Source organism: Acidovorax sp. GW821-FHT11A03, from assembly GCF_058809075.1.
The window spans coordinates 56,086-164,959 of sequence record NZ_JBXASG010000010.1 but is presented as its reverse complement, the minus strand read 5'-3'; the positions used below and the strand labels follow the sequence as shown (position 1 = coordinate 164,959).

Annotated in this window: 121 protein-coding genes and 1 tRNA gene (2 of these 122 running past the window's edge); 75 read left to right on the top strand and 47 right to left on the bottom strand. The window is 65.7% G+C overall.

Annotation, left to right across the window (positions count from 1 at the left end; genetic code table 11):
• From AC1RVY_RS23475 to AC1RVY_RS23385, 19 genes are all read left to right on the top strand, one after another.
• A protein-coding gene (locus AC1RVY_RS23475) for a portal protein (protein WP_492808458.1) crosses the window boundary here: on the top strand, window positions 1-243 show its end. Its footprint begins 2,028 nt before the window's first position; only the last 243 of its 2,271 coding nucleotides appear in the window; the start codon falls outside the window, past its left edge; the stop codon is at window positions 241-243.
• Window positions 240-542, top strand: a complete 303-nt coding sequence (locus tag AC1RVY_RS23470) for a hypothetical protein (RefSeq protein WP_492808456.1) — start codon at window positions 240-242, stop codon at window positions 540-542. The genes AC1RVY_RS23475 and AC1RVY_RS23470 overlap by 4 nt, the downstream gene beginning before the upstream one ends.
• A 239-nt stretch (window positions 543-781) precedes the next feature.
• Window positions 782-1,726: a hypothetical protein gene (locus tag AC1RVY_RS23465; protein WP_492808454.1), complete on the top strand. Its 945-nt coding sequence runs from the start codon at window positions 782-784 to the stop codon at window positions 1,724-1,726.
• Between the two features lie 42 nt (window positions 1,727-1,768).
• Window positions 1,769-2,689: a DUF5309 domain-containing protein gene (locus AC1RVY_RS23460; RefSeq protein ID WP_492808453.1), complete on the top strand. Its 921-nt coding sequence runs from the start codon at window positions 1,769-1,771 to the stop codon at window positions 2,687-2,689.
• Window positions 2,690-2,731: 42 nt separating this feature from the next.
• Complete coding sequence (locus AC1RVY_RS23455) at window positions 2,732-3,163, top strand: hypothetical protein (RefSeq protein WP_492808452.1); 432 nt, start codon at window positions 2,732-2,734, stop codon at window positions 3,161-3,163.
• A gap of 55 nt (window positions 3,164-3,218) precedes the next feature.
• Window positions 3,219-3,533 (top strand): hypothetical protein, encoded by a 315-nt coding sequence (locus AC1RVY_RS23450; RefSeq protein WP_492808450.1) that lies wholly within the window; start codon window positions 3,219-3,221, stop codon window positions 3,531-3,533.
• Window positions 3,533-3,844: a hypothetical protein gene (locus AC1RVY_RS23445; RefSeq protein ID WP_492808448.1), complete on the top strand. Its 312-nt coding sequence runs from the start codon at window positions 3,533-3,535 to the stop codon at window positions 3,842-3,844. The genes AC1RVY_RS23450 and AC1RVY_RS23445 overlap by 1 nt, the downstream gene beginning before the upstream one ends.
• Window positions 3,841-4,458: a phage adaptor protein gene (locus AC1RVY_RS23440; RefSeq protein ID WP_492808447.1), complete on the top strand. Its 618-nt coding sequence runs from the start codon at window positions 3,841-3,843 to the stop codon at window positions 4,456-4,458. Before AC1RVY_RS23445 ends, AC1RVY_RS23440 begins: the two co-directional genes overlap by 4 nt.
• A 9-nt stretch (window positions 4,459-4,467) precedes the next feature.
• Complete coding sequence (locus AC1RVY_RS23435; RefSeq protein WP_492808445.1) at window positions 4,468-5,181, top strand: hypothetical protein; 714 nt, start codon at window positions 4,468-4,470, stop codon at window positions 5,179-5,181.
• 10 nt (window positions 5,182-5,191) lie between these two features.
• Complete coding sequence (locus tag AC1RVY_RS23430) at window positions 5,192-5,629, top strand: hypothetical protein (RefSeq protein ID WP_492808443.1); 438 nt, start codon at window positions 5,192-5,194, stop codon at window positions 5,627-5,629.
• The gene (locus tag AC1RVY_RS23425; protein ID WP_492808441.1) at window positions 5,629-7,401 is read left to right on the top strand and encodes a hypothetical protein; all 1,773 of its coding nucleotides are present in this window, start codon (window positions 5,629-5,631) and stop codon (window positions 7,399-7,401) included. The genes AC1RVY_RS23430 and AC1RVY_RS23425 overlap by 1 nt, the downstream gene beginning before the upstream one ends.
• A gap of 254 nt (window positions 7,402-7,655) precedes the next feature.
• Window positions 7,656-8,936, top strand: coding sequence for a hypothetical protein (locus tag AC1RVY_RS23420; protein WP_492808439.1), 1,281 nt, complete (start codon window positions 7,656-7,658; stop codon window positions 8,934-8,936).
• Window positions 8,936-9,292: a hypothetical protein gene (locus AC1RVY_RS23415; protein WP_492808437.1), complete on the top strand. Its 357-nt coding sequence runs from the start codon at window positions 8,936-8,938 to the stop codon at window positions 9,290-9,292. Before AC1RVY_RS23420 ends, AC1RVY_RS23415 begins: the two co-directional genes overlap by 1 nt.
• Window positions 9,293-9,874, top strand: coding sequence for a hypothetical protein (locus AC1RVY_RS23410; RefSeq protein WP_492808436.1), 582 nt, complete (start codon window positions 9,293-9,295; stop codon window positions 9,872-9,874).
• A gap of 1 nt (window position 9,875) precedes the next feature.
• The gene (locus tag AC1RVY_RS23405; RefSeq protein ID WP_492808434.1) at window positions 9,876-11,390 is read left to right on the top strand and encodes a hypothetical protein; all 1,515 of its coding nucleotides are present in this window, start codon (window positions 9,876-9,878) and stop codon (window positions 11,388-11,390) included.
• Window positions 11,391-11,392: 2 nt separating this feature from the next.
• Window positions 11,393-13,009, top strand: a complete 1,617-nt coding sequence (locus tag AC1RVY_RS23400) for a hypothetical protein (protein WP_492808432.1) — start codon at window positions 11,393-11,395, stop codon at window positions 13,007-13,009.
• A 109-nt stretch (window positions 13,010-13,118) separates the two neighbouring features.
• A complete protein-coding gene (locus AC1RVY_RS23395; protein ID WP_492808430.1) occupies window positions 13,119-13,325 on the top strand; it encodes a hypothetical protein in 207 nt (68 codons plus the stop codon).
• Window positions 13,315-13,782: a lysozyme gene (locus tag AC1RVY_RS23390; protein WP_492808429.1), complete on the top strand. Its 468-nt coding sequence runs from the start codon at window positions 13,315-13,317 to the stop codon at window positions 13,780-13,782. The genes AC1RVY_RS23395 and AC1RVY_RS23390 overlap by 11 nt, the downstream gene beginning before the upstream one ends.
• Complete coding sequence (locus tag AC1RVY_RS23385; protein ID WP_492808428.1) at window positions 13,779-14,234, top strand: hypothetical protein; 456 nt, start codon at window positions 13,779-13,781, stop codon at window positions 14,232-14,234. Before AC1RVY_RS23390 ends, AC1RVY_RS23385 begins: the two co-directional genes overlap by 4 nt.
• Here AC1RVY_RS23385 and AC1RVY_RS23380 read toward each other — a convergent pair.
• The 3 genes from AC1RVY_RS23380 to AC1RVY_RS23370 form a co-directional block, all read right to left on the bottom strand.
• Complete coding sequence (locus AC1RVY_RS23380; protein ID WP_492808427.1) at window positions 14,224-14,553, bottom strand: hypothetical protein; 330 nt, start codon at window positions 14,551-14,553, stop codon at window positions 14,224-14,226. The genes AC1RVY_RS23385 and AC1RVY_RS23380 overlap by 11 nt on opposite strands.
• A gap of 26 nt (window positions 14,554-14,579) precedes the next feature.
• On the bottom strand, window positions 14,580-15,509 hold the full coding sequence (locus AC1RVY_RS23375) for a tyrosine-type recombinase/integrase (RefSeq protein WP_492808426.1): 930 nt from the start codon (window positions 15,507-15,509) through the stop codon (window positions 14,580-14,582).
• Window positions 15,510-15,677: 168 nt separating this feature from the next.
• Window positions 15,678-15,762: transfer RNA gene (locus AC1RVY_RS23370), tRNA-Leu, on the bottom strand.
• A gap of 40 nt (window positions 15,763-15,802) precedes the next feature.
• On the opposite strand from AC1RVY_RS23370, the gene cysM reads away from it, so the two are divergent.
• The 3 genes from cysM (at window position 15,803) to AC1RVY_RS23355 (ending at window position 17,609) form a co-directional block, all read left to right on the top strand.
• Window positions 15,803-16,705, top strand: a complete 903-nt coding sequence (gene cysM / locus AC1RVY_RS23365; RefSeq protein WP_218293734.1) for a cysteine synthase CysM — start codon at window positions 15,803-15,805, stop codon at window positions 16,703-16,705.
• A 101-nt stretch (window positions 16,706-16,806) separates the two neighbouring features.
• Window positions 16,807-17,373, top strand: coding sequence for an NUDIX domain-containing protein (locus tag AC1RVY_RS23360; protein WP_218293736.1), 567 nt, complete (start codon window positions 16,807-16,809; stop codon window positions 17,371-17,373).
• Window positions 17,374-17,381: 8 nt separating this feature from the next.
• Window positions 17,382-17,609: a sulfurtransferase TusA family protein gene (locus AC1RVY_RS23355; RefSeq protein WP_218293737.1), complete on the top strand. Its 228-nt coding sequence runs from the start codon at window positions 17,382-17,384 to the stop codon at window positions 17,607-17,609.
• A gap of 259 nt (window positions 17,610-17,868) precedes the next feature.
• On the opposite strand, the gene galU is transcribed toward AC1RVY_RS23355, so the two are convergent.
• Together galU and AC1RVY_RS23345 are read right to left on the bottom strand one after the other, a co-directional pair.
• Window positions 17,869-18,756, bottom strand: coding sequence for a UTP--glucose-1-phosphate uridylyltransferase GalU (gene galU, locus AC1RVY_RS23350; protein ID WP_218293738.1), 888 nt, complete (start codon window positions 18,754-18,756; stop codon window positions 17,869-17,871).
• 89 nt (window positions 18,757-18,845) lie between these two features.
• The gene (locus AC1RVY_RS23345; protein ID WP_492808424.1) at window positions 18,846-21,743 is read right to left on the bottom strand and encodes a valine--tRNA ligase; all 2,898 of its coding nucleotides are present in this window, start codon (window positions 21,741-21,743) and stop codon (window positions 18,846-18,848) included.
• Between the two features lie 275 nt (window positions 21,744-22,018).
• Here AC1RVY_RS23345 and AC1RVY_RS23340 point away from each other — a divergent pair, with 275 nt between their 5' ends.
• Window positions 22,019-23,875, top strand: a complete 1,857-nt coding sequence (locus AC1RVY_RS23340) for a M48 family metallopeptidase (protein ID WP_492808423.1) — start codon at window positions 22,019-22,021, stop codon at window positions 23,873-23,875.
• Between the two features lie 149 nt (window positions 23,876-24,024).
• On the opposite strand, the gene AC1RVY_RS23335 is transcribed toward AC1RVY_RS23340, so the two are convergent.
• A complete protein-coding gene (locus AC1RVY_RS23335) occupies window positions 24,025-24,645 on the bottom strand; it encodes a VOC family protein (RefSeq protein WP_218341684.1) in 621 nt (206 codons plus the stop codon).
• Between the two features lie 212 nt (window positions 24,646-24,857).
• On the opposite strand from AC1RVY_RS23335, the gene AC1RVY_RS23330 reads away from it, so the two are divergent.
• Entirely contained in the window at window positions 24,858-26,630 is a 1,773-nt protein-coding gene (locus AC1RVY_RS23330) for an ABC-F family ATP-binding cassette domain-containing protein (protein WP_492808420.1), read from the top strand.
• A 134-nt stretch (window positions 26,631-26,764) separates the two neighbouring features.
• Here the strand turns inward: AC1RVY_RS23330 and AC1RVY_RS23325 are convergent, their stop codons facing one another.
• From AC1RVY_RS23325 to hemC, 7 genes are all read right to left on the bottom strand, one after another.
• Window positions 26,765-27,343, bottom strand: a complete 579-nt coding sequence (locus AC1RVY_RS23325; RefSeq protein ID WP_218293746.1) for a YceI family protein — start codon at window positions 27,341-27,343, stop codon at window positions 26,765-26,767.
• Between the two features lie 211 nt (window positions 27,344-27,554).
• The gene (locus AC1RVY_RS23320; protein WP_369641831.1) at window positions 27,555-28,133 is read right to left on the bottom strand and encodes a YceI family protein; all 579 of its coding nucleotides are present in this window, start codon (window positions 28,131-28,133) and stop codon (window positions 27,555-27,557) included.
• 167 nt (window positions 28,134-28,300) lie between these two features.
• The gene (locus AC1RVY_RS23315) at window positions 28,301-28,882 is read right to left on the bottom strand and encodes a cytochrome b (protein WP_369641832.1); all 582 of its coding nucleotides are present in this window, start codon (window positions 28,880-28,882) and stop codon (window positions 28,301-28,303) included.
• A 360-nt stretch (window positions 28,883-29,242) separates the two neighbouring features.
• On the bottom strand, window positions 29,243-30,520 hold the full coding sequence (locus tag AC1RVY_RS23310; protein ID WP_218293748.1) for a heme biosynthesis HemY N-terminal domain-containing protein: 1,278 nt from the start codon (window positions 30,518-30,520) through the stop codon (window positions 29,243-29,245).
• Between the two features lie 163 nt (window positions 30,521-30,683).
• On the bottom strand, window positions 30,684-31,817 hold the full coding sequence (locus AC1RVY_RS23305) for a uroporphyrinogen-III C-methyltransferase (protein WP_492808418.1): 1,134 nt from the start codon (window positions 31,815-31,817) through the stop codon (window positions 30,684-30,686).
• The gene (locus AC1RVY_RS23300; protein WP_492808416.1) at window positions 31,814-32,626 is read right to left on the bottom strand and encodes a uroporphyrinogen-III synthase; all 813 of its coding nucleotides are present in this window, start codon (window positions 32,624-32,626) and stop codon (window positions 31,814-31,816) included. Before AC1RVY_RS23300 ends, AC1RVY_RS23305 begins: the two co-directional genes overlap by 4 nt.
• Window positions 32,627-32,633: 7 nt before the next feature.
• Entirely contained in the window at window positions 32,634-33,578 is a 945-nt protein-coding gene (hemC, locus tag AC1RVY_RS23295) for a hydroxymethylbilane synthase (RefSeq protein ID WP_492808414.1), read from the bottom strand.
• A gap of 138 nt (window positions 33,579-33,716) precedes the next feature.
• Here hemC and ppc point away from each other — a divergent pair, with 138 nt between their 5' ends.
• Both ppc and AC1RVY_RS23285 read left to right on the top strand, forming a co-directional pair.
• The gene (gene ppc / locus AC1RVY_RS23290; protein ID WP_218293753.1) at window positions 33,717-36,506 is read left to right on the top strand and encodes a phosphoenolpyruvate carboxylase; all 2,790 of its coding nucleotides are present in this window, start codon (window positions 33,717-33,719) and stop codon (window positions 36,504-36,506) included.
• Between the two features lie 266 nt (window positions 36,507-36,772).
• Entirely contained in the window at window positions 36,773-38,824 is a 2,052-nt protein-coding gene (locus AC1RVY_RS23285; protein ID WP_492808620.1) for an EAL domain-containing protein, read from the top strand.
• On the opposite strand, the gene AC1RVY_RS23280 is transcribed toward AC1RVY_RS23285, so the two are convergent.
• Complete coding sequence (locus AC1RVY_RS23280) at window positions 38,763-40,109, bottom strand: AI-2E family transporter (RefSeq protein WP_369641836.1); 1,347 nt, start codon at window positions 40,107-40,109, stop codon at window positions 38,763-38,765. The two genes, AC1RVY_RS23285 and AC1RVY_RS23280, sit on opposite strands and share 62 nt — an antisense overlap.
• Before the next feature lie 162 nt (window positions 40,110-40,271).
• Window positions 40,272-41,507, bottom strand: coding sequence for a spherulation-specific family 4 protein (locus tag AC1RVY_RS23275; RefSeq protein WP_492808413.1), 1,236 nt, complete (start codon window positions 41,505-41,507; stop codon window positions 40,272-40,274).
• 142 nt (window positions 41,508-41,649) lie between these two features.
• On the opposite strand from AC1RVY_RS23275, the gene AC1RVY_RS23270 reads away from it, so the two are divergent.
• Window positions 41,650-42,387 carry a hypothetical protein gene (locus tag AC1RVY_RS23270; protein ID WP_492808411.1) on the top strand — a complete coding sequence of 246 codons (738 nt, stop codon included), beginning with the start codon at window positions 41,650-41,652 and terminating at the stop codon, window positions 42,385-42,387.
• Entirely contained in the window at window positions 42,384-42,980 is a 597-nt protein-coding gene (locus AC1RVY_RS23265; protein WP_304505111.1) for a FlgO family outer membrane protein, read from the top strand. The genes AC1RVY_RS23270 and AC1RVY_RS23265 overlap by 4 nt, the downstream gene beginning before the upstream one ends.
• 261 nt (window positions 42,981-43,241) lie before the next feature.
• Here the strand turns inward: AC1RVY_RS23265 and flhC are convergent, their stop codons facing one another.
• The 5 genes from flhC to AC1RVY_RS23240 all read right to left on the bottom strand — a co-directional run bounded on the left by flhC (window position 43,242) and on the right by AC1RVY_RS23240 (window position 47,686).
• Complete coding sequence (flhC, locus tag AC1RVY_RS23260; protein ID WP_218293757.1) at window positions 43,242-43,799, bottom strand: flagellar transcriptional regulator FlhC; 558 nt, start codon at window positions 43,797-43,799, stop codon at window positions 43,242-43,244.
• 57 nt (window positions 43,800-43,856) lie between these two features.
• Window positions 43,857-44,183, bottom strand: coding sequence for a flagellar transcriptional regulator FlhD (flhD, locus tag AC1RVY_RS23255; protein WP_008902803.1), 327 nt, complete (start codon window positions 44,181-44,183; stop codon window positions 43,857-43,859).
• Window positions 44,184-44,502: 319 nt separating this feature from the next.
• Complete coding sequence (locus tag AC1RVY_RS23250) at window positions 44,503-45,402, bottom strand: sulfurtransferase (RefSeq protein ID WP_492245777.1); 900 nt, start codon at window positions 45,400-45,402, stop codon at window positions 44,503-44,505.
• Window positions 45,403-45,479: 77 nt separating this feature from the next.
• Entirely contained in the window at window positions 45,480-46,391 is a 912-nt protein-coding gene (locus AC1RVY_RS23245) for a DMT family transporter (protein ID WP_492808409.1), read from the bottom strand.
• A gap of 140 nt (window positions 46,392-46,531) precedes the next feature.
• Window positions 46,532-47,686 carry an aromatic ring-hydroxylating oxygenase subunit alpha gene (locus tag AC1RVY_RS23240; RefSeq protein ID WP_218293762.1) on the bottom strand — a complete coding sequence of 385 codons (1,155 nt, stop codon included), beginning with the start codon at window positions 47,684-47,686 and terminating at the stop codon, window positions 46,532-46,534.
• Between the two features lie 309 nt (window positions 47,687-47,995).
• Here AC1RVY_RS23240 and xseB point away from each other — a divergent pair, with 309 nt between their 5' ends.
• The 5 genes from xseB (at window position 47,996) to AC1RVY_RS23215 (ending at window position 53,827) form a co-directional block, all read left to right on the top strand.
• The gene (gene xseB / locus AC1RVY_RS23235; RefSeq protein ID WP_218293763.1) at window positions 47,996-48,238 is read left to right on the top strand and encodes an exodeoxyribonuclease VII small subunit; all 243 of its coding nucleotides are present in this window, start codon (window positions 47,996-47,998) and stop codon (window positions 48,236-48,238) included.
• Complete coding sequence (locus tag AC1RVY_RS23230; protein WP_218294430.1) at window positions 48,235-49,173, top strand: polyprenyl synthetase family protein; 939 nt, start codon at window positions 48,235-48,237, stop codon at window positions 49,171-49,173. The genes xseB and AC1RVY_RS23230 overlap by 4 nt, the downstream gene beginning before the upstream one ends.
• A 98-nt stretch (window positions 49,174-49,271) precedes the next feature.
• A complete protein-coding gene (dxs, locus tag AC1RVY_RS23225) occupies window positions 49,272-51,152 on the top strand; it encodes a 1-deoxy-D-xylulose-5-phosphate synthase (protein ID WP_218341673.1) in 1,881 nt (626 codons plus the stop codon).
• A gap of 285 nt (window positions 51,153-51,437) precedes the next feature.
• Window positions 51,438-52,520, top strand: coding sequence for a TRAP transporter substrate-binding protein (locus AC1RVY_RS23220; protein WP_218293766.1), 1,083 nt, complete (start codon window positions 51,438-51,440; stop codon window positions 52,518-52,520).
• Window positions 52,521-52,744: 224 nt separating this feature from the next.
• Complete coding sequence (locus AC1RVY_RS23215; RefSeq protein WP_218293768.1) at window positions 52,745-53,827, top strand: TRAP transporter substrate-binding protein; 1,083 nt, start codon at window positions 52,745-52,747, stop codon at window positions 53,825-53,827.
• A 405-nt stretch (window positions 53,828-54,232) separates the two neighbouring features.
• Here the strand turns inward: AC1RVY_RS23215 and AC1RVY_RS23210 are convergent, their stop codons facing one another.
• The 16 genes from AC1RVY_RS23210 to AC1RVY_RS23135 all read right to left on the bottom strand — a co-directional run bounded on the left by AC1RVY_RS23210 (window position 54,233) and on the right by AC1RVY_RS23135 (window position 64,778).
• Complete coding sequence (locus AC1RVY_RS23210) at window positions 54,233-54,721, bottom strand: hypothetical protein (RefSeq protein ID WP_492808405.1); 489 nt, start codon at window positions 54,719-54,721, stop codon at window positions 54,233-54,235.
• 210 nt (window positions 54,722-54,931) lie between these two features.
• Window positions 54,932-55,120: a hypothetical protein gene (locus tag AC1RVY_RS23205; RefSeq protein ID WP_492808403.1), complete on the bottom strand. Its 189-nt coding sequence runs from the start codon at window positions 55,118-55,120 to the stop codon at window positions 54,932-54,934.
• A 3-nt stretch (window positions 55,121-55,123) separates the two neighbouring features.
• Window positions 55,124-55,669, bottom strand: coding sequence for a phage virion morphogenesis protein (locus AC1RVY_RS23200; protein ID WP_492808401.1), 546 nt, complete (start codon window positions 55,667-55,669; stop codon window positions 55,124-55,126).
• A 106-nt stretch (window positions 55,670-55,775) separates the two neighbouring features.
• Window positions 55,776-56,978 carry a phage minor head protein gene (locus AC1RVY_RS23195; RefSeq protein ID WP_492808399.1) on the bottom strand — a complete coding sequence of 401 codons (1,203 nt, stop codon included), beginning with the start codon at window positions 56,976-56,978 and terminating at the stop codon, window positions 55,776-55,778.
• Entirely contained in the window at window positions 56,971-58,548 is a 1,578-nt protein-coding gene (locus AC1RVY_RS23190; RefSeq protein ID WP_492808397.1) for a DUF935 domain-containing protein, read from the bottom strand. The genes AC1RVY_RS23195 and AC1RVY_RS23190 overlap by 8 nt, the downstream gene beginning before the upstream one ends.
• On the bottom strand, window positions 58,541-59,968 hold the full coding sequence (locus AC1RVY_RS23185) for a phage terminase large subunit family protein (protein ID WP_492808395.1): 1,428 nt from the start codon (window positions 59,966-59,968) through the stop codon (window positions 58,541-58,543). The genes AC1RVY_RS23190 and AC1RVY_RS23185 overlap by 8 nt, the downstream gene beginning before the upstream one ends.
• The gene (locus tag AC1RVY_RS23180) at window positions 59,968-60,510 is read right to left on the bottom strand and encodes a phage protein Gp27 family protein (protein ID WP_488833564.1); all 543 of its coding nucleotides are present in this window, start codon (window positions 60,508-60,510) and stop codon (window positions 59,968-59,970) included. The genes AC1RVY_RS23185 and AC1RVY_RS23180 overlap by 1 nt, the downstream gene beginning before the upstream one ends.
• A gap of 3 nt (window positions 60,511-60,513) precedes the next feature.
• Window positions 60,514-60,837, bottom strand: a complete 324-nt coding sequence (locus tag AC1RVY_RS23175) for a hypothetical protein (RefSeq protein ID WP_492808394.1) — start codon at window positions 60,835-60,837, stop codon at window positions 60,514-60,516.
• On the bottom strand, window positions 60,834-61,187 hold the full coding sequence (locus AC1RVY_RS23170; protein ID WP_492808393.1) for a hypothetical protein: 354 nt from the start codon (window positions 61,185-61,187) through the stop codon (window positions 60,834-60,836). The genes AC1RVY_RS23175 and AC1RVY_RS23170 overlap by 4 nt, the downstream gene beginning before the upstream one ends.
• A complete protein-coding gene (locus AC1RVY_RS23165; RefSeq protein WP_492808392.1) occupies window positions 61,184-61,720 on the bottom strand; it encodes a hypothetical protein in 537 nt (178 codons plus the stop codon). Before AC1RVY_RS23165 ends, AC1RVY_RS23170 begins: the two co-directional genes overlap by 4 nt.
• A complete protein-coding gene (locus AC1RVY_RS23160; RefSeq protein WP_492808390.1) occupies window positions 61,717-62,292 on the bottom strand; it encodes a transglycosylase SLT domain-containing protein in 576 nt (191 codons plus the stop codon). Before AC1RVY_RS23160 ends, AC1RVY_RS23165 begins: the two co-directional genes overlap by 4 nt.
• Window positions 62,293-62,339: 47 nt before the next feature.
• The gene (locus AC1RVY_RS23155; RefSeq protein ID WP_492808388.1) at window positions 62,340-62,708 is read right to left on the bottom strand and encodes a putative holin; all 369 of its coding nucleotides are present in this window, start codon (window positions 62,706-62,708) and stop codon (window positions 62,340-62,342) included.
• 99 nt (window positions 62,709-62,807) lie between these two features.
• A complete protein-coding gene (locus AC1RVY_RS23150) occupies window positions 62,808-63,323 on the bottom strand; it encodes a hypothetical protein (protein WP_492808387.1) in 516 nt (171 codons plus the stop codon).
• Window positions 63,324-63,334: 11 nt separating this feature from the next.
• Window positions 63,335-63,877, bottom strand: coding sequence for a hypothetical protein (locus AC1RVY_RS23145; protein ID WP_492808385.1), 543 nt, complete (start codon window positions 63,875-63,877; stop codon window positions 63,335-63,337).
• Window positions 63,874-64,203, bottom strand: a complete 330-nt coding sequence (locus AC1RVY_RS23140; protein ID WP_492808384.1) for a hypothetical protein — start codon at window positions 64,201-64,203, stop codon at window positions 63,874-63,876. Before AC1RVY_RS23140 ends, AC1RVY_RS23145 begins: the two co-directional genes overlap by 4 nt.
• Before the next feature lie 32 nt (window positions 64,204-64,235).
• Window positions 64,236-64,778 carry a helix-turn-helix domain-containing protein gene (locus tag AC1RVY_RS23135; protein WP_492808619.1) on the bottom strand — a complete coding sequence of 181 codons (543 nt, stop codon included), beginning with the start codon at window positions 64,776-64,778 and terminating at the stop codon, window positions 64,236-64,238.
• Between AC1RVY_RS23135 and AC1RVY_RS23130 the strand changes: the two genes are divergently transcribed.
• Window positions 64,777-65,016: a helix-turn-helix domain-containing protein gene (locus AC1RVY_RS23130; RefSeq protein ID WP_492808382.1), complete on the top strand. Its 240-nt coding sequence runs from the start codon at window positions 64,777-64,779 to the stop codon at window positions 65,014-65,016. The two genes, AC1RVY_RS23135 and AC1RVY_RS23130, sit on opposite strands and share 2 nt — an antisense overlap.
• Before the next feature lie 63 nt (window positions 65,017-65,079).
• Here AC1RVY_RS23130 and AC1RVY_RS23125 read toward each other — a convergent pair whose 3' ends face one another.
• The gene (locus tag AC1RVY_RS23125; protein ID WP_492808380.1) at window positions 65,080-65,313 is read right to left on the bottom strand and encodes a hypothetical protein; all 234 of its coding nucleotides are present in this window, start codon (window positions 65,311-65,313) and stop codon (window positions 65,080-65,082) included.
• A 114-nt stretch (window positions 65,314-65,427) separates the two neighbouring features.
• Between AC1RVY_RS23125 and AC1RVY_RS23120 the strand changes: the two genes are divergently transcribed.
• The 37 genes from AC1RVY_RS23120 to AC1RVY_RS22940 all read left to right on the top strand — a co-directional run bounded on the left by AC1RVY_RS23120 (window position 65,428) and on the right by AC1RVY_RS22940 (window position 94,749).
• Entirely contained in the window at window positions 65,428-65,901 is a 474-nt protein-coding gene (locus tag AC1RVY_RS23120; protein WP_492808379.1) for a hypothetical protein, read from the top strand.
• Between the two features lie 2 nt (window positions 65,902-65,903).
• Window positions 65,904-66,140: a hypothetical protein gene (locus AC1RVY_RS23115; protein WP_492808377.1), complete on the top strand. Its 237-nt coding sequence runs from the start codon at window positions 65,904-65,906 to the stop codon at window positions 66,138-66,140.
• On the top strand, window positions 66,137-66,448 hold the full coding sequence (locus tag AC1RVY_RS23110) for a transcriptional regulator (RefSeq protein ID WP_492808376.1): 312 nt from the start codon (window positions 66,137-66,139) through the stop codon (window positions 66,446-66,448). The genes AC1RVY_RS23115 and AC1RVY_RS23110 overlap by 4 nt, the downstream gene beginning before the upstream one ends.
• A 21-nt stretch (window positions 66,449-66,469) precedes the next feature.
• Window positions 66,470-67,378, top strand: a complete 909-nt coding sequence (locus AC1RVY_RS23105) for a hypothetical protein (protein WP_492808374.1) — start codon at window positions 66,470-66,472, stop codon at window positions 67,376-67,378.
• A 22-nt stretch (window positions 67,379-67,400) separates the two neighbouring features.
• A complete protein-coding gene (locus AC1RVY_RS23100) occupies window positions 67,401-69,173 on the top strand; it encodes an integrase (RefSeq protein ID WP_492808373.1) in 1,773 nt (590 codons plus the stop codon).
• Window positions 69,170-70,363 carry an ExeA family protein gene (locus tag AC1RVY_RS23095; RefSeq protein ID WP_492808371.1) on the top strand — a complete coding sequence of 398 codons (1,194 nt, stop codon included), beginning with the start codon at window positions 69,170-69,172 and terminating at the stop codon, window positions 70,361-70,363. Before AC1RVY_RS23100 ends, AC1RVY_RS23095 begins: the two co-directional genes overlap by 4 nt.
• A gap of 3 nt (window positions 70,364-70,366) precedes the next feature.
• Entirely contained in the window at window positions 70,367-70,525 is a 159-nt protein-coding gene (locus tag AC1RVY_RS23090) for a hypothetical protein (RefSeq protein ID WP_492808369.1), read from the top strand.
• Window positions 70,522-70,737: a hypothetical protein gene (locus AC1RVY_RS23085; RefSeq protein ID WP_492808367.1), complete on the top strand. Its 216-nt coding sequence runs from the start codon at window positions 70,522-70,524 to the stop codon at window positions 70,735-70,737. Before AC1RVY_RS23090 ends, AC1RVY_RS23085 begins: the two co-directional genes overlap by 4 nt.
• Entirely contained in the window at window positions 70,734-71,324 is a 591-nt protein-coding gene (locus AC1RVY_RS23080; protein WP_492808365.1) for an HI_1489 N-terminal domain-containing protein, read from the top strand. The genes AC1RVY_RS23085 and AC1RVY_RS23080 overlap by 4 nt, the downstream gene beginning before the upstream one ends.
• A complete protein-coding gene (locus AC1RVY_RS23075) occupies window positions 71,321-71,731 on the top strand; it encodes a hypothetical protein (protein ID WP_492808364.1) in 411 nt (136 codons plus the stop codon). Before AC1RVY_RS23080 ends, AC1RVY_RS23075 begins: the two co-directional genes overlap by 4 nt.
• Before the next feature lie 31 nt (window positions 71,732-71,762).
• The gene (locus AC1RVY_RS23070) at window positions 71,763-72,290 is read left to right on the top strand and encodes a hypothetical protein (RefSeq protein WP_492808362.1); all 528 of its coding nucleotides are present in this window, start codon (window positions 71,763-71,765) and stop codon (window positions 72,288-72,290) included.
• Between the two features lie 2 nt (window positions 72,291-72,292).
• A complete protein-coding gene (locus tag AC1RVY_RS23065) occupies window positions 72,293-72,571 on the top strand; it encodes a hypothetical protein (RefSeq protein ID WP_492808360.1) in 279 nt (92 codons plus the stop codon).
• Window positions 72,568-73,317: a DUF2786 domain-containing protein gene (locus AC1RVY_RS23060; RefSeq protein ID WP_492808358.1), complete on the top strand. Its 750-nt coding sequence runs from the start codon at window positions 72,568-72,570 to the stop codon at window positions 73,315-73,317. The genes AC1RVY_RS23065 and AC1RVY_RS23060 overlap by 4 nt, the downstream gene beginning before the upstream one ends.
• 221 nt (window positions 73,318-73,538) lie before the next feature.
• Complete coding sequence (locus AC1RVY_RS23055) at window positions 73,539-74,429, top strand: recombination-associated protein RdgC (RefSeq protein ID WP_492808356.1); 891 nt, start codon at window positions 73,539-73,541, stop codon at window positions 74,427-74,429.
• 120 nt (window positions 74,430-74,549) lie between these two features.
• Complete coding sequence (locus tag AC1RVY_RS23050; RefSeq protein ID WP_492808354.1) at window positions 74,550-74,834, top strand: hypothetical protein; 285 nt, start codon at window positions 74,550-74,552, stop codon at window positions 74,832-74,834.
• Window positions 74,835-74,839: 5 nt separating this feature from the next.
• Window positions 74,840-75,277, top strand: coding sequence for a phage protein GemA/Gp16 family protein (locus AC1RVY_RS23045; RefSeq protein WP_492808353.1), 438 nt, complete (start codon window positions 74,840-74,842; stop codon window positions 75,275-75,277).
• A 3-nt stretch (window positions 75,278-75,280) separates the two neighbouring features.
• On the top strand, window positions 75,281-75,706 hold the full coding sequence (locus AC1RVY_RS23040) for a helix-turn-helix domain-containing protein (RefSeq protein WP_488833631.1): 426 nt from the start codon (window positions 75,281-75,283) through the stop codon (window positions 75,704-75,706).
• A gap of 123 nt (window positions 75,707-75,829) precedes the next feature.
• A complete protein-coding gene (locus tag AC1RVY_RS23035) occupies window positions 75,830-76,873 on the top strand; it encodes a hypothetical protein (protein ID WP_492808352.1) in 1,044 nt (347 codons plus the stop codon).
• A gap of 60 nt (window positions 76,874-76,933) precedes the next feature.
• Window positions 76,934-77,899, top strand: coding sequence for a hypothetical protein (locus AC1RVY_RS23030; protein WP_492808350.1), 966 nt, complete (start codon window positions 76,934-76,936; stop codon window positions 77,897-77,899).
• A 97-nt stretch (window positions 77,900-77,996) separates the two neighbouring features.
• A complete protein-coding gene (locus tag AC1RVY_RS23025; RefSeq protein WP_492808348.1) occupies window positions 77,997-78,407 on the top strand; it encodes a hypothetical protein in 411 nt (136 codons plus the stop codon).
• Window positions 78,408-78,449: 42 nt separating this feature from the next.
• Entirely contained in the window at window positions 78,450-78,824 is a 375-nt protein-coding gene (locus tag AC1RVY_RS23020; RefSeq protein ID WP_492808346.1) for a capsid cement protein, read from the top strand.
• 21 nt (window positions 78,825-78,845) lie between these two features.
• Complete coding sequence (locus AC1RVY_RS23015) at window positions 78,846-79,340, top strand: gp436 family protein (protein ID WP_492808344.1); 495 nt, start codon at window positions 78,846-78,848, stop codon at window positions 79,338-79,340.
• Window positions 79,337-79,813, top strand: a complete 477-nt coding sequence (locus tag AC1RVY_RS23010) for a phage tail terminator protein (protein WP_492808342.1) — start codon at window positions 79,337-79,339, stop codon at window positions 79,811-79,813. The genes AC1RVY_RS23015 and AC1RVY_RS23010 overlap by 4 nt, the downstream gene beginning before the upstream one ends.
• A gap of 8 nt (window positions 79,814-79,821) precedes the next feature.
• On the top strand, window positions 79,822-80,574 hold the full coding sequence (locus AC1RVY_RS23005) for a phage tail tube protein (protein WP_492808340.1): 753 nt from the start codon (window positions 79,822-79,824) through the stop codon (window positions 80,572-80,574).
• 74 nt (window positions 80,575-80,648) lie between these two features.
• Window positions 80,649-83,984 carry a tape measure protein gene (locus tag AC1RVY_RS23000; protein ID WP_492808339.1) on the top strand — a complete coding sequence of 1,112 codons (3,336 nt, stop codon included), beginning with the start codon at window positions 80,649-80,651 and terminating at the stop codon, window positions 83,982-83,984.
• Window positions 83,981-84,379, top strand: a complete 399-nt coding sequence (locus AC1RVY_RS22995) for a hypothetical protein (RefSeq protein WP_492808337.1) — start codon at window positions 83,981-83,983, stop codon at window positions 84,377-84,379. The genes AC1RVY_RS23000 and AC1RVY_RS22995 overlap by 4 nt, the downstream gene beginning before the upstream one ends.
• A gap of 4 nt (window positions 84,380-84,383) precedes the next feature.
• Window positions 84,384-86,078, top strand: coding sequence for a hypothetical protein (locus AC1RVY_RS22990; RefSeq protein ID WP_492808335.1), 1,695 nt, complete (start codon window positions 84,384-84,386; stop codon window positions 86,076-86,078).
• A gap of 11 nt (window positions 86,079-86,089) precedes the next feature.
• Window positions 86,090-88,018: a hypothetical protein gene (locus AC1RVY_RS22985; RefSeq protein ID WP_492808334.1), complete on the top strand. Its 1,929-nt coding sequence runs from the start codon at window positions 86,090-86,092 to the stop codon at window positions 88,016-88,018.
• Window positions 88,019-88,033: 15 nt separating this feature from the next.
• Complete coding sequence (locus tag AC1RVY_RS22980) at window positions 88,034-89,224, top strand: hypothetical protein (protein WP_492808333.1); 1,191 nt, start codon at window positions 88,034-88,036, stop codon at window positions 89,222-89,224.
• Between the two features lie 3 nt (window positions 89,225-89,227).
• On the top strand, window positions 89,228-90,058 hold the full coding sequence (locus AC1RVY_RS22975) for a hypothetical protein (RefSeq protein ID WP_492808331.1): 831 nt from the start codon (window positions 89,228-89,230) through the stop codon (window positions 90,056-90,058).
• Window positions 90,055-90,432 carry a hypothetical protein gene (locus AC1RVY_RS22970; RefSeq protein WP_492808329.1) on the top strand — a complete coding sequence of 126 codons (378 nt, stop codon included), beginning with the start codon at window positions 90,055-90,057 and terminating at the stop codon, window positions 90,430-90,432. Before AC1RVY_RS22975 ends, AC1RVY_RS22970 begins: the two co-directional genes overlap by 4 nt.
• 4 nt (window positions 90,433-90,436) lie before the next feature.
• A complete protein-coding gene (locus tag AC1RVY_RS22965; protein ID WP_492808327.1) occupies window positions 90,437-92,326 on the top strand; it encodes a hypothetical protein in 1,890 nt (629 codons plus the stop codon).
• Window positions 92,319-92,540, top strand: coding sequence for a hypothetical protein (locus AC1RVY_RS22960; RefSeq protein ID WP_492808326.1), 222 nt, complete (start codon window positions 92,319-92,321; stop codon window positions 92,538-92,540). Before AC1RVY_RS22965 ends, AC1RVY_RS22960 begins: the two co-directional genes overlap by 8 nt.
• A 161-nt stretch (window positions 92,541-92,701) precedes the next feature.
• A complete protein-coding gene (locus AC1RVY_RS22955) occupies window positions 92,702-92,908 on the top strand; it encodes a Com family DNA-binding transcriptional regulator (RefSeq protein WP_492808618.1) in 207 nt (68 codons plus the stop codon).
• Window positions 92,862-93,032: a hypothetical protein gene (locus tag AC1RVY_RS22950; protein WP_492808325.1), complete on the top strand. Its 171-nt coding sequence runs from the start codon at window positions 92,862-92,864 to the stop codon at window positions 93,030-93,032. Before AC1RVY_RS22955 ends, AC1RVY_RS22950 begins: the two co-directional genes overlap by 47 nt.
• A complete protein-coding gene (locus tag AC1RVY_RS22945; RefSeq protein ID WP_492808323.1) occupies window positions 93,029-94,156 on the top strand; it encodes a GNAT family N-acetyltransferase in 1,128 nt (375 codons plus the stop codon). Before AC1RVY_RS22950 ends, AC1RVY_RS22945 begins: the two co-directional genes overlap by 4 nt.
• A complete protein-coding gene (locus tag AC1RVY_RS22940; RefSeq protein WP_492808322.1) occupies window positions 94,147-94,749 on the top strand; it encodes a formyltransferase family protein in 603 nt (200 codons plus the stop codon). Before AC1RVY_RS22945 ends, AC1RVY_RS22940 begins: the two co-directional genes overlap by 10 nt.
• A gap of 88 nt (window positions 94,750-94,837) precedes the next feature.
• Here AC1RVY_RS22940 and AC1RVY_RS22935 read toward each other — a convergent pair whose 3' ends face one another.
• From AC1RVY_RS22935 to AC1RVY_RS22925, 3 genes are all read right to left on the bottom strand, one after another.
• Window positions 94,838-96,358, bottom strand: coding sequence for a TRAP transporter large permease (locus tag AC1RVY_RS22935; protein ID WP_218293771.1), 1,521 nt, complete (start codon window positions 96,356-96,358; stop codon window positions 94,838-94,840).
• 97 nt (window positions 96,359-96,455) lie between these two features.
• On the bottom strand, window positions 96,456-96,995 hold the full coding sequence (locus tag AC1RVY_RS22930) for a TRAP transporter small permease subunit (protein ID WP_218293772.1): 540 nt from the start codon (window positions 96,993-96,995) through the stop codon (window positions 96,456-96,458).
• A 317-nt stretch (window positions 96,996-97,312) separates the two neighbouring features.
• Window positions 97,313-98,434, bottom strand: coding sequence for a substrate-binding domain-containing protein (locus tag AC1RVY_RS22925; RefSeq protein ID WP_492808319.1), 1,122 nt, complete (start codon window positions 98,432-98,434; stop codon window positions 97,313-97,315).
• A 50-nt stretch (window positions 98,435-98,484) separates the two neighbouring features.
• Between AC1RVY_RS22925 and AC1RVY_RS22920 the strand changes: the two genes are divergently transcribed.
• Genes AC1RVY_RS22920 through AC1RVY_RS22905 form a run of 4 tightly spaced genes read left to right on the top strand, consistent with a single transcriptional unit; the run spans window position 98,485 to window position 101,620 of the window.
• A complete protein-coding gene (locus AC1RVY_RS22920) occupies window positions 98,485-99,222 on the top strand; it encodes an ABC transporter permease (RefSeq protein WP_218293776.1) in 738 nt (245 codons plus the stop codon).
• On the top strand, window positions 99,219-99,947 hold the full coding sequence (locus tag AC1RVY_RS22915) for an ABC transporter ATP-binding protein (protein ID WP_218341672.1): 729 nt from the start codon (window positions 99,219-99,221) through the stop codon (window positions 99,945-99,947). Before AC1RVY_RS22920 ends, AC1RVY_RS22915 begins: the two co-directional genes overlap by 4 nt.
• A complete protein-coding gene (locus AC1RVY_RS22910; protein WP_492808317.1) occupies window positions 99,944-100,771 on the top strand; it encodes an ABC transporter substrate-binding protein in 828 nt (275 codons plus the stop codon). Before AC1RVY_RS22915 ends, AC1RVY_RS22910 begins: the two co-directional genes overlap by 4 nt.
• Window positions 100,772-100,780: 9 nt before the next feature.
• Window positions 100,781-101,620, top strand: coding sequence for a molybdate ABC transporter substrate-binding protein (locus AC1RVY_RS22905; RefSeq protein ID WP_218293782.1), 840 nt, complete (start codon window positions 100,781-100,783; stop codon window positions 101,618-101,620).
• A gap of 114 nt (window positions 101,621-101,734) precedes the next feature.
• Here the strand turns inward: AC1RVY_RS22905 and AC1RVY_RS22900 are convergent, their stop codons facing one another.
• From AC1RVY_RS22900 to modB, 7 genes are all read right to left on the bottom strand, one after another.
• The gene (locus AC1RVY_RS22900) at window positions 101,735-103,432 is read right to left on the bottom strand and encodes an ABC1 kinase family protein (RefSeq protein ID WP_218293784.1); all 1,698 of its coding nucleotides are present in this window, start codon (window positions 103,430-103,432) and stop codon (window positions 101,735-101,737) included.
• Between the two features lie 13 nt (window positions 103,433-103,445).
• On the bottom strand, window positions 103,446-103,922 hold the full coding sequence (locus tag AC1RVY_RS22895; RefSeq protein ID WP_218293786.1) for a DUF2269 family protein: 477 nt from the start codon (window positions 103,920-103,922) through the stop codon (window positions 103,446-103,448).
• Window positions 103,919-104,317, bottom strand: coding sequence for a DoxX-like family protein (locus tag AC1RVY_RS22890; RefSeq protein ID WP_218294431.1), 399 nt, complete (start codon window positions 104,315-104,317; stop codon window positions 103,919-103,921). The genes AC1RVY_RS22895 and AC1RVY_RS22890 overlap by 4 nt, the downstream gene beginning before the upstream one ends.
• Window positions 104,317-105,453 (bottom strand): saccharopine dehydrogenase family protein, encoded by a 1,137-nt coding sequence (locus AC1RVY_RS22885; protein WP_492808315.1) that lies wholly within the window; start codon window positions 105,451-105,453, stop codon window positions 104,317-104,319. Before AC1RVY_RS22885 ends, AC1RVY_RS22890 begins: the two co-directional genes overlap by 1 nt.
• 160 nt (window positions 105,454-105,613) lie before the next feature.
• Entirely contained in the window at window positions 105,614-107,320 is a 1,707-nt protein-coding gene (locus AC1RVY_RS22880; protein WP_492808313.1) for an EAL domain-containing protein, read from the bottom strand.
• A 95-nt stretch (window positions 107,321-107,415) separates the two neighbouring features.
• On the bottom strand, window positions 107,416-108,519 hold the full coding sequence (gene modC, locus AC1RVY_RS22875; RefSeq protein ID WP_218341668.1) for a molybdenum ABC transporter ATP-binding protein: 1,104 nt from the start codon (window positions 108,517-108,519) through the stop codon (window positions 107,416-107,418).
• An 11-nt stretch (window positions 108,520-108,530) separates the two neighbouring features.
• Window positions 108,531-108,874: the 3' portion of a molybdate ABC transporter permease subunit gene (gene modB / locus AC1RVY_RS22870; RefSeq protein ID WP_218293791.1), read on the bottom strand. It continues 340 nt past the right edge of the window; the window shows 344 of its 684 coding nt (coding positions 341-684); its start codon lies beyond the right edge, outside the window — the gene reads right to left on this strand; it ends in the stop codon at window positions 108,531-108,533.

Here is a 108,874-nt window from a genome sequence, read left to right as displayed (position 1 = left end):
AACCGCCAGGAAGTCGAAGCCCAGCAGCAGCAGGCCAGGATGACGATGGAGAAGGAGCTGGCGCAGTTCAAGATTCAGGCAGAGATGGAGCGTGATGCCATGCGCGCCCAGATGGAACAGCAAACGGCTTTGGCAATCGCCAGGATCAACGCGGAGAGCAAACTGGACGCTGCGCAGATCACCGCGCAAACCACGCTGAGCGCACAGCAAGAGGCGGCGTCCGACAACGCTGTAGACCAATGACAAAGACCGTCGAGCAGCGAATTTACGAAGGCAACCGCGCCAAGGAAGTATTGGAGAACGAGGTCTTCCAGGCAGTCTTCGGTGACATTGAACAAGAGGTGATCGACCAATGGACAAACAGCCCAGCAAGAGACAGTACCGGAAGAGAACACCTGTGGCAGTACCTAATGCTGCTGCGGAAGGTGAAAACTCACATCACGACAGCGCTGGAGACCGGGAAACTGGCGCAACTGGACCTGCAGCACAAGCAGAGCCTGTACGACAGGATGAAAGCTGGGCTGAGTTTTACGAGCGAGTAAGGCACCTCGCGCATGCAGAACCACGCCTGCGCAACGTATGGCATCCAGCGCCAGGGCAAGCCTTGGTGGTGTGCGCAAACGGAAATATCAACGTGTTTGAGGGCCCCCAGCGTGGGCAACTGAACACCGGGGATTTCATCGAAATCTAGCCGCCGCACAACCGGCATAGACAAGCACCTACGGGTGCTTTTTTGTTGTGTGAACGGGCATCGCAGTGATGCGACCCCAAGGAGAAACCTTTGGACAATCCTTCACCGGAATCCAGCACATCGCCGCTAAACCTTGACGGTGCAGCAGCAGCTTTTGCAGACATCCTGGAACCCCAGGCCCCAGCAAAAGCAACCCCGGAAGCGCCGGAGACGGCCCCCGAGGCGGTCACTCAGGAAGTTCCAGCCCAAGAGGCCACGGATGCTCCTGAGGTTGAGATGGTCGAGATTGACGTAGACGGCTTCAAGGTGTCCTTGCCGAAAGACAAGGCTGAGAAGCTGGAAGCCGAGCGGTTGATGCAGGCTGACTACACCAAGAAGACCATGGCCGCAGCGGACGAGCGCAAAGCCGCTCAAGCCCAGTCGCAAAAAGCGCTGCAAGAGCGACAGGCCTACGCACAAAACCTTTCCCGGATGCAAGCGCAACTGGAAGGGGCGCTGGCCGAACAGAACCAGAACATCAATTGGCAGCAACTGCTTGAGCAAGATCCGCAACAGTACCTGCAGCAAAAGCACCTCTGGGAACAGAGACAAGCCGCACTGCAGCACAACTACGCGGAGCAGCAAAAGATTGCCGCCATACATCAGGCTGAACAAGCCCAGAGGTTCCAGCATCACCTCCAATCGCAACAGCAGGAACTCCTTGCCAAGTTGCCGGAGTGGAAGGACGAATCAAAGGCAAAGGCCGAAAAAGCTGCACTTCGCGAGTACCTGCATAGCCAGGGCTACGACGAGCAGTCTGTGAACAACGTAGCTGACGCCAAGGCGATCGTGCTGGCACGCAAAGCCATGCTTTACGACCAGTTGATCTCCAAAGCCCAGGTGGCGACAAAGAAGGTGGCAACGCTTCCTTCCAAGGTCGAGCGCCCGGGTACTGGCGCGAATCCATCGCTGGACAAGCGGTCGGGCGCATTCCAGCGTCTCTCAAAGTCCGGCAGCGTGGATGACGCCGCAGCAGTGTTCGCATCCCTTCTTTGATCACCAATTTCTAACGCCGAGAGGCGCTGAAAGGAAACGGCAATGTCCGCACCATCTGGAACGTTCCTCACCACTGCCGCCATCGGCAACCGTGAAGACCTGACCGACACCATCTACCGCATCTCGCCCACTCAGACCCCAACGCTGAACATGGCGAGCAAGTCGAAGGCGACCAACACTCTGCATGAGTGGCAAACCCAGGAACTCGCGTCGGCCGCCGACAACGCGCAGGCCGAAGGCGACAACGCGAGTGCAAAGACCGTGACCCCCACGGTTCGCCTGAACAACCGCACGCAAATCTCCACCAAGACGGTGATCGTGTCCGGCACCCAGCAAGCGATGAACCCTGCTGGCCGCAAAGACGAACTGGCCTATCAACTCGCCCTGGCTTCTGCGGAAATCAAGCGCGACATGGAACTGGGCCTGACCCAGAACGATGTGCTTGCTACATCTCCACGCAAGTCGCGCGGCCTTCGTGGCTGGGTGGTGGACAACGTGAGCAACAACGGCGGCACCCTGGCCTCGTACACCGCGAACACCGGCTATACGGCAGGCACCCAGCGTGCGTTCACCGAAGCCCAGGTCAAGGATGTGCTGCAGAAGTGCTACACGGCGGGCGGCGAGCCCGACATGTTGATGCTTTCGCCTTCCGCAAAGCAGACGTTCTCGGGCTTCACCGGCAACGCAACCCGCTTCGACAAGAGCGAAGACGCCAAGCTGTACGCCTCGGTGGACTACTACGTGTCGGACTTCGGCACCCTGCAAGCGGTGCCCAACCGCTTCATGGCCGCACGTGATGTGTTTCTGCTGCAATCCGACAAGCTGGCCGTCGCCTACCTGCGTCCGTTCCAGACCGTGGAACTGGCGAAGACCGGCGACGCCGAGCAGCGCGAAATCATCGTGGAATACACGCTGGAATGCCGCGCTCCCAAGGCCCACGGCGCTGTCTACGACATCCTGTGATAACGGCGGGCCCTCGGGCCTGCCCCTCAGAAAGGAAACATCATGGGTGTGCAACTCAAGCAAAACGACGACGGCTCCGTAGGGATGGTCGGTGATGCCACTGGCGGCAAGGGAGGTTTCATCACCGCCCCGCTGGCCTACATCGCGACGACAGCAGACGGATCGTTCTGGACGGCGGACCGCGCCTATGTGGTGCAAGGCATCCGTGGGCGCGTGGACGTTGCGGGGACTGGCGGTGCATGCACTGCGGTCATTCGCAAGGTCCCATCTGGCACGGCTGGTACGTCCGGCACCGCCTTGCATTCGGGCTCATTCAACCTGGTTGGAACCGCAAGTGCCAACCAGTCGTTGACTCTGTCCACCACGGACGGCGCACTGCTGATCGCTGCTGGCGATTCGCTGTACTACGACCTGACGGGCACGGCGACTTCGGCGGTTGGCAACATCACCGTCACGCTGGCCCCGGCCAACTAAAAGCGGGGCTTCGGCCCCTTCTTTCTCTCACCGCTGCGAAGCGTCGGAGTTTTCTATGTCCCAAACATATGGCGGCGGGTTCCTCACCGTCACGGCTGCTGGCTTCAGCGCCGCGACCAGCGGTTCCTCTGCATCGACGGCCATTCCCAATGCATCCGATGGCAACAAGCCTCGCTACATCCGCGTAGCCGGTCGGAACGAGTGCTATGTGAAGCTGGGCACCTCGGGCGTTGCCGCGACCACGAATGACATTCTGGTTCAGCCAGCCGACTCGGTGATTCTTGCCGTTCCCAACGGCATCACGCACATCGCCTACATCCAGGGCACTGCGGCAGGTCAGGTCAACGTTATCCCGCTGGAGAACACCTGATGCGGACGGTGATTGACGGCCTGGGCGGCGTCAAGTCGGTGATCCAGTTGAACACCGATGGATCGTTGACCACCGGGACCGTGCAGGACTGCACGCCGATCCTCGAATACGCCAAGGCCAGACAGAACGAGGGCCATACGGGGTCCAGCGACATGAAGTTCGCTGCCTCGATCCCTCATGTGGTCATCGAGGAATATTGCAAGCGCAACAACATCGGCTTTGACGAGTGTATTCAGAGCCAGGAGCACAGCAGGCGGCTCTTGAATGACCCGTCCCTAGCTGGTTTTCGCATCTGGAAGGGCCGGGTATGAGCCTGACCACCTATGCCGGTCTGAAGTCATCCGTTGCCGCGTGGCTCAAGCGCTCAGACCTGACGGCGATCATTCCTGACCTGATCGTACTGGGCGAAGCGCGGATCGCTCGCGATCTCAGACTGCGTCGCCAGATCGTCTCCGCAGACCTGACGCTTATGCCCAATGTGCAGGGCGTTGACCTGCCTGCGGACTGGCTGGAGTTCGAGAACGTCACGCTCAATGGCGATCCTCCGCGCCAACTGACCTACGTGAACATCGAACACCTGGACAGCAAGTACCCAAGTTCATGGACGGGCATGCCAGCGGTCTACACGCTGGAAGGCAATCAGATCCTGTTCGGCCCCACACCAGACGCTGCGTACACGGCAGGCGTCTTCTATTACGGCAAGTTGCCCGCCCTTTCCGCCGATGCTGACACGAATTGGTTGTTGACCAATCACCCATCCATCTATCTGTTCGCGACGCTCGCCGAAGCAGAGACCTACGCCTTCAACGACAACCGCGCTGGCATGTGGGAGGCGAAGTACGCAAAGGACATGAACGACCTGCAGACGGCAGACGACGCGGCCATGTTCAGCGGCACCGCATTGCGCGTGCGGACCATCAACTAGGGGCTACTGATGACCGTAGAAACCGCAACATCTATCAGCCAGTTGGACGCGACGCTCCCCACTTCTGGCGACCCTAAGTCAGAGGGCGACAACCATCTTCGCCTCATCAAATTAGTCCTGAAGACGCAGTTCCCAAACTTCGGAACGGCGGCAATGACCGCATCTGTCGCAGAGCTTAACTATGTTGTTGGCGTCACCTCCGGTATTCAGGCCCAGCTCAATACGCTCACTGCGGCAAAAGCGGCCAAGTCTGGAGACACCTACACAGGCACGCATGACTTCACTGCGGCCACGCTCAACGCAGCAACACCTGCGGCCAGCGACAACAGCAACAAAGTCGCCACTACCGCCTGGGCGACGGCCCTATCGTTTGCATCCGCACTTCCTGGGCAACTCAACAAAGCGGGCCGCTTCCCGCAGACGGACGGGACCGTTGCTACATGGCAGGGCATCTGGGGCCCAGTCAACGCGATCAGCACCAATACAGCCGCAGTGGCGGGCAACAGCTATGTGTTCCTCGCATCGCTGACGTTGACGCTGCCTGCGTCCCCCAACCCCGGAGACACGATACCGCGCGTCATCGACTACGGCGGCACAGGTTCGTGTGTTGTCGGCCGCAACGGGCAGCCAATCATGGGCCTTGCGCAAGACATGAATGTCGATTCCACCGCGCCTTTCGGCATGTTGTACGCAGACGCCACGCGCGGCTGGGTGATCGTTTAAGGGGATTGAAATGAGCGCACTTTCTGACTTCATCGCGGGGTCCGCCAAGATCTGGGCGTCCGGCATAACCTATAAAAACGGGCAAATCCTGCTGGACCCAACGGACAACATGCAGTCGTATGTCCGAGTCACCGCCGCAGGGTCTGGGGCGACCGCCCCTTCTGCGGACAGCACGAACTACAAGCCTTTCGGCGCGCGGGCGATCAAATCGATACAGAGTGGGGCTGTTGCCATTGCAACCGGCGCTTCTTCAGGAACCGCAATCATAAATGCGGTCAATGTAAACAAATCCACCATTACGCATCTTGGTGGCATGGGGTTGAACAGCACGGCAACAGAAGCCTACATACCTCGTCTATTTTTGAGTAATTCAACCACGGTGCTATCCACTGTTCCGGCTACATCGGGCGGGATTATTGTCAATTATCAAGTCGTCGAGTACTACTGATGCCCATTGTCAAGATCCCCGATTGCGGCAAGGGGGTGAACCTAGACCTCAGCCCGGAAGAACTCCAAACAGGGATGTGGTCGAGTTGCACAAACATGCGGTTCATGAACGGCTATGCGCAGCGGTTTAACGGCATGGCTCGGATCTTCGACCCCGTTACACACGCCCCCCACTATCTGATCTCCTATCAGACGCCTACAAAGCGTTTTTTCATCTCGGCAGGGAATGAAAAGGTCTATGCGGATGATGGCACCACCAGGACCGAGATAACGCGCCTTGCTGAGCTTGGATTGGCCTCCGTTCTCAGAACGACTTCGGCACTGGCGACGGTTACCACATCTGTAGGTCACGGACTCTCCACGGGGAATACTGTCTCGACATATAACTTTGTCCCAACGGCATACAACAACGACGCGGCGGTAATCACCGTCACCAGCCCAACCACATTCACTTATGCGCTGACTGTGGATCCGGTGACAAATCCAACAACGATGGGGCGCGTCATCGCCCAAGGCGCGGTGCCTAACAATTATTCCGGCACACGCGATGACCGGTGGTCTGGCGGGGTGCTTGGTGGTGTTCTCGTACTCAATAACCCGGCTGCCGCGCCGCAATTCTGGTCAGGAGATGCAAAGAAACTGCGCGCTCTGACTGGTTGGTCTACCGCATGGCGCGCCGACTTTATGGTGCCGTTCAAGAACTACCTTGTGGCTTTTGGCATATCGAAATCTGGCGTCAAAAACCCGCACATGATGAAGTGGTCTGCGGCTGCAGTTCCTGGGTCTGTGCCGGATTCGTGGGACGCCACAAATACAAAGCTGGACGCTGGCGAAGTAGACATTGCCGAAACCTCCGATTTGCTGATTGACGCTTTCCCACTGGGCGATGCTTTGATTGTCTATAAAGAGCGATCCATGTATGCGGTCCGGCTGGTCGGTCAGCCGTTCATCTTTCAGGTACAAAGAATCCCAGGCGATTCCGGGATGCTGTTCCGTGGATGCGGGGCCAGCACCCCTTTAGGTCACGTGGTGCTGACAAACGGCGATGTGGTGCTGAACACCGGGCAGGGTGTGCAATCTATCGCCGACGGATGGGTGCGGCGCTACATCTTCAACAACATCGACGCGACGAACTACAAGCGAGCGTTTGTCACCACGAACCCGCAGAGAAACGAAGTCCTGATCTGCTTCCCATTCACTGGATCGTCGAACTGCGATCAAGCGGCGGTATGGAACTGGAAGGACAAGACATGGGGCCTTCGCAATCTGAACAACGCCACATTTGGCGCCGTGGGACTTGTGGACAGCTCTGCATCCACTACTTGGGCGTCCGATAGCGAGACATGGGCGATTGACGCCACGACATGGAACGAGGAGCCCTATTCCGCGAACGAAGGGCGGCTGCTCTTTTCTGAAACGTCGCGAATCTCGATCTTCGACGTATCGAGCAGTGATGACGGCGTGACATCTCTCGTTGGGTCACTGGAAAGAACTGGAATGTGGCTGGATGACGCGCAGATCAACAAACTGCTCCAGGGCATCTACCCGCGCATCGACGCCCCATCGGGTGCAGAGGTAACCATCCAGTTCGGCTCGGCCATGGCGCCGGATACGCCAGCGGTATGGAGTGACTCCATGACATTCGTATGCGGCCAGGACTTCAAGGCCAATGGCTTCGCGCAAGGGCGGTATTTGGCCCTGAGACTGACCTGTGCCGCCCCATGGCGGATGCGGGCGCTCGATATCGACGTCACCAATACAGGGTACTACTGATGTCCCAGTACACACCGTCCGTGGTCCCCAGCGACCCCGCACAGATCCCCGCTTTCCTTCAACAAGAGCTGTACCGCATTCAACGCGCGTGGATGGAGGCGGACCCGTTTCATGTTCTCACCCCATTGCATGTGGCTCCGGCAAAGCTCTTTGACGGCCTTGAAGTCCTTGCAGACGGAGTCGATTGGAACCCGGGCGCAGGGCCTGGGCGGTATTTCTATCAGAACAACGCTTGGCACTTCATGGGGTGAAAAATGGCCGACTACTATCAAAACCTTCTCAATGCGAACTTTGCATCCGACTACCAGACCCCGGACTGGCTGCGCAACTCCGGTCTGATGCTGGATCAGACTCAGGGTTCGGTGAACGACTTCTTCGCGTCGAACCCTCAGTACGCGCAGGACTGGCAGAACATCACTTCGGGGGGTAAGTCGCAGTTCGCCACCGATGGATCTTCCCTGGTGAAGTCGAACCTGAACCAGATGCCCACGGACATTGCGAATTACTACCGCACCAACACCGATGAGCTTCTGGCAAACGAGGGGTTCAACCACGACCCCACGCTGGCCTACATGAACTACCACGGCGGGCCAGCGTCCATCGGGGCAAACAACAAGACGATGAACATTTCGTCTTACCTGCAGAACAACAAGTGGACGCCGCAGGGTATCGTCGCTAACAACAACATTCTTCAGTACGGCAACACGCCGTTTGGCGCTGGGTCTTCTTCGCTCAACGGTGGCGGCCAAGGCGGCACGTTCAGCACCAAGCCCATGCAAGTTGGCGGTCAGGCTGGCGGGCAAATGGGCGGCGGCATGTCGGGGCCATCTGGTGGTTATTCGGGCGGCTCATACAGCGGTGGCTCCAGCTTCAACGCCGCACAGAACCCGTTCCTGCAGCAGCAGATGGACATGCTGACCAAGACAGCCACCGACAATTGGCAGCGCCAAATAGTTCCACAGATTTCGTCTGGGGCGCAACTCGCTGGTGGGTACGGCGGCTCTCGCCAAGGCGTGCTTGAGGCGAACTCAGCAAACGACATCGGCATGCAGATCGCCAACGGACTGGCGGGGCTTGCTGGGAACGCCTACAGCACGGGCCTGCAATACGACCTTGGATTGCAGAACAACCAACTGGGCTGGGGGAATCTCGGCCTGGGGCAGCAGTCACTCGACCGACAGATCAACAACGACAACAACCAGTGGAACCTCACCGGTGCGCAACTGGGCATGCAGCTGCAAGACCGCCAGTTGCAGCAAAACGCCATGGGACTGGCGAACGGATCGCAGATCAACAACAACGCCTACAACAACCTCAGCCAGTTCGGCAACCTCTACAACTCCATCGGCCAGGGCTACACATCACAAAGCGGCGGAGGCGGCGGGAATCCGTTGATGGGCGCATTGGGCGGTATGCAGCTTGGAAACCAAGTCGGCAACTGGTGGAACAGCAACAACTCCCAACCATACAACCCAGCCACGGCGGGACAAATGGCCTCTTCACTGAACGCCAATGGCTATTGGTCCGGCATCTGATGCACTACACCCCCGCAACCATCCCGCCAGAGGCCGTTGCAGCACTTGCACCGGCCTTTGTGCATTCTGACGTGGCAAACGTCGATGACTGGATCGAGCGGTGCCGGAACGACCAAGCCCAACTGTGGCGCCTCAACGATTACTGGCTGATTTCTGAAGTGCAAGACACCAAAAACGGCCTGGCTGTGCATCTCGCCTACTCCGCAGGCGTCTATGAGCCCGGGCTTGTGGATGAGGTCAACGCCTGGGCTAAGTCTCTCGGCTGTGTCCGCTCTTACTTCTCGGGCCGTCCGGGGTGCCAACGGCGCCGCAAGGACTATCGCCTGCGTTACATCACCATGGAAAAGGATCTCTAAATGCCATCAGCAATTGCACCAATCGCAGGGGCCGTCGTCGGCGGGCTCATGGGCGGCGGCGATAGCGGCGGCCAACAAGTCTCCAAAGACCCCTGGGGGCCTGCGCAAAAACCGCTGACCAACACGCTCGACCGCTCCCAGCAGCTGGAGGAATACCTGCGGCTGAACCCGTATAACAGCCTGCAGATGACGGGATACCAGAACACGTTTGGCGACCTCGACGCATTCCGTGGGCAGAACAACGGGCTGATGCAGTTTGCCAATCGTCTGATGGGCACGAACTACCAGCGCGGCATGCCATCGCAACCCGCTGGTCTGCTGGCCCAGACACAGGCACAGCCGCAGCAACAAGGCACGGGTCTGTTGTCGCCCAACATCTTCTCCATCCCGCAGGGCGCTCAATACGGTCTGGTGGATGCTGCACGCTTCCAGAATGAACTGAACCCATGGACGGCGACAAACGGCATCAAGGCCCCAGTCAAGCCAGAGCCCACCGACGAGGAAAAAGAGCGCCAGCGCCGGGAGGAAGAGATGCGCCGCGCCATGCAGCAGGGCGAGTATTACCGTGGTGAAGGAGCCTAACATGGCAGGACTACTCGACTTCAACAACCCGGAAACGCGGATGGGCATCGGCCTGCTGGCGCTTTCTCAGCAGCCTCGCGCGCAGGGTTTCCAGGGGCTCATGGGGCTGCTGTCGCAAGAAAACGCGGCACGCCAGCAGGAAATGCAGCGTCAGGTCATGCAATCGCAGATCGCCGAAAACACCTCGCAGGCCAAGATGCGCGAGCAACAACTCGCCATGGCGCAGCAGAAGCAGAACATGCTCAACGGCCTGTTTGGCAGCGCTGGTGGCGGTTCTCCGCTTTCCGGCGTAACGACTGGCGGCGGCATCAATGTACCGTCCGGCGGCTCGTCCGGTGCGGGCATCGAAAACCTCACGCTGAGCCAAGTTGCGGCCCTAAAAGCTAACGGTATTGATGTCGCCGACTTGTGGAAGTTCGGCAAGGAAGGAATCAAGCGCGAGGCCGGGAACTACTACGAAGACATGAACGGCGGCACGAAGTACCTTCCCAAGTTGGACAACGGTATGGCTGTGTCGAATGGTCAGGTCATTGCAGCACCTGGGTACTCGCAGGCCAATGCTGGGATCAAAGGTGCAGAGGCTGGAGCGGTAGAGGCCGCGAAGTTCCCCTACGCCGTTGGTCAGGATTCCGCTCGACAGAACTTAGCTGCGAATCTGGATGTGCAGACGGTGTACAACCCGCAGACCGGACGACAGGAACTGGTCCCACGTGCGCAAGTCGTCCGCCCACAGCCGCAGTACACAGGGGCAGGCTACAACGGTGGTTCTGCTGCCGCCGCTGCGCAAGGGCAACTGCAGATCATGCAGAGCGAATTGAACAAGCTCCCAGCCAACCACCCCGACCGCCCCGCCATCATGCGCGAGATGGAGCGCCTTGGTGGTGGAGCTTCGCAGTCTGGCAACTTCGCCGCAGGCCCGAGCGCTGCCGAGGCTGCGGCGAACAAGGCCGCAGAGACGCGGGCAGTGAACACCGCTGCTGCTGATGTCGTACGCGACACCGGGCGCCAATCGGAAAACAAACTTGCCAGCAAGCTGACAACCGGCGTGGACCGCGCACTCGAGCTGCTGCAGCAAGGCCCCACATCAAGCGTCGTTGGGAACCTCGCGGACAAGGGAATGGGCGCGTTTGGCGTGTCCACAAAGGGCGGCGAGACTGCGGCCCAGCTCGAGGCGCTGTCTGGCTGGCTCGTCTCCAACGTGCCCCGTATGGAAGGCCCGCAGTCCAACATCGATGTGCAGAACTACCAGACGATGGCCGGTCGTATCGGGGACCGCAATCTCCCCATCGGCACGCGCAAGGCTGCAGCAGAAGAAGTGAAGCGACTCCAATCCAAATATGCCGGGCTGAACGGTGGACAGGGAGGTGCAACGGGGAGTTGGGAAGATGGCAAGCCATCTGCGAACCTGCTGCCGTCACTCCCAACCGCCAATGCATCCAACAGGGGGAAAGTCGCCATCAATAGGGAAACCGGAGAACGCATGCGCTCCAACGGCATGCAGTGGGTGAAGGAATAACCATGGCATGGGAAATCGTAGATGACACCCCGCGGGGCAAATGGGAGATTCAGGACGACACGCCCGCGCCCACGGCGACGCGCATGCAAAAGTTCGGGCGCGGCCTGCGCGACCCAATCGACGGCGGGGCTCAGCTTCTGACCAACATGCTTCCCAGTGGGCTGGTGCAAGCTGGGAACGCGGCCAACAACTGGCTCGCCGACAAAACCGGGCTGGTCGGGCGCTTGCCAGAGGGCGGGGTGGACCAGCAGGTGCGTGAGAGCGAAGCCGCATACCAAGCCACACGGGGTCCCGATGCTGGCATTGATGGCTACCGCATCCTAGGCAACGTGGTCAACCCGGCAAATCTGGCGCTTGCTGCCAAGCTCCCAGCAGCCGCCTCGCTGGCCGGTCGGATTGGCGTAGGGGCTGCCGGTGGCGCCGCCTCCAGTCTGATGAACCCCGTGGCGAACGGCGACTACACCACCGAAAAGCTAAAGCAGATGGCTATCGGCACGGCTGGCGGCGCTGCTGTGCCCGCTATTGCTGGTGCTGTAGGCCGCGTTATCAGCCCGAATGCTTCGCGCAATGCTGGTCTGCAAGCCCTGCGCGAGGAGGGTGTGAACCCCACAGTGGGCCAGTCGCTGGGCGGCGCATGGAACCGCGCCGAAGAAAAGCTGATGAGCCTGCCAATCATGGGCGACATGATCGCGCGCGCCCGTGGCAGCGCACTGGACGACTTCAACAACGCCGCCATCAACCGTGCCACGGCTCCGATTGGCACCAAGGTGCAGGGCACAGGTCAGCAGGCGGTTGCAGAGGCCGGGGACGCACTCTCCAGTGCCTATAACGCCGCGCGCAACAAGCTGGGCAACTTCGCCATTGACAAGCAGGGATCGCAGGAAATCGGCGCAGTCATGCAGATGGCGAACGCTCTACCCAAGAGAGAGCAAGCCGCGTTCAATGCCGTGGTCGAGAAAATCCGTGGGGACATTTCGCCAAACGGCACCGTAACATCCGAAGTGTTCAAGCGTATCGATAGCACATTGGGCAAAGAAGCCGCCAAATTTTCCGGCGCGCCTGACGCCTATCAGCAGCAATTGGGCACAGCGTTCCAGGAATTGCAGCGCATCGTTGCCGAAAACGCCAAGCGCGCCAATCCAGAAGCCGCTGCCATGTTCAAAGCAGCGGACAAAGGATGGGCAAATCTGGTGCGAGTCGAAGGCGCGGCCAAGTCCGGGATGAACAACGGCGGGGTGTTCACGCCTGCGCAGTTGCAGATGGCCGTCCGGCAAGCAGACCAGAGTGTGCGAGATCGCGCCACATCGCGCGGCACTGCGCTACTGCAAGACCTATCGGGTCCTGCTCAGTCAATCCTGGGCAACAAGGTGCCCAACAGCGCTACCGCCGACCGCCTGATGCTGGGGGCTGGTGGTCTTGGCGCAGGGTTCATCAACCCGGCAATCCCTGCGGGGTTGTTGGGTGGAGCGGCCCTATACACGGCTCCGATGCAGCGCCTGCTTGGCGCGGCGGTAGCCTCGCGCCCAGGCTCTGCCGAGGCTGTACGCCAATCGCTGCTCCAGGCATCGCCCGGTCTCATTCCTGCGGGCGCTCAAGTGGGCCTGGGCCTTCTTGAATAGCCATGAATAAATCGGTAGAACCGCGCCGACAGCAGCGGCCCGGACTATCTCGTCAGTTGTCAACGCCCGCTCCTAGCGGGCTTTTTTACGCCCGCCACAAGATTATCCAATGAATACGACACAAAGCACAGCAGAGGGAGCTGCAGCAATGGCAACGAAAGCAGCACCACCAGCCGCCGTATCAATTGCATCACTCGCCGGTTATCCGGTGTCAGAGCTTGTCCTGTGGGCGACTCTGGTCTACACGGTCCTCATGATCGGGCACAAGGTGTTCCAGATCTGGCGGGACGTCAAGGGGGCCGGGCATGGCGACTAGGGGCCAGCTAGCAGCCCGCATCGGTGGCGGGGCGCTGGCCCTTGCGCTGCCAATCATTGCGCACTTCGAAGGCACGGTGTACCGCACATACCGCGACCCCATCGGAATCATCACGAGTTGCACAGGGCACACCGGGCCGGAACTGCGCATGGGCCAGACGTTCACCAAGGCGGAATGCGATGCCCAGTTGATGGGTGACCTGCTGAAACACGCCGAAGCCATTGATTGCGTGAAGCGCCCTATGACTGACGGCCAGAAAGCTGCATTCCTGTCGTTTGCGTTCAACGTGGGCAACGGGGCTTTCTGCGGCTCCACACTGGCGCGCAAGGCCAATGCTGGCGATATGGCCGGGGCCTGTGCCGAGCTGTCCCGCTGGACTTACGCAGGGGGCAAAGAACTTCCAGGGCTGGTGCGTCGTCGGGCAGCAGAGCGGGCGGTTTGCGAGGGGAAATCATGATCTACACCTACGCCGCAACAGCCATTGTTGCCGTCGCAGTCGGCTTCGCTGGCGGCTGGAAAACGCAGGGCTGGCGGCTTGATACCCAAATTTCGGACATCAAAACACAGTACGCAGAAGCCTCCGCATCATCCGCCAAATCGGCGTTGAAACTCACAGAACATTACCGGGAGAATGCTGATGCAGCAGTCAGAAAAGCCGAAGCTCGCACGGCTCAAAACAAGCGCGATGCTGACAGCCTGCGCGATCAGCTTGATGGGCTGCGGGGCGACCTTGCCTCAGTGCCCGACAGAATCCGCGACGCTTCCCGCGAGGCCGTCGATCAGTATGCCACTGCCGCCAGTGTCGTATTCGATCAGTGCGTCCGAAGATATAGCGAGATGGCGGGCGCAGCTCAAGGCCACGCCTCTGATGTCGAAACCTTGAGGGGCGCGTGGCCTGTCAGGCCATAGCCCTTCCAATTTCAGCGGCTGCGCGGGTTATGGCGCGGCGGGTGGCGGCGCATGGGTCATTGTCGTGTTCAAGCGCGCTAACAGATCCAAAGCTTGGAAGACTTGGATGGCCGTGGCTTCTGCAAGCCTCAACACCCGGGCGCTGAAACACAATATCGATTTCCAGCTTCACCGCCAGCCGCAGAGCATCGCCGTCGTCTACGATGGGATTCCATATTTCAGGAACGGCATTTGATTCGATATTTGGGCCAGCATCGACCCAGAAAAAATCCAGCCCCGCAGCCTTCGCCGCCAGCTCCAGCATTTCACGGTCTGTCATGGTCAATCCTTTGTGATGCGCGGCCATCACAGCCGCGCTGAAATCTGCTCCGGTGTTTCTCTGAAATAACGCTTCATCAGGATGTTCAAATCCTTGTGGCGCGAGATACGGGCAAGGGTCAGTACATCCATTTTGCGCGACAGAAGCGTCAAAGCGGTGGCCCGGGCGTCATGGAAGGTCAACCCTTTTATGAGCAGTTCTGCGCACAACCGGCTGAATAGTGCCGATCCCTCGTTTGCGCCAACGGTAAAAACTGGCAGGGACTCCAGCAGCTTGCGCGCCCGAGTGACAACCGGCACCACCACGGCGCGGCGCTCCCCCTTGCTCACTGGCAGCACCAGCACTTTGCGCGCCGGGTCATAGCGGCAGGTCAGCACCTCCTGCATGCGCAAGCCAGTGTGCAGGGCAATCCTGAACGCCGCTTGCATCTGCGCTGTCTTGCCTGACCGTGGCGCCCTGAGCAGCCGTCGAATTTGCTTCCACCCCCAAAGCGTCTCGCGCGCGGGGTTTTCTTCCGGTAGGCGAACGCCATCAAACGGCGAAGCGTCAAGCCATCTCCATTCCTTGTGTGCGAGCTTGAACATGTTGCGAAACAAGTTCACCTCTCGCAGAACTGTGGACCCGCTCACCGTCTTGAGCCGGGCATCCCGCCAATCTCCGATGGCTTCGCTGGTGATATCTGCCAGGATCACATCCCCGAAGTGGGCCTTGAACGCGGCAAACCTTCGCTCTTCCCAATGCTCGGCGGACACCTTTCCAACAGAGACCGTCTTCAAATACTTTTCGCATGCCTCTGCCAATGTGTGGCCGCGTTGCACTCCAGCATCAATCTCGGCCTCTACCCGATTGGCCCAGGCAATCGCCTCGCGCTTGGTCGGCCAGACAGCCGATTTGCGCACCCCTTTGCGGGCCACCTGTGCCCGCCATCGGTCCCCATGTGGCTTGATAGATGCCATGCGTAGTTCCCCATGATGCGTAAATTTATGGGGAGACTGTAGCAATATTCGGCAGAGAAAAGCAAAAACGGCGGCTTCCGTGGTGAGATGGAAGCCGCCGTAAGTGCTTGATCTGATTGAAAAAATCGGCAATTAACGGGAACGTTGAAGAACCAGAAAAATAACCGATGGTGCCCGGGGCCGGAATCGAACCGGCACGCCTTGCGGCGGGGGATTTTGAGTCCCCTGCGTCTACCAATTTCACCACCCGGGCTGGAATTCGTGAAGCCGCAAATTATGGCACAGTAGGGCGCATGAAATATCCGACGATTGAAGACGCGGTGGGCAACACGCCGCTGGTGGCGCTGCAGCGCATTGGGGCCCAGGACAACGCGGCGCGGGGCAATGTGGTGCTGGGCAAGCTGGAGGGCAACAACCCCGCGGGGTCGGTGAAGGACAGGCCCGCCCTGTCGATGATCCGGCGCGCGGAGGAGCGGGGCGACATCCGGCCTGGGGACACGCTGATCGAGGCCACGTCGGGCAACACCGGCATCGCCCTGGCGATGGCGGCCGCCATCAAGGGCTACCGCATGGTGCTGGTGATGCCGGAAGACCTCTCCATCGAGCGCGCGCAGACCATGAAGGCCTTTGGCGCGGAGCTAGTGCTCACGCCCAAGAGCGGTGGAATGGAGCATGCGCGCGACCTCGCCGAGGCCATGCAAAAGCGCGGCGAGGGCAAGGTGCTGGACCAGTTCGCCAACCAGGACAACCCGCGCATCCACTACGAAACCACGGGCCCCGAGATCTGGGAGCAGACCGGCGGGCGCATCACGCACTTCGTGAGCGCCATGGGCACCACGGGCACCATCACCGGGGTGTCGCGCTTCCTCAAGGAGAAGAACCCGGCCATCCAGATCATCGGCGCGCAGCCCGAGGAAGGCTCGCGCATTCCCGGCATCCGCAAGTGGCCGCAGGAGTACCTGCCCAAGATCTATGACGCGAGCACGGTGGATGAGCTGGTGTATGTGAGCCAGGACAATGCCGAGGACATGTGCCGCCGTCTGGCGCGAGAAGAGGGCATCTTCGCGGGCATCTCGGCGGCGGGGGCCTGCTGGGTGGCGCAGCAGATCGCGGCGCGCGACAGCCATGCCACCATCGTCTTCGTGGTGTGCGACCGGGGCGACCGCTACCTGTCGACGGGGGTGTTCCCCGCCTGAGGACGAAAGGCAGCGAAGGCGACCCCTTCACCTTCCTTGAAATGAAAATGGGCCGTCTGCGCTGGATAGGAAAGCGCCGATAGCTATCAAAATAAGAGCATATGCACTACGAAACCCGCTACTGCACCCACTGCGGCACCGCGCTGCAGCCGATCACGCTGGCCGAGGACGGTGGCGACAAGGAGCGCCTGCGCTGCCCCGCCTGCGGCTGGACGCACTGGAACAATCCCACGCCCGTGCTGGCCGCGATCGTGGAGGTGAATGGCAAGGTGCTGCTGGCCCGCAACGCGGCCTGGCCCGCGAAGATGTTTGCGCTGATCACGGGCTTCATGGAGGCCGGGGAGTCGCCGCAGGAAGGCATCGCGCGCGAGGTCAAGGAGGAAACCAACCTCGACGTGCGCTCCACCACGCTGGTGGGGGCCTACGAGTTTCTGCGCATGAACCAGATCATCATTGCCTACCATGTGGTGGCCGAGGGTGAGGTGCGGCTGTCGCCCGAGCTCGTGGACCACCGGTTCTACGACCTGCACGAACTCAGGTGCTGGCCCGCCGGCACGGGCTATGCGCTGGCGGACTGGCTGCGCACGCGAGGGCATGAACCGGTGTTTTTCACGGCAGAGGAGAACGAAGAGCGCCGCCGGGGGCTCAACCTGCCGCCAAAGGATTGATGAAGACCATGGACATCCACAAAGAAATCGATACCCGGGGCTTGAACTGCCCCCTGCCCATCCTCAAGGCCAAGAAGGCACTGGCGGACATGGCCAGTGGCCAGCTGCTCAAGGTGGTGTCCACCGATGGCGGCTCGCTGCGCGACTTTCAGGCCTTTGCCAAACAGACGGGCAACGAGCTGGTGGAGCAGCAGACGATGGGCGAGGAGTACATCCACGTCCTGCGCAGAAGGTAGTTAAATAGAAGCGAAACCCTGACGAGGTGGTGCGCCTTGCCCTCTGCCGCCACTGTGCGAGGGGCGCGTGCGCAGCCTGGGCAAACCGGGCCCCCGGGCTCGGCAGGCGATGCGGCGCCGGAATTCGCCTGGTTTCTGCTGGCGCCTGGCGCAGGCCGCAGCAGTGCCTCAAGGCAAAAAATCCTCCACAGCCCTGGTGGGCTGCCGGAGGATTTTTTTTCTGGTCATGCAGCCGCGCAGATCGCGGTGCAGGCGCTGCCTACAGGCTCAGGCCCTTCAGGTATTCCCGGAACGACGCGCCCACCTGAGGGTGCTGCAGGGCCAGTTCCACCGTGGCTTCCAGAAAGCCTTCCTTGCTGCCGCAGTCATAACGCTTGCCCTGGTACTGGAAGGCGTACACGGCCTCGCTCTGCATCAGGCGCGCGATGCCGTCGGTGAGCTGGATCTCGCCACCCACGCCGCGCGGCTGGTTGCGGATCTCGTCGAACACGCCGGGGGTGAGGATGTAGCGGCCGGCCACGCCCATGCGGGAAGGTGCGACGTCGGCCTTGGGCTTCTCGACGATGCGGTCGATGCGGATCAGCGGACCGCCTGCGGGCTCGCCGGCCACGATGCCGTATTTGTGCACCTGGTCTTCCGGTACTTCCTGCACGGCGATGACCGAGCGGCCCTGCTGGCGGAAGGCGGTGGCCATCTGGGCCAGCACGGGTGGGCCGCCCTGGGGGCCCACCATCAGGTCGTCGGCCAGCAGCACGGCAAACGGCTCCTTGCCCACCAGCGGCTCGGCGCACAGCACGGCATGGCCCAGGCCCAGCGAGCGGGGTTGGCGCACGAAGGCGCAGTCCATGTCGTCGGGCTGGATGGAACGCACCAGCGCCAGCAGTTCCTTCTTGCCGGCGGCTTCCAGCTCGGCCTCCAGCTCGTAGGCGGTGTCGAAGTGGTCTTCGATGGCGCGCTTGCTGCGGCCGGTCACGAAGATCATGTGGCGGATGCCGGCGGCGTAGGCCTCTTCGACGGCGTACTGGATCAGCGGCTTGTCCACCACGGGCAGCATTTCCTTGGGGCTGGCCTTGGTGGCGGGCAGGAACCGGGTGCCCAGGCCCGCGACGGGGAATACGGCTTTGCGGACGGTGGTGGCAACAGTCATGGAATTCCTTTTGGGGATAGGTAATCGGGTCGGATGGAGCCCCGCCGCCAGGGCGGGGCCCGTTGCGCCACGCAGTATGGCGGCTGTTTTCAGCCCAGGCGTGTCAGTTGATCGCGCAATCTGCCCAGCGTGGTGCCGAAATCCGCCACCCGTTTTTTCTCCTGGTCGATCACGGCGGGTGGCGCCTTGGCCACGAAGGCTTCGTTGGACAGCTTGCCGTTGGCCTTGGTGATCTCACCCTCGATGCGGCTGATTTCCTTGGACAGGCGGGCCTTCTCGGCGGCCACGTCGATTTCCATGTGCAGGCACATGCGCGCCTCGCCCACCATGGCCACGGGCGCGGCCTGCGCGGCGGCGGCCCAGGCGGCCTCGTCGTCGAACACCTTGACCTCGCTGAGCTTGGCCAGGGCCTGCAGCACCGGCGCCACGCCGCGCATGAAGTCCGTGTCGCCCACGGTGTACAGCGGCAGGCGGGTCGAGGGCGAGACGTTCATCTCGCCGCGCAGCGTGCGGCAGGCATCCACCAGGCCCTTGACGCGCTCCATGTGCGCAATGGCGGCCTCGTCGATCTTGCTCGGCTGCGCCTCGGGGTAGCGGGCGATGCTGACCGATTCGCCTTGGAGCCCCGCCACGGGCGCCACGGTTTGCCACAGGGCTTCGGTGATGAACGGGATGATGGGGTGGGCCAGGCGCAGGATGGCTTCCAGCGTTCGGATCAGGGTGCGGCGCGTGGCGCGCTGCTCGGCCTCGGTGCCGGTCTGGATCTGCACCTTGGCGATCTCCAGGTACCAGTCGCAGAACTCGTTCCAGACGAAGTCATAGATCGTGTTGGCCACGTTGTCCAGCCGGTACTCGGCAAATCCCTTGGCGACTTCGGCCTCGGTCTTTTGCAGCAGCGACGCTATCCAGCGGTCGGCCTGGCTGAAGGCCATGTAGCCGTGGGCGGGGCCGCCGGGCTGGCATTCTTCCTTGGTGTGTTCTTTCAGGCCGCAGTCCTGGCCCTCGCAGTTCATCAGCACGAAGCGGCTGGCGTTCCAGAGCTTGTTGCAGAAGTTGCGGTAGCCCTCGCAGCGCTTGCTGTCGAAGTTGATGCTGCGCCCCAGGCTGGCCAGCGCCGCGAAAGTGAAGCGCAGCGCGTCGGCACCGTAGGCGGGGATGCCTTCGGGGAATTCCTTTTGCGTGTTCTTGCGCACCGTGGGCGCGGTCTCGGGCTTGCGCAGGCCGGTGGTGCGCTTGTCGAGCAGCGGCTCCAGCGCGATGCCGTCGATCAGGTCCACCGGATCGAGCACGTTGCCTTCGGACTTGGACATCTTCTTGCCCTGCGCGTCGCGCACCAGGCCGTGGATGTACACGTGCCTGAACGGCACGCGGCCCGTGAAGTGCGTGGTCATCATGATCATCCGGGCGACCCAGAAGAAGATGATGTCGTAGCCCGTCACCAGCACGGTGCTGGGCAGGTACAGGTTGAAGTCGTCGGTGGGGCTGTCGCCCTGTTCAGGCCAGCCCATGGTGCTGAAGGGCACGAGCGCGGACGAGTACCAGGTGTCGAGCACGTCCTCGTCGCGGCGCAGCAGCTTGCCCGGGGCCTTGGCCTGGGCCTCGGCTTCGCTGCGGGCCACGATCACGTTGCCGTCCTCGTCGTACCAGGCCGGGATCTGGTGGCCCCACCACAGCTGGCGGCTGATGCACCAGTCCTGGATGTTGTTCATCCACTGGTTGTAGGTGTTCACCCAGTTCTCGGGCACGAACGTCACCTCGCCCGTGGCCACCGCGTCGATGGCCTTTTGCGCGATGCTCTTGCCCGTGGGGTCCTGGTCGCTCACCTTGCTCATGGCCACGAACCACTGGTCGGTCAGCATGGGTTCGATCACCTGGCCGGTGCGGGTGCAGATGGGCACCATGAGCTTGTGTTTCTTCACCTCGACCAGCGCGCCCGTGGCTTCCAGGTCGGCCACCACGGCCTTGCGGGCCACGAAGCGGTCCATGCCCCGGTACTTGGCGGGTGCGTTGTCGTTGATGGTGGCCTGCAGCGTCAGCACCACGATCATGGGCAGCTTGTGGCGCTGGCCCACGGCGTAGTCGTTCTGGTCGTGCGCGGGGGTGACCTTCACCACGCCCGTGCCGAACTCCTTGTCCACGTAGTCGTCGGCAATCACCGGGATCTGGCGGTCGCACAGCGGCAGGTTCACCATCTTGCCGATGAGGTGCGTGTAGCGTGCGTCTTCAGGGTGCACCATCAGGGCCACGTCGCCCAGCATGGTCTCGGGCCGGGTGGTGGCCACCGTGAGGCTGCCCGAGCCATCGGCCAGCGGGTAGGCGATGTGCCACAGCGAGCCGTCTTTTTCCTCGCTCTCAACCTCCAGGTCGGACACGGCGGACTGCAGCTTCGGGTCCCAGTTCACCAGGCGCTTGCCGCGGTAGATCAGGCCCTGCTCGTACAGCTTCACGAAGGTGTCGGTGACCACGGTGGACAGCTTGTCGTCCATGGTGAAGTACTCGCGGCTCCAGTCCACGCTGTCGCCCATGCGGCGCATCTGCGTGGTGATGGTGTTGCCGCTCTTTTCCTTCCACTCCCACACCTTGCTCACGAAGTTCTTGCGCGCCTCGGGCGGGGTGGGGCCCATGTCGTAGCGGCTGATGCCCTGCTCCTGCAGCTGGCGCTCGACCACGATCTGCGTGGCGATGCCCGCGTGGTCGGTGCCCGGCACCCACACCGTGTTGAAGCCACGCATGCGGTGGTAGCGCGTGAGGCTGTCCATGATGGTCTGGTTGAACGCATGGCCCATGTGCAGCGTGCCCGTCACGTTGGGGGGCGGCAGCTGGATGGAGAAAGCCGGCTCGCCGGCTTGCGCCGCGCCCGTGCCTCTGAATCCCGCGACGCCATAGCCGCGGCGTTCCCATTCGGGTCCCCAGTGGGCTTCCAGGGCGGCGGGTTCAAAAGACTTGGACAGGCTGTCGAGGCCGGGTTGTGGTTGGGGCGAGCTCATGGGATTTGGCAGAAGGAAGAGGCGGGCACGGGGCGCGCCTCCACGGACAAGAAGTGGACCGGGCATTTTACGGGAGTGCTGGCGGGCTCCCGCCGGGCGGGGCCCACCACCGGGATCCCGTCCATCGGGCTTTTCTCGCCAATTGTTACCTTGTGGGTGGGCCTGCTGGCGGTTGCGTCCTGATAATCCCGCCGGTGGAGCGAGAGGGCCCCTGCGGGGGGAGCGGCTCCCTGTGTTCGCCTGGGTCAAAAACATACAACCAATCGGTCCCCTCCATGAATCTTCAATCCGCACTCCGTGTGGGCCTTGCCAAGGTCTTCGCCTATGCGCTGCTGGCGCTTTTTCTCATCCCGGCGGTGACCTATGTCTTCGCCGGTCATGTACAGCGCGACCAAGACGCCCGCTTCGTGGCCGGTATCGGCCAGCGCATCGACGCTGAAAAGGGCATGGCGCCCGCCGAAAAGCAGGCCCGCAAGGACTACTACCGCAGCAACCCGCCATCCACCATCTGCGGCAGCGCCGACCCCGAGGCGCAGGACTACCGCGAAGCCCTGTGCGAACGCTTCTCGGATGTCTGGCAGTTCGACATGGCCCGCAAGGTGGCGTTCTGGACCCTGGTGGCCGGCGCGGTGCTGATGGTGGCGGTGCTGGGGCTGGGGGCCCTGGCCTTCGCCGACCGCACGCTGCAGTACACGAGTTTCGTCACGGGCTGGCGCCTGACCACCGTTGCCAGCGCCGCGGCACTGCTGGTGCAGGGCGCGATGGCGGTGTGGCTGTCATTCTGGGTCACTGCATTCTTCTTCCACAAGTATTCGCCCAAGCTGGTGCTGTTCGTGGGTTTTGTGGTGCTGGCGGGCGTGCTGGTGGCGGTGAGGGGCATCTTCAAGCGCGTGCAGTCCAGCAACCAGGCCGTGGGCGAGCTGGTGTCCGAAGACGATGCGCCCCTGCTGTGGAAGCGCATCCGCCACATGGCGCAGCGCCTCAAGACCGATCCGCCCCGGCACATCGTGGCGGGCATCGACGCCAATTTTTTCGTGACCGAGGCCCCGCTCACGGTGGGCCGACAGACGCTCACGGGCCGCACGCTGTTCGTGAGCCTGCCGCTGCTGCGCATCCTGGACCAGGCCGAGGCCGATGCCGTGTTCGGCCACGAACTGGCCCACCTGCGCGGCGGCGACACCCACAGCAGCGCCCGGCTGGGCCCCAAGCTCGTGCAGTACGACCACTACCGGCACGCCATGCGCACCGGAGGGCTCACGGCGATGGCTTCGCCCCTGCTGGACCTGTACCGCACCATCTTCGAGATCGCTCTGGCGCGCGACAGCCGCGAGCGCGAGTTCAAGGCCGACCGCGTGGCCGCCAAGCTCACGTCGCCAGCGGCGATCGCGCAGTCGCTGGTCAAGATCGCGGCCTATGCCCAGTACCGCTACAAGATCGAGGCCGAACTGTTTGGCCGCAATGAGCGGCACGACGACACCACGCTGGGCATTGCCCGCTTCGTGGCCCAGGGGCTGGCACCCTATGCAGCCTCCGGCGATTTTCTGGACGCCATGAAGACGGCCAACGTGCCGCACCCCTTCGACTCGCACCCGGCCATGCCCGAGCGCCTGCGCAACGTGGGCATGGCGCTCAAGGAGCGGGACTACGCCGCCATCGCCGTGCGTACGCCCTCGGCGACCTGGGTGCAGGAGATCGTGACGGCCGATGCGATCGAGCAGCGCCTGTGGAGCGACTACGAGCAGCAGTTCGCACAAGACCACGAACGCAGCCTGGCCTACCGCTACGAACCCGCCACCGATGAAGAGCGCGCACTGGTGCTGCGGTACTTCCCCCCCGTGGTGTTTGCGCTCAAGGGGGGCCACACGGTGGAGGTCAGCATCGAGGGCATCCGCACGAGTGCGGACGGGACCACCGTGTTCTGGGATGCGGTGAAGGCGCTCGAATACAAGGAGAGCAGCTTTGGGAACGCGTTGATCGTGACCCACCCCGAGAAGAACGCCCTGGGCCTGGGTGCCAAGACCAGCAAGATCAAATTGGCCGGCCTGAAGAAGGAGAAAGACCCGTTCAACGCCACGGTGGGCCACTACTGGCAACGCCACCAGGTGATGCGGGCGCAGCAGCAGGGCGGCTGACGGCGGCGCGCCGTGGCGCTTCGCGCTTAGCGAAGGCAAAGTGCTTGCTATAGTTTGTATAGCTATCAGCGCTTGAATATCAAGCGCTGCGGCCGTTTTTTATTGATATGGGCGCCGCACGGCGCCACGCTGCGGCCTGGGCCTGCGCTTCAGCCGCGCACGTACTCGGGCCGGTCGTTCTGCTGGGGCTTGAGCGGAGCGGCCACCTTGCCCTCGGCGCGCTCCTTGCGCCACTGCTCCTTGCGGGCCGTCCACTCGTTGAGCCGCGCATGGGCCACGGTGCTGTCCTTGGCCATCTGCTCCTCGTTGGCCAGCTGGGCCGACAGCTCCAGGCGGATGCCGTTGGGATCGAAGAAGTAGATGCTGTGGAAGATGTGGTGGTCGGTCACGCCCAGCACATCGATGCCATGGGCTTCCAGGCGCTTCTTGGTGTTCTCCAGTTCCTCGACCGTGTTCACGCGGAAGGCGATGTGATTGACCCACAGCGGCGTGTTGGGCGAGGGCTCGGCCTTCACGTCGTCGCCCAGGTCGAAGAAGGCGATGAACGAGCCGTCCCGCAGGCGGAAGAAGAAGTGCGTGTAGGGGCAGTACTCGCCCGTGCTGGGCACGTAGTCGCTCTGGATGATGTGGTAGAGCGGCAGGCCCAGGATGTCTTCGTAGAAGTGGCGCGTCTCTTCCGCGTCGCGGGCCTTGTAGGCGTAGTGGTGCAGCTGCTGGATGGCGGCAGGCGCGGGCAGGGTGGCCAGATCGGGCGTCGGGGCGGCATTCATGCGGTGTCTCCTCAAATGGATGGCTGCAATTCTACTATTCGTAATTGATTTACGTTAAGTTAATTTTTATGTGGGTGACTTGCGGTACATTCCGCAGTCACACCCATTCGTGCCGAGGTATTACTCCCATGCGCCTTTGAGCCTCTTCAAGCCGTTCCCCTGCCGCCCTTTGCGGGCCAGGTGGTTGCATGTCTTGTTTGGAGTGCTTTTGCATGGCGACACCTTCACGGGGCGAATCCGCCCATGGCAGCCGCAGCGCTGCCGCAGCCTCGGCTGCTGATTTCCCATCATCATCATCTTCTTCTGCTCCTTCATCGCAGGCCCCTGCCGGGCAGGGCAATGCGGCGCCCGGCGCGGGTCAGGCCGTGCTGCAGTTCGCCGGGGTTGGCTGGAGCCCGCCTGGCGGCCAGGCCCTGTGGGGCCGTCCGCTGACGGTGTCCCTGGGCCCGGGCGTGACGGGCATCGTGGGTGCCAACGGCTGCGGCAAGAGCGTCTTCCTGCGGCTCGCGGCGCGCGCGCTGCAGCCCGCCAGCGGCGCCATTCTGGGCGATCCTTCGCTGCATGTGGTGGCGCAGGAGGTGGCTGCTGCGCCCCGTGCCACGGTGGCTGATGTCGCAGGGCTGGGGCCGGCGCTGGGCGCCCTGGCGCGGCTGGAGGCGGGCGAGGGCACGTCCGATGACCTGCTCGTGGCCGATGGGCGGTGGGACCTGCCCGCGCGCTGGCGGCAGGCGCTGCACGCGCTGGGGCTGGGCCACCTTCCGCCGGCACACGCCGCGCAGCGGCTCAGCGGCGGCGAGCGCATGCGCGTGGCGCTGGCGGGGGCTTTCCTGTCCGATGCCGAGCTGCTGGTGCTCGACGAGCCCACCAACCACCTTGACCGCGCGGGCCGGCGATGGCTGATGGAATCGCTGGCGCAGTGGCGGGGCGGCGTGCTGGTGGCCAGCCACGACCGCGAATTGCTGGGCGCGGTGGGCAGCATCGTGGAGCTGTCGCCCGCCGGGCTGCAGCGCTATGGCGGCCACTGGGGGCTGTACCAGGCCCAGCGCCAGGCCGAGGCCGCCGCCGCCCAGGCCGCGCTGGACCACGCGCGCACCGAGCGCGAGCAGGGCCTGCGGGCGCTGCAGCGCGAGCATGACGCCCAGCAGCGCCGCGCGGCACGCGGGCGCGCGGAGGGGCGCACCACCAACCAGGCGTCCATCCTGCTCGACCGCCGGAAGAACAGCGCACAGGCCCACGCCGGCCGCGAGCACGAGCGGCAGCAGCAAGAGCGCCAGCGGCTGAACGAGGCCGTGCGCGAGGCTGCCCTGCGCGTGCCCGCGCAGGCAGCCGCGGCGCTGGTGCTGCCGCAAAGCGCCGTGCCGGCGGGCAGGCAGGTGCTGGCGTTCGAGCAGGTGCAGGTGCCGCATGCCCCACCGGGCTTGCCTGCGCTGAACGGCGTGTGGAGTGGCCCCGTGCGCATAGCGATCACCGGGCCCAATGGGTGTGGCAAGAGCAGCCTGCTGCGGCTGGTCGCGGCGCCGGATGGCGTGCCTGAAGGCGGTGTGCGGCGCGGCGTGCGGGCCGCCTGGCTGGATCAGCACAACACCGCCGCGCTGCCCCCGCAATGCAGCGTGCTGGATCGGCTGCGGGCACTGGGCTCGCCGCTGCCCGAAGCCGCGCTGCGCACGCACCTGGCACAACTCGGGCTGGATGCGGACAAGGTGCATCGCCCGGCCGGTGTGCTCAGTGGCGGCGAGCGCATCAAGGCCGCGCTGGCCTGCGCCCTGTGGTCGTGCGAGCCCGCGCAGATGCTGCTGCTCGACGAGCCCACGAACCACCTGGATGTGGATGCCGTGGACGCCTTGCAGGCCGCGCTGGGGGCCTTCACGGGCGCGTTGGCCGTGGTGTCGCACGACACCGCCTTCCTGCGCGCGCTGCGGCCGGACGTGGTGTGGGCCTGGCGGCCGCAGGGCTGGGACCTGGACGCCTCGCTGGACGCCGCCTGAATACACCCTCGGGCAGCTTGCACCCCGCTGGATGGGGTGTGCGCAATGAAGAAAAAAGCCACCCGCTGCGCTGAGGCTGCGGGTGGCTTTCGGGCAAGGCGCCAGCGGCGCCCTGCGGGCAGTGACGACCGTGATTACTGCTTCACGGCTTCGATCTGCACCACCAGGCGCACGTTCTTGGGGAAGCCCCACTCCACGCCGTAGTTCATGCCCCACTGGGTGCGGTCGATCGTGGCCTCGAAGTCGCCACCGCACACTTCGCGCTTGAGCATGGGGCTGTCATAGCAGTTGAACTGCGTGGCCTTGAGCGTGACGGGCGCGGTCTTGCCCAGCAGCGTGAGCTGGCCGGCCACTTCGCTGACCTTGTCGCCGTTGAAGCTGAACTTGTCGGACACGAACTTGATGGTGGGGTGCTTGGCGGCATCGAACAGGTCGGCGCTTTGCAGGTGCTTGTCGAACGGGGGCGTGCCCGAGTTCACCGAGGTGGTGTCGATGGTGATGTCCACCTTGCCGGACTTGGCCGCGCGGTCGAACTCCACGGTGCCTTGCTTCTTGTCGAAGCGGGCGCGGTTCGTGGTCGTGCCGAAGTGGCCGATCTCGAACGTCACGAAGGTGTGCGTGGGGTCGATGGCGTAGTTGGCGGCCTGCGCGGCGCCGGCGGTCATTGCGGTGGCAGCGGCCACGGCGAGCAGGGAGAACAGGGACTTGCGCATGGGTAAATACTCCTGGAGCAGTGGTGGAAAGAAAAGGAAGGAAAAAAGGAAAGAAATCAGCGATTCAATGCCGTGCGACGCGGGGATCGGGCACGTTCAAGCCAGCGCTCCCGCACAAGGGCCGCCCCGCTGCGCTGGCAGCGTCCCCCTCCCGCGTTGCGTAGCAATGCGAGAGAGGGGAAGGCGCGAAGCGACTCCGGGGGAGCTTCATTCAAATCTTGCCCACGCCGGTGAGCGCGAGCTTGAATTTCACGGTCACGTCGTCGGCCACCATCGAGGTGTCGGCCCACTCGTTCTCACCGATCTTGAACGCCAGGCGCTTGATGGGCAGCGTGCCTGTGGCGGTGGTGCTGGCCCCGCTTTGGGTCAGCGTGACGGGCACCACCACGTTCTGCGCCGTGCCCTTGATGGTGAGCTTGCCCGCCACCTCGAACTTGCCGCCACCCAGCGCCTTGATGGCGGTGGATTCGAACTGCGCCTGCGGGAACTTCCCCACGTTGAACCACGTGGGCTTGGGCAGCTCGGCATCGGTCTCGCGCGATCCGAGCGTGGCGCTGCCGGTATCGACCGTGAACGCGATCTTGCTGGTGGCCGGCTTGGCCGGGTCGAACGCCACCTGGGCGCTGAACTTCTTGAAGTGGCCGTCCAGCGGCACGCCCATCTGGCGGGCGGTGAACTGCACTTCGCTTTGGGCGGGCACCAGTTGTTGCTGGGCCAGGGCGGCCTGGGCGCCCACGGCCAGGGCGGCGCCCAGCACGATGTGGGACAGGGTGGAAGAAGACAGATTCATTCGAAAACTCCGTTCAAAAGACAGAAAAGAGAAGGTGGGGCGGTCGGCTGGTGTAAGACAGGGGCGCGCATCCGCCAGTGCGCCCGTGGAGCCGGCTCTGCCGGGCCTGCGGGTGCGGTCCCCTCCCGCCGAACAGGGAGACGGCGCGAAGCGGCTCGGGGCCCGCCTCATCCACCAGGCAGCATGCGGGCGAGCAGGCCGTCGCGGTCCACGATCTGGTGCTTGAGCGCGCCCGCGATGTGCAGCACCACGAGGCCCGCCATTGCAAATGCGGTGTACTGGTGCCAGGGCTTGATGGCCTCGGCCAGCTCCTTGCTCACGGGCACGAAGTCGGGCAGCTGCCACAGGCCCAGGAACACGATGGGGAAACCGGCGGCCGAGCTGTAGGCCCAGCCGATCAGCGGCACGGCGAAGAACAGCGCATAGAGCAGCCCGTGCGTGGCGTGGTGCGCCAGCTTCTGCCAGCCGGGCATGGCCTGCTCGATCGCTGGCGGCAGTGCGGGGGGGCGGTGCGTGGCGCGCCACAGCAGGCGCAGCACCGACAGCACGAGGAGGGTGACACCCGCCCACTTGTGCCAGTTGTAGAGCTTGAGCCGCTGCGGCGAGAACGGCAGGCCCGTCATGTAGATGCCCACGCCAAACAGGCCGATCAGCGCCAGGCCCAGCACCCAGTGCAAAAGCATGGCGGTGCGCGTGTAGCGGCGGGGCGTTGCGGCGGCCGGGAAGGCGGTGGTGGCAGGGGCAGTCATCTGGGAGCAAAAAGCAAAGCGGGTGGTCAGGTGGAGGCGCCGGGCCAGCGCCTCTCGGCCAAGGCTGACATTCGTCAAGCAATGGGGCAGTGTAGAAAGCCGTCACCGCATTCGGTTTCAGGCAGATTGATGCTTCAATTCAAAAAAAATGAATTGAGAGGGCCTGAGCGCTCAAAGTTCCCCAATGCTGTGCGGCTTGTGCATGGCCCGGGGCGGGGGAGGGCCCTGGGCATGGGGAATGCCCCATCAGGGTGCATGCCGAGGGACTGAAACCGCGGCGGGGCGCGTGGTGGCGGTTACCACAAGCGCGCACGGCGCGGTGCGGCGGCCTGCCTTGAGAAAAGGGAGAGGCCGGGGCGCTTACTGGCCGAGCGCGGCCTTCTTCCAGGCCTCGGCGGCAGCGGCCTCGTCCCCGCGCTTTTCGGCCAGTTCCGCCAGATGGCGCCAGGCGCTCGCCCGCAGGCTGGTGTCGGCGAGCTGCTGCGCCGCCTGGGTGAGCAGCTGCTGGGACTTGCCCCACAGCTGGCGCTTGAGGCAGGCCATGCCCGCCAGGTACTGCAGGCGCGCATCGCGCGGGTTGGCCTGGTGCGCGGATTCGATGCGGGCCAGCCAGGGCGCGTCCAGTGCGTCCAGCCCGGCTTCGAGCGCGCGTACCAGCTTCAGCGCATGGTGCTCGGCCAGTGCGTCGGGCAGGTCCACCATGCGTTCCCACACCGGCAGCAGCCAGGCGCGCACCTGGGTGGCATCGCCGCCCAGGGCGGCCAGCCGCTGGGCGGCATGGATGGCGAGTTCGGGCATGTTGCGCTCGGAGGACTCCAGCGACATCCAGATCTGCTGGAGCTGCGCGGTGTCGTGCGCGCTGTTGATGAGCTCGGTGGCCAGGCCGCGCACGATGCTCTGGGCCGCGGCGGGCGAGAACGCGCGGTGCTTGCCCAGCAGGCGCGCGGTATCGAGCGCCTCCTGCGTCTGCCGTGCCAGCCGGGTCGCCTTGAGCTTGATGCGCAGCGACAGCGTGCGCCGCGCCGCGCCCTGGGGCAGGGCGGCCAGGCGGTCGAGCGCCGCGCCCGCATCGCGGTCGTCCAGCGACCAGCGGGCCGCGCGCATCTGCGTGCCTTCGCGCATTTCCTGCTCGCTCACGGTGCCGCGCGCGGGGGCTTCCTGAAGCGCGTCCTGCAGGTGGCTCTCGCGCGTGGCGCTGTCCTGCAGCGCGTGCGAGGCCTCGGCCGCGATCATGTGGGCCAGGGCGCGCAGCTGGCGGCCGTGGGGCACGGCCTCGCCGGCGGCGCCCAGCGCATGTTCCTGCGACAGTGCGGCCACCGCCGCCTTGCGCGAGCGGATGAAGCGCCCGCCGAGCATGTGGGTCAGCGCATCGAGCAAGGCCGCGTGCATGGCGCGCTCCTTTTGCTGCACGCGCCAGCGGCGGGCCTGGTGGGGCAGTTCCAGCAGGGCGGCCAGCGCGCGCAGCGCCGCGTACACGGTGACGAAACCGCCCACCAGCAACAGCACCACCATGTTCAGCGACAGGTCGATGCGGTAGGGCGGCCAGTACAGGGTGACGGTGCCCTGGTTGTTGCCCGCGAACAGCGCGGCGGCCACGGCCACGCCAAACAATGCCAAAAGCCAAAGTGCTGCGCGCATGTCGTCAGTCCGTTATTCCACCGCGCAAGGCGGCGCCCGCAGCCCGTGGCACGGGCGCGGTCCAGGCGAGCGCCACCGTGGAACTGGCTGTGCCAGGCCACCGGTGGCGTCCCCCTCCCGCAGGAGAGGGGGAAGGCGCGAAGCGACTCGGGGGGTGATTCATTTACCTTCCCGCTGCGGCAGTGGCCAGCGCGGACAGGGTTTCGTCCAGGCGCGGCTGCTCGGCCGCCTTCATGCTGGCCTGGGCCGTCTGCAGCGTGCTGGCCGCGTTCTGCGTGCGCCGCGAGGCCGGGTCGAAGTACTTGTTCAGCGCCACGGTGGCGGCGGCCAGGTCGGCCCGGGCCGAGTCGAACTGGCGCGCGAGAACGCCCAGGCGGGCGTTGAGCAGCTTGAGCTTGAGGTTCTCGCGCAGGAAGAAGGTCTGTTCGGGCGCCAGAAGGATCGCCTCGGGCTGGTCGATGCGGCTCACCCGCACCAGCCCCCGGGCCTCGTCGCGCACCACTTCCCAGCTGCGCTGCAGCGCGGCCTGCCACCAGGCCATGCCGCCGGTGGAGGCCGGCGTGCCGCCCGGCGCCGGGGGCGCGGCCGACAGGCGCCGCGTGGCGGCGGCCTGGGCCACCGCATTGAGCACGGGCAGCTCGTCCACCTGGCGCACCAGGTCGTCCAGGCGGGCCAGCAGGCCGGCGGTGTCGGTGACGGTGGCGCGGGTCAGGCGGTCCAGGTCGCGGCCGATGGCGCGCTGCACGGGCGCCAGCCGGGGCTGGGCGGCGCGCTCGATGCGCAGGTTGGCGCTTTTCAGCGCGGCCACCAGCGGCTCCAGGCTGCCGGTGAGCTGCGCCTGCTGCTGCGCGAGGCGGATGGCGGATTCGATGTCCACCACCAGGTTCTCGTCGCGCGAGCGCGACAGGCTCTGCATGAGTTCTTCGAGCTGGCTGCGCTGCAGCGCCACCTCGCTCACCCGCGCCTCGGCCACCGACAGGCGGGCGGCGGTCTCGCGCACCAGCTCTTCGGCCTGGCGGGCCATGGTGCGGGCCTCGATCGCCTGCGCACCCGAGTCCGCAGACTGCCGGGCGAGCTGCTCCTGGATGGAGCTGAGTTTTTGCCACAGCAGGCCGCTGCTGACCAGTGCCGCCGCCGCCACGGTGCCCAGCAGCAGCGTCACGGCGCCGCCCCGGCCGGGAGCGGGTGCCGGCGCGGCGTGCGAAGGCGCGGGGCCCGCTGCGGGTGCGCCCACGGGCGCCGCCACGGGGGCTGCGGCGGGTGCAGGGGGCAGATCGTTGGGGGGCACGGAACTCATGCCGCCGATTCTATCGAGGCCACCACGTCTTCCAGGGCCGGACGGCATTCCCGCACGGCGCCAAAGCCCGCCGCACGGGCCGCCTCGGCGATGCGCGGGTGCGTGGCCAGCGCCCGCGCGGCGCCCCAGGGCTGGCCGGGCAGGGCCTCGGCCAGGTGGGCCACGGCTTCGGAACTGCTCAGCAGCCAGAGGGAACCATCGTGCGCCGCCTGTTGCGCCAGCGCCACCTCGTGCGCTGAAAAGCGGGGCGCGCCGCGTTGGTAGGCCACCACAAACTCCACCGTGCCGCCCGCTGCCTCGATCTGGCGGGCCAGCCAGTCGCGGCCGCTGCCCTGGGCGGACTCAGGCACGCTGCCGGATCTTCCGCGCACGATCAGCACACGGTCGCCGGGCCGTACCTGCTCGGCCACCTGCTGCCACAGCGCTTCCGAGTCGAACTGCGGCGCATCGGGCGCCGGACCGTCGATGCAGGCCGAGGGCACGCCGGCCTGCTCCAGCGCGCGCGCCGTGCCGGGGCCGGGTGACCATGCTCTTGTTTTGATAGCTGCCAGCGCTTGTCCATCCAGCGCTGGAGGCCTGCTGGATCCAAAAAAATGGGCCACGGCATTGCCACTGACAAACATCAGGGCGCGGTACTGCGCAAGGTGGGCCCCGGCCCGGGCGAGCGCCTGCTGCGCAGCGGGGTCGCGGCAGGGGCCGATGGCGATGAGCGGCAGCGCCACGGCGCCGATGCCGTGCGCGCCCAGCATCTCCACCCAGTGCGCGGCCTCGCGGGCGGGCCGCGTGACGATCACCCGGGGCGAGGGCATGGGCGCCTCAGGGTTGTGGAAGGCTGGCGAGGTCCGCGCCCCGTGCGCCGCCCGCGCGCAGGCGCTGGGCAATCGCGTCGCCCAGCGCTTCGGCCTGCGCCAGTGTGCCGACGGGGGCGCTGGCCTGCGCGCGCACCAGCGGGGCCTGGCCGTCCGGGTCGCCCCAGGCGGCATCGAGCTGCAGCACGCCGGCGGCCAGCGTGCCGTGCGCCGCCAGCGGCATCGAGCAGCTGCCGCCCATGGCGCGGCTCACGGCGCGCTCGGCGGCCACGGTCAGCCAGGTGGGCTGGTGGGCCAGCGGCGCCAGCGCGTCGATCAGGTCTTTCCGGTCGCTGCGCACCTCGATGCCCAGCGCGCCCTGGCCCGCCGCGGGCAGCATGGCCGTGGGCTCGAACGTGGCGCGGATGCGGGAGGCGAGCCCCAGGCGTTTCAGGCCCGCCGCCGCCAGCACGATGGCGTCGTACTGGCCTTCATCGAGCTTGCGCAGGCGCGTGTCCAGGTTGCCGCGCAGCGGCTCGATCCTCAGGTCGGGCCGCAGGGCCTGCAGCAGCACCTGGCGGCGCAGGCTGGAGGTGCCCACCACCGCGCCCTGGGGCAGGGCATCAATGTTCGGGTAGTTGGGCGAGACAAACGCATCGCGCGGGTCTTCGCGCTCCATCACGCAGGCCAGGGCAAAACCCTCGGGCAGCTCCATGGGCACATCCTTGAGCGAGTGCACGGCGATGTGCGCGCGGCCTTCTTCCAGCGCCACCTCCAGCTCTTTCACGAACAGACCCTTGCCGCCCACCTTGCTCAGCGACCGGTCCAGGATCTGGTCGCCCTTGGTCGTCATGCCCAGCAGCTCCACCGTGTGGCCGCGTGCGCGCAAAAGGGCCTGTACATGCTCGGCCTGCCACAGGGCGAGACGGCTTTCGCGCGTGGCAATGACGATGGTGAGGGGTGTCTGGGGCATGCTCAAGTTCGTAACCTGTTTGTAATCATTCAGGGGCGGGCGATGCTAGCATGCGCCCGCACTGGGGCTGGTGCGGCCCGGGGGCATGCCGGGCGGACGGCGCCGGCGATCCCCCCATCCCATTCCGGAGACCACCGCATGAAACGATCCGACAAGGACCAGCCCCTGATTGACGACATCCGCCTGCTCGGCCGCATTCTGGGCGACGTGATCCGGGAGCAGGAGGGCGTGGCCGCGTATGAGCTGGTGGAGCAGGTGCGCAAGCTGTCGGTGGCGTTCCGCCGCGATGCCGATCAGGAGGCCGACCGCGCGCTCAAGAAGCTGCTCAAGTCGCTCTCGGGCGACCAGACGGTGAGCGTGATCCGCGCCTTCACCTACTTCAGCCACCTGGCCAACCTGGCCGAAGACCGCCACCACATCCGCCGCCGCGCCGTGCACGAGCGCGCGGGGGACACGCAGGAGGGCAGCATCGAGGTGGCACTGTCGCGCCTGCGCTGGGCGGGTATCGCGCCCAAGACCATCTCGCAGACGCTGGCGGGCAGCTACGTGGCCCCGGTGCTCACGGCCCACCCCACCGAAGTGCAGCGCAAGAGCATTCTGGATGCCGAGCGCGACATTGCCCAGCTGCTGGCCGTGCGCGACGACATCCAGGTGCGTGCCCAACTGTACAACAGCGCCAAGGACGCGCTCACCCCGCGCGAACTGGCTGCCAACGAAGCCCTGCTGCGCGCCCGTGTGGCCCAACTGTGGCAGACGCGCCTCTTGCGTTACAGCAAGCTCACCGTGGCCGACGAGATCGAAAACGCGCTCTCTTATTACGAGGCCACCTTCCTGCGCGAGATCCCCAAGATCTACGCCGACCTGGAGAACGAGCTGGGCCAGTACCCCGTGCACAGCTTTCTGCGCATGGGCCAGTGGATCGGCGGCGACCGCGACGGCAATCCCAACGTCACCGCGCAGACCCTGCAATACGCACTGGGCCGGCAGGCCGAGGTGGCCCTGCGCCACTACCTGACCGAGGTGCACTACCTGGGCGGCGAGCTGTCGCTGTCGGCGCGCCTGGTGCAGGTGTCCGCCGAGATGGAGGCCCTGGCCCTGCGCTCGCCCGACACCAACGAACACCGCCAGGACGAGCCCTACCGCCGCGCGCTCACGGGCATCTACGCCCGCCTGGCGGCCTCGCTCAAGGAACTGACCGGCGGCGAAGCCGCGCGCCATGCGGTGGTGCCGCAGAACCCCTACGGCAGCGCCGAGGAGTTCCTGGCCGACCTGCGGGTGATCGAAGCCTCGCTGCAATCGCACCATGGCGAGGCCCTGGCGGGCGAACGCCTGCACCCCCTGATCCGCGCCGTACAGGTGTTCGGCTTCCACCTGGCCACGGTGGACCTGCGCCAAAGCTCCGACAAGCACGAGGAGGTGGTGGCCGAACTGCTGGCCAAGGCGCGCATCGAGCCCCACTACGCGGGCTTGCAGGAAGCCGCCAAGCGCGCGCTGCTCATCAAGCTGCTGAACGACGCGCGCCCGCTGCGCGTGGTGGGCGCTGAGTATTCCGCACACGCAAAGGGCGAACTGGCCATCTTCGAAACCGCCCGCGTGATGCGCGAGCGCTTCGGCCACGAGGCCATCCGCCACTACATCATCAGCCACACCGAAACGGTGAGCGATTTGCTCGAAGTGCTGCTCTTGCAGAAGGAAGTGGGCCTGATGAACGGCACGCTCGATGCCGAGTCGCGCAACCACCTCATCGTGGTGCCCCTGTTCGAAACCATCGAAGACCTGCGCAATGCCGCGCCCATCATGCGCGAGTTCTATGCGCTGCCCGGCGTGGCCGCCCTGGTGCAGCGCAGTGGCGGCGAGCAGGACATCATGCTGGGCTACAGCGACAGCAACAAGGACGGCGGCATCTTCACCAGCAACTGGGAGCTGTACCGCGCCGAGATCGCCCTCGTCGAACTCTTCGACGAACTCGCCACCAGCCATGGCATCCAGCTGCGCATGTTCCACGGCCGGGGCGGCACCGTGGGCCGGGGCGGCGGCCCGAGCTACCAGGCCATCCTGGCGCAACCCCCCGGCACCGTGCGCGGCCAGATCCGCCTTACCGAGCAGGGCGAAGTCATCGCCTCCAAATATGCCAACCCCGAGATCGGCCGACGCAACCTGGAAACCCTGGTGGCTGCCACGCTCGAAGCCACGCTGCTGCAGCCCACCAAGCCCGCCACCAAGGCGTTCTTGGACGCCGCCGCGCAGCTCTCGCTGGCCAGCATGGGCAGCTACCGCGCGCTGGTGTACGACACCCCGGGCTTCACCGAATACTTCTTCAACTCCACGCCGATCCGCGAGATCGCCGAACTGAACATCGGCTCGCGCCCCGCCAGCCGCAAGGCCAGCCAGAAGATCGAAGACCTGCGCGCCATCCCCTGGGGCTTCAGCTGGGGCCAGTGCCGTTTGACGCTGCCCGGCTGGTACGGCTTTGGCTCGGCGGTCGATGCGTTCGTGAACCTGGAAGGCAAGGACCCCAAGACCCAGCTGGCCCTGCTGCAAAAGATGTACCGCCAATGGCCGTTCTTCCGCACGCTGCTGTCCAACATGGACATGGTGCTGGCCAAGAGCGACCTGGCGCTGGCCTCGCGCTACAGCGAACTCGTGACAGACGCGCGCCTGCGCAAGAAGGTGTTCACCAGCATCGAGGCCGAATGGCACCGCACGGCCGAGGCGCTCACGCGCATCACGGGCGACAAGCAGCGCCTCACGCACAACGCGGCGCTGGCCCGCTCCATCAAGCATCGCTTTCCGTACATCGACCCGCTGCACCACCTGCAGGTGGAACTGGTGCGCCGCTGGCGCGCGGGGCAGGGGGATGAGCGGGTGCAGACGGGGATTCACATCTCGATCAACGGGATCGCTGCGGGGCTGCGCAACACGGGCTGAGGTCGTCGGCTTCCCTGGGGGCCGCGGTGGCGCCCTTTGCAAGATGCGGGCAGGCCCGATAGCATGGGCCCAGGGGGGAGAGGACACGCGGGCAGATCGCCGGCCGCCTCTTCGGACGGGTGCGGGGAATCTGGGGGCTGCCGGGCAGGCTCCAGGCGGCATCCTCGCGGTCGCTTCAGGGTGGGAGGCATGGCTTGGGCATTGATCTTGCGTTCTGGCGGCTGTTACTGTCCCGGCGGCTGGAGGCCGTGGCGAGGGCCGACGCGATGCGTGCCATTCGCGAAGGGCTGCTCTGGGTCCTGCCGTGCCTGATGGTGTCGGCCGTCCTGCTGGTGCTGTCGGTGCTGGCGCGCATGCTGGGCCTGCCGGCCTCCGTGGCCGACTTGCTGGCGGACCTGCACGGGGAGATCAGCCGCATCCTGCCGCTGCTGATCACCGCCTCCATCGGCTACATGCTGGCCATCCGCCACCGGTTGCCACGCTTGCCGGTGGCCTTTCTGTGTTTCGTCCATGCCGCGCTCGCCGCCTACCTGCTGCGCGGTCATCCGCGGGCGGCGGCCACGCTGGTGCTGTTCATCGCGATTGCCGCCCCGCTTGTCACCGTGCCGCTGATGGCCTGGCTGATGCGGGTGCGCGGGCTGCGGGTCGCGCGCATGGCCCAGGTCAGCGAGAACGTGGAGGACGCCATGAACATGGTGGTTCCCGGCATCGCCACCACCGCGCTGCTGGTGGTCGTTCTGGCCTTGCTGCAGCAGTGGGAGGGGCTGGTGCACTGGCGCCTGCCCATCGATGTGGCCAACCCCGATCAGTCCTATCTCAACGCCGTATTGCTCACGGGCCTGAATTCGCTGCTGTGGTTTTTTGGCATCCATGGCTACCACGCGCTGCAGCCGCTGTTCCAGTCCCTGGACCAGGCCGTGGGCTGGAACGCCCAGGCCCTGTTGGCCGATCAGGTGCCGCAGCATCCCCTGAACGCGGGCCTGCTGGGGGCATTTGCCTTCATCGGCGGCTCAGGCGGAACCTTGTCGCTGGTGCTGGCCGTGCTGTGGCGCGCCCGCAGCCCCGGCCTGCGCCTGCTCGCGCTGGCGAGCCTGCCGATGGCGATGCTGAACGTGAACGAGCTGCTGCTCTTCGGCATCCCGCTGATCCTGAACCTGCGCATGCTGCTGCCGTTCCTGGCCGTCCCCGCCCTCAATGCCTGCCTGGCGCTGGCGGCCGTGCAGGCGGGCTGGGTGGCCGTGGCCAGCATGCCCATGCCGCTCAATGCGCCGGTCGTCTTCAATGCCTATGTCAGCACCCAGGGCGACTGGGGCGCGGTGGCCCTGCAGCTGGCGCTGGTGCTGCTCGGCGCCTGCCTGTATGGGCCTGCGGTGCGCTCGCTGGAGCGCCACAACGAAACCACCGTGCACCTGCCCGGGCTGGACACCACCTTCACCCGCCTGCAGGAGGAGGGCAGCCTCTATGCGCGCGATCCCGTGGTGGTCGCGCAACAAGGCCAGGCACGCCGCGAGGAACTGCTGGCCCAGGTGCGCCGCATGGGGGACTACGAATTCTTCCTGGAGTACCAGCCCCAGGTGTCGCTGCGCACCGGCCGGTGCACGGGCTGCGAGGCCTTGCTGCGGGCCCGCGATTCCCGGGGCCGCGTCCAGCCTCCCGGGGCGTTCCTGGCCTGGCTGTCCGAGGCGGGCCTGATGAAGGACGTGGACCTGTGGGTGGCGGCTGCGGCGCTGCGGCAGTACCGGCGCTGGCGCAACGCGGGCTTCGAGCTGCCCATTTCCATCAACATCACGGGCCCCACGCTCATGTCGCAGGAGCACTGCATCCGTCTGGTGGACTTGATCGCGCCAGCGGCCGGCTGCATCAGCATCGAGCTGACCGAGGATGCCCTGGCCGCGGATGTCTTCGGAATGCGCAACGCCATCGCCCGTGTGCACGCGGTGGGCGCGAAGGTCTCCATCGACGATTTTGGCACCGGCTACTCATCCCTGAGCTACCTGCATGCCTTCGAGGTCGATACGATCAAGATCGACCGCAGCTTCGTGCTCGCCAGCGCGCAGGCGCAGGGAGGGCGGGTGCTGGAAGGCCTGCTCAACTTCTGCCAGGGGCTGGGCTGCGGCATCGTGGTGGAAGGGGTCGAGACCGCCGAGCAGCTGCAACGGCTGCCCCGGACCATGGACCTGGAGGTGCAGGGCTGGTATTTCGGCCGGGCGGTGCCTGCAGACGAGCTTCCCGCGTTCGTGCAGCAGCGCCTGGACCTCAGTCCCCCAGCAACTCCCCCACCGCCTTCAGATCCTCCACCCGGTCGCACACCGCCTTGACGGCCATCATCACCGGGATGCCCAGCAGCAGGCCCCACAGGCCCCACAGCCAGCCCCAGGCCAGCACGCTGACGAACACGGCCACGGGGCTCATGCTGCTGGTGCGGCTGGTGAGCCAGGGCGTGAGCAGGTTGCCCACCAGGGTATGGATGACCAGCGACGCGCCGCCGATGGCCAGCGCCATGTCCAGGGTGCCGAACTGCAGGAAGGCCACGAGGGCCGATGCGCCGGTGACCAGGGCCGAGCCGATGTAGGGTGCGAGGTTGAGCACCCCGGCCACCACGCCCCACACGGCCGCGTTCTCCAGGCCCAGGGCCCAGTAGGCCAGGCCCGTGGCCACGCCCACCAGGGCGCTGGTGAGCACCTGCACCAGCAGGTAGCGCTGGATCTGGTTGGTGATGTCTTCCAGCACGTGGATGGTGACCTTGCGCCGTTCCAGGCTGGTGCCCGCGATGCGCAGCAGCTTGTTGCGAAACAGGTTGCCGGAGGCCAGCGCGAAGAAGGTGAGGAAGACCACCACGGTGAGCTGGCCCAGGGCCGACATCAGCCCCATGGTGCCGCTCCACAGGTAGTCGCGGATGTTGAACGGAGGGCGCTCCACCACCACGCGCTGCACGCCCCGCCGGGTGGGGCTGGCGGCGCTGTTTTCGTTGGCGGCCTGCTCGATCTGCGTGGCGGCCTTCTGCACGGTGTCGAGCGGGCTGCTGGTGCCTGCGCGCGCCTTGATGCTGTCGCGCACCTTCTTGGCGGCCACGGGCAGCGAGTCGACGAGCTGCGCGGCCCCGTCGCTCAGCGACCAGGCGGCGCTCGCCAGCCCGAAGACGATGGCGATGAGCAGCACGCCCGCGCCCAGCCAGCGCGGCACGTGGCAGCGCCGCAGGAGCTCGACGGCGGGCCGCAGCGCCGTGGTGAGCAGCAGGCTGAGCATGATGGGGATGAACACGGCGCTGGCCCAGTGCAGCAGCGCCACGCCGGCAAACAGGGCCAGCAGCGCGAGCGAGAGGTTGCGCACGTCCACGGGCATGTGGAGCATGAGCGGGCCGGTGAGGGGTGCGGTGGCTGCGGGCGCGCCGCTTGGCAGCTGCGCAGGCGGTGGGGGGCTGTCTTGGGTTGACCTGGCTTTGGCGGGTGGGGCCGCTTCGGCCGCTTGGGCCGCTGGTGCGGGGCCGTCCGCCACAGGCGCGTGGGGGGGCAAGGTCGGGGCTGCGTCAGCGGCGGGGCTGTCTGGCTGTGGCGGCTCGGCAGCGGGGGCGGGCGGGGATGCAGGGGTGGGCTCGGTCATCATGCGCGGATTGTGATGGGACTCGGGCCTGCTGGGTTGTAGGTCGGGCTGACATGCAGCGTGTCGGCGGCGGGATGCTGCGGTTCGCACGCTCTGGCGGGTGGTTTGCCCGGCGACCCGCCAGCGGTGCCTGTGTGGCAGGGTTCGGCGCCCTGCCCGGTGGCATCAGCACAGCGGCAGCGGGCGCTTCTTGTTGAGTGCATCCACCGTGCCCAGCAGCTGCTGCCAGTAGGTGGGCAGTGACGACCACGAGGCGCCGATGGCCAGGTTGGTGGCATAGACCATGCCGGTGTTCAGGCGGGGCCGGTGGGCGTGCTTCACGGCGGCCTGCATGTCGGTGCAGGTGCTGGCGGTGTGAACCAGCATGGCCTGGGCGGTGTTGTCCTTGGCGTAGACCCAGGTGCTGGCGGGCTGGGGGTCTGTGGCCTGGTAGGCGGCGGCATTGCCTGCGTAGGTGACCAACGTGTCGGCCACACCCGCATAGGCCGCTACGGGGTAGGTGCCTGGGTTGCCGATCACGGTGGGCGCGTTGGGCGGCGTGGCGCCTTTGCTCATGCCCGAGGCCCGGGCCTTGGCGTAGTTGTAGACGTCCTGAAAGTACGCCAGCCGTGCGCTGTCGGTGGCCATGCCGTCCAGGAAGAAGCCGTCGAGCTGGTCGGGGTAGAGGCGGATGTAGTTGTCGATGGTGGCCTTCACGTCGGCCACCGAGCGCGACCCGCCGCTGCCCGAGGTGGCCACGTAGGCGACGACTTTGTTGGTAGTGCCCGCCACGGCCTTGAAGTCTTTGATGGCCGTAAGCAGGTCGTCGTCAACCTCGGAGTCCGCAGTCAGCACGCCGTCGCTGGCGCTGGCCACGGCGGTGATCTGCACGTCCGGATAGCTGGCTGCGCCGCTGGTGAGGGTGGCCCAGGGCGACGAGGTGCCGCTGGCGCTGAAATACGCGGGCACCAGCACCTGCAGGTTTTTGTGGGTGGGGCGCACGTAGTACGTGAGGCTGTCGCCCGCCGTGTTGGCGCTGCTGGTGGCCGTGGCGCTGACCTGGAAGGTGGCGCTGGGCGGCAGGCTGCTCACGGTGAGCGTGGTGCTGGCCACGCTGGCCACGGTGGTGGGCGCCACGGGGGAGAAGGTGGCGGCTGCGGAGGGGCTGACAGTAAAGGTGACCACCGTGCCGTTGGGGGCTGCGCCGCCGTTGACGGTAACGTCGGCCGCCAGCGGCTCGGATGCGCCGGGTTCGAGCACGTTCTCGGTGGGCTGCACGAAATGCAGCGTGACGGGCGCGCTCGCGGGCGGCGGCGGGGCGGCCGTGTTGTTGTCCTTGTCCGTGGCGCCGCCGCAGCCCGCCAGAGCCGCAGTGAGGGCCATCAAGGACGTGAGGCGGTGGGTGCGGGTTGTGGTGAGCATGGTCGTGACGGAGTGTTGGTATGAATGGGCTGATTGTGAAGGTTCGTGCGGGCGGCTCCAAGGGCTGAAACGGCCGCTTTGACCGGGAAAAACGGCCTTGTTGCGCCGATTGCAGCAGGCGGGCGCCAGTACCATGGCCCACATGCCATCCTTCCTTCACCGCATTCCGGCCGCCGCAGCAGCCTTGCTGTGCGCAGCGCTGCTGGTCGGCTGCGGCACGCTGGACGTGCCGCGTGCCGACAACTACCCCGCCACCGGCCAGAAGAAAGCCCGTGCCGTGCACCACTGGGATGTGCTGGCGGGCGATGTGGCCGGGCGCGTGGCCGAAAAGATCGCGTCCTGGCCCGAGGGCGAATACCCGTTGTACGTCACGGTGGCGGACAACTCCAGTTTCAACCAAAGCTTTCTCAAGCTGCTCAAGGTGCACCTGCTGAACCGGGGCGTGGCGGTGTCCACGGTGCCCACGGCGGTGGAGCTGGAGGTGCAGACGCAGCTGGTGCAGCACGGGTCTGGCTCGCCGCGCGGCCTGCCCGTGCCCATGGCCGGCACCATCATCGGCACTGGCGTGGGCGTGTGGCGCGACTGGACGGGGCACTATTCCGACCGCACCCTGTTGCCGGGTGTGGCCACGGCCCTGGGCGTGGGGGCGGGGGTGGCGCTGGACATGGCCCAGCTCTACACCCAGGGCGCCGCCGCAGGCGGACCCACGCGCACCGAGGTGCTGATCACATCCACGCTCAAATCGCGCGACAGGTACCTGGCCGGCACGGCCGATCTGTACTACATCGAGGGGGCCGACGCGGTGCTGTATCAGCCCGAGCGGCCGCCCGCGCCTGCACCGATGACGCCCGTCAAGACCTGGCGGGTGGTGGCGCCATGAAGGGGCTGTGGACGTCGCAACAAGCTCCCCGGGGCGCACGCGCCGCCAGCTGGTGGGCGGCCGCCGCTTTTGCGCTGGCGGGCCTGCAAGGCTGCGAGACCACCAACCCCATGCACAGCTACTACTACGGCGACCGGGCGGGCGGAGTATCGCGCAGCAACCTCATCGAGCTGAATGAACGCGCCACCGATGCGCTGCTGCAGACCGCACCGCTGGACGCCAACCAGCCCGTGCTGGTGGCCACGCTGGTCAGTGTGGACCGGCTCACCGAATCGTCGCGGCTGGGCCGCATCTTCTCCGAGCAGATCGCGGGCCGCATGGTGCACCGGGGCCTGAAGGTGACCGAGGTGAAACTGCGCGAGAACCTGCTGCTGCAGCGCGACCAGGGCGAGCTGCTGCTGTCGCGCGAGGTGCGCGAGGTGAGCCAGGCCCAGGACGCGCAGGCGGTGGTGGTGGGCACGTACGCGGTGTCCACGTCGGTGGTGTACATCAGCCTCAAGCTGGTGAACCCCGTGGGCAACACCGTGGTGGCGGCGCACAACTATGCGGTGCCCATGGATGAAAACGTGCGGGCGCTGCTGGCCGGGAGGTAGCAGGGCGCTCGCAGGCCTCAACCGGATTTGATATTAATTTGATAGCTGCTTGCGCTTGTTTTATAAGCGCAAAGTGCCAATTTGACTTGGATTCTCGAACGCTCGACCCGACCGGGCGAGCCTTACGAACTGGCGCTGCCTTCTCCCTTGCCAGGGATGGCAGGCAACGGCCGCCCCGCAGCGAGGGCATCGTCCCCTTTCCCGAATCGCGTAGCGATTCGAGAGAAGGGGGAAGCGGCAAAGCCGCTCAGGGGGATGTACTTAATGCAGCATCAGTGCACCGGCCGTCTTGCTCTTGCCAGCGCGGGCGGGTGGGTTGCACAGGCCACAGGTGAAATGACGGTTCTCGTACAGCTCGGTCACGAACTGGCCGCTGCACTGGGCGCACTTGGTGCGGGTGAGCATGCCGGCATCCACGAATTTCACCAGACGCCAGGCGCGGGTGAACGACAGCAGGGGTTCGATCTCGGCCGTGGCCACCTGTTCGTTGTACAGGCGGTAGGCCTTGGTCAGCAGCTCCACCGAATCCAGGTCCACGCCCTTGGACAGGTATTCGTAGATGTTCAAAAACAGCGAGCTGTGGATGTTCTCCTGCCAGGTCAGGAACCAGTCGGTGGAGAAGGGCAGCTGGCCCTTCGATGGCGACTTGCCCGCGATTTCCTTGTACAGGCGGATCAGGCGCTCGTACGACAGCGTGGTTTCCGACTCCAGCACCTGCATGCGGGCGCCCATCTGGATCAGCATGGCGGCGCGTTCGATCTGCTTGGATTCGTTCAGAACGCTCTTGGCTGGGGCTTTGGCGGCGGTGGTGGAGGACATGGCGGGCTTTCGGCGAGAGAGATGGAGGGCGTTCGGTGCAAAGGTCTGGCGGTGGGCTCAGAGCACTTCGGACACGCGGCTGGCCATCAGGATGTTGGCGTGCAGCGTGTTGGTGGCCTCGTTGCCCACCTTCTTGGCCGAGTGGTTGGTGAGCAGGCTCCACACCAGGTTGTCGTCCACGCGGAAGCTGCAAAGAAGCGTGTTTCTGGAGGCCAGTTTCATCACTTGCGCCGCCGACAGCGATGCGAGAATATCGGCAGACTCCTCGTTCATGCCCAAGCGGAACACGGCCTCTGCCTTGTCCTGGCGAATCAGGGTCTGGGCCAGCATCAGGTAAGTGAGGTTGGCTTCGCGGATTTCAGCGAGGAGTTGTTCGTTGGTCATGGCGGCTTCCTTTGTTCCAGTTCCGGGTCTTGCGTGGTGGCCTGCTGTTTGCAGGTTTTCGCGATCCGTTGAAATGGATTGTGAAACCGCCCCAATCAAAAATTAAGTCGGGGTTTGGCTGTGCCGCGTGTCTGGTTCTGCGGTGGGCTGTGTAGGAATTTGCCCTACACGCACATCAGGTGCAGGCTGGCATTTCAGGCGGTGGTCGTTGCTGTGGCAGTGGGCCCAGGCTGCCCACTTCTGTTCATGGTTTTGATAGCACCCTCAAAACCATCTTTTTTGCACTTTTACAACCTGCGCTGCCGTGCTGGACGCTGGATCAGCCTTTTTCGACCGGGCGCGTGGGGTCTGAACACCACTCGCTCCAGCTGCCAGCAAACAATGCTGTCGGGCCGAGGCCGGCTATCTCCATGCCCAGCAGATTGGGCACGGCGCTCACGCCGCTGCCGCACTGGTGCACCACGGTGGCGGGGTCACGGCCGCCTAGCAGCGCTTCAAATTCAGAGCGCAGCACGTCAGCAGGCTTGAAGCGGCCATCGGCGGCGATGTTCTCGGTGAACGGGCGATTGAGCGCGCCGGGAATGTGGCCCGCCACCGGGTCCAGCGGCTCCACCTCGCCACGGTAGCGGGCACCCGCCCGCGCATCGACCACGGTCTGGCCGGGCTGCCGCAGCCGGGTCAGCACGTCGGCGGCCGTGGCCAGCCGGCGCAGGGGTTCGCCCAGCTGGAAGTTGGACTGAAAGCGCGCGGGTTCCTCGCCGCTGGCCACCGGGCCGCCCGCGGCCTGCCAGGCCTGCAGGCCGCCATCGAGGACGGCCGCGGCATCGTGGCCCGCCCACTTGAGCATCCACCACAGCCGGCCGCAGTAGTTGGCACCCTGGCGGTCGTACACGACGGCCTGCATGTTGTTGGCGAAGCCCACGCTGGACAGCCACATGGCAAACCGTTCGCGGCTGGGCAGCGGGTGGCGGCCGCCGGACGCGGGCAGGTCGGCTTCCTGCGCGGTGAGCGTGCCGCCGGCGCCGGGCGCGCCGTGTCTGGCGCTCAGGTCGTTGTTGAGGTCGGCGTACACGGCGCCGGGAAGGTGGGCCTGCGCGTACTGTTGGGCGCCCGCGCTGGGATGCATCAGGTCGAAGCTGCAGTCGAACACCATCAACGGCGCGCCGCTGGCGGCCAGGGCTTGCAGTTCGGGGGCGGAGATGAGGGTCGTGTAGGTCATGGGGTGCGGTCCGGTGCGAAGGGAAAGACGGGCTCCATTGTGTCCAGTTGGAAAGCCGATGGCATGCCCACTTCGTATCAATGTTCTTCGGCCGGCGCACCGGGCGCGGCGCGGGCCCGCAGGATGGTGGCCACGATGCCGCTGCCCACGATGAGGGCCATGCCGATCCAGCCGATGGGCGGGATCTTGTCGCCAAACAGCAGCACGCTGTAGACGGCGGCGAACACGATCCCCGAATACTGCAGATTGGCCACCACCAGCGTGCCGCGCTGGGTCTTGGCGCTGGCGTAGGCCTTGGTCATGCACAGCTGGCCGCCCGCGGCCAGCACGCCGATGGGCAGCAGCCACAGCGCCTGCCAGCCCGGCCAGGCCGAGGTGCCGGTGAACAGCATGGCCACGCCGCCCGCCACCGCCGAGCCGACGGCGAAGTAGAAGACGGTGCGCGACTCGGGCTCGCCCAGGCGCGACAGCGCCACCACCTGCATATAGGCAAACGCAGCCGTCAGGCCCGACATCAGCCCGATCAGTCCGGCAAAGGCCTGGTTCTGGTCCAGGCTGGGGCGCAGCATCAGCACCACGCCCACAAAACCGACCAGCACGGTGAGCACCAGCGGGCCTTGCAGGGCCGGGCGCGGGGTGGCTGGCGAGGGGCGCCAGGCCAGCAGCGTGCCCCCGATCAGGAAGGCGGCGATCCACACGCTGCTCATGTAGTTGAGCGTCATGGCCGTGGCCAGGGGCAGGTGGGCGATGGCGAAGAACCAGGCTCCGAGCGAGGTCACGCCCACCAGGCTCCGCCAGGCGTGCATGCCGGGGTATTGCGTCGCCAGCGTCACCTTTTGCGAGCGCGCCAGCATCCACAGGATGAACATGCCGATCAGGCCCCGGTAGCACACCAGCTCGGCCGAGTTGAAAAAGTCCGACGCGATCTTGACGCACACGCCCATGCTGGCAAACAGGAACGCGGCCAACACCATCCAGAGGGCTTGCATCGGGTTGTGGTCTCTCGAGGCGCGCCGTGGGGCGCAGAAATGAAAATAGCTGCCAGCGCTTATTTTTTAAGCACTGGCAGCTATTGTAATGAGAGCAGACCATGGTGGGCCTGCGGATTGGCGGGGTTTTGCCGCCGTATTCAGCGTTTTGGCGTGGCCGGGTCGATGGTGTCCGAGCCCATCGCCTCACGGTACCACTCGTGGAAGTGCTGCATGCCGTCTTCCATGGGGCTTTGGTAAGGGCCCACTTCGTTGTCGCCACGGGCCAGCAGGGCCTTGCGGCCGGCGTCCATGCGTTCGCCGATCTCGTCGTCCTCGATGCAGGTCTCCATGTAGGCGGCCTTCTGCGCCTCGACGAATTCGCGCTCGAAGGCGGCGATCTCCTCGGGGTAGTAGAACTCCACCATGTTCAGCGTCTTGGTGGGGCTGACGGGGTGCAGCGTGGACACGGTGAGCACATGCGGGTACCACTCCACCATGATGTGGGGGTACAGCGTGAGCCAGATGGCTCCGTGCTTGGGCGGCTTGCCCTCCCGGAAGGCGAGCAGGGCCTCATGCCAGCGCTCGTACACGGGGCTGCCGGCCTTGCCCAGGCGGTTGGCCACGCCCACGGTCTGCACCGAGTAGTTCTTGCCGAACTCCCAGCGCAGGTCCTCGCAGGTCACGAAGCTGCCCAGGCCCGGGTGGAAGGGCCCCACGTGGTAGTCCTCCAGATAGACCTCGATGAAGGTCTTCCAGTTGTAGTTGCACTCGTGCAGCTCCACGTGGTCGAGCACGTAGCCCTCGAAGTCCAGGTCGGCGCGCGGGCCCATCTGGGCGAGGTCGGCGGCCACGTCGTAGCCGTTGTCCTCGAACAGCAGGCCGTTCCACTCGCGCAGCTTGTAGTTGTTCAGGTTCAAGCAGGGGTCGTTCGCGAAGTGCGGGGCGCCCAGCAGCTCGCCCTGGGGGCTGTAGGTCCAGCGGTGCAGGGGGCACACGATGTTGCCGCCCGCGCTGCCCTTTTGCTGGGTGTGCAGCGAGCCCTTGCCCTTGAGCATGACGGCCTGGCGGTGGCGGCAAACGTTGGAGACGAGCTCGACCCCGCCCTGGGCGTTGCGCACCAGGGCGCGGCCCTCGCCCTCCTGGGGCAGTGCGTAGTAGTCGCCGACGTTCGGCACGGACAGTTGATGCCCCACATAGCGGGGCCCGCGCTGGAAGATGGACTCCAGCTCGCGCTGGAACAGCGCATCGTCAAAGTAGCTTGAAACTGGTAGTTGGCTTGCGGCCTGCTGCAGTTGAAGACTTAAATCAGACATGGGTGACCTGACCTAAAGACTCCCCACAGGGAGGTGCGCCTGGGCGCATCTGGAAAAAAGAAACCGGCTCAGGAGATGAGCCGGCTCGACGGGAATGGGATTATAGGCGGTGGGGTTATTCCCGCATCCCACTTACGTGTATTGAAACCCCTGTTCCGGCCATCCGCTCACGGCGCGCCGCGGCCCCGTGGCGGGCCGGACACAGGCTTCTGGCGCCGGGGGCGGAGCGCGCCGGGGGGCGTCCCGCGCCGCGCCGCGGTGGTGCGCCTAAAATGACCGGTTTTTCACCCGCGCACCGTCGCCCCCTCCATGCCCAAGGCCCCCGCAACTCCCGCGCCCCCCGCCGAACCCGCTAGCTACGAAGCGGCGCTGGAAGAGCTGGAGCAACTCGTGGCCCGCATTGAATCGGGCCAGCTGCCGCTGGACCAGATGCTGGCCGGCTACCAGCGCGGTGCGGCGCTGCTGGCGTTCTGCCGCCAGCGGCTCGATGCCGTGCAGGACCAGATCAAGGTGCTGGACGAAGGACAGCTGCAACCATGGAACCAGGAATGAGCGCGGTGCCGATGGCGTGTGCGAGCCGACCCCTTGACATGAATCTCTGGAGCCAGAACCACCTGGCACGCGTGGAGCAGGCCCTCTCGCAGTGGGTGGGCCACGGCGCGCCCGCCGGGCTGGGCGATGCCATGCGCTACGCCGTGCTCGACGGCGGCAAGCGCCTGCGGCCCCTGCTGGTGCTGGCCGCCTATGAGGCGGTGTGCAGCGGTGCCTCCGCCTCCGCGGTGTTCGACGACGCGGCGCTGCGCGCGGCCTGCGCGGTGGAGCTGATCCACGCCTACTCGCTGGTGCACGATGACATGCCCTGCATGGACAACGACGTGCTGCGCCGGGGCAAGCCCACGGTGCACGTGCAGTTTGGCGAGGCCCAGGCGCTGCTGGCGGGCGACGCCCTGCAGGCCTTTGCGTTCGAATTGCTGACGCCGGACAACACCCTCATCCCTGCTGCCACCCAGGCCGCGCTGTGCCGGCTGCTGGCCTGCGCTGCGGGGTCGGCCGGCATGGCGGGTGGGCAGGCGATCGACCTGGCCAGCGTGGGGGTTGCGCTCACGCAGGACCAGCTGCGGCAGATGCACCGCCTCAAGACGGGCGCGCTGCTGCAGGGCAGCGTGCTCATGGGCGCGGTGTGCGGCCATGCGGTGGGCGCGGCGTACCAGGCGCTGTCCGACTATGGCGCCGCCATGGGCCTTGCTTTCCAGGTGGTCGACGACATCCTGGACGTGGTGGCCGATTCGGCCACGCTGGGCAAGACGGCGGGCAAGGACGCGGCGGCCGACAAGCCCACCTATGTCTCGCTGCTTGGGCTGGAGCCCGCGCGGGCCCATGCCGACGAACTCCTGGGCGAGGCGCATGCGGCGCTGGCCCGCAGCGGCCTGCCCGATACCCGCGCACTGGCGGCCCTGGCGGACATGGTGGTGCGTCGCTCGCACTGAGCAGGGCCCGGGCCGTGCCGCGTCGCGATGAAGAAACATACCAAACTGGCCACTGGCGCTTATCGGTAAAGCGCTGGAAGCTATAAAAAGAATAGTAAATGTCCACGACGTCCTTTCCCCTGCTGCAGAACATCAATGACCCGGCAGACCTGCGCAAGCTCTCGCGCGCAGACCTCAAGGCGCTGGCCACCGAACTGCGCGAGTTCGTGCTGCAGAGCGTCTCCCAGACCGGCGGCCACCTCAGCTCCAACCTGGGCACGGTGGAGCTGACCGTGGCGCTGCACCACGTCTTCAACACCCCCGAAGACCGCCTCGTGTGGGACGTGGGCCACCAGACTTACCCCCACAAGATCCTGACCGGCCGGCGCGACCGCATGCATACGCTGCGCCAGCTGGGCGGCATCTCGGGGTTTCCGCAGCGGGCGGAAAGCGTGTATGACACCTTCGGAACGGCGCACTCGAGCACCAGCATCTCGGCGGCACTGGGCATGGCGCTGGCCGCCAAGCGCAAGGGAGAAGACCGGCATGCGGTGGCCATCATCGGCGACGGCGCGATGAGCGCCGGCATGGCCTTCGAGGCGCTCAACAACGGCGGCGTGGCCGACGCCAACCTGCTTGTCGTGCTCAACGACAACGACATGAGCATCAGCCCGCCCGTCGGTGCGCTCAACCGCTACCTGGCCCAGCTCATGAGCGGCCAGTTCTACGCCGCCGCCAAGAACGTGGGCAAGACCGTGCTGCGCCCCGTGCCGCCCTTGCTGGAGCTGGCCAAGCGCTTCGAGCAGCAGGCCAAGGGCATGGTGGTGCCCGCCACGCTGTTCGAGAAGTTCGGCTTCAACTACATCGGTCCCATCGACGGCCACGACCTCGATTCGCTGATCCCCACGCTCGAGAACATCAAGAGCCTCAAGGGCCCGCAGTTCCTGCACGTGGTCACCAAGAAGGGCCAGGGCTACAAGCTGGCCGAGGCCGACCCCGTGGCCTACCACGGCCCCGGCAAGTTCGATCCGGCCGTGGGCCTGGTCAAGAGCAGCGCCGCGCCGAAGCCCACCTTCACCCAGGTGTTCGGCCAGTGGCTGTGCGACATGGCCGCGCACGACGGGCGCTTGGTGGGCATCACGCCCGCCATGCGCGAAGGCTCGGGCATGGTCGAGTTTGAAAAGCGCTTTCCGGACCGCTACTACGACGTGGGCATCGCCGAGCAGCACGCCGTGACGTTCGCCGCCGGCATGGCCTGCGAGGGCGTCAAGCCCGTGGTGGCGATCTACTCCACCTTCCTGCAGCGCGGCTACGACCAGCTGATCCACGACGTGGCGCTGCAGAACCTGCCCGTGGTGTTCGCGCTCGACCGTGCCGGGCTGGTGGGCGCGGACGGCGCCACGCATGCCGGGGCGTATGACATCCCGTTTGTGCGCTGCATCCCGAACATGAGCATGGCCTGCCCGGCCGACGAGCGCGAATGCCGCCAGTTGCTGAGCAGCGCCTTCGAGCAGGACCACCCCGTGGCCGTGCGCTACCCGCGCGGCAGCGGCGCGGGCGTGGCGCCGCTGGCGGGCCTGGACAGCCTGCCCTTTGGCAAGGGCGAGATCCGCCGCGAGCGCCAGGGCACCCGTGCCGGTGCACCGCGCATCGCCATCCTGTCGTTTGGCACGCTGCTGTACCCCGCGCTCGAAGCGGCCGAGGCGCTGGACGCCACGGTGGTCAACATGCGCTGGGCCAAGCCCGTCGACGAGGCGCTGCTGCGTGAAGTGGCCGAGCGCCACGATGCGCTGGTCACGCTGGAAGAAGGCGCGATCATGGGCGGCGCGGGCAGCGCCGTGACCGAAGCGCTCAACGCCATGGGCATCGTGCGCCCGGTGCTGCAGCTGGGCCTGCCGGACGTGTTCATCGAGCACGGCGATCCGGCCAGGCTCCTGGCATTGCAGGGGCTCGACGCGGCGGGAATCCGCAACGCGATAGAGAAGCGGTTCCCGGGCTAGGGCGAACGGCCGCGTTGCGCGGACTGGCTTCGCCGGCGGCCGCATGCCGTGGGTGGGTGCGCAGGCCGCGACCTCTGCTTTTTTCCGGGACAGGGTGGGGCGGCTGACGGCGGGGCCGCCAGCCGGTGCCGCGCATGGCCTTGCGTGCCCGGGAAAACCTAGAGGGCCAGCCGCGGACCCTCCTCCTACAATTGCGACAAAAGGCAACAGTGCCCGTCCCTCGCCAGCGCCGCAATGGCGCCATGCGCCCGCGCCTGCCAACCCCCCCTCTTGGAGACAAGTTCTATGGATCGCCGCTCTCTCGTCAGACACGCAGGTATCGCAGGGGTCCTGGCCACCGGCGTGGCGCCCGCGGTGTTTGCACAGGCATCCATCCGGTGGCGCCTGGCCTCCAGTTTCCCCAAGTCGCTGGACACCATCTATGGCGGCGCGGAGGTGTTCGCCAAGGCCGTGAAAGTGATGACGAACGGCCGCTTCGAGATCTCCGTGCACGCGGGGGGCGAACTCGTGCCGGCATTTGGCGTGGTGGACGCCGTGCAGGGCGGCGCGGTCGAGATGTGCCATACCGTGCCGTATTACTTCTACGGCAAGAGCCCCGCCTTCGCGCTGGGCTCGGCCATCCCCTTCGGCTTCAATGCGCGCCAGATGAGTGCCTGGATGCTCCATGGCAATGGGCGCAAGCTTATGGACGAGTTCTACGCCGGCTTCAGCATGGTCAGTTTCGCGGGGGGAAACACCGGCACGCAGATGGGCGGGTGGTACTTGCGCGAGATCAAGAGCCCGAGCGACTTCAAGGGCATGAAGATGCGCCTGGGCGGCGGTCTGGTGGGTGAAGTGATGTCCCGGCTGGGCGCCATTCCGCAGAGCATTCCGGGGGGCGAGATCTACCAGGCCCTGCAAAAGGGCACCATCGACGCCGCCGAATGGGTGGGGCCGTATGACGACCAGAAGCTGGGGTTCAACAAGGTGGCGCCCTTTTACTATTACCCCGGCTGGTGGGAGGGCGGGCCCGAGGTGGATTTCTTCATCCACAAGAAGGCGTTCGACGGCCTCTCGGCCGACAACAAGCTCATTGTGGAGGCAGCCGCCGCCATTGCGCACGCGGACATGCTGGCCAAGTACGACGCGCTGAACCCCACCGCGCTCAAGCAGCTGGTGGCCGCCAAGACCAAGGTGCTGCCGTTCTCGCAAAGTGTCATGGATGCGGCCTTCAAGGCGTCCATGGAGGTCTTTGCGCACAACGATTCCAAAAGCCCCGAGTGGAAGAAGATCTACGGGGACATGCGCAACTTCCAGCGCGACCAGATCCTCTGGTTCCGCTTTGCCGAAGCGCGCTACGACACCTTCATGTCGGCGCAGAAGATCTGACGCCGCTTCCAGGCGATGCGGCCCGTTGCGGCCTTGCGTGCGCGGGGCGCAGCCGATGCTTGCAGAACCCTGAAGCCCTGATCGGGCGTCTGGGATTTCACGGGAAAACCCGCAAATCCGGCACTGGGCATGTTCCTACAATCGACTCCGGTAAAAAGGTTCTTGGCCCGTGGGTTACCGCCCGTTGCGCCAAGTTGTGCAATCGAGTTTTCGGAGATAACCACATGGATCGTCGTTCAATCATCAAGCATGCGGGCATCGCGGGCGTGCTGGCCGCGGGTGTTGCGCCTGCCGTTCACGCACAGGCTGCCGTGCGCTGGCGCCTTGCGTCGAGCTTCCCCAAGCCCCTTGACACCATCTACGGCGGTGCCGAGGTGTTTGCCAATGCGGTGAAGGCCATGTCGGGCGGCAAGTTCGAGATTTCGGTGCACGCTGGCGGCGAACTGATGCCCGCCATGGGCGTGGCTGACGGCGTGCAGCAAGGCTCCGTGGAAATGTGCCACACCGTGCCGTACTACTTCTACGGCAAGAACCCCGCGTTCGCGCTGGGCTCCGCGATCCCGTTCGGCATGAATTCGCGCCAGATGAACGCGTGGATGATGCACGGCAACGGCCGCAAGCTGATGGACGAGTTCTACGCAGGCTACGGCATGCTGAGCTTCGCGGGCGGCAACACGGGCACGCAGATGGGCGGCTGGTACCGCAAGGAAATCAAGTCGGTCGCTGACCTTAAGGGCCTGAAGATGCGCCTGGGCGGCGGCCTCGTCGGCGAAGTGATGCAGAAGATGGGTGTTGTTCCCCAAAGCCTGCCAGGCGGCGAAATCTACCAGGCGCTGGAAAAAGGCACCATCGATGCGGCGGAATGGGTCGGCCCCTATGACGACCAGAAGCTGGGCTTCAACAAGGTGGCGCCTCACTACTACTACCCTGGCTGGTGGGAAGGCGGTCCTGAAGTGGACTTCTTCATCAACCAGAAGGCCTTCGATGCCCTGTCGGCCGAGAACAAGGCCATCATCCAGTCCGCTTCGTCGCACGCCGCTGTGGACATGCTGGCCAAGTACGACGCCCGCAACCCCGTGGCCCTCAAGCAACTGATCGGCGCGAAGATCAAGCTGCTGCCCTTCACCAAGGACGTGCTGGACGCTTCGTTCAAGGCTTCCCAGGAGGTGTACGCCGAGAACGATGCCAAGAGCCCCGAGTGGAAGAAGATCTATGCGGACTTCCGCAACTTCCAGCGCGACCAGGTGGCATGGTTCCGCGTGGCCGAAGGCCGTTTCGACAGCTACATGCAGACCCTCAAGCTCTGACGCCCCACCGCGCTCAGTGCAAAAAGAAAACCGCGCCCTGGCGCGGTTTTTTCATGGGCTTCGTTTTTCTATTCGCTGTTCGGTCCGCTCGCCAGAGGATGGGCCCACGCAGCGGGAGCCGGGGCCGCCGCCGGGCTCCTCATCCCCGGGCACGCAGCTCCACCCACGGCCAAACCCTGGCTCACCTTGCCCTGCGTGTGGCATGCAGCGCCCCCCGGTGGCCGTGCGGAGGGTGTCCAAGAGACCTGGGGGCAAGGCGCGGGAGGTTGCACGCGGGCGCCGGGAGCGTCCGCCAGGAGTGATCGCCGCTGCGCGTTGGCGAGTCGGGCCCGCCGTTGTGTGGAGCGCATGAAAAAGGCGGGCACCCCTCTCGGAGTGCCCGCCTCTCCACGAAGCCGTGGCGGCTCAGAATTGCCGGAAGGCGCTGAGCTCTTTTCCCATGCGCTCGAACTCGCCGATCAGGGCGGGCGTGGCGCCATAGAACACCGTGAACTTGCCGGCGAGCGTGCGCACGTACAGGCGGGGAGCGATGAGCCAGCTGAACCCGCGCACGCGGATCAGCCGCACATAGGCCAGGTCGTCGTAGGGCATGGCCTTGTCCCACACCCAGCGCTGGTGCAGGCCTTTCGTGTCCATGCGCGTGGTGCTCACCATGATGCTCCACCAGGTCCAGGTCATCAGCGCCAGGCCCGCGATGAACCATCCGGTGCCCGTGCCCACCGAGTTGCCCAGCGCTCCCCGTGTCCACAGCTGGGCGAACCACAGGGCGCAACCGCCCACGATCACCGTGGCCATGAGCCGGAACGAGCGCGAGAACGCGGGGCCCACGACCGTGCCGCCCTCGGGTGTAAATCGAAAGGGCTCGGGCAGGGGCAGAGGGGTGAGGTTCAGCATGGCAATGGGAGCGCGGGGATGGGCCTGTTGTGCATTACTTGAACGGGAGTGAGATAAAGAAAGAGTGGGCGGCGAGATAAATGGGAAGAAACGGGAAGAGCAGGGGCAATGTGGGCTGGTGAATCTGCAAATCTCTTTCCCAACACGAAAACACGCAGCACAAGAAAAATCGGCGCCGTTTTGGCGCCTTTTCGTCTTGGGGGTCGGGCATCAAGCCATCGCGGCCATGATACCCGCCGCCACCGGCCCAGCCAGGGCAACCAACAGGGCCAAGACGAACCAGACGCCCTGCACCGCGACGTTGCGCCACTCCCGGCGCCGCCAGGCGCCGCGCAGCAACCGCCCCCGCTCCCAGAGCAGGAACAGGACGGCCGCGCAGAGCTGAAAGAAGCCATTCATGCTTCAGCCCTCCATCAAATAGGAATTCACCAGGTCAACGATGTTGGCCTTGTCATCGTCTGATGCGCCCAAGAACGGCCGCGCCGGAATATCCCCCCAGGGCAGCGGAAAACTGCCCTCTCGGGTTACATAGAACCCAAACCCGAACTCCCCGGACTTCGCCCCGTAGTGGAAGGTGCCCGCGTAGATCATTGGGCTACCGATGGCCACGGCGTCATCGCCCTGCAGCTGGTAGTTGATCGTGGTGGCCAGTGCCCGCGTCTCGCCCGTGCCCGGCTTCTTGGCCGCCAGCTTGGCCGCGCTGCGCTTGGTCAGCTCGCCGTCCTTCTTGCGGGCAAACATGGAGCTGTAGCGTGCCAGCGTTACCTCACTGTTCGGCGCCCAGGCGCTGCCATCCGGCGCGGTGGCCGTTTCAAAGCGCCGTTTGCTGGACTCGGTCATGTCCTCGCCGATCTCCAGCAGGACGGGCTTCATGTTCTTTGCGCGGTCCAGGAACTCATGCGTGTAGTCCAGAGCGCTGCGGTCTATCAACTCGATCAATTGCGCCACGTTGACCTCCTGGCTAAAATCAAAGGGCCTTGCACAGCATCAACCCCCCGGTGTTTAAACCGGGACTCGTCAGCAGACGTTTTAGGTTGAGGGGTGCAAGGCTTTTTCATTTGGCGGTCTTGATCACCAAGCTGGTCAGAGAAAGTGAGCGATTGCGCTTGCCCGACAAAACCTCCCACACCGCACGAAACGTCTCCCCTCCGATGACCTTGGTCGCTACCAGCGTGGGGTTGCCTTGCCGCGATTTTTCGCCCGCGCGCAACGAATCCGGGTCATTCAGCACTGACTCCAGCAGAGCAAAGTCTTCAGGCTGCGCGGGCCGCTGGCCACCACCGTCAAAGCCGTGCGAGGCCTGCACGTGGCGGGGGGCATCGGCTGGCAGCAGCACGGTGTAGCCCTTTGTGTCCACGTCGAGGGTCTCGGCGATCCAATCAGGGCGCTCTACAAAGCCAAGCCAGAGCGGATCACGCCGCTGGCGGTCGGCCAGCACGTCGCGCACAAAGTCCGGCACCTTGTCATCGGCATTGATGTAGCGATTGACGTCGGCCGACAGCGCCTTGCTGATCGCCGGGGGGTAGTCGATCAACTTCTCCTGGACGAAAGTGCGCAGATCGTCATCAGCTCGGGCGCCTGGCGCATAGTCCCAGCCCTCGTCGATGCCCACTGGCGCGCCCGTGGCCGGGTCAGCCTCTGCCCAGCCCTCCGGTGGTGCCGTTGCATCCCCATCGCTGGGCGAGGCCACAGCAACAACGCGGCATTTGCAGCCCCAGCCATTGGGCGGAAAGTGGGTGTTCCAAAACGGGTCGTCGTGGCGCAGCGTCAGCCGCATGTCGCCCCAGCGCTTGTGGTGCGGCCGGGGGTGCGTCACGCTGTCGTTGTGCACATAGCGCCAGAACGGCCTGCGCTTGACCAGGTCAGGGTCCAGCAGCTGGGCCCGGCGCCCGGCCGCGTAAGAAGTCATCAGGTTGGTTTGATAGATCACCCGCGTGCGCCAGGCCTCACCCGCCTTTGTGCCTTCGCCGGTCCAGCCCGTCCAACCGTGCTTTGCAACGATCTCCGCAAAGCTCTTGCGAAACTCCCCAATAGAGCCTCCCTGAACGGCCTTGTCCACCGCTTTGCGCAAGTCGTGCAACAGATCAGCCTTGGTCGCGCCCGCGACCACGAATGCGCGGTCATGGGCAGCGCGCTGGATGTCGCGCCAGGTTTCGCTCGGGAGGTTGAGCTTGCGGCGCAGAAACTCGATCTGCTCCAGGAACTCCTGCCGAGCGCCCTCGACCGTTGAGCGGGCGGTATCCCCAACGTCAGCCACCGCTGCTCTCCAGCGCAGCGCGCTCGCGGCCCTGCAGGTGGGCCAGCTCAAAGGCAAGCGCCATCACCTCAACAAGCTCTGCCGTGGGCAGGCTTCCGTACGCATCGGCTACGGCATCTTGCAACGCCTGCGGTTCAGAGTGAGCCGAGACGATTGCACGCAAATCACGCACCCAAGCGGTCAACACAGCTGCGGTAGTTGGCCCCAGCGCAGCGGCTGCAGCGGCAACCGGTGCCGACTGCCCGGGCTCCGCGAAGCTCGCGGCCTCGGCTTCGCGCTCCTCGGGATCGCCATCCGGCTTGGCTGGCCCTGGTGGCGCCGTCTCTGTAGCCGTGGTTTGAGGTGGCATTGGCGGCGGGGGGGGCGCTTTCTTCTTGCTCCAGCCTTCACCATACTTGGCGCGGATGGTGTTTTCGTCCAGTTCAAAGCCCATGTCGTAGATGAGCTTGTCGCCCTCGGCCTGCGTCTTGGTGTCCTCTTCCTCCTTGATGTTGCGGTACACATGGCAGGGTTCCAACCCGTTGAACTCACAGATCCAGGCCACCAGCGTTTCGTTGATGGTTTCCGAGAGCAAGTCACTGTCCGCCTGTGTCAGGTCTTGGCGCACATCCTTGCGCTCCTTGCTGGCGGCGGCAAGTGCACCGCCGCCAGAGCGCGCGGGCTCTTGGCCGGTCAGTACCTCGCTGATCCAATCGTCCATGTACTCACACAACTGCTGTTGCGTGGTCACATTGCCCGAGAGCTTGCTCTCCAGCAGCGCAATCTCCATGCCCTCCGGCGTCATCAGGTAGCCGTCGTTTGACATGGCGCGCAGCGCATCGGCCAGCGTGCCTTTTTCCTTGGGGCTAGCGTTGCGCGGATATTTGCCATGGGGGGTGGGCGAGCCAAAGCGGTCACACAGCTTGTTCCAGGCCACGATCCCCTTGCGCTTGAAGAACACCGGCCAAAAGAGCTGCAGGCCCAGGCCCGTGCCATAGGGGTTGTCGTCCTCCGGGTTCACCCGGTGCACGATGAACTTGCGTTCCGGTACCGGCACACCCTTCAGCATGTTTTCACGGGTCAGCAAATGCAATCTGGCGGGGCTGTTCTCATCGTCCTGCACATACACAAAGCGGCGCTGTGCCCGTTTGATAACGCGCGCCGGTACCACTAGGCCATCGCGCACCGTCCAAACGATCTCGGACACCGCAAAGCCCGCCAGCAGGGCCTCCAAAAGCTCCCCGCACATCCGGTCAAACGCAATGCCCTTCAGGATCTCCGTCAAGGTCTCCGCATCCTTGGTGCCTTTCGCGCTTTCTTTCACGCGCGGCTCCACCTGCCAGGGCTTGCCCACCAACGCAAGCTGACGCTTTTGCAGGCCCGAGAACACCTTGCCATCCCGACGCAGGTCGCGATAAAGCTCCACGCCTCCATTGCCGCGCTCCAGCAGCAGCGGGTCGTTGGTGCGCAGCACCCCCATGTAGTGCTGCTCGAAGGGGTCGCGCAACCGGTTGGCAAATTCAGCGTCCAGCTCGGGCTTTGCCGGTGCTGCAGGCGTGGTGGAGCGGTCAGCCCGCACAGGTTTAACCATGGATGAAATCTCCCAGCGGCTGGCTGCTCTCGCGTGGGCCGCCGCTTTCATATTCGATTGGGGCAGACGGGTCGGAACCCGCATGCAATGCCAGCGCCAGCGCCCAGAAGCGGTCGGCGTGGCCATTGACCTTGGTGCTGTCGTCGCCGTCCGCAACGAAGCGAATGTTTCCCGCCGCCGTGGTGGTCTTTTGCACCTTGCGCATGTCGGCGCGGATCTTGGGGTCCTCGGGGATGCGCACCTGGCGGTCCTCCATGGCGCCTTTCAACGGATAGGCCAGCGCTTCCTTCACCTGCCCGGTGAAATTCACGGCCTCCACCCGCTGCTCGCCAAACTGGTCTTGCGCGTCATCCGCCCAGCCAATGCCCAGCCCGGTGGAGTCGATACAGATGCGGTCGCAGATCTCGAACCACGGCCACAAGATGGCTTCCTGCGCGCTCTTGCGCATCTTCTCCATCGTTTCCACGTGGCGTGTATAGAAGACATCGCCCAGCTGCTCCACCACCCACAGCACGGTCAAATCCTTCTTGCGGCCAATGTCCACCCCCGCGAACAAACGCCCCTGAAAAGGCCCTTCCAGCCCGCGCTGCCAGTCCGTGCCCCCGGAGTACTCGCAGGCCGTGATCAGGTTGTATTCCAGAAACTTGGCATCGTCATCGGCCGGGATGCACATGTACTCCTGGTCGAAAGACTCCTCATCGGCCGCGCCCGACCTTACAAAGTCGAAGTACTCGGCCTCGTCCATGGCCTGCTGCTCCGCATCGGCGGGCAAAGCCTGCTGCAACTTGAACAGAAATCCCTGGTCCAGAGCATCCTGCAGCGTGACACGGTGCAGGCTGATCTTCTTAGGGTTGCCGCCGTGGCGCGCCTCACGCACGAGCTGGTTGAAGAAGCTGTGAGAGCCGCGATGCGTGCTCACCAGCTCCATGTTGCCGCCCCAGGTGATACCGGGGTAGGCAATGGCCCACATCTTGCGCTGGTCGCGGTGCAGAGCAAACTCATCCAGAACACGGCTACCCCGTTTGCCAGCCTGGGCATCTGGGTTGCTGCTCATGCTGTGGATGCGCCTTCCGCTAGCGAACTGCAGCACATAGGCGCTGAGTTTTTTTTCCTGGTCGAGCACCACCTCGCCCAGGTCCTTGGCTGCCAGGCCCATGATGCCGGCCCAGAGCTTGCAGTCCTCAATGAACAAACGCGCTTGGATGTCGTCGCGGCTGCTGACCCACTCGTCGAAGCGGGCGCCCTGTGCGGCGGCGCGTTCGTCGGCTCCGTATGCTGTAGACCAGCTGATACCTATCTGCCGCGACTTCTCCATCAGTTTCAAGCGCGACTCGTCCCTGATCCATTGGGATTGAAAGGGCAGAAAGATCGCGTCGCGGTCCTTTGGAATGCACTTGGCGCGGCCTTTAAGCGGGGCCATCACTCAATCCCTAGAGTTTTGCGGATCTCCGCTTTGGTCGCCGCAGTTACGCCGCCCTTATTGGGCATGGCCGCCAGCTTGGCCCGCTGCTCTTCCAGCAGCTCCCGGCGCGCCTCTTCTTTGGCAGCGGCGCGGGCCTCCATGCTGAAGCGCTTGTGCGTCACGCTGGCCTTGCCGATCTCCGCCGCGTTCTTGAACAGCTTGTTCACGTCCACATCCTTGGCGTCGATCTCCAAGTCCATCAGCAGCGTGAAAATCTTCTCCTGAGTCATCCGCACCACAGCCGAACCGAGCTTGTCCTCGTCATCTGGTGCCGCATCCACCAGGGCGCGGGCCTGCTCGCTGGCCATCTTGAGTTGCGCCATGCGCTGCTCAAAGGGCGAGCCGTAGCGCTGTAGAGCTGACTTGGAAACATCAGCACCGCGCGCCTTCAGATCGGCGGCGAGCTGCACATAGTCTCCAAAGCCGCGCTTCACCAACTCAGCGTCAAGCCACTCCTTCAGCTCAGGCGGCAGCGAATGGACCTTGCTACGTGGGGCCATGGCTCACCCCTGCGTGATGCGCGGCCGGGCAATGCCTGGCTGAGCGTCAATGGTGTATTCCACAAACTCAATCCCTGTGCGGGTCAGATCCACAAACCAACGTTCCAAAGGGTCGCGCGTGATGCGAACCATCTCGCGCTCCTCCAGATAGTCCAGCTCGCGCCGGATTTCCTGATGGGTGGAGTCCGGATAAACCGACTGAACGATGGGCAGCAGTGCCTCGGTATAAATACCGACGGGGCGTGACAGGTCGACGGCCGACAGCATGTGCCAGCGGATTGCCTCGCGGCGGGCTTTGAGCGCGGCGGCGGAATAGTTCAGGGTCATTGCATGCTTCCGTTGCGGTTATCTATGGCGCGCTCTACACGCAGCGCGAAGTTGTCGATGCGTGTGTTGATAGTTCCCAGGGTGTGCACGAAGTCATCCCGACGAACGTAGTCGCGGGGCAACTCAGCCTGGAACCGCAAGAATGAAATTTCGAGCTGCCGAGTCGATGCGGCCTCGCTCTTGAGCTCATCGCTCATCCGCCCGATGGTCGAGGCCAGATCGGCGAACTTTTCATTGATCCGGCGCTCCTGTTGAGTGCCGATGTACTTGAGCAATCCCCAAAGGATGCCGAGAAACGTGCCCGCAATCGTGATGATTGCGACAATGCTGGAGAGGTCTAAATTGCTCATTGGTGCTGGGCGTCTTGCGCCTCTTGGTGGGCAGAAGACGACCCGGCCCTGCAGACGCTGATCGCAAAGTCCTGCAGGCCGATCACTTGGTCTCGGAGTCCGTCAGCCTCTGCCGCCAGCTCTTGATACGCGCCAGCGCTTTCTCCGAATAGCTCTCGGGCTGTACGGGCTTCGCCAGCGCAGGCGGCAAGCCCGGCGTCTCCTGCCGGGTAGGGATCGGGGCGGCTGTTGAGGCGGGCAATCTCGGTGTGCAGGCTGCGCACAGCAGCAAGGGCAGCAGCATCGCGAGCACGGCGCGCGGCCTCGCGTTTGGCGTCTTCATGGGCGGTCCTTTCGGCGTTGCGAAACTTGATGGCGTTGTCGCGGGCAGTAGCCGCGTTGCGGGCGTTCTCTTGTGTGTCCCAGGCATGCTGCACACGGGCCGCGCCCTGGGCGTCGCCTTTGCTCACCAGGTGGGACTGCCAGAAATTCACGCCCGCAATGGCAGCGGCAATGGCTAGCGCGATTGCGATGGAGCGGATGCTGAAACTCATAGCCCAGGCCCCCATTGCGCATAACGCGGTTGGATAACGATCAGGATGCGGTGCGGGTAGCCCAGGTTTTCTTTGCAGTGCACGGCAGCGCGGCGGGCTTTGCCGCAAGCTGCATCCACCTGGGCGCGCGAAGGCTGAGCGAGCCCGGTACTCGCTGCCTCGCGTTGCCAGTGGCCTAGCCCGCCGTTGTAGGAGCGCAGCACGACCCACATGCGATCACGCGGCGAGTAGTGCGCTGGTGCACGGTCGTACAGCCAGCGGTCGTAGGTGACCAAGGCGCGAAGCGCCCAGGACGGGTTGAAGGGCTGCTGTGAGGCAAGCTCAGTGTCCAGACCTGCGATCCACCGCGTGGTGGCTGGCATGAACTGGGCCAATCCCTGCGCCCCCACATGGGAGACGGCGCCGGGCCGCCAGGCGCTCTCTTGGTGCACCTGAGCAGCGAACACCGCCACAGGGGCATTGATGCCCCATGCGTAGCGCGCAGTGCGGATCAGCAGCGAGCGATGCTGCAGAGCCTCACGCGGCACCTGAGCCTGGGCTTGCGCGCAGCTTGCGGCCACGGTGGCCGCCACTGCAACCACCAGCCAGCCCAGCGCAGGGATACGGGACCGCCAACGCATCACAGCCCCGCAGCCACGCCCAGCACAACACAACCCACCACAATGGCGCGGCGCAGCTGCGCGGTGCAATAGGCGGCCAGGTAGTCAGCGTTGGCGATGGGATAGTCCACATCGCCCTCGGGCTCGTCCGTGCCCTTGCGCCAGTCACGCCACAGGAACGAATCCGGCCGCGCGTAGGGGAACAGAGCACGGTCAAGCCAGTAGCCGATTACGGCGGCCAGGGCGATCAGCGCGGCTTTGTAGAGGACTACCGGAAGATTGTCCGGCTTGATCACTGCGATGGCCGCGAGGAGCAGCACCGCGAGCACGAGGAACAGGCTATTGCGCGGGGCGCGAAGCCATACGGGGATGTGGTCTTTGAGCGTCATGCACGGCAGGATGCCGTGCGCGCGCGAGGTGTACTAAATGGCGTGCGCCATTGTTTGATGCAGTGAACTATCAGATGCCCTGTAGCTCAACGGGTGGCATCAGGGCGGCGGAGGGGCCTCGCCACTGTCGTACTCGGGAAGAAATTTCGCTACCGCATCTTCCAAGGCTTCGAACGTCTCGCGCCAGTGCATCATTGCATCAGTGTCACTTTTCCCAAAGTCCATGTTCATCTGGACTAGAGCCGTCGAGTTATAGAAATCCTTCGCTAGTGGCCGAAGTTTCTCGAATCCAAGCAACGCGATTGCATATGCCTGCGCCGCCGCACTGGCCGCCGAATCAGACGCAGGCCCCAGTCCTTTTGAAAAGTGGCTCCGCGCCTGATGATCAAGTATGCGATTTTGGGCCGCGAGAACGGCTTCCCAGAATTCGCGCAGCCTAGCTTCGTTCCGTTCGCGCGATTGCTTTCCCTCATCCCGTCGCCATTTCAGCGCTTCATGCATCTCTGCGCGAGCTGCCTGCTTGGCGGCGGCTCTAGTCACAAGAAACTGCGTGGCCAATGATGCGGCCAGAGTGCTGCCGCCACTGATAAGTGCTACCCAAACCACTTCATTCATGGCGACGGCCTCTACTGCTTGGCCTGCAAATCTCTCAATTCCTTCTCATACCCCTCAAGGCGCGCCCGCATGTCCCGCGCCTTGGTATCACAGGTGGTCGCAGCAGCCTGCATTTCTGCAGAAATCGACTGTTCCCAGGTGGCGCCTGCCAGGTTGTTTCGAGCCAGGTTCTTCTTGCTGGCCAGCTGGCGCTGCTGCGCATCGCAGTCACTGAGGTGGGCGTTCAGAGCGGCTTTCGCGTTGCTGATCAGGTGCGACTCAAGATCGGTCTTGCGACGCCAGCTCTCACCGAATGCGCCTTCCTTCTTTTGAGTCGCCGCAGCAGCAGTTCCAGCGGGCGCCGCCGTTGCAGTGCTCGTGGGCGTTGCGGCAGTGGGCGCGGGCGCAACCGGCGCGTTTCCGCTGGCCGGCTTCACCACTATCTGCTCGCCCTTACCCGCGCAAGGCGCGTCCTGGAAAACAGCCTTGCCATCCGGCCCGGTGCATTTGTTTATGGCCCAAACCGGCGCTGCAGAGAACAGCACAGCGGTCATAAAAATGGCTGGTTTGATCATTGCGTCTTCTCCCTGTTTATGCGACGGTGGATTGTCTCAACATAGCGCCGCGTGCGCAGCACCTCGCTGGGCTTGAGGTCCATCACCATGCGGGTGCCGAAGGACTTTTGCATCCAACTGAACACGGCCTCTTTGTTGGGCACCCGTCGGATCAGCCCGAGCACTTCCCGCTGCTCCGGCGTTGTTAAAGATGCGGGCTTGGACGCCTGCGAATCCGGCGCATGAGTGACGTGGACGATGGTGACGTTGCCGCCCACTTTGCCCACCTGTATTGCGCCATTCCCCTGAATTTTTTGTTTTGGTAGCAGCCTGGCCATCCACGCCAAGAGCTGCCTCGGTAGCTCACCCAAGTTTCACCTCATCTGTTCTTGATACGGGCCTTGCCTGCCACGCCGCCAATCTGGATGGCGTTGTCGCCCACCACGTTCTGGCCACTGCCGTGAGCATGCCCGCCCGAAGGCGCGCTTGCACCAAGCAACGCACCGAGGGCAGCACGCCGCACCTCTTTAGATGCATCCCTGTAGTAGCTGAGCATCGTTTCCTCTTCCGCCGAGAGCATCCGTCCGGGATTGACGCCACCGGTCTGCTGGCCTGTGAGGATGTAGACAACGTCCATCCCAAGCGCAACCAGAGCTGCAAGGTAGTCAGCGTCCGGGCTGCGCTCGCCTGACTCGTAGTTGCGCTGTGACCGCGCGGAGATGCCGACGTGATCAGCCAGCGCCTGCTGGCTCAACCCGAGCGCCTTGCGGCCCTCGACAAGTCGGTCAGAAATAGTAGGCACAAATATTCCTAAAAATCTCTTGCATAGCGGAACAAACGTGCCGCATAATTCAACACAACAACAAACAAACCAATGCAGCAGCGCCAACTGATGCACAACAAATAGGACGCACACCGCCATGCTCAAAACCCGCGCTCAAGTCCGTGATGAGTTCGCCAGCAAGGGCTGGTCGATCTCCGCCTGGGCTCGCCAACACGGCTACAGCTCCAACATGGTCATCGCCATCCTGGCAGACAACGAGGCCAACCCCCGCCTTAAGTGCCTGCGTGGCGACGCTCACAACATTGCTGTGCAGCTGGGCCTCAAAGAAGGCCAAGTTCACCGCGCCGCCGCTACCCGTCAGCTCGCCGCAGCGTGAGGTCCAAAGTGGTGCGTTCTACACCCAATGTAACAAATCGCCGAGACCTTTTTGGCTTCGACATCACAGTGCCTGTGCTTGGCGCTGGCTACGTGCGCCATCCAGGGCACGGGCAAGCTCCTGCAGCGTGCGGTTTGCCACCTCAAGCTCAGGCCCTGGCAGCGCTGAGCGCCACCCCTGCGACAACCGGGGGCCGTCAATGAGGCCCGCAATCTCCAGCGCTGCGGCTATGTGCAACACCGCGCGGCTCATGCCTTCAATGCGGCCCGCAAGTTCGTCGAAATCTGCTGTGCCCATGGTTCCCTCCGTTTGGTTGATGGACGGACTTTCTCACCGTCGCGTTGCTGGCACCAGTACCACGCTGGGCCTTTGTTTGGACGGGCAAGGCGCCACCGCGCACGGAGCTTTCCAATGAGCCGCCGCAATTGGAAACGCTGGCAACCAGCCACCCTGCGCGACGCACTCAAGGGCTGCAAGGACTTTGCGCTGGAGCGCCACAACCTGAGCGTGGAGCGCATCGCTGAGCGCATGGGCCTAGAGGACCACTGGGCGCTCTACAAGTGGATCGCCAATGGCCGCATGCCCCTGGTGCTGGCCCCCGCGTTTGAGCATGCCTGCGGCATCAACCTGGTGGCCCGCTGGATGGCCGCGACCGATGGCAAGTTGCTGGTGGACATACCCAGCGGCCGCAAGGCCCAGCCCGCCGACATGGTGGAGCTGAACACCGGCTTTGCGCAGGCCCTGCAGCTGCTCACCGACTTCTACCAGGCAGACGGCAAGGCCGACCCTGCCGCCACGCTGGACGCCCTGCGCAACCACCTGCAGCAGGTCGCAGCCCATCACCACAACGTGGCGCAGTACGCCACCCCTGAACTGGAGTTTTGAATATGCCCACCGCCACCCGCGCACAGGTAGACGAGCTGATGCTCAAAGCGTTCTTCCCTGGCCGACCAGCCCGCAGCAGCGCCTACAAGGCGGGCGTGATTGCCAAACTGCGCCGTGCTCTCCAAGGCGAGCGCTTGGCCTGCCCCTATCAGCAGGGCTCCGCTGAGTTCGACGCATTTTTTTCTGGCTTGGACGAAGGCACCCGCATCGCACAGGCCTACATGGCGGCCCAGGCATGAGCGAAAAGACCTACACCCTGGCCGCTCCCATCCGCAAGACCTGCGACCTGTTCCGCCTGCTCGCCGGGCATGAGGTGTTGGGCCTGGCCCCCGGTGAGATTGCCAAGGGCATCGACGTCCCGCCCAGCTGGGTCAGTCAGAACCTGCCCGCGCTGGCCACCACTGGTTACGTGGAACAGGTGGCGGGCACGAACCGCTGGCGCCTGGGCGTGCAGTTTGTCCGCATCGCCACCACCGTGGCCACCAACCTGAATGCAGCAAAGCGCCAGCTTGACGACGTGAGCGCCCGGTATTCCGTCCCCCTGTAATTCCAACCCGAAGAGAACTTCATGGCCCGCAAAGAGACCCCCGCACCTGCATCCAAAGAGCCCGTCATTCTGGATGCTGTCATTGCCCAAGACATGAGCGCAGCCAATCAGCTTGCCTTGATCACCCGTGAGACTGAAACCCGTGTTCGCGCCGTCGCCGTGCAGATGGGCTACCAGCTGCCCGCCGACGCGACCGACCCCGACCTGATCCAGCGCGACATTGCCGCCAACATGCGGCGTAGTGTGGAGGCTTGCTTGGAGGTGGGGCGCGGGCTGGCCGTGTTGAAGGCTGCCTGTGAGCACGGCGAATTCATGGGCCGTCTGGATGTGCTCGGCGTGGACAAATATGTGGCGGCCCGCTTTATGCAGTCAGCCGCAAAGTTCGCAAAGTTGCCGACGTCGGCAACTTTGAAGGCCATTGGAAACCAGTCCAAGCTCTTCGAAATGCTCGTCCTGGACGATGAGCAGATTGAAGAACTGGAACTCACAGGCCAGACCGGCGAGTTGTCTCTGGACGATGTGGCCACGATGTCCGTCAAAGAGCTGCGCGCTGCCGTGCGTGAGGTGCGCGCAGAAAAAGCAGCGGTGGACAAGGTGCTCTCCGACAAGAACACCGCGATGGACAAGCTGCGCGCCCAGGTCAAGCGCATTGCCACCATCCCGCCAGACGATGCCCTGGCCGACCTCCAGCGCGAAGCCACCGCCAATATGAACGACGCATTGGGCGCGGTGCGCGGCGGGCTGCGTGCGGCCCTGATCGCCCTGAACAACCACGGCGACGAGCGCGGGCAGCAGGCCGTGTTTATGGCCGGGCTGGTGGGCCAGGTCGCTGCCGAGCTGGCGACGTTGCGCGAGGAATTCAACCTGCCAGATGTGTCCAACGCTGCTGACGTAGCCCTGGCGGGTGAAGTGGCTCAGTGGGCCAAGTAATAGCGCAGAGGCCCACCAACCCATGTCGCTCAACCCCGTGATCGTCGGCCGCCTGGCGCAGGTGCTCCAGGCCGCACAGGCGGCGCCACGCGGCGGCAAGCAGGCCATCTATGAGGCGGCCTGCGCCGAGCTGGGAATGAGCACCGCAACGTTGCACCGCCACCTTGGAAAAATCACCGTGAAGCCAGAACGCAAGAAGCGCAGCGATGCAGGCGATGTGTCGCTGACCCGTGATGAAGCCGTGGCCATCAGCGCCGCGCTCATGACCAGCCACCGCAAATCCAACAAGCGCCTGATGTCCATTGGCCAGGCAGTGGAAGTGATGCGCGCCAATGGCGAAGTGCGTGCCGAGCGCACCGACCCTGTCACTGGCGAGCTGGTGCCGCTCAGCGACAGCGCCATTGCCCGAGCACTGCGCCACTACAACCTGCACCCCGACCAGCTCAACCGCCCCACGCCCGCTGTGGAGCTCAAGAGCCTGCACCCCAACCACGTCTGGCAGGTGGATGCCAGCCTGTGCGTCCTGTACTACCTCAACGCCCGCACCGAGTCGGAAAGCGGCCTGCAGGTGATGGAGCGGGACAAGTTCTACAAGAACAAGCCCGCCAACCTCAAGCGCATTGAGGCCGACCGGGTTTGGAGCTACGAAATATCCGACCACACCAGCTCATCCATCTATTTGCAGTACGTGATGGGCGCCGAGAGCGGCACCAACCTGGCCGACTGCTTCATCAACGCCATCCAGAAGCGCGAGGGCGACCCGTTCCACGGTGTGCCTTTCGTGCTGATGATGGACATGGGCAGTGCCAACACCAGCGGCCTCTTCACCAACCTGGCTCGGCGCCTACAGGTTAAGACCATTGCCCACGCCCCGGGCAACGCCCGTGCCACCGGCCAGGTCGAAAAGACCCGCGACCTGATCGAACGCAGTTTCGAAAGCGGCCTGCGCCTGCGCCCCGTGCGCGACCTGGCCGAGCTGAACGCCCAGGCCCAGCGCTGGGCACGGTGGTTCAACGCCACCAAGGTGCACAGCCGCCACGGCAAGACCCGGTATGACGCCTGGATGACCATCACAGCCGAGCAGCTGCGTGTGGCTCCTCCGGTCGAGATCTGCCAGGCCCTGCTCACCGAGTCGCCAGAGACCCGCAAGGTCACCGACTTCCTGACCGTCTCCTACAAGGGCCGCGAGTTCGACGTTCGCGGTGTGCCCAACGTGATGGTGGGCGAGAAGCTGCACATCACGCTCAACCCTTGGGTACTGGACGCTGCCATGGTGGTGGACACAGATGCCGAAGGCAACGAAGTGCTGCACAGCATCCCGCTGGTAGTGCGCGACGACGCTGGGTTTCGCACGGATGCAAACGTCATCGGCGAAGACTGGAAGCGCCCCGCAGACACCCAGCTGGAAGCCAACCGCAAGGAGGTGGACCGCTTCGCCTACGACGCCACCACCGATGCCGAGGCCGAAGCCAAGCGCAAGGCCAAGGCCGTTCCTTTTGGTGGCCGCATCGACCCCGGCAAGGTCATCGATCAGGCGCCCGAGCGCACCTTCCTGCCACGCCGTGGCACGGACCTGCAGACCACTGTATCCACACAAAAGGCCCCGGCCCGTGTGCTCAGCCCCTTTGAGGCCGCCGCCGAGCTGGTGCGCCTGGGCGTCACGATGACCCGCGAGACCAGCGCCCAAGTGCGCGCCTGGTATCCAGACGGTGTGCCCGAAGACGAGCTGCAGGACTTGCAGGCCCGCCTCACCGTGCGCAGCGGCCTGCGCGTGGTGGCTGGGGGGGCCGCATGAGTCTAGCTCTTGTTTTCGATGCGCTGGGCGTCAGCCAGGCACAGGTGCGGCGCGATAGCGGCCTGAGCCGCTCGGCCCTCAGCCGCCTGGTTGTCCATGGCGTATGGCCCGCCCGTGGTGAAACCACGGCCCGCAAGTCGCTGGAGGCATGCCTGCGCAAGCACGGCGCAACGCCCGCCCAGCTGCTGACCCTGTTCACCCCCGCAAAGAAGTTGGCCCCGGTGAGTTCGTACCTCACCGAGGCCGCCCCTGAAGTCCCGAAACCAACCGAAACCCCCGAGGAGGAAACCATGCTACTGCAAAACACCGCGCTGAGCCCCGAAGCCCGCAAGCACTTCAACCTGCCACGCAACCCTTTCCAGGACGATGTGCAGAGCCCTGACGATGTGCACCAGACGTCCAGCGTGCGCTACGTGCGCGCCACGCTCACCGATTGCGCCCAGCACCACGGCTTTGTGGCGGTGGTGGGCGAGAGCGGCGCGGGCAAAACCACGCTGGCCGAAGACCTGGAAGAGCGCATCAAGGCCGAAAAGCGCGACATCGTGATCATTCGCCCTTACGTCCTGGCCATGGAAGCCAGCGACCAGAAGGGCAAGACGCTCAAGTCGAGCCACATTGCCGAGGCCATTGCTGCCTGCCTGGACCCCCAGCTCAAGGTCAAGAGCAGCCCCGAGGCGCGGTTCCGCCAAGTGCACGACCTGCTCAAAGCCAGCCGCCGCGCAGGCCGCCGCCACCTCCTTGTGATCGAAGAAGCCCACTGCCTGCCCAGCGCCACGCTCAAGCACCTCAAGCGCTTTATTGAACTCAAGGACGGCATGCAGCGCCTGATCGGCGTGGCGCTGATCGGCCAGCCCGAACTGCGCGACCGTCTCTCCAGCCAGAACGCCGATGTGCGCGAAGTGGCCCAGCGCTGCGAAGTGGTCGAGCTGGAGCCCTTGGACGCCGAACTGGAGGGCTACCTGCGCCACAAGTTCGCCCGGTTCGACATGAAGTATGAGGACGTGTTCGCCCCTGACGCGGCCGACGCCATCCGCGCCCGGCTGGTGCACATCCCGCGCGGTGGCAAGCCCACCGATGCCCGCAGCGAGTGCTACCCCCTGGTGGTCAACAACCTCGTCTGCCGCGCCATGAACGCCGCAGCCCGCGCTGGCTGGCCCCAGGTGGATGCCCAGGTCATCGGGAGCTGCTGAGCCATGGCCATCTACCGCATCAAGATCACCATGGCGGACGGCTCCCGGGGCCGCTGCACCGGCATCTTTGCCGATGGCTTCGAAGCCGTGCTGCAAACCCTGGCGGACTTCCCGGAGGCGCGCAGCGTGGCGGCCATGTTCATTCGGGGGGCCGCAGCATGAACCGCGCCCCACGCACCTGCCATCACGACACCGAGTCGCTGCCGCCTGGTGGCTACTACTTTGCCCCCGGCACAGTGGAGCACGGCCCACGCCGCGGACGCCGCATCACCGGCTGGCGCCGCCTGGTGCTGGAGGCCATCGCCCTGCTGGCGGTTTCTGGCTTGATCGGCTTTGCGGCCGGTGTGCTGCAGGCGAAAGGCTGGCCCCTGTGAGCGCTGACCTGTCTTGCCCCGTCTGCGGCACCGAGCTGGACCTGGCCGTGCTGTTTGCCCACGAGGGCGACCAGCGCGCCCTGGCCCGCCTGGCAGCCGTCAGCATCCCGCTGGGCGGCCGTGTGCTGCAGTACCTCGGCCTGTTCACCCCGCCCAAGCAACGGCTGACGGCGGCAAAGAAGATCAAGCTGATCCTGCAACTGCTGCCCGACCTTGAGCGCGAGGCCATCAGCTGGAAGGGCCGCGACTGGCCTGCGCCGCGAACTGCCTGGGCCATGGCCATCGACCAGATGCTTGCCGCCCGCGATGCCCAGCGCCTGGAGCTGCCCATGAAAGGCCACGGCTACCTTTTCGCCATCCTCGCAGGCATGGCCGACAAGCACGAAGACCAGGCCGAGCGCCAGCGCGAGCAAGACCTGCGCACCGGCCCCCGCGCCGCCACCGTCAACGGCCCCAAGAGCGTGGCCGACCTGGTGCAGCCCCCCGCACCACGGCCAGCACCTGCCGCACCGGCACCCGCTGGCATGTCCCCCACCGTCCGCGCCATGCGTCAACAAATCGAAGCCAAGAAAGGCACCCAGCAATGACCGCAGCCACTACCGCCCAGCTCAGCCGCGCTGCGCTGAACGACTACATCGAGAACCACCTGGCAAACGCCGCGCGCCCGCTCAGCCTGGCCGAAGTGTTCCGCGACGTGTACCCCGGCAAGCCAGCAAAGGATTGCGCGCTGCTGGCCCTGCGCAAACGCCTGCAATACCTGGCCGCCGAAGGTCGCCTGCATAGCGACGGATACGGCGACGGCCGGACATGGAGCGGCATCACCGATGCGCAACGCGCAGAGCAAGCCGCCTACGAGGCAGCCCAGGCCGCGCCCGTGGCGCTGCCGCGCCGCGTCGATGTGATGTCCGGCAACTACGTCCCCGCACGCGGCCCGGCGCTGCGCGCTGGCTCCCTGGACTTTCGCAGCTGCCCGAGCGTGGGCTACCGCTGCTGACTCCTCCCTCATTCACCAACTGGAGCCCTGTATGGCCACAACACTCGAAACCATCTCCAAGAATGCCGAAGTGCATGCCCAAGCCCGCAACCTGCTGGCCGAGCGTGTGACAGCACTCACCGACGCCCAGGCCGCGCTGCGCCGCGAACACCTGCCGGGCATTAAGCGTGCCCTGACCCGCGCTGCAGAAACCGAGGCCGCCCTGCGCGCCTTGGTGGAGGCCAACCCTGGATGCTTTGTCAGGCCGCGCACCCAGGTGTTTGCAGGCATCAAGGTGGGCTATGCCAAGGGCAAGGGCGCCCTCAGCTTTGACGACGCGGATTCCGTCGTCGCCCGCATCAAGAAGCACCTGCCCGACCAGGCCGACGTGCTGATCCGCACCAAGGAAGCGCCTGTGAAGGAGGCCTTGGCTCGGCTCTCAGCCGCTGAGCTGAAGAAGATCGGTGTCACCTTGTCCGAAGCTGGCGACCAGACCGTGGTCAGGCCTGTGGACAGCGAGGTGGACAAGATGGTCGATGCGCTGCTCAAGGCTGCCACTGGCCAGGAAGATGAGGCCTGACCATGGGCAGCATTCAATCCCGCCTGCTCGCCATTGGCTACCGCACCCCGGCGCAGCGCGACAACTGCCGCAACTGCGCGAAGTCCGTGCAGATCACGAAGGATGTTGCTTGGCCGGAAACCGAGTGTGGGCGCTACGGCTTCCGCACCAAGCCCATGGCCGTCTGCAATCAGCACGAGCCCAAGGGACGGGCGCAGCCCAATCTGGTGAACTGCGATAGCTGCCCTGGACATGGCTCCGGCTGCGAGTTGGATCGTTGCGCAAAGGGGGGGGCGGTATGACCCGCGACGAAGCACTTGAAAAGATCAAGAAGTGCTTGGCTCTCGCCGCCAGTCCGGAGGCGCACGAGGCCGCAGCGGCAATGCGCCAGGCGCAGAAGCTCATGGCGCAGTTTGGTTTGTCTGAGGAAGACTTGACGCTGGCCGACGTGGCGGAGGTGCGCCAACAAGCGCAGAACGTGCCCATGGTGCGCTGGGAAGCATCCCTTTCTTTCATGGTGGCGCGGGCTTTCGGTTGCGAGACCTTCACGACGCAGCGCCTGCAGCTAGGTGGTGGCCGACAGTTGCGCCGTAAACGCTTCTACGTGTTCGTGGGCATGGGGGCCGCGCCGGAGGTGGCGGGCTATGCGTTCGACGTGCTGGCTCGCCAGTGCGCGAAGGATCGCCGCCGCTACATCGGCCTGCAGAGCAAGAACTGCAAAGCCAAGACCAAGGTGGCGCGCGGCGACTTGTACGCCGAAGGTTGGATCGCAGGTGTGAGCGACAAGCTGGACCAGTTCGCTGGCAACGCGCGGGATGCGGCCCTGATCGCCCGCTACATGGAGCAAAACCACTCGGGCCTGGAAGCCGCTGACATCAAAAGCCGTGTCAAGGGCAAGAACGTCACGCACAACGACTGGCACCAGGGCCGGGCCGCTGGACGCCAGGCCGAGCTAAACCAGGGTGTACAGGGGCGTTCAGCGCAGCCGCTGCTAGCCAGGAACGTCCACATTGACGGCAACGGGTTCAGGCACGAACAGCCCGATTGACTCGCAACGCGCAACCGGCCGCCTTGGGGCGCGTAGGCCGGTGTGGCAAGCGGTGTGTGCCACGGTCTTTCCACAGGGCCGCAACTGCCGCAGGTGTCGAGTGCCACCGTGCTGATGTCCCTTTCCATCACCACGTGACCTCCTCCCCGCAAGGGGCTGGCGCGGCGATACCCGGTTTCCGGTGTCCGACAACACCGGTTCTTTTTCACCTGGAGCAACACATGTTCGCAAACCTCATCATCTACCGCATCGCCCCCCAGTGGTCCGCAACCCTTGACCAGGTCGAACAGGCGCTTGCAAAGGCGCCCTTTGCCGAGTGCGGCGCCACACAAGAAAAGTCGGTGGGCTGGATTCCGCCCCGTGGCGAGGCGCACGGCGCACTGGCGGAGGCCGTGGGCGGGCAATGGATGCTTCGGTTCATGGCTGAAGCCAAGGTGCTGCCAGGCAGCGCCCTGGCCCGCAAGGTCAAAGAGAAGGCCGCGCGCATCGAACAGGAGACCGGCCGCAAGCCCGGCAAGAAGGAAACCAAGGAGCTGAAAGACGAGGCCAAGCTGGGCCTGCTGCCCATGGCCCTGACCAAGCAAGCCTCTATGTGGGTGTGGATCGACCCGGTCGCGCGCCTGCTGGCGCTGGACACCTCCAGCCAGGGCCGTGCGGATGAGGTGGTCACCCTGCTGGTCGAAGCGCTGCCCGGTTTGTCAGTGTCATTGCTCCAGACCCAGACCAGCCCCCAGGCAGCGATGGCCCATTGGCTCAAAGAACAAGAGCCACCCGTTGGCTTCACGGTGGACCGCGAGTGCGAACTCAAGAGCGCAGACGAGTCCAAGGCAGTGGTGCGCTATGCCCGCCACCCGCTGGACATTGAGGAGGTGCAAGCGCACATCGACGCGGGCAAGCTGCCCACACGCCTGGCGCTGACCTGGGATGACCGCGTGTCGTTTGTGCTCACCAGCGAGCTGCAGTTGCGCAAGGTGCAGTTCCTCGACACCGTTTTCGAGGGCACGAAGGCCGACGACGGTGGGTTTGATGCTGACGTGGCCATCGCCACTGGCGAGCTGGTGAAGCTGATCCCTGACGTGGTGGAGGCACTGGGTGGCGAGCCGCAGTCCTGACCGCCCCCTCGAATCGCCCGCCAAAGGCCGCAAACCCCTCCCAAATCGTCCCAATTTGAAAACGCGGGGGATTGGGGCCTGACAGGCTCCCAGGCCCCCAAAACCCGCACAAGCCCAATCATGAAAATCCCCGCCCTGACCGTGGCTCTCGTCCTCTCTTGCCTGACCCCGGCTTTCTTCCTCTCCTGCCTAGCTGCATTCTTCGGGATGCTGGGCGCCTTGTTGCTGGCAATGCCTTCCTACCCGGGCTGGGGGTTCGGCGCGTTCCTGGTCAGCAACGTGAGCTGGCTCACGGTGAGTGCCTGGCAGCGCCAGTGGCCTTTGCATGTGCAGCAATGGGTTTTCCTGGTTTTCAGCCTGTTGGGGCTTTGGAACTGGTGGCTTGGACCGCTGGTGCTGGGTTGAGCGCCATGGCAAACCACATTGCAGCCATTCACGTGCTCAAGTCCAAGCTGCAGCTCTCGGACGATGACTACCGCGCGCTGCTGCAGAGCCTGACCAAAAAGACCAGCACCAAGGACATGACGGACAAGGAGCGCCAGGTTGTGCGCGATCACCTGCAGAACCTGGGCGCGCGTATGGGCGTGGTCAAACCAGTTCGCCGAAGCGCCCCCGCTCGCACCTTTGCCCAGGCCAAGGCCGAGGCCAGCCCGAGAGAGCGCAAGGTGTGGGCGCTCTGGCACCAGCTGCACCGCGACGGCCTGATCCATGACACCAGCCCGAAAGCCCTCAACGCCTGGGTGGCCCGCACGGTGCATGTGAGCGCGCTGGCATTTGCAAATGCGGCCCAGCTGGATACCTGCATTGAAGCGCTGAAGTCTTGGCAGCAACGCAAGGAAGTGATGTAACCCATGCATGACATGTTTGACCGCCTTAACCTGACCGAGCTGACGCAAGAGCAGCTGCAACCGCTGGAGGCGCTGATGCCCGCCAGCTGGCCCGATGTGTGGCGCAGCTTTGCCACCAGCTACTACATCACACTGCTGTCTGCGCCAGGCTCTGGCACGGTGTCTGCGGCAGCACTCGCCAGTCTGGCCGTGGCGTTGATGCTAGGGTTGGCGCAGGACGAAGGCGGTACTCAGCCATACATACCGGTGGGGGCCGATGTTATGAGCAGCGCCCGCGCGCGCCGGGTGGTCGAGCTGCTTGAGCAAGGGCAGTCTTACAAGCAGGTGGCCGACGAAACCGGCATCACGGTCAGCCGGGTGCGCAACATTGAGCGCGCCTGGCGCCGTGAGCAAATCGCGCTGCGGCAAGGCACACTGCCGCTAGACTGACCCAGTAAACCGCCCCCGCATATCTGCCCCGCCTGCCTCGCGCGCGCGGGGCTTTTTCTTGGCTGCAAATCTGTGGTGCGCGGCATTTGGGCTTGCACCTCAATGGCCGCGACAGTAGCGGCTATGCCCTCCAAGAAGCCCGCCACCACTGCCGCATCCGCCGTAACGCTGCCTGCTGGCATCGAGATTTTCCGGCCGGGGCGCCACATTGATGACCAGGGCGTGGCGCACAACTTCAGCGATGCCGACGTGGACGGCATGGCCGCCAGCTACAACCCCGCGCTGCGCGAAGCGCCTCTCACTGTGGGCCACCCCAAGGACAACCTCCCGGCCTACGGCTGGGTTAAGGCCGTCAGCCGCAACGCAGATGGCGTGCTGGCAATCACCCCCCACAACGTAGAGCCGCAGTTCGCCGAGATGGTGGCGGCCAAGCGCTTTCCAAAGCGCAGCGCGTCCTTCTACCCGCCCCAGGCGCCCAACAACCCAACGCCCGGCAAGTGGTACTTGCGGCATGTGGCGTTCCTGGGCGCACAGCCCCCGGCCATTGCGGGGCTCAAAGACATCCAGTTCTCTGAAGACGACGCAGGCGGCGCCGTCTCGTTCTCCGAATCCGCCGAACCGTCACCCCCCCAGGAGTCTCTATCCATGACTGAAGCAGAAATCAAAGCAATGCAGGAGCAGCTTGCTGCAGAAAAGAAAGCCCGCGAAGAAGCTGAAACGAAAGCCGTTGCCGAAGCAAAACGTGCCACGGCAGCCGAAGCCGCAACAGCATCTTTCGCCGAGAAGGCCCGCGCAGACCGCAAAGCCGGTTTCGTGTCCTTCGCTGAAACCCAGGTGGAGGCAGGCCGCGTGCTGCCCAAGGACAAGGCCATGGTCGTGGCCACGTTGGAGGTGCTGGCTGACGCCCAGCCCGTGGAGTTCGCAGAAGGCGACACCACCCGCAAGGTCAGCCCGGCCCAGTGGCTGCAAGACCTGATCGCCAAAGCAGAGCCCGCTGTGAACTTCGGTGAGTTCGCGGGCGGCCGTATCGCCAGCCAATCCCAGCCAGGCGCGGCCAAGGGCAAGAGCGACGCCGAGATCGACAAGGCCGCGCAGGACTACATGCGCCAGCACAAGGTGAACTACTCCGAGGCACTGACCGCCGTCACTGCGTCGTTCACGAACTGATCGCGCCCCGGTAGCACCACGACACCCAACGCACCACATCTTCACCAGGAACAGTCCACCATGACCATGACCCTTGCCGAGATCCGGCTCAAGCAAAACCCCATCCTGACCAACCTGCTGCTGGGCATGGGCCAGGGCAACTACGTCGCCGAGCAGCTGTTCCCCCGGCTGCCCCAGGCACTCTCCAGCGTGCAACTTGCCCAGCTGGGTGATGAGCGCCTGCGCCGCTACAACCTGCGCCGCGCGCCCGGCGGGCCAACGAAGCGCGTCAACATCAAGTTCGAGGGCAAGACCTACTCGGTCGAGCAATACGCGGTGGATGTTCCTATGCCGCGCGAGCTGCTGCGCGAGGCCGATGAGAGCCGCAAGCTGAACGTGGGCAACTACCTGGACGTGAGCCGCATCGCCATGACCACGGCCAGCGATATCCTGGCCTTGGACTACGAGATCGACGTGGCCACCCTGGCAACCACGGCGGGCACCTATGCAGCGGGCCATGTTTTGGCACTGGCTGGCGCCACAAAGTGGAGCGCGGCAACCGGCACGCCCGTGACAGACATCCGCGCGGCCAGCGACGTGATCCGCAAGAAGATCGGTCAGCGCCCCAACAAGCTGACTCTGTCGGCCGATGCAGAGAGCGCGCTGGTGACGAACCCAGAAGTGCGCTCTTACCTGCCGTCTACGCAGATGGGCCCTGCTACCCACGAGCAGCTCAAGACCATCCTCAAAGTGGATGAGATCGTGGTGGGCGATGCGGTGTGGATCGACGAAACCGACACTGGCCGCGACGTGTGGGGCAACAACGCCATCTTGGCCTACGTGCCCAAGATCGGTGGCAACGGCAGTGCAGACATCAGCCTTGCGCAGCCAGCCTTTGGCTTTACCAACGTGATCGAAGGCCATCCGTTTGCAGAGACGCCGGACTACGACCGTGGCACCAAGAGCTGGATCTACGGCGCCACCTACGAGCGCAAGCCCAACGTGGCCTACAACACCGCCGCTTTCCTGTTCACCAACCCGAAATAAACCGCCGCAGGGGCTGTATTCCAGCCCCACTTTTAGCAAGCGAGAACCCCCCGAGGCCGTCGCGCCTCGGGGCAGTCAAAGCACAAGGAATTTCCCAATGAGAAAACTGATTGCCTTGGTCGCCACTGCCGTCTTCGTCAACGGCGCGCGCACGATCATTCAGCCGGGCGAAGAGCTCCCCGAGCTGAGCAAACACGATGAACGCGAGCTGCTGATATCGGGGGCTGCAGAGAACCCCGCCGACACGGCCGCACTTTTCAAGGCAGACGCCCGCGCCACCGCAGCGACACAGGCGGCGTTCCAGGCCGCGCGAGAGCGCGCATTGCAAGAGCGCGCATCCACCAATGTGGGCGACGGCAGCGACGCGGGGGCGGTATCGGCCAGCGCTGCACCGTCTGCCACGGCGGCTGATACCACCACGGCATCACCCGCCCCGGCACCTGCCCCGGTGGCCAAGCCACCCGCAGCACCTGCGAAGGCCGCTGCAAAGCCCGCCGCGCGCAAGTAAGCGCAGCGCACCGCACCCCCATAACTTCAGGAGCCAAACACAATGGCATCGCAAAACAACACTGGCCGGCAGTTCGACAAGCAGCACTCAGTGACCATCGTGGCCACGGCCGTGCTGGCCGCCCATCGCTTCGCCGCCTATGACGGCGGCTATCCCACCATCGCGGGTGGCGCCAAGGACTGCCAGGGCGTTACCGAAAACGCCGCCGATATCGGCGAGGCCGTCAGCCTGACCACGGGCTACAGTGCACTTGTCGAGGCAGAGGCCGCCATTGGCTTCGGCGTGTACGTGAAGGTGGGCACCGATGGCAAGGCTGTTGCGGGCACTGCGGCCGACCACTGTGGGCGAGCCTTGGGCGCAGCCACCCAGGCCGGGCAGCTGATCGAAGTGCAGCTCTACAAGCACGTTCACGCCTGATAGCCACGGGCGCAGCCTTCAATGATCTACGCCACTGTGCAGGACATGGTCAACCGCTTCGGCGAGCAGGAACTCATCCAGCTCACCGACCCGGAACTGCAGACCGTGAACGCAACCAAGGCTGAGCGTGCTCTGGAGGATGCCCAGGCATTTGCCGACAGCTTTGTGGCCCGCGTGTACCGCCTGCCGCTGACCGGTTGCAGCAAGCCCGCCCCCGTGCCCGGCAACCCCGGCGCCGTGGAGCTGGTGGCGCCACCCCAGATCACCCGCGTGGTGTGTGATGTGGCGCGCTACTACCTGTACAGCAACCTGGCGCCGGAACACGAGGTTTACCTGCGCTACAAGGCCGCCGAGCGCGAGCTGCTGCAAATCTCCGAAGGCAAGGCGGTGCTGTCTTGCCCGTGGGGCGGAACCCCTGGCACCTTGGTGGCGGGCGATGCGCCCGGCGATGCCGAGGTGCACTACGGCTTCAGCCCCCGCCAGATCACCGACGACACGCTGCGGGGTTTCGCATGAGCACCAGCGGCCAAACCGTTGAGCAGAGCAACAACTTCATGGCGCTGGAGCCGCGCCTGGTGGAGCTGGTGCGCAGCGCCGTCCAGGGCATGAGCCCGGCCGTGCATGTGCTGACTGCGGCAGACCTGGCTGGCGTAGCTGAAAGCGCCCAGCACACGCCTGCGGTTCACATCGTCTACAGCGGCTATCGGGTTGCCGAAGACATAGGCCTTGCATTGCGCCTAGAGCACACCTGGCTGGCAGTGGCGGCTGTGCGCAACGTGGCGAAGGCCCGGAGCGGTGCCGCCGCACGCCAGGATGCTGGCCTGCTGCTCGCCCGAGTTACGGGTGCCCTGGTAGGCGCGCAGGTGCAGGGCGCAACGAAGCCCCTGGCATTGGTAACCCCGCCAGGGGCCAAGTACTCCGCAGGGTTTCAGTACATCCCCTCGGCCTTCCTGGTCGAGACCGTTTTCCACAAGAGTCAACCGCAATAGGAGCCACCATGGCAGCAGTCGAAATCACCAAACGCACCTACGCCCCCAGCGGCCTCGTGGGCAAGTTCTACATGGCGCCGTTCTCGGCGTCCGGCTTTCTCGAACCCATTGGCAACGTGCTGGAAGCCAGCACGGAGCAGACCGAGGAAGTGGAAAAGCAGCCAGACATGACGGCTCTCGGCGGCGGCACCCACGCCGAAATCCGCCGCGTCACAGGCGTGAAGTTCAAGGCCAAGTTGGCTGATCTGAATATCGTGAACTACGCCCGTGCGCTGCTGGGCACGGTGAGCCCAGAGGATGCAGGCACGGTGGCAGATGTGCCTGGCGTTGTGCGCCGTGGCGCGCTGATCCCTCTGCCACACATCAATATCACCAATCTGGTGGTCAAGAAGGGTACGGACGTCGTCCCTGCTGCGGGCAACTTCGACTTGCTGCCGGAGGGCATTTGGGTGCGCGCCGATGCCGTAGGCCTGGCTGATGCTGACGCCATTACCTACAGCTACGGCTACGCCGACCAGGTGGTGATCGAAGCCTTGACCGCCAAGGCCCCCGAGCTGCGGATTCGTTTTGCGGGTCTGAACGAAGCCGACAGCGGCCGTCCCGTGGTGATGGACATGTGGCGCGTGAGTCAGGGCGTGACCAAGCAGCTATCCATCGTTAAGAAGGGCTTTGGTGCGCTCGACATCGAGGGCGAGCTGCTGCAGGACCCCTCCAAAGTGGGCATCGGCATCAGCCGGTACATGCGCACGATCCACGTCTAAGCCTTCCTTCCAGTACAGGGCCGCCAGCCGCTTGGGCGGTGTGCGGCCCTTTCTACGTCCACCCCCCACACAGCATGGCCAACGAGAACAAGATTGACTACACAGTCCGCGTCAATGGCGACGGGCTGGAGAAGTTCAACAAGACGCTCGACACCACCGAGGACGCCACCAAGGATCTCGGCACCGCAGCGACCACGGCCGGTGCGGGCGTGGACAAGTTGCAGGCATCGGCCGACAAGGCCGGGACCGAGATATCGGACCTTTCAAAGGCCGTTGACGACAAGACGCGCGCTATCAAAGCCGGGCTGCTGGTCGAACAGTCCGAGATCGAGCTCCAGCGCCAGCACCTCGCCGCCAGCCAGGCGGAGCAACAAGCCCGCCTGCAGGCAGCGCAGGCCAAGGGCGATGAGGCCGCCGCCGCCCGCGCCAGGAACGCCCTGGCCCAGATCGAAGCCGACCAGCTCGGCCTGGTCGCCCGCGCCAAGCGCGCCGAGGCCACTGCGACCCAGCAGGCGACCACCGCACGCCGGGACGAACTCGCCGCCATTGGCCCGCTCAACGCGGCCCACGCAGCAGAGCTGCAGGCCGCCGAGAACCATGCCCGGGCACTGCGGGTGGAAGCCGCCGCCGCCGATCAGGCTGCGCAGCGCGCCCGGGAATTGGGTACCGCCCATCGCAGCAGCGCGGGTGCTACGGACCAGCTCGGCGGGCGTGTATCGGCCCTGACTGGCTTGCTTGGCCAGATGGCGGGCGCATTGGGCGTTGCTTTCAGCTTCCGTGAGCTGGTCACCGCGGCTGCCCAGATGGAGCAGCTGCGCAGCGGGCTGACGGCCGTCACCGGTGACGCCACCAAGGCGGGCAAGGAGCTGGAATACGTCCGCACGGTGGCATCGCGGATCGGCGCCGATGTCAACGACGTGGGGCGTGCGTTCCTGAGCCTTTCGGCCGCGACAAAGGGCACCGCCGTGGAAGGCGAGCCGACACGCCAGGTGTTCGAAGCCGTGGCCACGGCCATGGGCAAGGCTGGCAAGAGCAGCGCTGAGACCTCGCTCGCCCTGCAGGCGGTTGCACAGATCGCCAGCAAGGGCACGGTGCAAATGGAGGAGCTGCGCGGCCAGCTCGGCGAGGCATTGCCCGGCGCACTCAACGCGGTGGCCAAGGGCCTGGGCATCACGACGGCCGAACTCATCAAGCTGGTCGAAGAAGGCAAGGTCGCCGCCAGCGACTTGTTCCCCGCCCTTACCAAAGGCCTGAATGACTTGTACGGCAGCGCGCCCGCTGCCCAGACACTGACCCAGGAAATCACCAACATCAATAACGCCGTCACCGACATGGCGGCGAATATTGGTGAGGCCGGTGGGCTCACGGCGCTCAAGAAAGGCGCGGAGATCGCGCAAGGCGCCATCGTGGGTCTGGACGCTGGCCTGGTAGCGGCTGGCAAGAGTATTGGCGTTGTTCTCGCGGCCATCGCAAACTGGGACTTCTCCGGCCTGAAACAGGCTTTCGCGGACATCGAGAAGGAAGCCAACGACAAGATTCTGAAGGCGGCGCAGCACAACGAAACGCTGCGCAACTCCCTGAAGAACAGCGGAGACCAGGCGGTCATCACCGCCCTCGCGCAGCAAGAGCTGGCCAACAAGACCGGTGCGGTCAGCGCCGCCGCCCTGGCCGGGGCCAGCGACTTCGTGAAGCTGCAAAACGGCTATCGCATCGTGCGCGAATCCGTCGTGGAACAGATTGCCGCCCAGGAAAAGAGCGTGCTTGCCCGGGATGCGGAGGGCAAAGCAGCCGTGGCCCTGGCCAACGCGTTCGGCACCGAGACCGAGCAGCGCAAGGCCCAGGCCGCCGCCGCTGCCGCTAACGCGGCAGAGGCCGAGAAGCTCGCCGCCCTCAAGCTGCAGGAGCTCGCCACCATGCAGGCGGAGCTGCAAGCCCTCAAAGATGAGACCGCACAGCTCGCGGTGGTGGATGAGGCCAAGACCAAGCAACTCGCCGAGCTGGAGAAACAGGTTGCACTGCGCCAGCAAGAAACAGATAAGGCCGTGGCCCAGGCCGGAGCCAGCCGCCTGCTTGCAGAGCAGACCCGTGCGGAGGCGGAGGCCGCGCGCGACAACAGCGGCCGGGTTGACGAGCTGCGGGATGCCTATGAAAAGGCGCGGGCCAAACTGGAAGAATTGCGCGCGGCAAAGGAGGCGGGGCTAGCCACAACCCGCGAATTCAAGGAAGCAGAAAACGAGGCGGGCCGCGCAGCGCTGCTGTACCGCGATGCGCTGGCTGACCAAGTGCGAGCGATCGAAGCCAAAGCAAATGCCCAACGGGCCGGAATCGACGTGGAAGCGTCGGTTGTCCAGCTTGCCATTGCGCAGCAACGCGCAATCCTTGAAGTCGCCCGTGCGAAGGGCGATGAAGCGGGGGCCACGCGCGCCGCGAACGAACTCCGAAAGCTGGAGATTCAGCTTGCCGAACTCTCTGCGAAGGCTAAGCGCGCCGAGGCTGAGGCCGCACTGGCCACGGTCGCGGCGAAGCGGGCCGAACTGGTGGCCACCGACCAGCTCACCGAGGTCAAGCGTCTGGAGCTGGACGCCGCCGAAAAGGCCGCCCGCGTCAAGATCAAGGAGGCCGAGATCGCCGAGGTAACGGCGAAGGGCCTGAAGGATCTCGCCGATGTCCACCGGTCGCTGGGTACGGAGGCAGGTCGCGCAGTCGGTGGCATCGACTCGATGACCCGGGCCCTAGGGCGTCACGGGCAAGCGGCAACCGCTGCGGCCGCCAGCGTGCAGGATCTGTACGACAAGCATCGGCTCGGGTCATTTGAAGAAAGCTCCGACGCCATAGAGAAGTCGCGGCAGACGCACACCGGCAACGTGGCCGTTCAACAGGAGTACATCGACGCCGAAGTGGCCCGCCTCTTCGGCGACAACATGGTCGGCAACAAGAAGGCCGAAGAGGTCTACCAGCTCGGGGTTCGCTCTGAGCAGTATTGGAAGTACGGCGGCCCAACATCGAAAGAGGGCTTTGCTGAAGCCAACGCGGTCAAGAAAGCCTACGAACGGGCGAAGGCGGAACTTGAGGCCATGATGGCCGAGGAAAGCCAGCGCAAAAAAGACGCCGAAGATGAGGACTCAACTTCGGGCCGCAAGCGCGGTAAGGGCGGCACCACGGACGGCAAGCCTGACCCCAGCGGCACAGGCTCAGATAGCGGCTCGCGCTCCTCGGGCAGCGGTATCAGCACGGGCACCGGCACCGGCAATGACAGCCGCTCGGAATCGGGCGGCACCACCACCTACGTCTCCAACATCACGCTGCCTGGCGGCCGGACGGCACGCATCGCCCACGCGGACGCAGAGAGCCAGTCCACCACCGAACAGCTGCTGCGTGACCTGGCTGCAGGCAAAGGGGTTTTCCAATGATCGCTCTCACCCTGGGCAGCATGACGCTGGACCTGCCCGACCGCCTGCTGTGGATCGACGAATTCGAGTGGACGCCTGTAGTGACTGCCGTGCGCTGGGGTACCACGGGCGCAATGCAAGTTCACGTCGGCAAGCGCCAGGCGGGCCGCCCGATCACGCTGGATGGCCGCGAATCCCAAGCATGGATAGGCCGGGCGCTGTGCGCCCAGCTCCAGGCCTGGCACGCGCTGCCTGGTGCCGTTTTCAGCTTGGTCATCCGTGGCCAAGCCCGCGATGTGTGCTTTGACACCGGCCAGGGCGCTGGCTTCACTGCTGCGCCGGTTTGGAAGCTGTTGGACGGCGAGCACGACGCGGAAACCCTGTACCGCCCCTTCTTTAAATTCCTGGAGGTTTGACCCTATGCCACTACTTGCTGGCGACATCCGATTGGCACGCTCGGCCAACATGGCCGACGTGCCCGAAGGTGGCGGGCCGCCGTCTGCCCAGTTGCTCACCTCGGGCCGGTCAAATGAGATTTTCCCGGACATCTCGGAGGAAACGCGCACTGTCGGCCGCGTCGAGATCTATCAAATCTTCGGCCTGCTGCGCAACACCGACCGCGCCGCGTTGACCGGCTCCAATGTGATCCTGGCGAAGCCTCCGGCAGACCCCAATGTCTCGGTCACGCTGCTCTCGCTCAAAGACCCGTTTGCTACCCGCGCCGACATCGCGCGCCGCATTGAAGCGGGCATGTCGCCGGGCTCTGAGTGGTCCGGCTATCTGCTGGAAAACCACTTCGTGACGATGCGTTCCGTGACGCTCCTGCAGCGCCCGGGATCGAAGCCGCCCACCATCGGCCGCACCTATGTCCTCGTCTACCTGGAGGGCCAGGCCGGGGAGCGCCGCCAGCGCATCAAGATCAAAGCTGTGACCACCGAGACCCGGATGTTCTCCGAGGTAATCGGCAATGCGCTCATCGACTTTGAAGCCCAGGTGACAAGCTGCGAGCTTTTCGACGGTTTGCTGTTCGACTTCCCAGGCTCGCCGCCCACACGCACCTACGCCCGGCAAGCGGCAAAGACCGCGCTGCGCGAGACGGTCTACAGCGACACCGGCATGTTCTACGGCGCGGGCCGCCTGACGGTAGCAACGCAGCTCACCGACACATGGCTGCAGGTCAACAGCATCACGACACAGATCGTGCCGAACAGCCGTACCGAGTCTGCCACCGTTGATCAGCGCCCCAGCGCGCGGCAGACACTCACCCTCGCTACGGTGCCGCGCAAAGTCGAGGTCGGCATTACTCCGCACACAAAGCGCGTCAAGATCGGCGAAGAAAACGCGGGCCTTGTCTACGTGGACCAGCTCCGTCCGCTGCCGGAGCCTGGAGCTGTATTCATCGACTACTGGTCCATGGGCGCCCGCTACACGATCTATGACGACGGCACGGGCCGCCTGGTGGGCTCGGGCGGCGGCGCGGTGAGCTACCTCACCGGGGCCGTGAACTACACGCTCAAGTTCCTGCCCGACATCGGCAGCGCGATCGCGATCACGCACGGCACCCGCCTGGCCTACACGGACCGGTCGGGCCAGGGCGCCCAGGTGCGCGCGCCGGAGTTCGCTTTCATGATCGAGAGCGATGACCAGTGGGACCGGATCGTCCCGGGCTCACTCTCTGTGAAGTACCTGAGCGGCGGTGTCCTGCGCACCGTGACGGACAACGGCACAGGCGGCCTTACTGGGGCCGCGACGGGCGTTGTGGACTACCCAAGCCGCAGCGTGCTGCTGCGGCCGACGCTGATGCCGGACGCCGGCGCCGAGCTGCTCGTGGAGTGCCAGGTCGACGCGATTGTCACCGAGATGCTGGTGCCCGGCGGCCCCGATGCGGGCGGCTACATCACTTTGAACCTGGCACAGCAGCCAGCAGCAGGCACCTTGGCGATTCAGTGGGCCACCTCGCGCTCGACCAGCAACACGAGCGGCAGCAAGCTGACCACCACGACGGCAACCAAGAACACCGACGTCACGTACACGATTCGCAGCGTTCCCGAGTACTACGAGCCGTCGCCCCCGGGCGGTGGCGGTGGTGGCGTCAACTGGCCCCGTTCTTCCTGAGGAAAAACAGCATGGCAATTCGATACGTTCAGCGCCCGTTCACGATCAAAACGACGAACGGCAACAGCGCGACCGACAGTGAAGAAATCGGCTCTACCAATGACGGCCGGATGGTCGCGCTGCGCACAGTCACGGACGACGGCGCGGGCAATCTCGCAAACGGCCGGGGCACGGTCAACTACGTGGGCAAGACGGTGCAGCTCAAAGTGGTTTCGTTTGACCGCTCCACCAGCTCCTACAAGAGCGACTTCGACGACGCAAAAGAGTTTGAACGCACGGTGGGCGACGGCGAGGCCAGCAGCAACACCAATGCCCGCAAGGGTGGCGAATACGGCACAGCCTCAGTCGGCGAAGAAGTGCTTGCAGCGAGCAGCGTGCTCGCGCGCTACCGCGTGGGAGCCAGTGCACCCATGGCGCGCACGCAGTCTCTCGAAGTGCCCGAGATCGTCATTGACCTGTGCCCGTACACGTCGGAATCCATCGTGCCCGGTTCGGTGCAGTTTCGCTGGATGGGCCACATCTTTTCAGACTTCGAAGGCGTGATGTACCGCGACCGCACCGACATCTCGGCGGGCTTTGCCAGCGGCCGGGTGGACTATGCAGCGGGGATCGCCCGGATGACAGACTGGATCGTCGCTGGCACCGGGCCCGGAGATTTTCAGTTGCTCAGCCTGTGGACTCAAAAAGGCCAATGGAGCACCGCCTCGCTGTTCTTCAGCACGGACATGGCGCCCCTGCGCCCAGGCCCTGGCGGCTTCGTGCTGTCCGTGGTGGACCTCAAGGGCGACACGCTCACGGCCAACGTGGACGCGCAGGGCAACATCACTGGCAATCACATGCGGGGCAAAGTTGAGTTCTCGCGCGGCGGCGTGGAACTGCAGTTCGGCGACTTCGTTCTTGATGCCGATCTGACTGCGGCTGACAAGGCCGAATGGTGGTACAGCGCTGCAGACGTCGGCGCTGTGCAGCCAGGCCGGATCTGGCGGCCGTGGCCTGTGGACCCGACGACGCTGCGCTATTCCGCAGTCAGCTTCATCTATCTGCCTGTGGACGTGACCCTCATGGGGCTGGACCCCGCCGCGCTGCCCGCAGACGGCCGTGTCGCCTATGCCCGGGCGGGCGACACATGCGTAGTGGGGGTGGAGCATGGCGGCGTGGCATTCGTGCCCACCGTGGGCATGGTCTACGACCTGGGCCACGAGCGGCTGTCGTTCGTGCAAGTCATTGATGCCGCCACTGCCGCAGAGATTTATACAGGCTTCACCTCCGATCTCGACGCGGGCACTGTGACCTTTGCTGACCTCACGGGCTACCCTGCAGGCGGCGTGAAAGTACTCGGCCGCACAGAGGTGTACCGCCAGATCGCAGAGGTGCGCATCGACGGCAAAGTGCGACTCACGCAGCCTGTGGGCTATGCGTTCCCCGTGGGCGCTGTGTTCTCGACCGCGCTGCGCTTTGGCGACCGCTTCGCCCGGGTCTCCCGCGTTTACGACCAGGCGAGCTGGAGCGGCACGGCATGGTACGACGGGGTGGACCCCGCAAAAGGCGAAGCCACGGCTTCGTTTGCCAAGGACCAAAACCCAATCGTTGTCACAAATCGGGGCGCGATCACAGAGAGGTGGGCATTGCGGTTTCGGGCGGATGGGCAGGTCTTCGACCTGATCGGTCAGCACCTCGGGCAGATCGCATCCGGGAACATCAATCAAGACTTTTCTCCGATCAACGCTGCGGCCGGGACGCCCTACATGACCGTGCCCTCTGCTGGCTGGGGCGGCGGCTGGGTCGCGGGAAATGTGCTCTTCATCGACACCATCGGCGCGGAGGCCGCGATTGACTGCGTGCGTTGCACTCAGCCCGGCTCTCCTGCGGGCCTGGATGACTCTGCGTGGATCGTCCAGCGCGGCGACTCGGCCCGCGCGCCTGACAGCTCTTTCACCTGATTCTGAGGATTCGATATGGCCTTCACCTACCCAGTTAAATGGATCACCAACACGATGCGCGGCGCGCCAGTTGTCAGCGGCACTGCAGGCACGTTCATTTCCGCGCTGGAGACTTTTCTTATCAACGGCTGGGGCGCAGTCAACGCGATCAGCGTGTCGGTCTCCAACGGTGTTGGCACGGCCCAACTGCCCGAAGGCATGTACTTTGAAGACCATGCCATCGTGCTTGTCGGCGGCGTGACAACACCGGCCGCGCTCAATGGCGAAGCGCGCGTGCTCTCGCACACCAACAACGCGATCTCCTTCGAGACAAATGCGCCCGATGGTGTGGCAACCACTGGCACGACGATCAGCATCCGGTATGCCCCAGTCGGCAATTGGGTAAAAGCCTTCGCGGGTGCCAACCTCGCGGCTTTTAGAAGCACCGACGTGCAATCGAGCGGGCACTATCTGCGCGTCGACGATACGGGCACGATCTCGGCCCGGGTCGTGGCCTATGAGTCGATGAGCGATGTCAATACCGGGGTGGGCCGCTACCCGACCGACGCGCAGATCGCAGGCGGGGGATATTTTCACAAGTCGTCAGCAGCAAACGCGGTCGCGGTGCGCTACGTATACGCAGCCGACTCGCGTGCCATTTTGTGGGCCCATGAAGCCGGAACGCCGGGCAGCGCCACGTACCGGACAAGCAATGTTCGGGGCTTTGGGGAAGGCATTGCGGCGGCACCCGGGGGCGACCCCTGGGCGACGTTTCTTTCAGTGACAGGATCGTCGCAGGGCACGATCGACAACGGCGCGCTGTCGGGCGGTAGTGCTGGACTGTTCACTGCAAGTTTCACAGTGTGCGCGCGGGCCCTCGCGGCTATTGGGGGCGCGACACTGGTACAAGTCTGGCCTTTCACGGGGATGGCAAATACGTTCTCCGGCACCAATGACTACATCGCGCCGGGCGCGGCGCCTGCGGACGGAAAGCTCCGGTTGAGCAGGATGTTTTTGCGCGGCACGACAGACGGAATCCGCTCCGTGATTCCTGGGGTGGCGTATGTACCTCACTCCGGGGTCGTAGCACTTGTGACCCCGGGTGATCTCGTGCCCGGAGCTGGCGAGTGGGCCGGCCGCACAATGTACGCGGTGGGCTGTGCTTCTTCGTACTCGACCCCGCCGCAGGGGATCGCGTTCATTGACATCACCGGACCCTGGAGATAGTCCATGGGGACTCACAAGACCTGGCGCCTGACTTTTGCCGCGTCCCAAGGTGGGATATATCTGCAACTGACCGAAGTGGCGTTCCTTGATCAGGCGGGCGCCGACCTCTCTGTCGGCGGCACGGCAGCGGCGAACAGCTCATATGGCGCGGGGTATGGCGCGGCGAGCGCTTTTGACAAGAACCTCGCAACGGACTGGGCCAACGCAGCATCACAGTTTCCCGCGAGCATCTGGTACACGCACACGGCGCCGGTTGATGTGCGACAGATCCGGATTCGCTGTTCCGCGAGCACTGCCTGGCTGCCTCGGAATCTCGCGGACGTGAAGCTTGATGCGTCGGACGATGGCGGCGCGACATGGATGCCATCGCTCAGTTTCGCGCTCAGCATCGTATCGGGCGACTGGATCAACAACACATACATCGTGCTGGGGGTAGCTGCTCGCGACGTGTCGAGTCTGCTTGTACCGCTCCCGACGCCCGGGTATGTGCAAGGTCGGGCACAAGAGCGCTTCGCAGGAGCACAGTTGCTGTCCACGCCGTCTTCGGCGCGCCAGGACTACCGCCAACTGCGAAGCACCACGGGCGTGATCTCCAGCCGCGTGATGTTCAAGGCCACACCGTCTTCGCCCGAATCACCGTTCGCTATGGGCCGCATCTGGCTGCTGCGCCAGGCCGACGGCTACAAGGCGTGGGAGGGCTGGAGCGATGCTGCGGGCTACTACACAGCGACCGGGCTGGAGCTGGGCGTGGAGTACATCGCCGTGGGCATTGACCCGCTGCGCAACCACAAGGCGACAGGCGCGGGCGCGGTGATGGCCGTGGAGGTTCCATGATCATCACGCCAGAACACCGCGCAGCGCGCAATCAGGCCAGCATTGACCTGGCCGACGTGGGCGGGCCTTCATCCATCAAGCTGTACGACGTCCAGGGCGGTACCGTGCTGGGCGTGCGCACCCTCGCGCAGCCGTGCGGAACGATCACGGCCGAAGGGCGCATCCAGTTCATGCCCGCCGCCGTCAATGACCTGGTTGCCGTGACCGGCACGCCCACCTGGGCCGAGTGGTGCAACGGGGCGGGTGCGCCCATTGCTGGCGGCGCAGTGACCAACGAAGCAGGCGCTGGACCGTTCAAGCTTGCTGGCACAGGCACGATGATCATTTACGCGGGCGGCGTCGTGGCGCTGGCCGCGCCATCTCTGCTGGGGTAACGATGTGGACATTGACGGCAAGCTTGTCTTCACAGCACCCGCCGATGGCACGGGCCGTTTGGTCTTCGGCGAGTCGGACGGCGGCGAGGTTATCCCGGACGCGGTATTTACGGTCGACGGCGATCTGCCCGGCCTGGGCACGCTCACGCTGCGCGCGGGCTCCCGGCTCAGTTTCGACGCTGACCTGCCCGGGCTTGACGGGACCATCGGCCTGGCTTGGGATGCGAACGTCAGCCGGGGCCTGCGCGCCGAGGTGGAGGTCTGCTGGCAAGAGGCGCGCCCCATCGCTGCAGGCGTCGCCACGGCCTGGCAGAACGGTGCGCCTGTGCGCGCGGCCGTGCAGTCAACCTGGCAGGACGGAAAGCCCCTGGCCAGCGCGGTCAGCACGCATTGGGAAGAGAGCGAGCGCCTGCGGGCTGGTGCCGTGGCCGCGTGGCAAGAGGGCATCCGCCTGCGCGCGGGCCTTGTTTCGCATTGGGAGGAAAGCCACCGCGTGCGCGCTTCGGTGGTGTCTGCCTGGCAGGAAGGCACCCGCCGCCGTGGTGCGGTGCTCTCGGCCTGGCAGGAGAGCGAGCGCCTGCGCGCGGGCCTTGCTTCGCATTGGCAGCAGGGCTTGCCAGTGCGGCACGCAGTGGTCGGCCGCTGGAGCGATGGCGTGCACATCCGCCAGGTGCTGCGCACGCACTGGCAGGAGGCACAACGCCCGCCTGCAGGTGTCTCCACCGTGCCGCCCATTGATCCGCCCCATGAGCCCTGCTATGACCCTGCCACGGTGGGGCGGCTGGTGTTCACGGACCTCGCCCTGGGCGACGGCAAGTTGGTGTTCGTGTGCCAGAGGCCGGGGCAGGTTCTGCCGCCCGCAACCGTCGTCATCCTGCCGCGTAGGAGCTATATCGTGGTGAACAGTATCGAGATTCGCCGTGCGGACGATCTCGCGGGCGATCCGCTGCCCAGCGAAGCCTTCAGCATGCAGTTGGACCGCAACTCGTGGACCTGGTCGTGGTCTGCGGCCTTCATGGCCTCGGCGCGCGAGGCCGTGACGCCCAGCCTGGTCACCGGCCCCGTCGAGCTGGAGGTGCGCGTGAACGGCCAGCCCTTCCGGCTGATGTCAGAGACCGTCGGCCGCAGCCGTCGCTTGCCCGAGCACATGGTCACGGCCCGGGGCCGGGGCAAGGCCGCTGTGCTGGATGCCCCGCACGCGGCGGTGCAGACGTTTGGCAGCGCCCTGGACCGCACGGCCCATCAGCTCATGACAGAGGTGCTGACTGTCAACGGCGTGGGCTTTGGCTGGTCTGTGGACTTCCAGCTTTCGGACTGGCTGGTGCCCGGGGGCGTGTGGATGCACCAGGGCACCTACATCAGCGCGTTGGCCGACATCGCGGGCAGCGTCGGGGGCTACCTGCAGCCCCACGACACCGAGCCCATCCTGCGTGTGCTGCCGAGCTGGCCCGCGCCGTGGTGGGAGTGGGCGGGCATGGCGCCAGATATCGAACTGCCCGCAGGTATTGGTGAGTCCGAGGAGGTCGAGGTGATCGACCAGCCGGGCTACAACCGGATTTTCGTGAGCGGCCAGGCGGGCGGCATCACGGCCGACTTGACGCGCAACGGCACTGCGGGCGACATGCTCAAGCAGCCCATGGTGACCCATCCATTGATCACCACCATTGGCGCGGCAAAGCAGCGCGCCCGGGCCGAGCTGTCGGAGTCGGGCCGTGCCCTCGCGCAGAAGATCACGATGCCGGTGCTCCCCGCGACAGGAATCATCAAGCCGGGGACGAAGCTGCGCTATGTCGATGATCTTGGCGCGCTTCGGTTCGGCCTGGTTCGGTCCACGGGCGTCAGCCAGCAGTTTCCTGTGTTGACCCAAAGCCTGGAGGTCGCCAGCCATGCATAACGTTTTTGGTCAGCTCAAGGAGCTGCTCGCCCCCGGCCGCGTGCAGATCGCGACGGTGGTGTCCGTGGCCGATGGGGTTGCCGTGCTGGAGCTGCCAGGCGGCGGCCAGATCCGCGCTCGGGGAGAGACCTCGGGCAGCGGCAAGGTGTTTGTTCAGGAAGGGGTGATCCAGGGGTCGGCCCCTGATTTGCCCGTGTTCGTAGACGTGATCTAGGAGGGCAGGACAGAAAAAAGACGGGCGACCTGGCCAGGTGCTGTAACACCTGGCCAAGCCCCCAACATGCAGAGCAATCCTGCAAGCCAGGCAAGACCCGCCACCCTCGCGAGAGCGGGTCGAGCTTATCAGCGTTTTCATACAGAGAAACAGGCTTGCAAATGGAAGAAATCAGGTGCGGCAATTGCAGCCGCAAACTTGGCGTAGGCGAGTACATCCGCCTTGTCATCAAGTGCCCCCGCTGCGGGGCGCTCAACACCTTGAGGGCCGCGAGCCCCCCACAAGCGCGCAATCGAGCGCCTGACCCTCAGGGGCAATCCAATGGCTACCCAAGAAACGAAAGTACCGGCACCACGCCGGAAAGGTGAAAACGGCTTCAAGTACAAGCCTCAATTCGGCCTGGTCGTGCCGTGCAAGGACGAGGCCGAGCAGCAGCGCCGCTACGCGCGTCTGGTCAAACTGGGCATGGCGCCCAAGGTGGTGTGCGTATGAAGGTCGCCGTACACCACCGCTGCGACGACTTCAGCAGCTACCGCGCCGCCCGCGTCAAATCCCTGTTCAACGTGGAGAGCGGGGCAAACTTCCAGCTCGAGGCGGACCTCGACCTCGATAGCGCGCCCTGGCAGATCGGGGTGATCGTCGGCCCCAGCGGCAGCGGCAAGACCAGCATGGGCCGAGCCCTGTGGGGACAGGGGTCGATCTATTCGCCCGCCTGGCCCGAGAGCCAACCCATCATCGACGCCATCAAACCGGGCGGCGGTTTCGATGAGGTGGCGGCCGCGCTCTCAAGTGTGGGCCTGGGCAGCGTTCCCACCTGGCTGAGGCCGTACAGCGTGCTTTCCAACGGCGAGCAGTTCCGGGCCAACCTGGCCAGGCTGATCGCCGAGGCGCCCGGCCGGGCCGTGCTGGACGAGTTCTCCAGCGTGGTGGACCGCCAGATCGCCCGCATCGGGGCCGGGGCCTTCGCCAAGGCCTGGCGCCGCACCAGCGGCCAGGCGGTGCTCCTGAGCTGCCACTACGACATCCTCGACTGGGTGCAGCCGGACTGGGTGTTCGACACCGCCACGGGCCAGTTTCAACGGGGGTTGCTTCGGCGACGGCCGCGCATCGACGTCGACCTGTGGCAGTGCAACTGGGAGCATTGGGCGGCCTTTGAGCCGCATCACTATCTGAAGCTGCCCCGCATGATCGCTTCGACAAACTACGTTGCGACGGTGGACGGCCAGCTCGTAGCCCACGTGGCCGTGAGCACCCGCACCAGCACCGAGGCGCGGGCCTGCCGCCTGGTCGTCATGCCCGAATGGCAGGGCGCGGGCGTGGGCCTGCGCTTCCTGGACGCCGTGTGCGAGCTGTGGCGCACGGGCGCCAACCGGTACGGACGGCCTATGCCGACCTTGTTTCATACCAGCCACCCCGGTCTGGCCAGCGCCCTGCGGCGGTCGGCCAGGTGGACGCAGGTTTCGGCGGTTTTGACTGGTCAAAGCAAGACGCGCAGCCGGGCCAGCATGCAGCGTTCGGTCGACCGCAACGGCGCCACTTCCACTGGAACGGGCTATGGCGGCCACTTCCGCGCTGTTCAGGGCTTCCGCTATCTGGGGGAGGCGCCATGCGCGTGATGATCGTGGGCCAAAAGTGGCTGGCGGCCGAGGTGCTGCGCCTGTGCCTGGCGCGCGGCGACGATGTGGTGGCCGTCAGCGCCCCCCGCACGGATGACCGCCTGGCGGCCCTGGCCACGGCCGAGGGCATCCCGGTCTGCCAGGTGCCCCGGCGCCTTACCGGTGAATGGGTGCCCTCTGGCGTCGACATGATCCTGTGCGCCCATGCCCACGTATTCGTGACGGCCGAGGCGCGGGCAAAGGCGCGGTACGGGGCACTGGGCTATCACCCGAGCCTGTTGCCGCGCCACAGAGGCCGGGACGCTGTTCGGTGGGCCATCCACATGGGAGACCACATCACGGGGGGGACAGCCTACTGGCTGGACGATGGGGCCGACACGGGGCCGATAGCGGCGCAGGAATGGTGCTGGATCAGGCCCGGGGACACCCCTGAGACGCTGTGGCGCAATACCCTGGCACCCATGGGCCTGCGCTTGTTCGGGCTTGTGCTCGCCGGTCTGGACGCTGGCACCCGGCGTCAGGAGCCCCAAGACGAGGCACTGGCTACGTGGGAGCCCGCGTTTGTGCCCCGGGCGCTCGCCGCAGAGGCTTAGACTTTGCAATTTCCTTTCGCGGTGCGAAAGAGGCCGCCCGGGACATTTATCTCAGTTCCAGCGGCTCAAATATCGCGGCGCGCTTCAATTACTTTGCCGGTTCCGACGCTGCTTCAGCCGGGGCGTTGCCGAAAGGGTTCTCGCCGGCGGTTTCTCCGCCCGCATCGGGCGTGGCTTCCGAGCGCATCAGGTCATCGGTCGGCACCTCGATCTGGACCTTGTCGGTGTCGATGATCTCCTGTTTGGGCAGGAACATGGTCACCGTCTGTGGCACGAAGATCACGATGGTCACCAGCAGCAGCTGCATGATCACCCAGGGAATCGCGCCCATGTAGATGTCGCTGGACAGCACGGGCTTGGGAATGCGGCCTTCCTTGAAGAGCGTGTTGGCGATACCCCGCAGGTAGAAAAGCGCGAAACCGAAGGGCGGGTGCATGAAGCTCGTCTGCATGTTCACGCACAGCAGCACGCCGAACCAGATCAGGTCGATGCCCAGCTTGTCGGCCACGGGGCCCAGCATGGGCAGGATGATGAAGGCGATCTCGAAGAAGTCGAGGAAGAACGCCAGGAAGAAGATGAACAGGTTCACCGCGATCAGGAAGCCGATCTGGCCGCCGGGCAGGCCCGAGAGCATGTGTTCGACCCACTTGGCACCGTCCACGCCCTGGAACACCATCGAGAACACGCGTGCACCGATCAGGATGAACACCACCATGGCGGTCAGGCGCATGGTGCCCTGCATGGCTTCCCACATCAGGGCCAGCGTCAGGCGCTTGTGGATCGCGGCCAGGACCATGGCGCCCACCACGCCCATGGCGCCCGCCTCGGTCGGCGTCGCAATGGCGGTGTCGATGCCAGGCAGGCCGCCCATGGAGCCCAGCACGGCGAAGATCAGCAGGGCCGACGGGATGATGCCGCGCAGGCACTTGAGCCACAGCTTGGCGCCCGACATGGTGCGCGCTTCCTTCGGGATGCCCGGCAGGTAGTGGGGCTTGAAGACGCCCAGCATGAACGTGTAGCCCGCGAAGATCAGCACCTGCAGGATGGAGGGACCCCAGGCGCCGCGGTACATGTCACCCACCGAGCGTCCCAGCTGGTCGGCCATCACGATCAGCACGAGCGAGGGCGGCACCAGCTGCGTGATGGTGCCCGAGGCGGCCAGCACGCCGGTGGCGTAGCGCATGTTGTAGCCATAGCGGATCATGACGGGCAGTGAGATGAGCGCCATGGCGATCACCTGGCCCGCCACCGTGCCGGTGATGGCCCCCAGGATGAAGCCCACGATGATCACCGAGTAGCCCAGGCCGCCGCGCACGGTGCCGAAGAGCTGGCCCATGGAGTCGAGCATGTCTTCGGCCAGGCCGCATTTCTCGAGGATGGCGCCCATGAAGGTGAAGAACGGAATGGCCAGCAAAAGCTCGTTGCTCAGGATCCCGAAGATATTGATGGGCAGGTTGGCCATGAAGACGGCGGGGAACCAGCCCATCTCGATGGCGAAGAAGCCCGAGGCCAGCCCCAGCGCGGCCAGCGAGAAGGCGACGGGGAAGCCGATCAGCATCACCACCACCAAGCCCGCGAACATGATCGGGGCAAAGTTTTCCATTTGCATTTTGTTGTTCCTGAAAATCCGGAATTGAGAGCGTGGCGCGGCGGGCTTCGCAGCTCAGCGGCACCACGGGTTCATGGTTCGGCGCTTGCGGGCCGGATTACTGAACCGGTTTCTCGTAGTGGGTGCTCATCTGGTAGATGCCGCGCAGATAGGCCACGCGCTTGATGATCTCGGCCAGACCCTGCAGGAACATCAGTGAAAAACCGATCGGCATGAGCAGGATGGCGGGCCAGCGGATCAACCCCCCCGCATTGCCCGACATTTCGCCCGAGAAGAAGGCACGGGTGAACAGCGGCCAGCTCAGGTAGGCGATCAGCAGCATGGCGGGCAGCAGAAACACCACCAGGCCCGCGATATCGACATACACCTGCTTGTTGCCGCGCAGCTTGCCGTAGATGATGTCGACGCGCACGTGCTCATTGAGCATGAGGACGAACGGGGCGCCCAGCATCACGGTGGCGGCGAACAGGTACCACTGGATCTCCAGCCAGGCGTTGGAGCTGAGGTCCAGGCCATAGCGGATGAAGGCGTTGCCTGCCGAGATGAGCGCCGCGGCCAGGACGGTCCACGTGGCCACCTTGCTGAGCTTGCCGGAAATCCAGTCCATGCCCAAGGCTAATTTGAGTAGTGCTGACACTTGGTGTCTCCTGAGAGTATAAAAAAGGGGCGAGCCCAATGCGCTGCTGGGCCCTGGGGCATGGCCGCGGCCTGCACGGCGCGCAGCAATATCCCAACGGGTGTCCGAAAGTAACGCGCATCCTACCCCTTCGCCGCTGAAGAAAGCCTGACGCGCGGACATGGGGTTTTCCTCAGGGGGCGGGTGCCTGCCCCTCTTTCTCCTGCCTTTTTTCTCCGGTGTCAGCCCACCGCGCCGTCTCCCGGCGGGCGGCCTGCTGCCCATGCCTCCTGTGGCTTCGGAGTCGCTTCAGCGGACTCCCGGGCCCCTTCCGTCCCTCAGGCCGTGGCGCGTGCCCGGCGCTTGGAGCGGGCAAAGCGCCACCAGGGCAGCACGGTGCTCATGGCCAGGACTTCGCCGCAGTGCAGGGGGGTGTAGCCCGGCAGGGCCCCCAGCCGCTCCAGCCATTCGGGGGTCTGCAGCAGCGCGCGCAGCGCCTGCGTGGCGGGCTGGTCCAGGCTGGCCTTGAGGCATGCCAGGTGGTAGCGCTCGTGCACCAGCGGCACGAAGCCCAGTCCGCGCGCCCGCGCGGCCAGCTCGATACCCATGCCCACGTCCGCGGCACCCGCGGCCACGGCCTGCGCCACCGCCGTGTGAGAGGGTTCGTTGAGCGCATAGCCCGCGATGGAAGTAGCCCCGATCCCGGCTTGCGCGAGCAGGTCGTCGAGCAGCACGCGCGTGCCGGTGCCCAGCGGCCGGTTCACGAAGCGGGCCCCGGTGCGGGCGATGTCGTCCAGGCCGTGCAGCGCCAGCGGATTGCCGGGTGCGACGATGAGGCCCTGGGTGCGCTGGGCAAAGCCGATGATCTTGTGCAGCCCGGGCTGCAGCAGGGGCTGGTAGGTGCGTGCCGTCAGGGAGTCCGCCTTGGCGTTGTCCACGGTGTGAAAGCCCGCCAGCGTGCAGCGCCCTTCGTTCAACGCGCGGATGGCATCCACGCTGCCGGTGAAGCGGATGTCCAGATGCAGCGCGCCCGTTCCGCCGTGCGCCGCGGCATGGGCGCGCAGCGCGGCCAGAGCGTCGTCATGGCTGGCGTACAGGGTGAGCACATGGGCGTGGGGGTCGAAGGCCACGGCGAATGCGCGTTCCAGGTCGGCGTGCAGCGCGGCGATCTGCGGCGCGAGCCGTGCCTGGGCCTGCCGCTCCGCCCACAGCAGCTTGGCGCCGAACTCGCTGAGTTGCGCCGACTGGCCCTTGCCCCAGATGATGAGTTCGCCGCCCAGCTGGTCCTCCCAGCGCTTGAGGGCCCCCCAGACGTGGCGGTAGGACAGGCCCAGCCCCCGCGCCGCGCCGGAGATGGACCCGTGCTCCGCCACCGCCTGCAGCAGTTCGGGCAGCGGGTTGCGGATCAGCGCGTTGCCGGCATCGCGGCTGAGTGTGTAGTGAAGTTGGACCCTATGCACGGGAGTTCATATCGCTGGATATTGGTTGGGTGCCTACGATAGCCGAACCCATGTCCACACTCTCGGAAAGCGCGAGCACAGCGCTGCAACTCACTCTCTCGTCCGACCCCGTCCTGTGGACCATCGTGGGCCGCTCCCTGTCGGTCAGCGCCACCGCATGCCTTCTTGCCTGTGGCGTGGGCCTGGTGCTGGGCGCCTGGCTGGGCGTGGCCCGCTTCGCCGGGCGCGGCGCCGCGCTGGCGGTGCTCAACACCTTGCTGGCGGTGCCGTCGGTGGTGGTGGGGCTGGTGGTGTACCTGGTGCTCTCGCGCAGCGGGCCGCTGGGCTCGCTGGGCTGGCTGTTCAGCTTCAAGGCCATGGTGCTGGCGCAGGCCATCCTGGTGTTGCCGGTGGTCACGGCGCTCACGCGCCAGGTCGTGGAGGATGCCGAGCGCGCGCATGGCGAACAGCTGCGCTCCATGGGCGCGGGCCCGCTGCTGCGCGCCCTGCTGCTGGCGTGGGACGAGCGCTACGCCCTGCTGACGGTGCTGCTGGCATCGTTTGGCCGCGCGATCTCGGAGGTGGGCGCGGTGATGATCGTGGGCGGCAACATCGACGGCTTCACGCGCGTGATGACCACCGCCATCGCCCTGGAGACCAGCAAGGGCGACCTGCCCCTGGCGCTGGCGCTGGGCATCATCCTGCTGGCCGTGGTGCTGGCGCTCAATGTGCTGATCGCCCTGGTGCGCCGCTGGCGCGAACGGGTGGACGGCTCTGCCTCCAGCACCCCCGTGGGGGTGGCGGCATGAGCGGGCCCTTGGCAAACCCCTGGGTCGACCTGCGCCAGGTGACCGTGCGCTACGGCCACGTGCAGGCGCTGGACCGTGTCACGCTGCGCATCACCCCCGGCGAGCGCGTGGCGCTGGTGGGCGCCAACGGCAGCGGCAAAAGCACGCTGCTGCGCGTGCTCAACGGCCTGGCCGATGCCAGCGGGGGCGGCCTGCAGTGCGATGCCGCGCTGCGCCAGGCCATGCTGTTCCAGCGCCCGCACATGCTGCGCACCAGCGCACGGAACAACGTGGCGCTGGCCCTGTGGCTGCGGGGCGTGCGGTGGCGCGATGCGCGAGTCACGGCGCTCACGGCGCTGCAGCGCGTGGGGCTGCGGGACATCGCCGCGCAGAACGCGCGCACCCTGTCGGGGGGGCAGCAGCAACGCGTGGCGCTGGCCCGCGCCTGGGCGCTGCGGCCCGACGTGCTGCTGCTGGACGAACCCACCGCCAGCCTCGACCCGCATGCCAAGCGCGAGGTCGAGGCCCTGATGGCCGACTTTGCCGCCAGCCACAGCGCGGCAGGCCCGGCGCACCCCGTGACCATGGTGTTCAGCAGCCACAACCTGGGCCAGGTCAAGCGCCTGGCCAGCCGCGTGATCTACATGGAGCATGGCCGCCTGGTGGCCGACCTGCCGGTGCACGATTTCTTCAACGGCCCCCTGCCGGAGGCCGCCCGTCTGTTTGTCAAAGGAGAGCTGGTATGACGAGTTTCAAGCCTTTTCGCGCTGCAGCGCCGGTACCCAAAGCGCTGGTAGCTATTGTTTTGGTAGCGTCTGGTTCCGCGTTTGCGCAGAGCATCACCATGGCGTCCACCACCTCCACGGAGCAGTCGGGCCTGTTCGGCTACCTGCTGCCCGAGTTCAAGAAGGCCACCGGGCTCGATACCAAGGTGGTGGCGCTGGGCACGGGGCAGGCGCTGGACATGGCGCGCCGGGGCGATGCCGACGTGCTGTTCGTGCACGACCAGGCGGCCGAGGAAAAGTTCGTGGCCGATGGCTGGGGCGTGAAGCGCTATCCCGTGATGTACAACGACTTCATCCTGATCGGCCCCAGGAACGACCCGGTGGGCACCAAGGGCAAGGACATCGTGCAAGCCCTGCAGAAGTTGTCCGCGGCCAACGGCGGCTTCATCTCGCGCGGCGACAAGAGCGGCACCCACGCGGCCGAGCTGCGCTACTGGAAGCTCGCGGGCGCCGACGCCACCAAGGGCAGCGGCTACAAGGAATGCGGCTGCGGCATGGGGCCCGCGCTCAACATCGCGGCATCGAGCGGCGCCTACGTGCTGGCCGACCGGGGCACCTGGCTCAACTTCAAGAACCGCGCCGACCTGGCCATCCTGGTCGAGGGCGACACCAAGCTTTTCAACCAGTACGGCGTGATGGTGGTGAACCCCGCCAAACACCCGCACGTGAAGGCGCAGGACGCGCAGAAGTTCGTGGACTGGGTGGTGTCGCCCGCGGGTCAGGCCGCCATCGCCAGCTACAAGATTGGCGGCGAGCAGCTGTTCTTCCCGAACGCAGCCCCGTGAGAACGCGCCATGGAGCACCGCGTGAGGACGGCGGCCTTGGCCGCGGCCGTGGTTTGTGTGCTGGCCCTGCCGCTGGCGGGCTGTTCCACGGTGGCTGCCGAGGCCTTGGGCGCTGAAAAGGCACCCGTGCAGGTCTATGCCGCCGGCAGCCTGCGCGAGGCCTTCACCGAGATCGCGCGCGACCATGAAGCCCGCACCGGCCAGAAGGTGGCGCTGACCTTCGGGGCCTCGGGCCTGCTGCGCGAGCGCATCGAGAAGGGCGAGGCGGCCCAGGTCTTTGCCTCGGCCGACACCGACCATCCCGAGCGCCTGGCGGCCCGGGGCGGATGGCGGGCGCCGGTGGTGTTCACGCGCAATGCGCTGTGTGCGCTGACCAGCGAGCAGATCAGCGCCACCCCCGGCACCTTGCTGGCCACCTTGCTGCGCAGTGACGTGCGCGTGGGCACGTCCACGCCCAAGGCCGACCCGTCGGGCGACTACGCCTGGGCGCTGTTCCGCCAGGCCGACAAGATTCAGCCGGGCGCCTATGCCCAGCTGGATGCCAAGGCCCTGAAGCTCACGGGGGGCGCGGACTCGCCCAAGCCGCCCGCCGGCCGGGGCACTTACGCATGGGTGATGGACCAGCGCCAGGCCGATGTGTTTCTGACCTATTGCACGAACGCGGTGGCCGCGCAGGCCGAGGTGCCGCGCTTGCGGGTGGTGCAACTGCCCCCCGCGCTGCAGGTGGGGGCCGCCTATGGCATGGCGGTGCGCGCCGATGCCCCCGCTGCGGCGCAGGCGTTTGCCACCGCGCTGCGGCAACCGGCGGCGCAGGCCGTGCTGCGGCGGCTGGGGTTCGGGCCGCCCTGACACCTGAATCCGAATGCGTCGGTCGGCGGTTGCTGGGTACACACGCCATGCCCGCCCGCCTGGTGGGGTGGGCATGGCGTGTGTTTTTTCCGGTGCCGCCGGGGGCCGCCGTGTTCAGTCGTCGTCGCGGTGGTGGCTGCTGCGCCAGATGGCGCGCACCAGCCACAGGCCGCAGACCACCGCGCCGAAGAATCCGAGAAACCCGAAAGCCGGCAGGCCGAACAGCGTGGGTCCGCCCTTGACGGTCATCACGATGGACGAGCCGATGATCAGCGCGGCAATCACCAGTGCCATCGCGAGCCGGTTGGCCGAACGGTCGATCTGGTCGCCCACACGCTTGAGGTGGGCCAGCTCGATGCCCACCTGAAAATGCCCGCGCCGCGCATTGCGCAGCAGCCGCGCGACATCGTCGGGCAACTGCTCCACGGTCGATAGCGCGCGCCGCAGCGTCCACCAGGCGCGGCCCGCCAGCGCCCGGGGGTGGTAGCGGTCGCGCGCCACCTGCTGGAGCAGGGGCAGGGCCTCGGTGGCCATGTGGAAGTCCGGGTCCAGGTTGCGGCCCATGCCTTCGAGGGAGATGAAGGCCTTGATCAGCAGCGCCAGGTCCGCCGGCAGGCCCAGGTGGTGTTCGCGCAGGATGGCGGTCACGTCGGCCAGCATCTGGCCCAGGCTCAGCTGCGCCAGCGGCACGCCGTGGTACTGGTCCACGAAGGCCTCCACCTCGGTCTCCAGCTGGCCCAGGTTGACGCCGTGTTCGTCGCCCGTCCAGTCCAGCAGCACATCGGCCACCGCCTGCGGCTGGTGCTCCACCAGGCCCAGCAGCAACTGCAGCAGCTCTTCGCGCCGGCGCTGCGACAGGCGGCCCACCATGCCAAAGTCGATGAAGGCAATGCGGTTGCCCGGCAGGTAGAACACGTTGCCCGGATGCGGGTCGGCATGGAAGAGTCCATCCTCCACGATCATCTTGAGCACGGCCTGCGCGCCGCGCCGGGCGAGCACCGAGCGGTCGAATCCGGCTTCGGGTACCAGCGCCCCCAGCGCGCCGCCTGGCGTTCCGTCGATGAAGTCCTGCACATTCAGGCGCTCGCGGGTGTGCTCCCAGTACACGCGCGGGATCACGATGTGGGGCAGCTGCGCCAGGTTCAGCGCGATGCGCTCGGCCTGCCGGCATTCGCCGGCCAGGTCCAGCTCGCGGCGCAGGGAGCGCGCGAACTCGCGCACCAGCTGCTGCGGCCGGTAAGGCTTCAGCGCAGGCAGTTCGGCCTCCGCCAGCGCGGCCAGGCGCAGCAGCAGGCGCAGGTCGGCGTGGATGGTGTCGGCAATGCCGGGGCGGCGGATCTTGACGATCACCTCGGTGCCATCGCGCAGCCGCGCGCGGTGCACCTGCGCGATGGAGGCCGCGGCCAGCGGCGTGGCGTCGAACCAGGCGAACACCTCTTCCGGCTCGGCCCCCAGGTCTTCCCGCAGTTGCGGGCGCAGCACATCGAGGGGCACGGCGGGCACCTGGCTGTGCAGCTTTTCAAACTCGGCGATCCACTCGGGGCCGAAGAGGTCCGCGCGGCCCGCCAGGATCTGCCCGAACTTCACGAACGCAGGCCCCAGTTCTTCCAGTGCCAGCCGCACCTGGGCGGGTGGCTCGACGCGGGCCAGGTCGGCGGCATGCGCCCAGTGCAGGGCCTGGCCGGCGCGTTCGAGCCTGTCGGCCAGGCCGAGGCGGCGCACGGTGTCGCCAAAGCCATGGCGCACCATCACACCCAGAATTTCCTTCAGGCGCCCCAGGTCGCGCGCCGTGTCCAGGGTCTCTATGAGCATGGGGCGATGATAGTCAGAACGCCAGCGCGGGCTTGTTCACCATCAGGTAGAACACCACCGCCATGGCCGCGAAGGCGGGGTAGCCCAGCGCCTCCCACCGGCGTGCATAGCGCCAGTACCGCGCGGGCGGGGCGCTGCCGCTGCGCGCCGCCTCCGCCGCCATGTCGCGCATGCGCAATTGCAGCCACACCACCGGCACCCAGCACGCACCGGCCACCGCGTAGAGCACGAGCGATGCGGCCAGCCACGGCGTGCTCCACGGCAGGCCCGCCATCGCGGCCATCGCCAGCCCCGTGGCCGGCTGGATGAAGACCGTGGGGGTGGTGAACCACCAGTCGGCGCGCACCACGAGGTGGCTGACCACGGCCTGCGCCTGCACGTTGCCGCTGCGGTTGGTGAAGAAGAGGTAGAACGCCGAGCCCAGCCCGGTGCCCACCAGCAGCACGCTGGAGACGATGTGAATCCACTTGAGGATGAGGTACAGGCTCATGGCGGGGGCGGCGAGGTGGTTGTGTCCTGCAGCAGCACCCACAGGATGGCGGCGATGGGCAGGTTCTTGGTGAGCGGCCCCAAGGGGTGCAGCCACCATGCGGGGTGGATGAGCGTGGCCAGCAGCGTCATGGCGGCCATCAGAAGCAGTGCGGCCGCATATGCGCAACGCCCGGGGCGCAACGCCAGCCACAGCCCCAGCACGAGGTCGGCAGCGGCCCCGGCCAGGATGAGGGCGGTGGGCAGCCACGGTGCACCACCGTCGGTCCACGCCCTGGGCAGGCCCGCCAGCAGCTCGCGGCTCTGGCCGTGGAGCTCCCACACGCTGGCGAAGGCGGTGGCCAGCCAGACCGCGACCAGGCTGTAGCGCAGCAGACGGTGTTGCGGCGGCGCCATCATGGTGGCGCGGGCTCCTCGACCACATCCGTCTGCATGCCCCATCGTGCGAATTCGGGGGCGAAGGCCTCCAGCGGGAGGAGTCCGGTGCTGGTATGGGCGCCGGTCGGCAGGGGATGCCCGGCGGCGAGCCGCCGGGCGAGCAGGATCGCGGCCATGCAGGGGATCTCGGGGCCGTGGTCGTGGTCTGCCGCGATGTGCCAGGCCCGGCGGCACGGCTGGCCCTGGGCACCGGTGCCCGCCGCGCGCACCACCATGCCCCCCAGCGGAGTGCCCAGGAAATCGAGCACGCCCCCGGTGTGGTGCATCAGGCCCGCCAGCATCTCGGGGCGGGGCAGGATGCCCCAGCCGCGCAGCGCGGCGATGGCGGCGAAGGTGCGCTGCGCTAGGCCGACTTCCAGCGCGGCGCGGAAGGTGACGCGGTCGGTGGCCTGGTAGTGCGCGGGAAAAATCTCGAGGTCCGGGATGTCGCATACCGCGCCCAGGCGCGGCCGCAGGCGGTGGAACTGGACGCGGCTGGGTTGCGCCCAGCCGCGCCGGGGCTGCCAGCGCCCGCCCTCCCACACGGGAATGGGCAGGCCGCAGTAGCTCAGCACCGCGGCCAGCGTGGCCTGCCCGCGCGGCGCGCGCTGCGCGGGGGCGATGCAGATGTCGATGCTGTCGATGCGCTGCCAGCCCGCGCACAGGTGGTCGATGACGGCCGAGGACAGCGCCGGCACCGTGCTGGCGCCCGTGACGGCCGTGCGCTGCGCGGCGGTGAACGGGCCGTGCATGGCGGCAGGGAAATCGCACACGAATCGGCGGCCGTCGGCCAGGTCGACGTAGTGCGCCCCCGCCTCGGCGGCGGCCCGGGCCACGCCGTAGCCCTGTGCCTGGAACGGCCCGGCCGTGTGGATGACCAGGCCCACGCCCCACTGGCGCAGCGTGGCGGCCAGGCCGGGTGCCTGGTGGTCCAGCGCCACGCCCCGGGCTCCATGCCCGAGCGTGCCGGCCAACGCCTGGGCGCGTGCCGCGTCACGGCCCGCCACCAGCAGCACCATGTGGCCCGCCGTGGCGGGGTCGCCGGCCAGCGCGCGGCAGATGCGCGCGCCGAAGTTGCCGTAGCCGCCGAGGACCAGGGTGGTGAGTGCCGTCACGGGTGGTGCATGTCCAGGAGAAGAGGGGGTGAAAGGAGAAGGGCAGGCGCCAGGCCGGGTGGCTGGCGGCGTTTCCGGCGGCGCGCGGTGCGTTCGCATTCCCTGCTGGCGCGCTCCCGCGCGGTTGCGGCGGGGTGCGGGGGGGCCGCCTTGGGGGTGGTCATGTTCCGGGCACCCAGGGCGCCGGGCCCCGCGCGGAGGCCGTGGGCGCGCGCGCCGCCGTCGCGGTACCCTTCGCGGGCACCAGCTCCTGCAGCGCGGCACGCCGGGGCTGCATCTGCGTTTCGTGCCAGGCGGGCACGTCCGCCGCGGGCATGGGGCGGCTGTACACATAGCCCTGGATGCCGTGCAGGCCCACCGACCGCAGGATGCGCAGTTCCTCTGCCGTTTCAACGCCCTCCACCACCACGGACAGCCCAAACTCCTGCGCCAGCGTGCCGATGTGCCGCAGCAGCGACTGGCGGCGCCGGTCCTTCGGCAGCTGCTGCACGAACAGGCGGTCGCATTTGATGCCGGCGATCGGCAGGTCGGCCAGCATGCCCAATGACGAGTAGCCCGTGCCAAAGTCGTCCATCACCACCGCCACGCCCAGGGTGCGCAGGCGCTGCATCGCGGCCACCATCTGCGCGCCCAGCGCGATGATGGCGTGCTCCGTCAGCTCGAGCTTGAGCGCGCGGGGCGGCAGGGCGCGCTGGGCCAGTTCGCCGCGCAGCCAGGGCACGAAGCTGTCTTCCAGCAGCGTGAGGGGCGCCACGTTCACGCTGATGGTGACGTCGTGCAGGCCCTGGGCCTGCCAGGACTTCACGCAGTCGAGCGCGTTGGCCAGGATGGTGCGGTCCACTTCGACCGTCCGGCCCTGCAGTTCGCACACCAGCAGGAACATCTCGGGGTTGATGGGCCCCAGGGTCTTGTCGGTGATGCGCAGCAGCGCCTCGAACTGCACGCCCTGCTGCCGGAAGTCCAGGATGGGCTGGAAGTGCAGCGCCAGCCGTTGCGGCCGCAGCAGGCTGGGCAGGTGGTCGGCGATGAGCGACAGCTGCATGTCGCGCTCGGGGTTCTGGGCCATGTTGGATACCCGCATCATCGACAGGCCCCTGCGCAGCAACTGCTGGCGGCCGGTGTCAAACCGCATGTTGCTCAGCTGTTCCATGGCCAGGGCGATGCCGAACACCAGCACGATGCCGAGCAGCGCATGGCTCTCGGGTTCGCCGCGTGGCGTGCGGGCGTGCAGGGCAAAGGTGTTGACCAGCAGCCAGTGCAGCAGCAGGATCGCGGCCCCGCACAGCACCTTCTCGTCCCACGACTGGCGGCGGTAGCGGGGGGTGAGCACGCTCAGCCTGGCCGAGCGGTGGCGCATGGACGTGACGGTGGCGATGCCCATGGCGATGGCGAAGGCCAGCGCGATGGCCGTCCAGTTCACCGAGGCGAAGTCCTGCACCTGGTCCCGCGTGATCGTGAAATGCGCCACCAGCATGCCGACGGCCAGGCACAGCCCCGCCACCGCGATGCGCGCCTTGCTGGCACCGGTGCTGAGCGTGGGAATCGTCAGGCGCGCGCTGACCACCATGATGATCAGCCCGCTCAGGGCGGGCACCAGGTCCAGCGCCGCGGCGTGGTGCGCCAGTTCCGCATACATGAACAGGCCGACCACATCGAGCGCCCAGACGATGCAGCCGATGCACAGGGCCGCGTGCGACGCGCTGATGCGCCGGCTGGACGGATCGACCGAAAATGCCGTGTGCTCCACCAGCCGCTGGCAGACATGCACCACCAGCGACGCGAACAGCCAGAACAGCAGGCACTGGAGCAGCGGCGGAAACCCCACCGCGAACGCCTGCGCTGCGTTGTGCCAGATTGAAACCACCATGTCCCGCCCTCGTTGTGGAGGGGCATCATACGACCGTTGGGCGGCCGGTCCGGCGCCTCGCGGCACATCCCTGGACAGTGTCGGCTGTCCGACACTCAGTTGACGATGGCGATGCCCTTGACCTGCGCGAAGACCGCCTTGCCGGGCGCCAGCGCCAGTGCCTGGGCCGAGCGCTGGGTGATGCGCGCCAGCAGCCGCGTGGGCCCCAGATCCAGCGCCACCATGAGCTGCCCGGGGCTGTCCTCGGCGACCTGGGCCACGGTGGCGGGCAGGACGTTGAGGATGCTCGTGTGTGCCGGTTCGGTGAGCGCCAGGCTCACGTCGCGTGCCTGCACGCGCAGGCGGATGGGCTCCCCGGCCGCGCGCGCCACCGGGCTCACCAGCAGCAGCCGCCGCCCCGCGAACGCCACCGTGGTGACATGGTCGTCCGGGTCGTGCCCGAGCACCTCGCCGTCGATCACCGTGGCCGCCGCATCGCCATGGGCCAGGGGCAGGTCCAGCCTGACGATGAGCTCGTGGGTGCTGCCCTGGGCCTGCACCCGGCCCGCCTGCATCAGCACCATGTGGCCCGCCAGCCGGGCCACCTCGTCGATGGAGTGGCTGACGTAGAGCACCGGGATGTCCAGCGTGCGGTGCAGGCGCTCCAGGTAAGGCAGCACCTCGGCCTTGCGCTGTGCGTCCAGCGCGGCCAGGGGTTCATCCATCAGCAGCAGGCGCGGACTGGTGGCCAGGGCGCGGGCCATCGCCACGCGCTGGCGTTCGCCGCCCGACAGCGCATGGGGCTTGCGGTCCATCAGCGGGCCGATGCCCAGCAGCTCCACGGCCTGCTCCAGCGCCACCTTGCGGCGCGCGGCGGGCGTACGCCGCAGGCCATAGCCGATGTTGCCGCGCACGCTCAGGTGGTCGAACAGGCTGGCTTCCTGGAACACATAGCCCAGCGCGCGCTCGTGCGTGGCGCGCCAGACCCGCAGCGCATCGTCCTGCCACACCTCGCCGTTGACTTCCACCCGGCCCGGTTGCGCCCGCGCCAGCCCGGCGACGGCGCGCAGGCAGGTGGTCTTGCCGCAGCCCGAGGGCCCGAACAGGGCCGTCACGCCACGCCCCGGCAGGCGCAGGTCCACGTCCAGCGTGAAGCCGGGGCGCTCCAGCTTCAGCCGGGCGGTGATCTGCGGGGGGAGCGTCTCGTCCTGGGGTGCCATCGCGCCGGCCCTCATTGCACCATGGACGCCGGCCGGTGCCGCGTGAGGTTCAGCCCCAGCAGTACGACGAACGAGAACAGCACCATGCCGCCGGCCAGCCAGTGGGCCTGCGTGTATTCCAGCGCCTCCACATGGTCGTAAATTTGCACGGACACCACGCGCGTCACGCCGGGGATGTTGCCGCCCAGCATCAGCACCACGCCAAACTCGCCCACCGTGTGGGCGAAGCTCAGGATGGCGGCGGTCACGAAGCCCGGGCGCGCGAGCGGCAGCGCCACGGTGAAAAAACGGTCCATGGGCCCGGCGCCAAGCGTGGCGGCGGCTTCCAGCGGGCGCTGGCCGATGGCCTCGAACG

Bases quoted from the DNA above. Each gene is read 5' to 3' on its own strand.
- AC1RVY_RS23100 (WP_492808373.1), top strand. From the start codon at position 67,401: ATGTCGCTCAACCCCGTGATCGTCGGCCGCCTGGCGCAGGTGCTCCAG.
- AC1RVY_RS23210 (WP_492808405.1), bottom strand. From the start codon at position 54,721: ATGCTGAACCTCACCCCTCTGCCCCTGCCCGAGCCCTTTCGATTTACA.
- AC1RVY_RS23215 (WP_218293768.1), top strand. From the start codon at position 52,745: ATGGATCGTCGTTCAATCATCAAGCATGCGGGCATCGCGGGCGTGCTG.
- AC1RVY_RS23400 (WP_492808432.1), top strand. From the start codon at position 11,393: ATGGCATGGGAAATCGTAGATGACACCCCGCGGGGCAAATGGGAGATT.
- AC1RVY_RS23405 (WP_492808434.1), top strand. From the start codon at position 9,876: ATGGCAGGACTACTCGACTTCAACAACCCGGAAACGCGGATGGGCATC.
- AC1RVY_RS22900 (WP_218293784.1), bottom strand. From the start codon at position 103,432: ATGCTCATAGAGACCCTGGACACGGCGCGCGACCTGGGGCGCCTGAAG.
- AC1RVY_RS22960 (WP_492808326.1), top strand. From the start codon at position 92,319: ATGCATAACGTTTTTGGTCAGCTCAAGGAGCTGCTCGCCCCCGGCCGC.
- AC1RVY_RS23455 (WP_492808452.1), top strand. From the start codon at position 2,732: ATGGGTGTGCAACTCAAGCAAAACGACGACGGCTCCGTAGGGATGGTC.
- AC1RVY_RS23275 (WP_492808413.1), bottom strand. From the start codon at position 41,507: ATGCTCACCACAACCCGCACCCACCGCCTCACGTCCTTGATGGCCCTC.
- AC1RVY_RS23135 (WP_492808619.1), bottom strand. From the start codon at position 64,778: ATGGCGGTGTGCGTCCTATTTGTTGTGCATCAGTTGGCGCTGCTGCAT.
- AC1RVY_RS23045 (WP_492808353.1), top strand. From the start codon at position 74,840: ATGGCAAACCACATTGCAGCCATTCACGTGCTCAAGTCCAAGCTGCAG.
- AC1RVY_RS23445 (WP_492808448.1), top strand. From the start codon at position 3,533: ATGCGGACGGTGATTGACGGCCTGGGCGGCGTCAAGTCGGTGATCCAG.
- AC1RVY_RS23385 (WP_492808428.1), top strand. From the start codon at position 13,779: ATGATCTACACCTACGCCGCAACAGCCATTGTTGCCGTCGCAGTCGGC.
- AC1RVY_RS22980 (WP_492808333.1), top strand. From the start codon at position 88,034: ATGGCCTTCACCTACCCAGTTAAATGGATCACCAACACGATGCGCGGC.
- AC1RVY_RS23330 (WP_492808420.1), top strand. From the start codon at position 24,858: ATGGCGACACCTTCACGGGGCGAATCCGCCCATGGCAGCCGCAGCGCT.
- AC1RVY_RS23130 (WP_492808382.1), top strand. From the start codon at position 64,777: ATGCTCAAAACCCGCGCTCAAGTCCGTGATGAGTTCGCCAGCAAGGGC.
- AC1RVY_RS23270 (WP_492808411.1), top strand. From the start codon at position 41,650: ATGCCATCCTTCCTTCACCGCATTCCGGCCGCCGCAGCAGCCTTGCTG.
- AC1RVY_RS23415 (WP_492808437.1), top strand. From the start codon at position 8,936: ATGCACTACACCCCCGCAACCATCCCGCCAGAGGCCGTTGCAGCACTT.
- AC1RVY_RS23375 (WP_492808426.1), bottom strand. From the start codon at position 15,509: ATGGCATCTATCAAGCCACATGGGGACCGATGGCGGGCACAGGTGGCC.
- AC1RVY_RS23060 (WP_492808358.1), top strand. From the start codon at position 72,568: ATGACCCGCGACGAAGCACTTGAAAAGATCAAGAAGTGCTTGGCTCTC.
- AC1RVY_RS22920 (WP_218293776.1), top strand. From the start codon at position 98,485: ATGTCCACACTCTCGGAAAGCGCGAGCACAGCGCTGCAACTCACTCTC.
- AC1RVY_RS23150 (WP_492808387.1), bottom strand. From the start codon at position 63,323: ATGAATGAAGTGGTTTGGGTAGCACTTATCAGTGGCGGCAGCACTCTG.
- AC1RVY_RS23070 (WP_492808362.1), top strand. From the start codon at position 71,763: ATGGCCACAACACTCGAAACCATCTCCAAGAATGCCGAAGTGCATGCC.
- AC1RVY_RS23000 (WP_492808339.1), top strand. From the start codon at position 80,649: ATGGCCAACGAGAACAAGATTGACTACACAGTCCGCGTCAATGGCGAC.
- AC1RVY_RS23040 (WP_488833631.1), top strand. From the start codon at position 75,281: ATGCATGACATGTTTGACCGCCTTAACCTGACCGAGCTGACGCAAGAG.
- AC1RVY_RS23065 (WP_492808360.1), top strand. From the start codon at position 72,293: ATGGGCAGCATTCAATCCCGCCTGCTCGCCATTGGCTACCGCACCCCG.
- AC1RVY_RS23315 (WP_369641832.1), bottom strand. From the start codon at position 28,882: ATGACTGCCCCTGCCACCACCGCCTTCCCGGCCGCCGCAACGCCCCGC.
- AC1RVY_RS22935 (WP_218293771.1), bottom strand. From the start codon at position 96,358: ATGCAAATGGAAAACTTTGCCCCGATCATGTTCGCGGGCTTGGTGGTG.
- AC1RVY_RS23030 (WP_492808350.1), top strand. From the start codon at position 76,934: ATGACCATGACCCTTGCCGAGATCCGGCTCAAGCAAAACCCCATCCTG.
- AC1RVY_RS23230 (WP_218294430.1), top strand. From the start codon at position 48,235: ATGAGCGCGGTGCCGATGGCGTGTGCGAGCCGACCCCTTGACATGAAT.
- AC1RVY_RS22950 (WP_492808325.1), top strand. From the start codon at position 92,862: ATGGCTACCCAAGAAACGAAAGTACCGGCACCACGCCGGAAAGGTGAA.
- AC1RVY_RS22945 (WP_492808323.1), top strand. From the start codon at position 93,029: ATGAAGGTCGCCGTACACCACCGCTGCGACGACTTCAGCAGCTACCGC.
- AC1RVY_RS23410 (WP_492808436.1), top strand. From the start codon at position 9,293: ATGCCATCAGCAATTGCACCAATCGCAGGGGCCGTCGTCGGCGGGCTC.
- AC1RVY_RS23110 (WP_492808376.1), top strand. From the start codon at position 66,137: ATGAGCGAAAAGACCTACACCCTGGCCGCTCCCATCCGCAAGACCTGC.
- AC1RVY_RS23075 (WP_492808364.1), top strand. From the start codon at position 71,321: ATGACCGCAGCCACTACCGCCCAGCTCAGCCGCGCTGCGCTGAACGAC.
- AC1RVY_RS22985 (WP_492808334.1), top strand. From the start codon at position 86,090: ATGGCAATTCGATACGTTCAGCGCCCGTTCACGATCAAAACGACGAAC.
- AC1RVY_RS23300 (WP_492808416.1), bottom strand. From the start codon at position 32,626: ATGCCCTCGCCCCGGGTGATCGTCACGCGGCCCGCCCGCGAGGCCGCG.
- AC1RVY_RS23155 (WP_492808388.1), bottom strand. From the start codon at position 62,708: ATGACGCTCAAAGACCACATCCCCGTATGGCTTCGCGCCCCGCGCAAT.
- AC1RVY_RS23360 (WP_218293736.1), top strand. From the start codon at position 16,807: ATGCACTACGAAACCCGCTACTGCACCCACTGCGGCACCGCGCTGCAG.
- AC1RVY_RS23020 (WP_492808346.1), top strand. From the start codon at position 78,450: ATGGCATCGCAAAACAACACTGGCCGGCAGTTCGACAAGCAGCACTCA.
- AC1RVY_RS23345 (WP_492808424.1), bottom strand. From the start codon at position 21,743: ATGAGCTCGCCCCAACCACAACCCGGCCTCGACAGCCTGTCCAAGTCT.
- AC1RVY_RS23185 (WP_492808395.1), bottom strand. From the start codon at position 59,968: ATGGCCCCGCTTAAAGGCCGCGCCAAGTGCATTCCAAAGGACCGCGAC.
- AC1RVY_RS23055 (WP_492808356.1), top strand. From the start codon at position 73,539: ATGTTCGCAAACCTCATCATCTACCGCATCGCCCCCCAGTGGTCCGCA.
- AC1RVY_RS23325 (WP_218293746.1), bottom strand. From the start codon at position 27,343: ATGCGCAAGTCCCTGTTCTCCCTGCTCGCCGTGGCCGCTGCCACCGCA.
- AC1RVY_RS22880 (WP_492808313.1), bottom strand. From the start codon at position 107,320: ATGGTGGTTTCAATCTGGCACAACGCAGCGCAGGCGTTCGCGGTGGGG.
- AC1RVY_RS23420 (WP_492808439.1), top strand. From the start codon at position 7,656: ATGGCCGACTACTATCAAAACCTTCTCAATGCGAACTTTGCATCCGAC.
- AC1RVY_RS23170 (WP_492808393.1), bottom strand. From the start codon at position 61,187: ATGAGCAATTTAGACCTCTCCAGCATTGTCGCAATCATCACGATTGCG.
- AC1RVY_RS23335 (WP_218341684.1), bottom strand. From the start codon at position 24,645: ATGAATGCCGCCCCGACGCCCGATCTGGCCACCCTGCCCGCGCCTGCC.
- AC1RVY_RS23050 (WP_492808354.1), top strand. From the start codon at position 74,550: ATGAAAATCCCCGCCCTGACCGTGGCTCTCGTCCTCTCTTGCCTGACC.
- dxs (WP_218341673.1), top strand. From the start codon at position 49,272: ATGTCCACGACGTCCTTTCCCCTGCTGCAGAACATCAATGACCCGGCA.
- flhC (WP_218293757.1), bottom strand. From the start codon at position 43,799: ATGTCCTCCACCACCGCCGCCAAAGCCCCAGCCAAGAGCGTTCTGAAC.
- flhD (WP_008902803.1), bottom strand. From the start codon at position 44,183: ATGACCAACGAACAACTCCTCGCTGAAATCCGCGAAGCCAACCTCACT.
- AC1RVY_RS22915 (WP_218341672.1), top strand. From the start codon at position 99,219: ATGAGCGGGCCCTTGGCAAACCCCTGGGTCGACCTGCGCCAGGTGACC.
- AC1RVY_RS23095 (WP_492808371.1), top strand. From the start codon at position 69,170: ATGAGTCTAGCTCTTGTTTTCGATGCGCTGGGCGTCAGCCAGGCACAG.
- AC1RVY_RS23320 (WP_369641831.1), bottom strand. From the start codon at position 28,133: ATGAATCTGTCTTCTTCCACCCTGTCCCACATCGTGCTGGGCGCCGCC.
- AC1RVY_RS23090 (WP_492808369.1), top strand. From the start codon at position 70,367: ATGGCCATCTACCGCATCAAGATCACCATGGCGGACGGCTCCCGGGGC.
- AC1RVY_RS23460 (WP_492808453.1), top strand. From the start codon at position 1,769: ATGTCCGCACCATCTGGAACGTTCCTCACCACTGCCGCCATCGGCAAC.
- AC1RVY_RS23250 (WP_492245777.1), bottom strand. From the start codon at position 45,402: ATGACCTACACGACCCTCATCTCCGCCCCCGAACTGCAAGCCCTGGCC.
- AC1RVY_RS22995 (WP_492808337.1), top strand. From the start codon at position 83,981: ATGATCGCTCTCACCCTGGGCAGCATGACGCTGGACCTGCCCGACCGC.
- galU (WP_218293738.1), bottom strand. From the start codon at position 18,756: ATGACTGTTGCCACCACCGTCCGCAAAGCCGTATTCCCCGTCGCGGGC.
- ppc (WP_218293753.1), top strand. From the start codon at position 33,717: ATGAAACGATCCGACAAGGACCAGCCCCTGATTGACGACATCCGCCTG.
- AC1RVY_RS23240 (WP_218293762.1), bottom strand. From the start codon at position 47,686: ATGTCTGATTTAAGTCTTCAACTGCAGCAGGCCGCAAGCCAACTACCA.
- AC1RVY_RS23390 (WP_492808429.1), top strand. From the start codon at position 13,315: ATGGCGACTAGGGGCCAGCTAGCAGCCCGCATCGGTGGCGGGGCGCTG.
- AC1RVY_RS22955 (WP_492808618.1), top strand. From the start codon at position 92,702: ATGGAAGAAATCAGGTGCGGCAATTGCAGCCGCAAACTTGGCGTAGGC.
- xseB (WP_218293763.1), top strand. From the start codon at position 47,996: ATGCCCAAGGCCCCCGCAACTCCCGCGCCCCCCGCCGAACCCGCTAGC.
- AC1RVY_RS22940 (WP_492808322.1), top strand. From the start codon at position 94,147: ATGCGCGTGATGATCGTGGGCCAAAAGTGGCTGGCGGCCGAGGTGCTG.
- AC1RVY_RS23220 (WP_218293766.1), top strand. From the start codon at position 51,438: ATGGATCGCCGCTCTCTCGTCAGACACGCAGGTATCGCAGGGGTCCTG.
- AC1RVY_RS23010 (WP_492808342.1), top strand. From the start codon at position 79,337: ATGAGCACCAGCGGCCAAACCGTTGAGCAGAGCAACAACTTCATGGCG.
- AC1RVY_RS23175 (WP_492808394.1), bottom strand. From the start codon at position 60,837: ATGACCCTGAACTATTCCGCCGCCGCGCTCAAAGCCCGCCGCGAGGCA.
- AC1RVY_RS23245 (WP_492808409.1), bottom strand. From the start codon at position 46,391: ATGCAAGCCCTCTGGATGGTGTTGGCCGCGTTCCTGTTTGCCAGCATG.
- AC1RVY_RS23180 (WP_488833564.1), bottom strand. From the start codon at position 60,510: ATGGCCCCACGTAGCAAGGTCCATTCGCTGCCGCCTGAGCTGAAGGAG.
- AC1RVY_RS23015 (WP_492808344.1), top strand. From the start codon at position 78,846: ATGATCTACGCCACTGTGCAGGACATGGTCAACCGCTTCGGCGAGCAG.
- AC1RVY_RS23125 (WP_492808380.1), bottom strand. From the start codon at position 65,313: ATGGGCACAGCAGATTTCGACGAACTTGCGGGCCGCATTGAAGGCATG.
- AC1RVY_RS23115 (WP_492808377.1), top strand. From the start codon at position 65,904: ATGCCCACCGCCACCCGCGCACAGGTAGACGAGCTGATGCTCAAAGCG.
- AC1RVY_RS22910 (WP_492808317.1), top strand. From the start codon at position 99,944: ATGACGAGTTTCAAGCCTTTTCGCGCTGCAGCGCCGGTACCCAAAGCG.
- AC1RVY_RS23120 (WP_492808379.1), top strand. From the start codon at position 65,428: ATGAGCCGCCGCAATTGGAAACGCTGGCAACCAGCCACCCTGCGCGAC.
- AC1RVY_RS23470 (WP_492808456.1), top strand. From the start codon at position 240: ATGACAAAGACCGTCGAGCAGCGAATTTACGAAGGCAACCGCGCCAAG.
- AC1RVY_RS23305 (WP_492808418.1), bottom strand. From the start codon at position 31,817: ATGAGTTCCGTGCCCCCCAACGATCTGCCCCCTGCACCCGCCGCAGCC.
- AC1RVY_RS22890 (WP_218294431.1), bottom strand. From the start codon at position 104,317: ATGGCGCCGCCGCAACACCGTCTGCTGCGCTACAGCCTGGTCGCGGTC.
- AC1RVY_RS23310 (WP_218293748.1), bottom strand. From the start codon at position 30,520: ATGCGCGCAGCACTTTGGCTTTTGGCATTGTTTGGCGTGGCCGTGGCC.
- AC1RVY_RS23395 (WP_492808430.1), top strand. From the start codon at position 13,119: ATGAATACGACACAAAGCACAGCAGAGGGAGCTGCAGCAATGGCAACG.
- AC1RVY_RS23005 (WP_492808340.1), top strand. From the start codon at position 79,822: ATGGCAGCAGTCGAAATCACCAAACGCACCTACGCCCCCAGCGGCCTC.
- AC1RVY_RS23205 (WP_492808403.1), bottom strand. From the start codon at position 55,120: ATGAATGGCTTCTTTCAGCTCTGCGCGGCCGTCCTGTTCCTGCTCTGG.
- AC1RVY_RS23145 (WP_492808385.1), bottom strand. From the start codon at position 63,877: ATGATCAAACCAGCCATTTTTATGACCGCTGTGCTGTTCTCTGCAGCG.
- AC1RVY_RS23285 (WP_492808620.1), top strand. From the start codon at position 36,773: ATGCGTGCCATTCGCGAAGGGCTGCTCTGGGTCCTGCCGTGCCTGATG.
- AC1RVY_RS23025 (WP_492808348.1), top strand. From the start codon at position 77,997: ATGAGAAAACTGATTGCCTTGGTCGCCACTGCCGTCTTCGTCAACGGC.
- modC (WP_218341668.1), bottom strand. From the start codon at position 108,519: ATGGCACCCCAGGACGAGACGCTCCCCCCGCAGATCACCGCCCGGCTG.
- AC1RVY_RS23435 (WP_492808445.1), top strand. From the start codon at position 4,468: ATGACCGTAGAAACCGCAACATCTATCAGCCAGTTGGACGCGACGCTC.
- AC1RVY_RS23165 (WP_492808392.1), bottom strand. From the start codon at position 61,720: ATGAGTTTCAGCATCCGCTCCATCGCAATCGCGCTAGCCATTGCCGCT.
- AC1RVY_RS23280 (WP_369641836.1), bottom strand. From the start codon at position 40,109: ATGATGACCGAGCCCACCCCTGCATCCCCGCCCGCCCCCGCTGCCGAG.
- AC1RVY_RS22990 (WP_492808335.1), top strand. From the start codon at position 84,384: ATGCCACTACTTGCTGGCGACATCCGATTGGCACGCTCGGCCAACATG.
- AC1RVY_RS23190 (WP_492808397.1), bottom strand. From the start codon at position 58,548: ATGGTTAAACCTGTGCGGGCTGACCGCTCCACCACGCCTGCAGCACCG.
- AC1RVY_RS22895 (WP_218293786.1), bottom strand. From the start codon at position 103,922: ATGAGCCTGTACCTCATCCTCAAGTGGATTCACATCGTCTCCAGCGTG.
- AC1RVY_RS23085 (WP_492808367.1), top strand. From the start codon at position 70,522: ATGAACCGCGCCCCACGCACCTGCCATCACGACACCGAGTCGCTGCCG.
- AC1RVY_RS23440 (WP_492808447.1), top strand. From the start codon at position 3,841: ATGAGCCTGACCACCTATGCCGGTCTGAAGTCATCCGTTGCCGCGTGG.
- AC1RVY_RS23430 (WP_492808443.1), top strand. From the start codon at position 5,192: ATGAGCGCACTTTCTGACTTCATCGCGGGGTCCGCCAAGATCTGGGCG.
- AC1RVY_RS23380 (WP_492808427.1), bottom strand. From the start codon at position 14,553: ATGACAGACCGTGAAATGCTGGAGCTGGCGGCGAAGGCTGCGGGGCTG.
- AC1RVY_RS23355 (WP_218293737.1), top strand. From the start codon at position 17,382: ATGGACATCCACAAAGAAATCGATACCCGGGGCTTGAACTGCCCCCTG.
- AC1RVY_RS23340 (WP_492808423.1), top strand. From the start codon at position 22,019: ATGAATCTTCAATCCGCACTCCGTGTGGGCCTTGCCAAGGTCTTCGCC.
- AC1RVY_RS23265 (WP_304505111.1), top strand. From the start codon at position 42,384: ATGAAGGGGCTGTGGACGTCGCAACAAGCTCCCCGGGGCGCACGCGCC.
- cysM (WP_218293734.1), top strand. From the start codon at position 15,803: ATGAAATATCCGACGATTGAAGACGCGGTGGGCAACACGCCGCTGGTG.
- AC1RVY_RS22975 (WP_492808331.1), top strand. From the start codon at position 89,228: ATGGGGACTCACAAGACCTGGCGCCTGACTTTTGCCGCGTCCCAAGGT.
- hemC (WP_492808414.1), bottom strand. From the start codon at position 33,578: ATGCCCCAGACACCCCTCACCATCGTCATTGCCACGCGCGAAAGCCGT.
- AC1RVY_RS22905 (WP_218293782.1), top strand. From the start codon at position 100,781: ATGGAGCACCGCGTGAGGACGGCGGCCTTGGCCGCGGCCGTGGTTTGT.
- AC1RVY_RS23105 (WP_492808374.1), top strand. From the start codon at position 66,470: ATGGCCCGCAAAGAGACCCCCGCACCTGCATCCAAAGAGCCCGTCATT.
- AC1RVY_RS23035 (WP_492808352.1), top strand. From the start codon at position 75,830: ATGCCCTCCAAGAAGCCCGCCACCACTGCCGCATCCGCCGTAACGCTG.
- AC1RVY_RS23425 (WP_492808441.1), top strand. From the start codon at position 5,629: ATGCCCATTGTCAAGATCCCCGATTGCGGCAAGGGGGTGAACCTAGAC.
- AC1RVY_RS22970 (WP_492808329.1), top strand. From the start codon at position 90,055: ATGATCATCACGCCAGAACACCGCGCAGCGCGCAATCAGGCCAGCATT.
- AC1RVY_RS23450 (WP_492808450.1), top strand. From the start codon at position 3,219: ATGTCCCAAACATATGGCGGCGGGTTCCTCACCGTCACGGCTGCTGGC.